Here is a 113,236-nt window from a genome sequence, read left to right on the forward strand (position 1 = left end):
CTTCCTGCCGACCGCCCCGAACTGAGCCCCACCGGCCACCGCGGCCGCGAACTCCTCCGCCTCACCGCCCAGCACACGACGCGAACCCGCACCCTCGTCGAGGGTGAACCGCGCCTTGCCCGTGAAGGTGCTGTCACTCAGCCAGGAGGCGATGTTGTCGACGCGCGCCGCGACGGCGCCGGTGCCCTGCCCGGACTGCCCCAGGCAGCCGGTGTGGTCGGCGCGGCTCTGCACTCCGCTGATCAGTCCGTTGGCGTCAAGGACCGGACCGCCGGCGTCGCCCTTGCAGATCCGGCCCCCCGTCAGCTTCACGCCGGTGGCCGTGGTGGCGGCCTGTGTCACGCCGCTGCTGTGCGGGGTGCCCGGCACCCAGGCACTGCCGGTCCGGCCGTACCCGGCGGCGACGAGCGCGGCGCCGCCGGCGGGCGCGGTCGCCGCGAGGGCGGCGGGCTCGATTCCGGCGACCGGGGCGGACAGCCGGGCCAGCACCACGTCCCGGTCCTCGCGCGGGACCAGGTGGTTGATCCGGATCGGGGCCTTCCCGGCGAAGGAGGCCGTGGTGTCCCGCGCCGGCGCACCCGCCGGTACCGGCTTGGCCGGATCCTCGGTGAAGCAGCTCGCCGCCGTCAGCACCCAGGTCCTGTCGACGAGCGCACCGCTGCAGTTCCGGCCGCCCGCGTAACCCGGCTTGCCGATGGTGACCCGCGCCAGCCACGGGCGGGCGGCGTCACCGCCCAGGACCGCCCCGGGCTTGTCCTCGCCCACGCTGAGTTCCAGAAGGGTCGACTGGAGCTCCGGGTCGATTCCCTCACCCAGCGCCTTCCAGCTCCCGGGGTCGAGGTCAACCTCCTCGACCTTGGACTCGTTGGTCCTGGGATCCTCGGTGCGCACCGTCGCCATGACGTCGTCGCGGGCGTCGGACTTCGCCAGATAGGTCCGCTCGATCTCCATGGTCAGATAGCCCACCGGACCGGAGACGGCGAAACAAATGTTGCCGCTGGCTCGGCTGTTGATCCGCACCAGGTCGTCGCCGCCCGTCGCGCAGTCGGCCACCTGGATGTTCCCGTCGCCCGAGATGAGCTTCAGCCCCTTCTCGGCGAGCAGTTTGTCCCTGTCGGGATAGGCGAAGTCCTCCACCAGGGTGTCCAGTCCGTCACCCGGCTCCGCCCACGAGACCTGGGCCATCGGCCCAACGCCCCAGGCTGTCACCGCGGCCACCGCGGTGATCGTCGCCAGCACCGCGGACGTCGGCCGTCCGAGCATGCCACGTAGTCCCATCGAAAGGTTCCCCCCACACATGAACGTTCATCGATCAGGCATGCCGTGCGCCGAAACGTTCCGGCATACCTCACCCGGGTGCGCGTCACGGTGAGTCAGACCGGACAGCACCCAAGGCCGCGCCCCCTTGCGGGATGATCTCGGCGCAGCCGACTTATCTTCACCTCACATACACATCTTTCACAGGCACCTCACAGCCAATTTGGCGCCTCATTGGCCAAATCAGCTACCCCGAGGCCGAGTTGCGCGCAAGTCGCGCACGGCGGCGCGGGGGCCCCGGGCCCCGCGCACATCCGGAGCTCAACACCGCTGCTCATCGCGCGGCGGTCAAATCCCGATGTATACGCAGAATTCCGTGGGTCGACCCACGGCCGCGCGCTCGTCCGACAGAGACTCCGCCACGTCGCTCAGCACGTCCACGGCCGTTCGGAAGTCCTCCGGACTCGCCTCGGCGAACGAGGCCGCGTCCGGCCAGAGGACGACGACCCGACCGCGCTCCAGCGCGTGAACCCCCTCCCACAGCGAATCGGCGAGGGCGTCCCAGCTACGGGACCCCACGACGGGCGGGTCGAGGGGAAGCGTCCGCCGGGCGGCGTCGAAGAACGCGCCCCGTCCCGCTCGCCCCTCCGTGGACAGCCGGAAGAGAAGGCAGTCCTCGGCTGCGGCGGCGCGCACGACCTCGTGGGCCTCTTCCGGCCGTATGACCGTCACCCCGGCTGTCAGCTTCATCGCTGTCTCACTCCCGTGCTTGTCGGCGCCAGCGGACCACCTTGCCGGAACGGATCCGACTGTAGGGCGCCGGTCGGACGATTCGGCTCGACGACCTCGCCCGCTTCCCGAAATCCGGCGCCGGGCCCGCCGCGACTGCCCCGCGACGTCTCGGTAACGCCGCTCCTTCTACGGGACATCGGTGGCGCTCTCGTTCTCCAGAGTGCGGCGGACCAGCGCTCCCGTGCCCAGCAGGACGGCGATCCAGCAGGCGCTGAGCGCGAACGCCTGCCGGTGCCCGAGGCTCTCCGTGACGGCCCCGCCGACCGCGTTGCCGAGCGCGCCGCCCACCAGCCAGGCGCTCACCAGCAGGGTGTACGCCCTGGTCAGCGCGGCCCGGGGAGCCAGCGTGTCCAGCAGCGCGGAGGAGGCGATGGCGGACGGGCCGCCGCACATCCCCACCAGGAAGAGAGCGGGGAACAGCAGGGCGAGGCTGCTCGCGGCCCATGCCGCCAGGCCGGCCGTCACCGCCGAACCGGCCAGCGCCGCCAGCAGCAGCCGTGCCGGTGACCAGCGCCACCGGCGGGCGCCGAAGGCCAGCCCCGCGACGATCTCCCCGGCCGACACCGTCGCGATCAGCACCCCGCTGTCCGCGGCGGTGCCCAGGGCCAGGGCTGCGGCCGGTACGGCGACGAGGACGATGCCGGCCGAGAGTCCCGATCCCGTGGCGAGCAGCAGCAGGACGGCCAGACCACGGTTCCCGCGAACTCCGCCGCCCCCGTCGGATGTTCGGGCAGGGCTCCAGCCCCGGGAGGCTCTCGTCGTGGAGAAGAGCAGCGCCGCCCCACCGGCCAGGAGTCCGCCCGTCACCACGGCCGCGCCCGGCCCCGCCAGCACGAGCAGCAGCGACGTGATCAATGGCCCGCTCAGCAGAGCGAGTTGGAACAGCACCGCCAGCAGCGCGTACCCGGCCGTGCGGGCCTCGGCCACCGGGAGCGACTCGGCCAGCAACACTCTCATGCTGCCGGTGGTCGCCGGAATACAGGACCCCATCCCGGCACTGGCCGCGACGGCGAACCCCTGCCAGGGCACGGCGGGCGCGGCGGCGACCAGCAGGACACCCCAGGCCGCGCAGGCCGTCCCCACGGGCGCGAGGATCCTCGCCTGGCCATACCGGTCGATGAGCCGGCCCTGCACCGCCATCCCGGCGGCGTTGCCCAGGCCGAACGCGGCCGCGGCCAGGCCACCGGCGGCAAGCGAGCCGGTCAATCGGTGAACGTACAGGAGCAGCGCCAGGCCCAGCATGCCGATGGGGAGCGCGCCGAGCACCGTGGCGGCAAGCGGGACCCGGAGAACGGAAGCCCTGAGAACGTCGAGATAGCCCTGCATCTGGGCATGCCCTTCCAGGCAGGCCCACCCACCCGGGAGCCGGACTCCCAACGACCCGCCGTCACGGAGGACGGCGGCTGACACGTCCAGACCTTACGGCCACCACCGGAGCCACCTCAAGGGCGGTTCCCTGGGCGCTTCGCCGATTGCGCCGTCCCCAACCCGCCGTGCGGCACGCCGGGTCGGCCTCAGCGGGCCGGCCCGTCACCAGTACGGAGGGTCAAAGGGCACGCTGCCGTTCTGGCGGTAGTAGGCGCGTACCAACGAGATGCGGGCGACTCCGCGGCCTTCCGCCACCGCGCGCTCCGCGGCCTTCCGTCCGGCGAACGTCCGCCGCTCTCGTTCGTACTGCTCGGCGCCCTCGAAAAGGGGCGCGGCGTCCAGGAGGTGCAGTTCACCCCGGTCCCGGACCAGGGTGACGACGAGACGGTCGCGGGTCCGGGGATCGCGGTACTCGTACCGTTCGGAGGTGGAGCTGTAGTCGGGAGCGAACGGCACCCGTGAGCCTGTCCACTGGTCGCCGGCGAGCGCCTTCGCCCATTCCTCGCCCACCGTGCGCGGGTCGCCGTCGAAAACGGCATACCGTTCCAGCCGCCACTGGCAGCTCAGCGGGCCGGCGGGTTCGCCCTCGAAGGGGATGTGACGAAGGCAGCGGTCCGCCGCCGCAGTGCCGAGTTGTCGCGGTGCTCCCGGCAGGGCACTGACGGCCCGCTCCAGGCGGCGTTCCCCCTCCGCCTCCGCCGTACGGCTCGCCGCGTCCACCGCATCGGCCCGGGACAGGAAGGCCATCGCCTCCGTCACCCTGGCGTAGCCGTACCATCCCGTTGCGGCCAGACCCGCCACCACGGCCGCGGCCACTGCCGCACGGACTCTCCGGCGCCGCACCTGCGGCCTTGCTGTGCTTGCCATGTCTGGATCCTCGCAAGCCCATGTCACCGAACGGCCACGGGGCCGTCCTCCTTCGGAAGCCGTCCGAAGACCGTCTCCCGGGCGATCCAGCCGAGAGATGACTCAGGCATGCCTTTGCCCTGCACCGCATTCAAGGGTGCAGGGCAAAGGAGGTACGGCGAGTGTCAGACGTCCGCGCGGGATGCGAAGCCGACGAAGGAAGCCCAGGCGCCCGGGCCAACCGCGAGGCCGGGCCGGGCTATGTTCTTGGAGTCCCGCACGTGGATCGTGTGAGGGCACGCAGCGACCTCAACACACTCTCCGCCCTCGCCACTGCTGTAGCTGGACTTGCGCCAGGACATGGCGACCTCAATACATTCGCCGCCCTCCTCGCTGCTGTGGCTGCTCTTGAACCAGGCCAAGGCAGCCGCCCCAGATCCCGCAGTGATCATGTCTCCCCTAGCAATTTCTCGATGAAGGCCATCGACTCTCGTGGGGTGAGTGCTTGCGCTCGCAGGATGCCGTAGCACTCCTCGATCTCGCGGACTGCTCTGCGGTCCACGAGGAGTCGGCTCTCCTTCAGCACCTCCACGTAGGCGATCCTCCGGCCTTCCCTCGTTTCGAGCAAGGTGAATGGACCAGCCAGTGCCGCATGCTCGCGACGATCCGTCGGCATGACTTGCACTTCAACGTTCCTGTGCCGCGCTCGCACTAGAGCCTGTTCCAGCTGGCCCCGCATCACAGCAGTCCCTCCGATAGGACGACGCAGCACGGTCTCCTCTACAACGAAGCTGATCGTCGGCATTGGCTTGCGAGAGAAAATCTCTTGGCGCGCCAACCGAGCGGCCACACGCTGCTCAATGAGCTCGTCGTCCAGCAACGGGCGACGCATCCCGAACACGGCTCGTGCGTACTCTTCCGTCTGCAACAGGCCCGGCATGGCCTGGTTGGCGTATACGTGCAGTGCTACGGCCCCGGCTTCCAGCTTGACGACCCCGCGGAAGAACGCTGGGAACTGGGCCTTCTCCACCTCCTCCTTCATCTCCTGGAGGACCCCGCCCGCATCCAGCAGTTGATCGGCCTCGTCGATGAACCGGGGCGGCGGCACGCGCCGGCCCTGTTCGAAGGACGCGATGGTCGACGCCGTATATCCCGTCGCCCGGCCGAAGTCCGGTCGCTCCACGCCCGCCCGCACCCGGAACCGCTTCAGCTGGCGCCCGAACACGCGCAGCGTCCCCGAGTTCTGCTCGCACACCAACTCCGTGCCCTCGTCCGGCTCTTGTTCACTCATGCCTTTACCTCCACGGCCGCCAACGCACCCCCGCACGTCGGGACACGGCGCATGGTGCGTACACCTCCGGGCGGGCGCTGACACATCCCCGGTGTACGCGCCCACCACGCCGCCACCGTAGAAGTGAACTAATCGGCATGTCCTATGAACAGCAGACATTCCCACTTGTGGGCGGTATTGGGCCATCGCGCACATAGGGCTCCGTGCAAGCGTCTGCCGAGGGCACGCGACCTCGGGGCCGGCGTCTCGGTTGCGTTCGGCCTCGCTCGGGCAGGTCACGCGGGCCTTAACCAGTTGGCGGCACCCGTGAGCAGGGATCTAGCGTGGGCTCAACCGTCACGGTCACCATCACGGCCACCTTCACCCCCACCGCCCGGGAGTCCGCGTGCGCACCGTCACCGCCTCGATGTTCACCTGTCCTCTCGGGGACGACGCCGTCCTCATCCCCCGTACGCCCGCGATCGCCGCCGCCTATCACGAGGTCTTCCTGGCCAATTACGAGCGGATCACCCGCTGGAACCCGACCGCCGGGGACGCGCCCTCCCCCGAGGACACCCGGCGGACTCTCGCCGAGGCGGGGCGGGCCTGGGTCGAGGGAACGCGGCTTCCGCTGGCCATCGGGGTGAAGGCGGAAGGTGGTTGGCGGCTGGTCGGTTCGGTCGGCCTGGAGGTCGACAGCGCCGCCGGAACGGGCGAGGCCGGTTACTGGCTCGACGCCTCCGCCGAAGGGCGCGGCCTGGCCACCCGGGCCATGTCGGCGCTGCTCGACGAGGCGTTCGGCCCTCTCGGTCTGCACCGGGTCGAACTGCGCATCGACCCCGCCAACGAGCCCAGCCGGAAGATGGCGCGGCGGTTGGGCTTCACGCAGGAGGGCGTGCTGCGCGAGGCCCTCGCCTTCGCCGACGGGTGGCACGACGAACTGGTCTACGGCCTGCTGGCGGAGGAGTGGCGCGGCGCCACACGCGGCTGACGCGGAGGGTGGCGGCTCCGCCCGCCGTTCCGCGGTGCGCCCGTCGTCGGACCCGGGGGACGCAGGCGGGACGGCCGGGACGCCCCCCTCCTCGGCGGCGGCCCCGGCCAACGCGCCGGCGTGCAGGCAGCCGTGAGGGCGAGCCCGGACACGGAACCCGGCACGAAACCCGCGTGCCCGCTCCGGCGGCGTCCGGGCAGACGGCGGCTCCGCGCCGGCGACCCCGTACCGGTGCGGAGCCGCAGGTCAGCGGCGGTTAACATCCCCGCATGTCCGAGACTGCCGCGCAGCGCCTCCTGCGCCATGACGCACGCACGGCCGCGGCCGCCGCCGTCGAGACGTGCCTCTCCGGGGAGGAGACGGTGAAGGCGCTGCTGGCGGCGCTGGAACCCCGCGAAGCCGTCCGGGCCTTGTACCACGACTCCTGGGGTTACGCGGCGCTCACCGACCACGGTCTCGTCCTGCTGTCCGGCTCCTGGACGCACCGGGTGACCCGTGTGCCCGAGCCGCTGCGGATCCTCCGCCGCGCGCACGGGGTGCTGGACTCCACCGAGATCCTCGTCGGCGGGAAGCCGCACAGGCTGTGGGGCTCGAAGATCGATCCGAAGGGGGAACTCCTCGCCGCCAGGGGGGAACTGCTGCCCGCGGACTCCCCCTTGCGCCCCGGCCGGGGACAGCGCTTCTTCGCGCGGGTACGCCGGCCGTCCGTCGTCCTGGCCGCGGCCGCGGCTGTGGTGTTCTTCGCCGTCCAGGACCCGGGCTCGGGCGGTGAGACGGCCGTGGCGCGCGAATCCGTCGCCACACCGGACCGCAACCGGCCGACCACCCTGGCCGTACCCGACTTCCACGGGGATCCGCTCACCACAGCGGTGGTGCGGGCCCGCCCCGATGCGTGGCGTTTGGTCTCGGCGGCCGACGCCTCGTCCGCCGACCGGCCCGTGAAGACCACGGATACCGGCTGGCGGGTCTGTTTCCAGCGGCCCTCCGGCAAGGAGACGGTCGTCCCGTCCGCCACGGCGCTGACGCTGTACGCGGTCCCGGAGCGGGAGAAATGTCCGGAGCGGCTGCACGGCCCCCGCCGGGCCGTGATGCCGGATCTCGTCGGCGAGCGGTCCGAGGACGCCCTGCGCGCTCTCGGTGAGCTCGGCTTCGACCACGTGATCCGCTTCCACGCGCACACCGGCAAGCAGCTGGACGACGAGCCGAGCGACTCGGCCGACTGGCGGGTGTGCCGTCAGCGGCCGAAGCCGGACACCGAGGTCTCGACGACGGCACAGACGAACCTGTGGCTGATCCGTCCCGGCACCGACTGCACCGCTCCCAGCCCGAAGCCCAAGCCGAAGCCCAAGCCCAAACCGGAGCCGGAGCCGGAGCCTGAGCCGGGCTTCCGGATCCCGGAGGGCTTCACCACGGGCAGCACTTCCGGGGGCAGCACCGGCGGCTCCACCGGGAGCACAGGGTCCACCGGCGGAAGCTCCACCGGCGGCTCGGGAGGCGGCACCGGCGGCCAGACCGGTGTCCAGTTCGGGCAGTACTGCTCCCCCGTGGGTGCCATCGCGACGACCTCCGACGGACGGCCCGCGAAGTGCTTCATGGGCAAGGACGGGCAGGCCCGCTGGGGGTACAACTCCGGCTGAGGCCGCACCCGCACGGTGCGGTTCACCGGCCTGGGGCCGGAGCGGCCGGCGGACCTCCGGGCGGGTCCGGGCGGCCGGGGCCCGTCCCGCGATCAGCTGACGTGGGCGGCGATGGTCCGGGCACAGGCCAGGGACTCGGTATGTGTCGTGTCCACTTCCACGTCGTAGACGACCCCCTCGTGGACCAGCTCCGCCTGGGCCGCGGCCATCCCCTGGACGCGGTCTCCCCGGGCGACCTCACGGCCCGAGGCGACCGCGCTCTCGCACCTGACGCCGACCCACAGCACGGCCAGCCCGTCCGCGGCCTTCCGCCACCGCTGCTGGGACGCCGCTCCGCCGAGGAAGACGTCGTCGACGATGATCCCGGCGCCCGCCCGGGCCATGGCCGCGATGCCCTCCATCCAGGCCGCCTCAAGCGCCCGGAAGTCCGCCCCGACGCTCACCCCGCCGTCCGCCCCGAACGCGATCCCCTCGTCCGACGCCTGTGTCTTCGCGGGCACGGCGTCGATGAACGAGTCGATCCCGAAGGCCAGCCAGGGGTCCGGCAGTACGGCCTGGAGACACCGCACGATCCCGGACTTCCCCGAGCTGGAACCACCGTTGAGAATGATCATCTGCGTCGTCACCGCGCCACGATAAGGCGCTTGCCCCGACGGAACGGAACGAATATCGGTGCACATCTCTGCTGCCGCACTCGGTACACGCCCCGGCCACGGGACCGGGGCTTTTGCGCGGCGGCGGCCGTCGGTGTCCTCGGCATGGCGCACACCGCGCCGACACGCGCCCGGTGCCCGCGCACGGTTACGGAAAGTCAGCGCGTCCCTGCTTCCCCCGAGCCGCGCGGGGCGGAACCGTGAACGTCATGAACAGCGCACTTCCGCACCCCAACGCCCCCCTCGCGACCGGCGGAACCACCGCCGAAGCCGCCCCGGCCGCCACCCCCGCCGCGCCCGCCGCACCCGCCGCACCCGCCGCACCGGAAACGCCGCCGCCCCTGCGGGAGTTCGGCATGTGCTTCACCGCCACCCCGCGCGGGGCGCGGCTCGCGCGGCGGCTCGTCTCGCACCGGCTGCACGAATGGGGCCACCCGTACACCTCGCGGGTCAACGAGACGCTGACCCTCGTGACCGGCGAGCTGGTCGCCAACGCCGTCCGCCACGGCCGCGTCCCGGGACGGGACTTCCGGGTGCGCCTCACGGAGACCGCCCGTGCCCTGCTGCGGGTGGAGGTTTCCGACACCCGCGCCGAGCGGGTGCCGCCGCGCTCCCCCGCCGAACCACCCGGGGACGCCGAGTCCGGACGGGGCCTGCTCCTGGTTTCCCGCCTCGCCGACGGCTGGGGCGTCACCGAGCGCTCCGGGGCTCCCGGCAAGACGGTCTGGGCGGAGCTGGCGGCGGGCGGCGGGCCGGGCCGCGCGCGCCAGGAGTGCTCCACGGCTCCGCACCGGGCCGGGCGGAGCCACCGGTGAGCGGCGGGCCGGCCACGCCGACGGGACGTCGACACCCTCCACTCCGTGTCACCGCTGAGCAGAGGGCGGAGCCGTTTGCTGGCGCACGGCAGGGCTTGTGGCTCACTCGTCCACGCCGCGGCCCATGTCCGGGTCGATGTCCTCCGCGGCCGGAGCGTTCACCATCCGCTGGTGCAGGTAGCGGCCCCGGATCTCGTCCGTGGTCAGCGCTTCCCACCCTTCCGGCAACTCCTCGCCCGTCTGCCGGAGCTCGGCCGCCCACGCCTTGACGAGACCCGCCCGAGTGGTCGGTATCTGCGACGCCGCCGACTGCGGCATCCCTGCCGTCACCGGAGGTTCCTCGTCCCCCTGAACGGCCGCCGCCGCGAACCCCAACGCGCCACCCGCGACGAACGCCGCCACGGCTGTGCCCCATACCTGCCTGCGCGTCATCCTTCTCCCCTCCCGAGCCCCACCGACCGGTACCGTGCCACAGCTCGGCGAGGCGGACGACAACCGGGCGCGGGAGCCGCGCCGGCCCCACCGCCGGAGGTGATGCGGCGCCGCTGCTTCGACACACCCCGTGGTACGCCGCTCCGAGTCCGCCAAAGATCCGCTCCCCTGGAAGGATCGGGCCATGGTCCGTCCGTTCCCTTTCGTGAACTCCGGCGTCCGGCCCCGCCCGAGGCGGCGAGGACGCACGCCCTCTCCGGCGGAAGCGCTGGAGAGGAGACGGCGGCTCCGGTGGCTGCCCGCCGCGGTGATCGCGGGCGCACTCGTGCTCGACGTGGCCACCCCGGGGGGCATCAGTGTGTTCCCGCTCCTCGCGGCCGCCCCGAGCGTGGCCGCGCCGCTTCTGTCCCTGCGCGGCACGATCGCCACCGGTGTGGCCGCGACCCTGGTGGGGTCCGAGGTGCTGTACCTGGCGAGGGAACCGACCCAGGAAAGCTTCGTGGCGCTCACCAGCCTGGTCCTTCTCACCGTCACCGCCGCGGTGATCAATGTGCTGCTGACGCGGGACCGGCGGCAGTTGCGGACGAGCCGTGAGGTGGCCGCGGCGGTGCAGCGCGCGGTGCTCCCCGATCCGCCGCCCCGGGTGGGACGGCTGGCCGTGGCCTCCCGGTACGAGGTCGCCCACGAGGAGGCCGCCATCGGAGGCGACCTCTTCGCGGTCAAGGAGACCCCCTACGGCGTCCGGTTGCTCCTCGCCGATGTGCGCGGCAAAGGGCTTGAGGCGATCCGTACGGTCAACGCCCTGCTCGGCTCGTTCCACGAGGCATGCGTCCACCGCCCGGATCTGCCAGGTGTCGTCCGGCAGTTGGAGGAGCGGATGCAGGACCTCATCGGACAGGCGACCGGGGAGGAGGGCGAATCGTTCGCCACAGCCGTCGTCGCGGAGTTCCCCCCGGGCAACTCCGTGGTACGCGTCGCCAACCGGGGCCACGCGGCGCCGCTGCTGGTCCACGACGGCGGGGTGAGCCCGCTGGAACCGGGCGTACCGTCACTGCCGCTGGGCCTGGGCGCCCTCGGCGGCGACGACGTGCCGGTCGACCGGTTCGAGCTGCCCGCCGGAGCCACTCTGGTGCTGTTCACCGACGGCATCGACGAAGCCCGTGACGCGAACGGCGTCTTCTTCGATCCCGTTCCGGTGCTGGCGCGGCGGTTCCCGCCCGATCCGGACGCCGTGCTCGACGCCCTCCTCACCGCCGTCGTCCGGCACACCGGCGGGACTCTGCAGGACGACGCGGCCCTCCTCGCCGTCACCCCGGACGGGGGCTCCGTCACCGCGGCGGGGCGGCGGCGCGACGTGGTGACGAACCCCGGGCGCGGCCGGTAGTCCCGCCCGTCCCTTCATGCACATCAGCCAGCCCTCTCCTCGGCGCGCAATTTCGTTCCGGAAACTTTCCGGTAACCCAGCTCCGCGCGGACCCCCCGGACGGCAACCGGAGTCGTCTCCTCAGCCGGGCGCACGCCATGGGCGCAGCGGCTGAGCTGGGCCGCCAGAGGGTGGGGAGGGCGTCCTGAGGCCCCGGACCACATTGGAAACTTTCCGATAACCGCAGCGCGACCAACAGTTCCGGTCACCTTCGAACGTGACCCCCGCCACAGTGACGTTCGGCCCGCCGACCCATGGCCTGAGCTGCCGCGACGCCCGGCGGACGAGGCGCCGAACGACTCCGCGGACCGCCGGTACCCCGAACGTGACCTGCGTGTTTCCCGGATCATGATGGGCCGGAAGTGAATGGCGGCGGCAGTAGTACCACATTTACCGTTCATGTCATCGCCAGGCCGGTGCTGGTTCACCGCGCGTACACCCCCCACATCACCGGAAGGGACCCGCCATGGCCCAACCTGTCCTTTTTCTCTGCGATATCGCCGCAGTGAGCCTCCTGGTGTTCGGCCTCTACTTCCCACGCCACCGCCGCCGCGACCTGGTGGTGGCCTTTCTCGGCGTCAACGTCGGTGTGCTCGCCGTCGCCAGCTCCCTCAGCAGCAGCGGCTCCAGCACCGGACTCGGCCTGGGCATGGCCCTCTTCGGCGTCCTGTCGATCATCCGGCTCCGCTCCACGGAGCTCGACCAGCACGAAGTCGCCTACTACTTCTCCGCGTTGGCGCTCGGCGTCCTCGGCTCCATGGTGACCGGCAACGTCTGGCGGTCCGCCGGGCTGATGGCGCTGATCCTGGTGGTGCTCTACGTGGGCGACCACCCGCGGCTGCTGCGCAGCTACAGACGCCAGGTCATGGTGCTGGACACGGCGCTGCCCGACCACACCGCGCTGGTGGCCCATCTGGAGAACACCCTCGGGGCCCGGGTCCACTCGGCCACCGTGCATCGGCTCGACCTGGTCAACGACACCACCGTGGTGGACGTGCGCTACCGCAGCGTGCCCGCCGGCCGCGGCGCCAAGGGCGACACCACGTCCCGGACCGGGCCGGCTCCCACCGCCGGCGCCGGCGCGTCCCCGCTGACGGTGCGGCCGTGAGCACCCCCGCACCGCTCGGTGCCGCGCTCGGCGAGCTGCCGCCCATCGGGCTGGACGAACTGCTCGCCTGCGCCATGCTGCAGACCCGCGTCGACCGCAAGTACGTCCTGCCGGCCGATGCGCTGAGCGCCCTGCTGACCCGCTTGCCGGCCGACACGAGGGTCCTGGAGATCGACGGCGACCGCCGGTTCGCCTACCGGTCGCTGTACTTCGACACCCCCGACCTCCTCAGCTACCGGCTGACCGCGCACCGCCGGCGCCGCCGCTTCAAGATCCGCACCCGCGTCTACGAACAGTCCGACGAGTGCTGGCTGGAGGTGAAGACCCGCGGCTCCCGCGACAACACCGTCAAGGCGCGCCTGCCCTACGCGCCGGACGAATACGACACGCTCGTCCCCGGACGGCGTTTCGTCGACACCACCCTGGCCGGGAACCGCATCGAGGGCAGCCACCGGTTCACCTTCGTGCCGACGCTGACCACCCGCTACCACCGCGCCACCCTCTACCTCCCGGGCACCAACAGCCGCGTCACCATCGACACCGGGCTGACGTGGCAGGACGGCGACCAGGAGCTGCGCCTGCCCCACATGGCGATCGTGGAGACCAAGACCGGCTCCACGGCCTCCCCCGCCGACCGGCTGCTGTGGCAGAACAAGTACCGGCCCAGCCGCATCTCGAAGTACGCCACCGGCCTCGCCGCGCTGCGCCCCTACCTGCCGGCCACGCCCTGGCGCCGCACACTGCGCCGGGAGTTCCACGGGGCCGGGCCGGCCGGTGACACGTGCCGGCCGGCGAGGGAGCTGTCCGGCGCCGGCGCGGTCGGCTGACGTTCCCGCCGAGCCGACGGGCCACCGCCACCGCCCGGCACCCGCACAACGCCCCCCTCGGCGGGAGCCAGGGGAGCGAAGGAGCACCGGCGACGGTGCTCACCAGCACGTACGGCACATACACGTACACAGGTAAAGGAACGCGGGCCCGGCGGCAGCGGACGATGTCTGCCGCCGTCGTGCCGTGCCCCTTTCGCGAATCGAGGTGTTGCTCTGTGCGCAGAAAACGGATGGGCACGGTGGGCCTGCTGGCCGCGGTGTCCCTGGTCATGACCGGCCTGGCCGGTCCCGCCGGCGCGAGCGGTGATCCCGCGCCACCCGACAGATCCTGGGCCCAGGAGGCCCGGGCCGCCGAGAAGACGGGGCCCGCCAAGGCGTCCGACACCGGCGCGGCCGCTCCCACCAAGGCCACCAAGGCCGACATCGCCGCCGGCGAGCAATCGGCGGAGGACCTCACCGGGGACATCACCTTCTCCACCCCGGGCGGCACCTTCCAGAACGAGGTGTCCGTCTCCCTCGGCACCACCATCGCCGACGCCCAGATCCGCTACACCACCGACGGGCAGCTGCCCACCGCCTCGTCGACGCTGTACTCCGGCCCGCTGCGCCTCACGAGCACCACGCAGCTCCGCGCCCAGGCCTTCGTGAACGGGACGGCGAGCGGCGACCCCGGCACAGCCGTGTACGTTGCGCGCAGCGTCAACGCCAACCACGATCTGCCGCTCCTCGTGCTGGACGCCTACGGCGCCGGCAAGCCGGACCGCGAGTACCGGGACGTCGCCGCTCTGCTGATGGAGCCGCAGGGCGGGACCACCTCGCTCGGCGCGGCTCCGGCGGTGGCCACCCGCGCCGGCTTCCACCTGCGCGGGCAGTCCTCGGCGAGCTTCGAGAAGGCCCCGTACCGGATCGAGTTCCGCGACAACGCGGACAAGGACGCCGACTACCCCGTGCTCGGCATGCCGGCCGACTCCGACTGGGTGCTGCGCAGCCCGTTCCCGGACAAGACCCTGGTCCGCGACGCCTTCGCGTACACCCTGGGGCGGGAGATGGGGCTGCAGACGCCGCGTCACCGGTTCGTCGAGGTGTATCTCAACCTGGACGGCGGCCCCCTGGGCGCCGACGACTACCAGGGCGTCTACGTGCTCGACGAGAACATCAAGGTGTCACCGGACCGGCTGGACATCGCCAAGCTCAAGAAGGGCGACCTCACCGAGCCGGCCGTCACGGGCGGCTACGTCATGAAATTCGACGCCTGGGCGGCCGAGGAGCCGAAGCTGCCGTGCACCGGGCAGGAGTGCTGGTCGGATCTGGAGGTCACGGAACCGAACGATCTCCAGCCCGAGCAGAAGACGTGGATCACCCAGTACGTCCAGAAACTCCACAACGCGCTGCGCAGCGCCAACCCCTCCGATCCGCAGACCGGTTACCCCGCCTATATCGACGTCGACTCCTTCGTGAACCTGATCATCCTCAATGAGATGGGCCGGCAGGGCGACTCCTATCTCCGCAGCATGTACATGTACAAGGACCGGGGCGGCAAGCTCACCGCCGGGCCGCTGTGGGACTACGACCTCGGCTTCAACGCCATCCCCAACGGCAGCCCGGTCGACGGCTGGCAGTTCCAGCCGTTCTTCGGCTTCGGCACCACCGACTGGTTCCTGAAACTCATGCAGGACCCGTCGTTCAACCAGAAGGTGCAGGCCCGTTGGCAGGAGCTGCGCAGCGGCGTGCTGTCCGACGCGCAGCTGCGCAACCGGGTCACGCAGCTGACCTCGCCGCTGGCGAACGGGGCCCAGCGCAACTTCCAGAAGTGGCCCAACCTCAACACCAGGCAGGTCGGGCCGTTCCAGACCCAGACCACCCAGACCTGGCAGGAGCAGCTGACGCTCATGCAGAACTGGCTGGTGCAGCGGGCGGCCTGGATCGACTCCTCCGGCTGGGAGGTCGGTGAGACGGGTACGCCGCCGTGGCCGCCGGCGGCGGGCGCGCAGAAGGCACCGCTGCTGCCGCATCTGCGGGCGGCGGCCGAGCGGCGGGAGGGTTCCTCCGGCTGAGGAACCGGCACCGTCCGCACCCCAGCGGCACCGCGGCACCCTGCGGCACACACCGCACACCGCCGCATCGGCAACGGGGCCGCCGGCGAACGCCGGCGGCCCTCGGCCGCATCCGCGTCGGCCGCATCCGCGGCAGCGGCGCACGGCGAGCGGGCCGGAATCCGCCAACGGGGTTCCTTCGGCGCGGTGTTGACCGCCCGTCCCGCGCGCGCATACTGGCGGGCAGCGACGCGCGGGCCCTGCTCCGCTCGCTGCTCCCGCACACCGGCCGTTCCGCAGCCCTTCCACAGCAACTCGGCAGCAACTCAGCGGGAACTCGGCACGTCGCAGCACTTCAGCGGTTCAGCACCCCTCCCCCACACACAGGTTCGGGAAAGTGGGACGTATGCCCGGGACCCCCCGCCCCTCGCGCCGCGGCTTCACCGCCGCCGCGCTGACCGGCGCCCTCACCCTCCTCCTCGCCCTCCTCACCACGACCACCGGCCCCCCGGCCGCCGCCGGTCCCCGGGGCGCGTCCGCCGCCGAGCCGTACGCCGGATACGTCTTCACGTACTTCACCGGTGAGGGCACCGCCGACGGCGAGCAGGTGCACCTGGCACTGAGCGAAGGCAACGACCCGCTGCGCTGGCGGGAGCTGAACGGCGGTGCCCCGGTGCTGCGTTCCACGCTCGGCGACCGGGGCGTGCGGGACCCGTTCCTCATCCGCTCCCCGCAGGGCGACCGCTTCTATCTGATCGCCACCGACCTGCGCATCTACGGCAACGGCGACTGGGACCGCGCCCAGCGCCACGGCAGCCGGTCCATCATCGTCTGGGAGTCGTCCGACCTGGTGACCTGGTCGCCGCAGCGCTCCGTCCAGGTCTCCCCGCCCACGGCCGGCAACACCTGGGCCCCCGAGGCGTACTGGGACGAGAGCCGCGGCCGGTACGTCGTCTTCTGGGCGTCCAAGCTGTACGCGGCCGACGACCCGCAGCACACCGGCGGCAGCCACAACCGCATGATGTATGCGACCACGACGGACTTCCGGACCTTCAGCGAGGCCCGGGTCTGGCACGACCCGGGCCACTCGGTGATCGACTCCACCGTGATCCGGCACCAGGGCGTCTACCACCGCTTCACCAAGGACGAGCGGAACCAGAGCGAGTCGGCCCCCTGCGGGAAGTTCATCGCCCAGGAGCGCTCGGCCGATCTGCTGGCTGCCGCTTGGAGCCCGGTGGCGGACTGCATCGGCCGCGAGGGTGCGGCGGGCCCGGGCATCAGCCGCGGTGAGGGCCCGGCGGTGTTCAAGTCGAACACCGAGGAGAAGTGGTACCTGTTCATCGACGAGTTCGGCGGCCGCGGATACGTACCGTTCGAGACCACCGACCTCGCCTCCGGCCGCTGGACGATGTCCCCGTCCTACGACCTCCCCTCCTCGCCCCGCCACGGCACCGTCGTCCCGGTCACCCGCGCCGAGTACGACCGGCTCTCGGCCCGGTAGAAGGTCCCGGCCCCGGCCGCCGGGCCGGAACCGGCTGAAAATTTCAACTCGCCGCGGGCGGAGGGTCGCTGCCGCCTACAATCGCCAACGAGTCCACCGGCCGACGGCCGGAGCGGAAGACGGGGGGAGCGCCGTATCGCGGGTGGCACCGGACCGGCCGCCTCAGCGAAGGAAAGGCTGGCAACGATGCCTGTGGGGCAGCACAAACACGCGGCCCGGCTACCCCGGCGGTGGCGCGGGCGCCTGCTGTCGGCCGCCGGGGTCGCGGCCCTGGCGCTGCTGGCGTTCGCCCTGGTCCGGATGCTCGGCGCACCGATCGACCCGCCCAAGTCCCCGACGATCCAGGCCAAACCCAGCCCGGTTCCGTCCGCCACCGCGACCGTGACCGCCCAGCCGTCTCCCGCGCCCGTGGTCACCACCACCGTCGCGCCGACCGCCCCGCCGCCGCGGATCGGGCCGAGTTCCGCCCCGCCGTCCCCGTCGTCCCCGCCGGAGGCCGGCGGTTCCTCCGGAACGCCCGGCACCGGGGATTCCGCGCGGACGATGCGCCGCGGGGACGAGGGCGCCGAAGTGCTGAGCCTGCAGCAGCGCTTGCGCGAGGTCGGGATCCAGACCGCCCCTCTGAACGGGACGTACGACCAGCCGACCGAGGCCGCGGTCCAGAACTACCAGGCCATGCGCCGCATCGAGGCCGACCCGGCGGGCGTGTACGGGCCGGCCACCCGCAGCGCCCTGGAGGCCGAGACCTGAGGGCGATTGGTTCCTTGGTTGTTCCTGTCGCCTCACCACCCCTTCCGCGAGCCCCCCATCAGGCGGACGCCTGCTGCACAATCGTTGCCGATCCATCACGAACGTTCTTTCTGCGAGGTGTGTGCGGTGACGGCTGCGACAACTGACAGATTTGATCCGGAATGTCTGGAAAATGTCGTATCCGGAGTGGCGGAAGACGAGGGGTTCTCCGGCACGGTCCGTGTCACCAGGCAGGGGCAGCCGGTCTTCACCAGATCGTTCGGAATGGCATCACGGCGATGGTCCGTACCGAACACGTCCGACACGGGCTTCCGGGTGGCGTCGGTGTCCAAGATGTTCACCGCGGTGGCAGTCCTGCAGCTCGTCGAGCGGAAGCAGGTCCGCCTGGACGACACGCTGCTGGGCTTCCTGGAGGACCACATGCCCCGGCTCGATCCACGGATCACGGTCCGCCACGCCCTGACGATGACAGCGGGTATCGGTGACTGGTTCGAGGAGGGCAGCGACGACTGGGAGGCCGAATGGGCCGCCCTGACCGCATCACATCCGCTCTATCTGCTGCGCGGGAACAAGGACTATCTGCCGCTGTTCGCCGGCAAGCAGCCCCACTTCCCGCCCGGAGAGCGGTATCTCTACAACGGCGCCGGCTACATCCTGCTCGGTCTGCTCATCGAAGCGGTGACCGGCCGCTCCTACGAGGAAGTCGTCACCGGCGACGTCTTCGCCCGTGCCGGCATGGCCACGGCCGGTTTCCCCGCCCTGGACAACCTGGGGCCGGACATCGCCGACGGGTACCTCACCGCCGCCGGCGGCCCCACCCCGTACCGGACGAATCACTACGCGACCACGCCCTGCGCCGCCGCCGATGGCGGAGCCACCTGTACCGCCGCCGATCTGACGGCCTTTGCCCACGCACTGCGTCACGGGCGGCTGCTGAGCGAGGAGATCACGCGCCTGGCGTTGACCCCGCAGGTCGACGAGCGCGAGGAGAAGGTCCGCGGCTACCGGTGGAAGTACGGCTTCGGTCTCACCCACATCCTGGACGACGAAGGGTCCGTTGTCCGCTGGGGTCACACCGGCGAGGAGGACGGGGCCAGCGCCCGCCTCTACCACTACCCGCGACAAGACCTGGACGTGGCCGTCCTCGGCAACGTCAGCTGGTGCGCGGGCGCCATGGGGTGGGCCGTCCACGACGCCATCATCGGCATCTGAGACAGGCGTACCGCCCGCCCCTGCCACTCAAGCCCTGATGCCGGGACGACCTGGCCGGATCGTCCGGGGCGCGGGGCACGCCCAGGGGTGGTTCGTGGGCGCGGGTGCGGATCCGCCGCCGCCTGACAGCGCGCGGGCGGGCGGAGCTAGCTCTCCGCCGTGCCGTCGCCGGCCGCCGTGCGGTGCGGGGCACCGGCCGTGTTCCCGGACGTGTTCCGCCGGCTGTTCCGGCCGCCGGCTCTCCGGTGGCCGTTGCCGCCCGCGTCCACGGCTCCGCCGTCCGGTACGGGGCCGAAGACCATCGTGACGCGGGCCCCGCCCCACGGGCTGCGGTCGACCACCAGGCGCCCCCCGGCGGCCTCGGCCGCCTTGGCGGCGATGTCCAGGCCCAGGCCGCTCGATCCGCCCTCGCTCGCGCCGCGCGCCGCCGCGAGGGCCGGGCTCTCGATGCCCGGGCCGGCGTCCTCCACCACGAGGCGGGGGGCGCCCGACAGCAGGCCCGCCCGCACCCCCCAGCCCGTGCCCGGCGGCGTGTGCCGGAAGACGTTGCCGACCAGCGCGTCGAGCGCCGCGGTCAGGTCGTCCGCCGGGAGGTCCACCGGCAGCGGACCGCGCCCCAGCCACACCTGGCACTCGCGGCCCTGGGCCTCGGCCAGCGCGGACCAGAACTCCATCCGGCCGCCGACCACCGCCGGCAGATCGCTGGACCCGCGGCCGGGCAGCCGCTCCCGCGCCGGTCCGCTCCGCGTGGTGCTGATCAGACTCGTCACCTCGCGGTCGAGAGCCGCCAGCCCGGCGCGGAGGCGGGAGTTGGCGGGGACGGCGAGCAGATCCGCCTCCAGCCGCAGGGCCGTCAGGGGGGTGCGCAGCCGGTGTGAGAGGTCGGCCAGCAACTCCCGCTCGGCGCGCATCAGTTCGTCGATGCGGTCGGCCATGGCGTTGAAGGCCCGGCCCACGCGCCGGACCTCGCGCGGCCCCTCGACCGCGACGCGGACGCGGAAGTCGCCCTCGCCCACCGCCGTGGCGGCGCGCGCCAGGTCGGTGGCGGACCGGTTGAGCCGGCGTGCCATGCGGTCGGCGCCGGTCACCGAGATCAGGGTCAGCGCGGCCACGGCCCCGGCGAGAACGAGCCAGGCCGTGAGCACGCCCTCGGAGCGCTCCTCCGCCCGTACCGCGGACTCGACCACGGCCGTTCCGCCATTCGGCAGGGAGACGGGCAGCAGCAGGACCTCCTCGCGGCCGGGCGGCCGGACCCACAGGGCGCGCCGCCGCTCCGCCGCACGCTCCGCGTACGAGGCCGGGGCCGGGCAGCGGCCGACCACGCCGTCGTCGAGGCGGACGCAGGTGGACCGCGCGTCGTCGCCGGAGCTGCGCCAGGCGGCCGCCAGTTCGTCGCGGTCCCGGGTGGCGCCGAGGACGGTCACGAGGGTCGCCGCGCGCCGTTCCGAGGTCTGCTGCGCGCGTTCGGCCGACTGCTGGCGCGCGAAGAACGCCAGGGGCAGCGCGAAGGCGAGAGCGGTGAGCAGGGAGATGCCGAGGGAGAGCCGGGCGTGCCAGCCGCGCAGCGTCATGGCGTCCGCCACCCTTGTGCCGTCATGACCGGGGCGCCTCCAGCCGGAGTCCGACGCCCCGCACGGTGTGGAGATAGCGGGGCGCGGCGGCGGTCTCCCCCAGCTTGCGGCGGAGCCAGAAGAGGTGGACGTCGATGGTGCGTTCGTAGACGTCGCTGCCGCGCCAGACCTCGGTCAGCAGTTCGCGGCGGGTGACGACCGCGCCCGCGCGCCGGGCCATGTAGGCGAGCAGGTCGAATTCGCGCCGGTTGAGTTCGATGGTCTTCCCCTTCAGGGTGACGCCGCGCGCCTGGAGGTCCAGGACGAGGTCGCCCACCTGGAGCCGGGAGGGCGGGGCCTGGCCGGACCTGCGCAGCACGGCGTGCACGCGGGCGGCCAGCTGCTCGCTGGAGAACGGTTTCACCAGGTAGTCGTCGGCGCCGTCGCGCAGCAGCCGGACGATCTCCGACTCCTCGCTCCGCGCGGTCGCGATGATGACGGGGACGCGGCTGACGGCGCGCAGCATCCGCAGCACCTGGCTGCCGTCCAGATCGGGCAGTCCGAGGTCGAGGACGACGAGGTCGGGGACGGGCGGGGTGATGCGGCGCATCAGCTCGATGGCGGTGCCGACCGCCGTGACGTCGTAACCCGCGGCGGTGAGGGAGCGGGTCAGCACGTCACGGACCAGGTCGTCGTCCTCGACTACAAGTACCGTGGGCATGCCGGAACGGTAGACGAACTCAGCCCGGGAGACCGGCAGTCGGCGAGGAAACACTGTGATCGGGGCCGTTCCAGGGGGAGATGACGAGTTTCTCCACCAGCAGCGCCGCTCCCCGCCGGTGGCGGAAGGCCGGCGCTCCGGCGGCGCGGTCGAGGGCGACGCGCCGGGCGAGCCGGGGGTGCGAGGCCTCCACCACATAGAGCTGGACGCCGGGTATCCGGCCGCCGGGCTCGCCGGGTTCGTCGCGCAGCGTGGGAATGCTGACGATCCACTTGGTCATCCCGGGACGCTCCTTCCGCTCGTTCTTCCGGGCGTGCCGGGCGTGCTCGCGGAGCGTTCCGGGTGCGGTGACGGGCGGCCGTCGGTCCCCGCGGCACCCTCGCACATGGTCCTTACCGTCCCTTCGTCGCCACGTCCGCCCGGTGGTGCCCGGGCGGTGGTGAAGTCCAGCGGTCGCGCGGTGCCGCCCCGGAGGGCCCGGCCCCCGCGGGGGCGGGCGGAGGGCCGGGCCGGGGCCGGGGGCGTCTCCCGGCCGGGTGCCGTCCGTCCGGCCGGGAAGCCGGCGCACGGGGGTGGCGCTTCCCGGGCGGACGGTGCGGAGGGTGCGTCCGATGGAGGGTTTCGGTGACCGCACCCCGAGCGGCGGTCTTCATCATGCCGAAGGGAACGGCGTGTCATGGGGCGGGTCCGGGCGGAAAAATCCAGGGAGAACGTGCAGTAATACGCAGTTAACACAGCGGCGCCGGGCCCGTCCCCGGACCGGTCCCCGACCGGTCCCCGGACATGCGACCGCCCCGGCCGGGCGGGATGCCGGCCGGGGCGGAGCCTCACGGGTGCCGGGTCAGCTCAGGTTCGCCAGCGCCTGGTTGAAGGTCTTCGACGGGCGCATGACCGCCGAGGCCTTGGCCGGGTCGGGCTGGTAGTAGCCGCCGATGTCGGCCGGGGAGCCCTGCACCGCGACGAGCTCGTCGACGATGGTCCCCTCCTGGGCGGCCAGGGTCTCGGCGAACGGCGCGAACGCCTCCGCGAGCTTCGCGTTCTCCGTCTGCCGCGCCAGCTCCTGGGCCCAGTACAGGGCCAGGTAGAAGTGGCTGCCGCGGTTGTCGATGCCGCCGAGCTTGCGGCTGGGCGACTTGTCCTCGTTGAGGAACGTGGCGGTGGCGCGGTCGAGGGTGTCGGCGAGCACCTGGGCGCCCGCGTTGCCCGTGGTCTGCGCCAGGTGCTCGAAGCTCACCGCGAGGGCCAGGAACTCGCCCAGGCTGTCCCAGCGCAGGTAGTTCTGCTGGACGAGCTGCTGGACGTGCTTGGGCGCCGAGCCGCCGGCACCGGTCTCGAACAGCCCGCCGCCGTTGATGAGCGGGACGACCGAGAGCATCTTGGCGCTGGTGCCCAGCTCCAGGATCGGGAAGAGGTCCGTCAGGTAGTCGCGGAGGACGTTGCCGGTGACGGAGATGGTGTTCTCGCCGCGGCGGGTGCGCTCCAGCGAGTACGCGGTCGCGTCGACCGGGGACATGATCTCGATGGTCAGGCCCTCGGTGTCGTGCTCGGGCAGGTACGCGCGGACCTTCTCGATGAGGTTGCGGTCGTGGGCGCGGCTCTCGTCCAGCCAGAAGACGGCCGGGTCGCCGGTGGCGCGGGCGCGGGTGACGGCGAGCTTGACCCAGTCGCGGATCGGCACGTCCTTGGTCTGGCACATGCGGAAGATGTCACCGGCGGCGACGCTCTGCTCCAGCACGGTCTCGCCCTTGCCGTCCACGGCGCGCACGGTGCCCGCGGCCGGGATCTCGAAGGTCTTGTCGTGGCTGCCGTACTCCTCGGCCTTCTGCGCCATCAGGCCGACGTTGGCGACCGAGCCCATGGTGGACGGGTCGAAGGCGCCGTTGGCACGGCAGTCGTCGATCACGGTCTGGTAGACGCCGGCGTAGCTGCTGTCGGGGATGACGGCGAGCGTGTCGGCCTCCTCGCCGTCCGGGCCCCACATGTGGCCGGAGGTGCGGATCATGGCCGGCATGGAGGCGTCGACGATGACGTCGCTCGGCACGTGCAGGTTGGTGATGCCGCGGTCGGAGTCGACCATGGCCAGCGCGGGGCCGTCGCCCATCTCGGCCTCGAAGGACTCCTTGATCTTCGCGCCCTCGGGCAGCGCGTCGAGGCCCTTGTAGATGGCGCCGAGGCCGTCGTTGGGGCTGAGGCCGGCGGCGGCCAGGGTCTGGCCGTACTCGCCGAAGGTCTTCGGGAAGAAGGCGCGCAGCACGTGGCCGAAGATGATCGGGTCGGAGACCTTCATCATCGTGGCCTTGAGGTGCACGGAGAACAGCACGCCCTCGGCCTTGGCGCGGTTCACCTGGTCCGCGAGGAACGACCGCAGGGCCGCGGCGCGCATCACGGCCGCGTCCACGACCTCGCCGGCCAGCACGGGTACGGACTCGCGCAGGACGGTGACGGAGCCGTCCTCGCCCGCCAGCTCGATGCGGAGCGCGCCGTCCTCGGCGATGACCGCGGACTTCTCGGTCGAGCGGAAGTCGTTCTCGGCCATGGTGGCCACGTTCGTCTTGGAGTCGGCCGACCAGGCGCCCATGCGGTGCGGGTGCGCCTTGGCGTAGTTCTTCACCGAGCCCGGGGCGCGGCGGTCGGAGTTGCCCTCGCGCAGGACGGGGTTGACGGCGCTGCCCTTGACCTTGTCGTAGCGGGCGCGGATGTCGCGCTCCTCGTCGGTCTTGGGGTCGTCCGGGTACGCCGGGAGCGCGTAGCCCTTCTCCTGGAGCTCGGCGACGGCGGCCTTGAGCTGCGGGATGGAGGCCGAGATGTTCGGCAGCTTGATGATGTTGGCGCCGGGGGTCTTCGCCAGCTCGCCGAGCTCGGCGAGGGCGTCGTCGATCCGCTGGTCGTCCTTGAGGTACTCCGGGAAGACGGCGATGATCCGGCCCGCGAGGGAGATGTCGCGGCTCTCCACGGTGACCCCGGCCTTCGAGGCGTAGGCCTCGACCACCGGCAGGAACGAGTAGGTCGCCAGGGCCGGGGCCTCGTCGGTTTGCGTGTAGATGATGGTCGAGTCAGTCACCTGGTGCTCCGCTCCACGTCACGTCGATAACATTGCTCGACATCAAGATATCTCCTGACCGCCGGTGTCACGACAGGGCCCTGCCGGGTGCGGCGGCGGGTTCCGCCTCCGGCGGTCGCCACGGGACGGCGGGGGCGGCGGCGAGCGGCGGGCGTACGCGGCCGGGCGGCCACCGGACCGCCCGGGGCGCCCCTCCGCCGCGGCGCCGAGCCGTGCGCCCGGGTACCGGACGTGCGGCACGGTCACGGTCGGCGACGACCGTCACGGCCGGTCACACCGGCCCGGGGTACGGACGAGGGGGGCCGTGCCGCTGCCGCTGCCGCTGGTCAGCGGCCGAGCGCCCGGGCGAGTTCCTGCTTGTTCATCGAGGAGCGCCCCTCGATCCCCCGCTTCTTGGCCTCCGCGTAGAGCTCGTCCCGCGTCTTCGAACCACCGGAGCCCTTGGAGCCGCCGGAACTCTTGGAGCCACCGGAGCTGCCACTGCTCGACTTGGCTTCCCCTGCCTGCGCCCGCTTCTTGTTCACCGTCCGGGCCGCCAGCTCCTTGGCCCGTCCAGTGGAGGCACCGCGCTTCTCGGCGCCCTCCTTGATGTGCTCGTACTGCCGCTCACGCTTGGATCCGGACTGACCCGGCATGGTTTCTCCTCCTTCGGCACTCTTGTTGCGTCTTGTACGCGGGTACCCCGGGCGAAGTTGATAACCCGCCCGGGGGTGACCTCGGACGCCACCGGGCCCGCCCACCGGTACAAGCGGCCGGTGTACCGGCGAGCCGGGCCGCTGTCGGCCCCGGCGGCAGTAACCGGACGTGCGTCGATCGGTTGAGCCGTGGGAGAGGGGGATGACCACCATGACGGAACTCGAATCCCGGCCCGAGGCGGAAGAACACCCGGATGACGAACAGCACTTGGCCCCGCTGGACGACAGCGACGACGCGGCGGACCTCTTCCGTGCGATCGGCAGGCAGATCAAGCTGCTGCGCGAGCGGGCCGGTCTGACGCAGAAGGAGCTGGGCGTACGGCTGCGCTTCGGCGAGGACTTGATCTCGTCGGTGGAACGCGGCCGCCGCGTGCCGCAACCGGAACTCCTGGAGGCGGCGGACGAAGCGCTCGGCGCGGGCGGCCTGTTGAAGGGCGTGACCGGCGACGTGCTCAAGGCCAAGTCCCGCGCCCGCGTGCGCCACCCGTCCTGGTTCCGCGACTACGCCCGCATCGAGGCGGACGCGGTGGAGGTGAATTTCTTCAGCACGCTAACGGTACCGGGACTCTTGCAGACGGAGGACTACGCGCGGTTGATCTTCTCGGCTTACCAGCCGCTGCTGCCCGAAGAGACCATCGAACGGCGAGTGGCGGCACGGCTGGCGCGCCAAGAACTCCTGACCCGGTGGCCCGCACCACTGGTGACCGCCGTGATCGAGGAATCGGTGCTGAGGAGGCGCTTGGGCGGCACAGAAGTACTGCGGGGGCAGCTGAGGCATCTCCTCACCCTCGGCCGTCTCCGTAGCACGACCCTTCAGGTGCTACCGATGGCATCCCGTGGCCACGGCGGCCTGGAGGGGCCGTTCATCCTGCTCACGCCGAAAGGCAGGCAGCAGGTCGGTTACGTGGAGGCGCAGGGCATCAACCGACTGATTACAGAACCGGACAGGGTCCGTATCCTGGCGGCACGCTACGGAAGCATCCGGGCCCAGGCCCTGACTCCAGATGAGTCCCTGGCCCTGGTCGAGAAGCTGCTAGGAGATCTATGAACCCCGAACAGCCCATACAGGACAGCTCGGAACTGGTCTGGCGCAAGAGCAGCTACAGCGGTGGCGACGGCGGAGAGTGCGTCGAGGTGGCCGCCCAGCCGGCCACCGTCCACGTCCGGGACTCCAAGAACGTTCAGGGTGCGCGCCTGTCGTTCGGCAGCGCCCCGTGGGCGGCGTTCGTGGGCTTCGCCGCCGGGCGCTGACGGCGGCGGCCGGAACCTCCGGGGCGCCGCGGACCACCGTCCGCGGCGCCCCTTCTCCGTCGGCGGAATTCTTCCGAAAACCCGCTCCGGCGCGGCGCGGAAACCCGCTTCCGGAGCCCTCGGCCACGGCGGGAACGGCCGCGCGCGCTGGGGCGGGTACGAGACCCTGTCCGCGCTTCCCCGGCACTGCCCAACGCCCACGCTTCTGTCACGGCCCGGCCGGCACAACACGGACGGCGGCCACCCATCCGACCTCGCCTCTTGCGATTCTCGCAAGCCCATCCTAGGGTGACGCCATGAGCGAATCCGTGACGGACCGCGTGCGCAGAGTGATGGAGGCGGCCTCCCTGAGCCAGGCCGCTTTCGCCGAGAGAGTGGGCCTGACGCCCGACAAGCTGTCCAAGTCCCTCAGCGGCGTCCGGCGGTTCACCGCCCTGGACCTCGCACTGATCGCCGAGACCGGCGGGCGGACCGTGGAGTGGCTGCTGACGGGCCGCAAGCCGCTGAGGCCTTCGGTCGCCGCACGGACGCGGGGGTTCGCCGCTCCGGACCGGACGAACATCGAGGAGACGACGCATCGGTTCACCACCGCGTACGACGTGCTCGACCTCCTCGGCCGCTCGGCGGAGTTGCCGGTGCTGCCGGAAGTGCGCGCCCACGTACAACGGCACACCGAACAGGGCACGCTCCTCGCCGAGGACGCCCTGGCGCGTCTGGCGTCCGCCGGTATCCCCTCCGTCGCGGCGCTGGAGACGGAGGAGTTGATCGCCGCCTGCGAACAGCATTTCGGGGTGGACGTCGCGATCACGGCCCTCCCCCGGGGAGTGGACGGTCTGACCTGGCAGACGGACGGCTTCCGGCTCGTCCTCCTGCGGCGCACCGACACCTGGACCCGTCAGCGGTTCACCCTCGCCCATGAGCTGGGGCACATTCTGGCGCGGGACGCCCAGGAACTCCTCGCGGAGAACAGCGTCGCGCCCGGCCGTCAGCAGGATCCGACGGAGGTGCGCGCCAACGTCTTCGCGGCGAAGCTGCTCATGCCGGAGCAGGAGGTGAGGGCGGCCTTCGGCGAAGGCGCGCCCGAGGGCGGAGCGCCTCTCACGGACGAGGTGTTCAAGAAGCTGGTCGTCCGGTTCCGGGTCTCCCCCAGCGCCCTGGCCGCCCGGTTGCACCAACTGGGTTTTGTGGAACCGGAGAAGAGAGCCAGGCTCCGCGGCCTCACCACGGAGACGTGCCACCTGTCCGCCGGGGCGGTGGACGCCTTCCAGCGGCAGATGTCGCTCGCCGAGGCCGAGCGGCTTCCCCCGCGCCTGCTCTCCGCGCTGTTCCGGGGCTACCTCGACGGCGAGACGACCCTCCGCCCCCTCGCGGCCCTCATGGGGGTGGACGTGGACCGCCTGCACGACCACCTCGACCCGGTGGTCCAGGACCTGCCCGCCCAGGGCTTCGAAGAAGGGGACCTGGTCTTCCAACCATGAGGACGTGGTGGTTCCCGGACAACACGGTCCTGTGCAACTTCGCGGCCGTCGACCGGCTCCTCTTACTGGAGAAGACACTTGACGGCCGCGGCAGATGGACCCAGGCCGTTGCCCACGAGGCCGGACGGTCGGCCCCCTACCATCCGCCTCTCCGGAAGGTCGCCGACGGCGGCTGGCTGGGGGAACCCATCGAGATCACCGCTGACACCGAACTGGCAGAGGTGGAGCGGGTACGCAGGGCCGTATTCGGTGGCGACGCCTCCGTGCCGACCAAGCACCTCGGTGAAGCCGAGACCTGCGTACTGATCACACGCCGGCCCGAGTACCACGGCTCCCTGTGGATCACGGACGACCGGTCCGCCGGCGCCTTCGCCCGCCGCCGCGGCATCACGGTGAAGGAAACCTATGACCTCATGAGCCAGGCGGCAGTCGAAGGACTCGTCTCCCCGGCGGAAGGTCACCGGCTGCTGCACGCGATGGTGAGCGCGGGACGCCATCTGCACCGCCTCTCCCAGCGTCCCGAAGATCTCCTGTACTGACCCCCGCCCACTCGTCACCAGTCCCCGTCCTCGACCGGTGCGCCCGGCTGCGGGGCGTCGCCGAGGGGGTGGGTCTGGTGCGGGGACGGGGGCTGCCAGGGGGTGTGGTCGTCGCCGAGCCAGTCGCCGACCGGCTTGACCCCGCTCAGTGTGTCGGTGGGGGCGAGGTCGGTGGCGTCCTCGTCGTAGTAGTCGTACCAGGGCAGGCCGGCGCGGGTGTAGGCGGCGCGGTCCACGGGGGACGGGGGCGGTGCCTCGCCGGTGATGCGGCGCCATTCCGGCGGCGTCACCAGGTGGACGAAGACGCGGCCGGCCGGCTCCTCCGACCAGTCGGTGAGCGGGCGTTCGTCCCGGTACACCTCCTGGCGCATCGTCCCGCCGACGCCCAGGCCCATGGCCGCCGCCGCGCGCGGTGCCGCGCCCGGGGCCGGGGGTGCCGCTCCGACGGGCGCGGCCGCGGCGGCGTACATCGGCCCGGGGGCGCCGGCGGACGAGCCGGGCGGGGGCGGCGCGGAGCGGTAGCGGGCGCGCGCCGCCGCCTCGCGCTCCGCGCGCCGGCGCTGCTCCTCACGCCACGCCGCCAGCGCCGGGCCGGCGAGGGGGAAGGACTGGAGCTGCACGCCGCCCCAGGTCTCCTCGCCCGTCACCTGGCCCTCCACCGTGGCGCCCATCCCCAGCGGCACGGCAACGAACTGACGGACCTTCCCCCGGCCGGAGTTGATGCCGTCCAGCCAGGGCTGCCGGGGCAGGACCACGTAGTTCTGCGGCTTCCGCCGCAGCCCGCCGGTCCACGGTTCGCCGGAGACGGCGCACACCTTGCCGACACCGACCTGGAGCGCGGCCGGCTCCGCGCTGCCCGCGAAGCTCAGCCACATCGCCTCGCGCAGATACACGGGCAGCAGCACGCCGCCGCGTTCCCGCATCGTCTGCGGCACGGTGTCCGGGAAGTCCTCGACGCGGCGTACCGGGAACTCGCCGAGCCCGGGGGGCAGCGGATGCGTCCCCGTCTCCGGCAGGCGCAGCGTCCGGATGAAGCGGACCCTCACCCCGCCGCCCAGCAGCAGACAGTTCCCGTCGATCCGCACCGCACTGTTCGCGACCACGGCGTCGTCCCCTCCCGTTCCCGCCCCTCGGCCCGCTCCGCGTTCCCGGGCCTTCTCTCCCCGCCTATCACGACGTACGCCGGGGAGCGGTTCCCTTGCGGGCAGCCGGGCCGGACGGGCGGACGCTCCGCGTGCCCGCGGGGGCGGCCGCCGCCGCGCGGCCGGACGGCGCGGCGCGCCTCCGCCCGGTCGTGCGCGTCCGCGGCCGGTGAACCGTCCCGCCCGCTCCCCCGTCCCCAACGTCGTCGGACACCACACCAGGAGAGATCAGCACATGCCTCTGATGACCGTCGGCCGCGAGAACAGCACCGACATCGAGCTCTACTACGAGGACCACGGCGACCCCGCCGGACAGCCGGTGGTCCTGATCCACGGCTATCCGCTGGACGGGGACTCCTGGGAGAAGCAGCTCCCGGCCCTGCTGGAGGCGGGGCACCGGGTGATCACCTACGACCGCCGCGGTTTCGGCCGCTCCGGCCGGCCGACCACCGGCTTCGACTACGACACGTTCACCGCCGACCTGCACACCCTGATGACCACCCTCGACCTGCGCGACGCGGTCCTGGTCGGCTTCTCGATGGGCAGCGGTGAGGTCGGCCGCTATCTGGCCACGCACGGCTCGGAGCGGGTGGCCAAGGCCGCCTTCCTGGCCTGCCTGGAGCCGTACCTGCTCAAGACGGACGACAACCCGGACGGGGTGGACGGCCGGGTCTTCGAGGAGATCGCGGCCGCGGTGGGCAAGGACCGTTACGCCTACTTCACCGACTTCTACCAGGCGTTCTACAACCTCGACGAGACCCTGGGCAGCCGCATCAGCGAGGAGGCGGTCCGGGCGAGCTGGAACACCGCGGCCGGCGCCTCCCCGCACGCCTCCCTCGCCTGCGTCGCCACCTGGACGACCGACTTCCGCGCCGACGTGGCCCGGATCGCCGAACTCGCCCTGCCCACGCTCATCCTGCACGGCACCGGCGACGCTCATCCTGCACGGCACCGGCGACCGGATCCTGCCCGTGGACTCCACGGCCCGGCCGCTGCGCAAGCTGCTGCCCCACGCCGAGTACGTGGAGATCGAGGGCGCCCCGCACGGCCTGCTGTGGACCCACGCGGAGGAGGTCACCGACGCGCTGACGGGCTTCCTGCGGGGTTGACCCCGGAGGGTGACACGCGAGAGGGCCGGAAGGGTGTACTCCCGTCCGGCCCTCTCGGCTGCCGCGCCCCCGCGTCCCCTGGAGGCCGGGCCTCAACAGGCCGGTCAGTATGGGCCGTTGACGTTGTCGATCGAACCGTAGCGGTCGGCCGCGTAGTTGCAGGCGGCGACGATGTTGGCGACCGGGTCGTACTGGCTGTTCGCCGTGCCGGGCACGTGGTACTCGTCGAAGGTCGGCTTGATGACCTGCAGCAGACCGATGGACGGGGTGCCCTTCTGGGCGTTGATGTCCCAGTTGTTGATGGCGTTCGGGTTGCCGCTGGACTCCCGGATGATGTTGCGGTGGATCCCCTCGTAGGTGCCGGGGATGCCGTGCTGCTTCATGATGTCCAGGGCCTCGCGGATCCAGCCGTCCAGGTTGTTCGCGTAGGACTTCCCGGATCCGGCGGCGGGCGGGGCGGGGGTCGCGGGCTTCGCCTGCTGCGCCGCGGCGCCGCTGTGCCCGGCCCCGGGCCGCGAGGCGTCGAGGGAGAGCTCCTGGCCGGGGAAGATCAGGTGCGGGTTGTCGCCCACGGTCTCCCGGTTGGCCTCGTAGACGGTCTTCCAGCCGCCGTCGACGTCGTGGACGGTGGCGATCCGGTGCAGGGTGTCACCGCTGACGACGGTGTAGGACTCCGGACCAGTCTGCTTCCGCTCGGCCTTGGGGGCGGACTTCGGCTGCGCGGCCTTCGGCTTGGCCGGGGAGGCCGCCTTCGGCTGCGCGGCCGTGTCGATGTCCGGTGCCCCGGAGTCCCGGGTCAGTCCGGCTTTGGGGCCGCAGGTGGGCCAGGCGCCCGGGCCCTGGGCGGCGAGCAGCTTCTCGCCGGCGGCGATCTGCTGGTCCTTGGTGGCGAGGTCGGCGCGCGGCGCGTACTCGGTGCCGCCGACCGACTGCCAGCTGGACTGGGAGAACTGCAGTCCGCCGTAGTAGCCGTTGCCGGTGTTGGCGGACCAGTCGCCGCTGCTCTCGCAGGCGGCGACCTCGTCCCAGACGGCGACGGGAGCGGCGTTCGCGCTGCCCGCGGTCAGCAGGGGCGCGGCGATACCCGCGCCACCGGCCGTGAGAACGACGGAAACGCGCGAGGCGTGACGGGAAAACGTAGAAGTGCGCGGACGGCGGTGGCGGCCACGAGACATGAGTGTGCGTCCTCTCCTACGCCTGCGAGGTTAGCTGTCGGATTCGGGCTGGAGTTGCCCGGCCAATTCCCCCGGCGTCGGGACGCATTCGGGAATCGGCTTCACCCCTAGCCATTACCGGGCGCGGTACGCGCACGGCACGGCAGTATGTGGTTTCCCCGCTCCTGCCGCACTGAGCTGCTGTTTCTCCACCGGCCGGGCGGCAGGACTCGGCGTGTTCCGGCGGTGGAGCCGCCGCCATGGGGCGGAGGCGAGGACACATAAACACAGCGATTTGGTAAAGACAAGATGAGGGAAAACGATCTCATTCCGGAGCGTAGCCACTCCCGCCATTACGGACACCGTGCGCATTTACCCACCACCGGAGCGTGAATGGCCCGGATACCGTTGGATGCTCAAATCCCGGCGGAGGATGGAGAGTCAGGGAATGCCACGGAAAACGATCTCCCGGGCGCCGGCGGGCTGCGGCCGGGAGTTGTGATCCGGAACACACGCCGTGGCGGGTTTATCTCAGATCGCCTTATTCGGCATTGAGTTGACTTTCATCGCCAACGCTCACCAATCGGACATTGCCGCCAGATGGCTCTTCCGTGGCCGGTCCACTCCGCGCGCCGCCGTCCGGGCGCGGGGCGCCACGGGGACCGTGGTCCCCAACTTGTAGGGTGCGGCGGTGCGTTGGCCACTGGGACGGCCGGCGGGATTCGATCCGATACGGGGGCGGGGACGAGACGATGCGACGCTGGGTCAAGGCCGCGGTGGCGACTGCGGCACTCCTCGGGGTGAGCGGCTGGATCGCCGAGCCCTACGCACGGGACTGGATGCTGACGGGAAGCGCCTGCGACGGGGCGCTCCCCCGGGAGGCGGTCGGCCAGCTCCGGCCGGAGGACACACATCTGGCGGAGGAGAGCTCCCGGCTCACGGAAGCGCTGGGATCCTACGCGTGCAACCTGGCACTCGACGGCGAAGGCTTGCTCGTCCGGATGGAAGCCCACACCCGGCGGGACGACCAGGACTCTTCGTTCATGCAGACCTTCTCGCGGGAGGGGTGGGCCTGGCAGGCCCCGCTGCCCGAGGGGATGCCCGGGTTCATCGACCGGCACGGCGCGATCCAGATCGTGCTGCCCTGCAGGGAACTCGGTGAGGACGACAACGGAAGGCCGCGGAAGCTCTTGGTGCGGACCCAGTTCGGTCGAGAGTCCCTGACCGGGGTCCCCGGAGCCGCGTACCGGACCGTCGTCGCACTCGCCAACTCGGCTTCGGAGAGACTGGGCTGCGGAGCGGAGCGCCTCGAGCCCCCGGAGACCGGGGCCGTGCCGGCCGAGCCCGGGGACGATCCGGAGTCGTTCCCGGTACCGAGGGCCAAGGGCACGCCCTGCGAGTGGGTCACCCGGGCCGACCTTCCGGAGAGCCTGGACTGGCGGTTCGCAGCGGCCATGAACGACGCCGCGCCGACGGGTCGCTGCGAGCTGTTCGCCGGGGACGGGGACGAGGACTCCTTCGCCGGCGAGGCCCTGGAGGAAGACGCGCTGGAGCAGTGGGACCGGATTTCCCTCGCCGCCTGGTACGGCGACTGGAGCAACCGTCTGACGACCTGGGACGGTAAGCGGCGCTCCGGGACGGCCACCGCCCGCTGCGACGGCGAAGCGGCCAACTTCGCCATCTCCGCGCCCGACGACATTCCGGGCATCGACGCAGCCGTGGAGCGGCGGCTCCTCAAGAGTTTCGCGGAGGACCAGGTACGCCGGCGCGGCTGCTCGGACCTGCGGATCTTCTGAGGCGGGCGGGCCACCGGGCGGGTTCCCGGACCGGCGGCCTGCCACACTGCCGAGCGGCCCCGGACGGTTCCCCCCGGCACGGCCCGGCGTCAGGGGGCCGGACTCCGCGGACGGGACCGGCCGGCCGCCGGTCCGCGATGGCCCTCGTCGGGGGACGGGTGTCCAGCCGCCGGGACGCGGGACGGAAGGTGCCCCGGGTGTGCTCGCGTCGCGCACCGCGGCGTCGAAGGCCGCGAGGTCCCGGATCATGCCGTTCTCGGCGTAACGCGCCCGCAGCTCCAGAGGGCGGAGAGAGCCACAGCAGGGCTCTGACCTGCTACTTCATACCGGCCCTCGTCCCCCGGCCGCGTGTCGTCCCGGAAGCACCGGGTGACTTCCGGGGCCGTGGGTAAACGGAACTATCTCCGCGGTCAAGGGTCGGAACCGGTCAATGCCGTCCGGAGCTGCCAGGACCCGCGGAGTCTTCGTGACCGGAAGGAGGCGGACACCGTGACCGACGCGGTTCGGGTGGGAAAGGTGCTCACCGACCTGATGCAGGCCGGCCACACCACGGCGCTGGAGGAGTTGCCGGATGTCGTGGCCACGCACGCGGACACCGTGGGCCTGCACGAGGTGGCGCTCTTCGTGGTGGACCTCCAGGAGAAGGCGATGCGGCAGCTCACCGGCCGGGGGCCGGACGCGGGCGAGGGCGGGGACGAGGTCGCCGTCGACGGCACGCTGCCGGGCCGCGCGTACCAGCACGTGGCCATCGTCACCGAAGCCGCCCCGGAGACGGCGCGGGGCCGGTGCCGGTGGTGGGTCCCCGTCACCGACGGGGTGGAGCGCCTGGGCATGCTGCGCGCGGACACCGCCGCGGAGGACGGGCAGAGCCGGGACGCGGTCCGCCATTTGGCCTCGCTCGTGGCGCTGCTGCTGCTCAGCAAGCGGTCCTTCAGCGACTCGTACGCCCGCCTGGTGCGCAGCAGGCCGATGAACGTGGCCGCGGAGATGCAGTGGAACCTCACGCCGCCGCCGGCCTTCGCCGGCCACAATGCCACCGTCAGCGCCGCCCTGGAGCCGGCCTACGAGGTCGGGGGCGACGCCTACGACTACGCCCTCACCGGCACCAACCTGCACCTGGGCATCTTCGACGCCATGGGGCACGACACCACCGCCGGGATCACCGCCAATGTGGCGGTGTCCGCGTGCCGCAACGCCCGCCGCCAGGGCGCGTCCCTGGCGGAGGCCAGCCGCTTGGTGGAGGAGACGCTCAACGAGCAGTTCGGAACCAGCCGTTACATCACCGGCATCCTGGCCGACCTGGATCTGGTCACCGGACGGCTGGCGTGGGTCAACCGCGGCCACCATCTGCCGGTGGTCATCCGCTCGGGAGAAGGGCCCATCCAGCTGGCCTGCCCTCCGGCCGGTCCGATGGGCGCGTCCCTCGGCCTGCCCCTGACCGTGTGCGAGGAGCAACTGGAGCCCGGCGACCGTCTGCTGCTCTACACGGACGGCATCACCGAGGCCCGCGGTGCCGACGGCAAGCAGTTCGGCATGAGCCGCTTCGTGGACTTCGTCCTGCACCACCACGAGGACGGGCGGCTCCCCCTGCACGAGACGCTGCGCCGCCTGATGCACGCGGTGCTCGACCACCACGACGGCAAGCTCGACGACGACGCGACCGTCCTGCTCGCCGAGTGGGCCGGCGGCCGCCAGGACGAACTGGTCCCCTGAGACGGCCGCCCGGCCGCCCCCCGGCCCCCACCGGCCCGGCACCTTCGGTGGACGGCGTACGTTGGAGCCGGTGGCGGACGGCTCCGGCCGGTTCGCCACCGGCCGCACCCACAGGCACCGCACGCCGCACCGGCACGCGGCGCGCGCCGCTCCGACCCGAGGATCCCCGCATGCCCGCCCGCTCCCGCCTTCGTTCCACGGCCGCTGCGGCCTCCGCCGCCGTCCTGCTGGCCGCCGTCCTGACCGGCTGCTCCAACGGCTCCGACGGGCACGGAGACGCGTCCTCCGACGGGCACTCCCACGCGGAGTCCTCCGGCGCCGGGGAGATCAGCCACATCCACGGGCTCGGCGTCAACCCCGGCGACGGCAAGCTCTACGTCGCCACGCACCACGGTGTCCTCGCGGTGGACGACGACGGCTCGTCCGAGCGCGTGGGCGACACCGCCGACTACATGGGCTTCACCGTCGCCGGGAAGGACACCTTCCTCGGCAGCGGCCACCCGGCCGAGGGGAGCGGCGACCACGCCAACCGCGGCCTGATCAGGAGCACCGACGCGGGCAAGACCTGGACGTCCCTGTCCCTCGCCGGCAAGGCCGACTTCCACGCCCTCGAACAGGTCGACGGCACGGTCTACGGCTACGACAGCACGGCCGGCCTGCTGCGCGTCAGCGAGGACGGCAGGAAGTGGGACGAGCGCGCCGAACTGGCGGCCCTGGACATCGCCGTGGACCCTGGGAACCCCGGCACCGTCCTGGCCACCACCGAGAGCGGCGTCGCGCGGAGTACCGACGGCGGCGAGACCTTCGGCGCCGGGAGGGAACCGATGCTGACGCACCTCTCCTGGGCACGGGGAGCAAAGGGAGAGGCACTCTACGGAATCGCTCCCGATGGAGTGGTGCACCACAGCACTGACGGCGGCAAGAGCTGGAAGAAGGCCGGGACCGTGCCCGGCGGGCAGCCGCAGGCGCTGACGGCCGTCGACGCCGAGCGCGTCCTGGCCGCCACGCAGGGCGGGGTGTACGAATCCCGTGACGGCGGCAAGACCTTCACCCGGCGGCTGGCGGTGTCCGGGGGCTGACGCCGGGAAAGGCCGGGACCGCCGGGACCGCCGGGGAACGCCGGGAAACGCCGGCACAGGCCGGAGCCCGGCGCGGCTCGCGCGCCGGGCTCCGTAACCCGTAACTCACTTCGGGAACGGGCCGGTTCGGGGCCGGTGCGGCCGGCCCCTCCCCCGCGGCCCGGTCCGGATCAGTCGGTCAGGGTCGGGGTCTGCCAGTTCCTCCACTGGGAGAGGTTGCCGGACTTCTTGCTGGAGATCCTGATCGTGCCCGTGCTGCTGCCCGTCCCCAGCATGTACTTCTGGATGTGCTGCTGCAGGGGGCCGCGCCACTCGGACCGGCTGGCGCAGTGGTTGCCGTCCTGGATGTCGGACCAGTACGTGATGTTGCTCCCGGCACCGAGCGCCTTGTAGATCTCGGCTCCGCCGAGGGCCGCCACGCTGCCGGAGGTCGCGGCCAGCCAGTCGATGTGCGGGTTCTCCATGATGAAGAGTCCGCGCGGGGCGACCATGCCCACGATCTCGTGGGTGTCCACCGGCAGTCCGGACGGGTTGCCGGTGTACGAACCGAACGCGTCACCGAGCCACGGCTGTTCGCCGTAGCCGCTGCTCAGCGGCTGCGCGCCGTTCTCCCGCGGAATGCTGCGGAAGGCGGGGGCGCCGCCGGTGCCCGACTCGATCGGCATGGTCAGGGCGATGCGCTGGTCGAACGCACCGGCCACGAAGGCGCCCTTGCCGTACCGGGAGCAGCCGGTGACGCCGGTGCCCTCGGCCTTGAGGACGCTGCCGTCCGACTGCTCGATGACGTCGATGATCCGGCTGACGCCCCAGGCCCAGGCCATCAGCAGTCCGGTGCTGCTGTTGGAGCCGTAGACGCTGTAGAAGGCGCCCTGCTTGTTGTTCCGCGGGGTGCCCTCGCGGCCGACCGCGAACGGGTCGAAGCTGATGACGGCTGCGCCGGCGGCCTTGATCGTGGCGGTGTCCGCCCCGAAGCCGCCGTAGACGATGACGGCCGGGAAGGGGCCGGAGCCGCTCGGCAGTTCGACGCGGGCGGAGAAGCTCGAACTCTTGCCGCTGTCCGAGACGTTGACGGTGATGTTGCTGCGGGAGACCGTGCCCGTGACGCTCTGCGGCTTGGCGGGCTTCGTGCCGTAGACGGTCTTCTCCGCCAGCTTCTTGATCTCGGCGCGGCGGCACCGCCAGTCGGACTTGGCGGTGACGCGCGAGCCGTCCAGCTTCGTGAACGGGTCGGGAAGCATGGAGTCGGAGGGTGTGGAGCCGGGGTCGGGCACGTTGCAGTCGGCGCCGTCGAACTCGACGTCGGCCGCGAACCGCGGGGCGGCTCCGGGGCTGCCGGCGGCCACCGCCTGTGGGCCGAGGGTGGCGACGCCCAGGCTCGCGACGGTCACGAAGACCGCGGCGGCCCATGTCCGGGGCCGGTATCGATGGAAGCGCATGTGGGGGAACCTCCATAAGGAAGGCGCGCAGCCGAGGGAACGGCTCCATGGCCGACGACATGGAGTCGTGATGGTGATGCCGCACGCCGAGTGGCGGGAAATGTTCCGGGCCATCAGGTGGTCGCGGCTGCCCCCAGACTCACGACCACGGCCAGAACACTCGCACGGTACAAGGGCGTTGGCCGCCCCACAACCCCGCGCCGGACCCGCCGGACGCCGCGCCGTCCGCCCTCGGGTGATCCGCCCCCGGTTCAGCTGAGCCCGGCCTCCGTGAGGGTCAGGGCCGTGCGCAGGGCATCCGCGAGGTCGGCCCGTGCGGCGGCGGGCGTGGTGCCCGGGTCAGCCGTTCGCTGGGCGTGCTGTTCGACGGCCGCGCGCAGCGCGGCGTTGAGCATCGCGGCCCAGACGGCCGGCCGCATGTCGTCGGCGGGGAGCCCGGACCGTTCGGCGAGGGCGCGCGCGAAGGCGGGCTCCGCCTCGTCATGGGTGCGCAGCCACACCGCGCGCAGGCCGGGCTCGGTCCGGGTCAGTCGCAGCAGTGCTCCGACGTCGGGCCCGGGCGGGTCCGGTTCGGTTTCCCATACGTGGTCGAAGGCTTCCCGGAGCGGCCGGCCGGGCCGCCACTGCCGCAGGGCGGCGCTGATCGCGTCGACGCCGGTGGAGAGGAGCGGCCGGACGCAGCTCTCCTTGGTGGGGAAGTAGCGCCAGACGGTCCGCGCCGAGACGCCGACCGCCTGTCCGATCTGCTCGCCCGTGGTCGCGGCGACGCCCTGGGCGATGAACAGGCCGACGGCGGCACGGGCGATCTCCAGCCGGACGGCGGCCTTGCGTTCCTCGCTCAGCGGTGGTCGCCCCGTCCGTCCGCGGGCTGCGGTCATCTGCCCCTCCGGCGCCGGTGATCGGTGTCCCGCCGATTCTCCCCCACGACTTTATGTCACTCAGCGACATAAACGCTTGTAAGGTGGAAGTGCGGCCGGACAGGAGTCCGCCGCCTAGGCACTTGTCTGGACGGAGCACTTCATGAGCGGCGACGCGATCGGACGCAGCGTGATCGTCACCGGAGCGGGATCGGGCATCGGGCGCGCCGCCGCGCTCGCCTTCGCCGCGCAGGGCGACCGTGTCGTGGCGGCGGACCTCAACGCCGAAGGCGCCGGCGGGGTCGTCAAGGAGATCGAGGAGGCGGGCGGCACGGCCGTGGCTGTCACGGGTGACCTGAGCGACCAGGCCGTCGTGGACCGGGTGACGGCGACGGCGGTGGAGCGGTTCGGCGGAGTGGACGTCCTGGTGAACAACGCCGGGATCATGGACAGCATGTCGGCGGTGGCCGACGTGACCGACGCCGAGTGGGAACGGGTCCTCCGGGTCAACCTCACCGCGCCCTTTCTCCTCACCCGCGCCGTGCTGCCGCACATGCTGGCCGCGGGCCGGGGCGCCATCGTGAACACCGCCTCCGAGGCCTCCCTGCGCGGCAGCGCGGCGGGCGCCGCGTACACGGCCTCCAAGCACGGCGTGGTGGGGCTGACGAAGTCGCTGGCGGTGATGTACCGCAAGAGCGGCATCCGCGCCAACGCCGTCTGCCCCGGCGGCACCGCGACCGGGATCGCCGTGAACGCCGACCAGGCCGCGCACGGGCCGGCCGCGCTCGGTCCGCACTTCGTCAACCTGGGGCGGCTGGCGCAGCCGGAGGAGCAGGCGGCGGTGATCCTGTTCCTGGCCTCGGAGGCCGCGAGCAACGTCAACGGCGCGATCCTGCCCGTGGACGACGGCTGGTCCGCGGTCTGATGGCGCCGGTGATCCGTTGAGGTACGGGGCCCCGGCGGGACCGGCCTTGCCGGGCACGCCGGCCCGCGACGCGGCCGGCCCGGAGGCCGCGGTGGACGAGATCTTCCGGATGACCGAGGCGGCCCGGGAGGCCGCCCGGCCGTCCTGACACCTGCGGCCGGCACCCGCGAGAAACTGTTCCGCGGGGCTGGGCAGGGACCGGCCGAGGCTCGGAGGGCTTCCCCTCCGAACCTGCGGGGCTAGGCCTGCGCGGAAGCCGCCGGCCGGAGAATCCCGTCCAGGGACTCCTCGCGCCACCGCCTCAGGAGCTCGTGGAAGGCGGCGGCGCCGTGCGGGTAGGCGATCGGGCCGTTGGGCCGGCCGCGCCCTTCGCCGTTGTAGTAGCCGGGGGTGCACTCGGCGTGGAACCACTCGTGGTCGGGGGCGTCCTCGGCCAGCGCGGCGATCCAGGCGTCCTCGGCCGCACGGGACGGTTCGATGACGGCGCCCGCGGCTTCGGCGGCCGCGACGAGCGCCGCGGCGTGCACGGCGTGCTCGTCCAGGACATGCGTGAAGTTGACGCTGCTGGCGCTCTGCATCGCTCCCAGCCGGATCAGATTCGGGAAGCCGTTGCTGGTGAACCCGTGCAGGGACCGCGGCCCCTCCTTCGCCAGCGCGTGCAGCAACTGCACGCCGTCCCGGCCGTGCACGGGCAGTTGACCGGAGTGGATGCCGGAGACCCCGACGGAGAACCCGGTGGCGAAGACCAGGCAGTCGAGTGCGTACTCGGTGCCGCCGACCACGACGCCGTGTTCCGTCACGCGCTCGATGCCGTGGGTGTCCGCGGTGTCGACCAGGGTGACGTTGCCGCGGTTGAACGCTTCCAGATACGCGTCGGAGAAGGTGGGGCGCTTGCAGGCGTAGCGGTACCAGGGCTTGAGCTTCTCCGCCGTGTCCGGGTCGGTGACGATCCGTTCGACGCGGGCGCGGATCTCGTTCATCTTGGCGGCGTCCGCGGCCTCGTAGGCCGCTTCGAAGGCCGCACGGTCGCCCTGGCGGCGGAAACTCGGCAGGAGCTTCTCCAGGAGGCCGGCCGACGCCGTCCACTGGTCCGACACGAGGTCCTGTTCGCCGTCCTGTCCGGCGGTCTCCCCCGAGACGATGCGCAGGAAGTTGTCGCGGCGCTCGCGCGCCCACCCGGGCCGGCCGGCACCGACGTCCCGGGCGGTGGTGCGGCGGTTGGCGCGCACGTCCACGCTGGAGGGGGTGCGCTGGAAGACGTAGAGGTGGCCGGCGTCCTCCGCCAGTTTCGGGACGACCTGGACGCCCGTGGCGCCGGTGCCGACGACGCCCACGCGCTTGTCCGCGAGGCCGGTCAGCCCGCCGTCCGGGGTGCCGCCCGTGTAGGCGTAGTCCCAGCGCGAGGTGTGGAAGGTGTGGCCCGCGAAGTCCTCGATCCCGGGGATACCGGGGAGCTTCGGCTCGGAGAGGGTGCCGGTGGCCGTGATGACGTACGTCGCCCGGAACGCGTCGCCCCGGTCGGTCGTGACGGCCCACGCCCGGGCCTCCTCGTCCCAGGACAGCGAGGTGACCGCCGTGGAGAACAGCGCGTCCGCGTAGAGGCCGGAGGCCTCGGCGATCCGCACCGCGTGACGGCGGATCTCCTCACCGGGGGCGTACTTCCACTCGGGCACGTACCCGGTCTCGTCGAGCATCGGCAGATACACGTGCGACTCGATGTCGCAGTGGATGCCCGGGTACCGGTTCCAGTACCAGGTGCCCCCGAAGTCGCCGCCCTTCTCGATGATCCGTACCCGCGCCACGCCCTGCCGCCGCAGCCGCGCCCCCGCGAGGATCCCGCCGAATCCACCGCCGACGACCGCGACGTCCACCCTGTCCCGCAGGGGATCGCGCCCGGCTGTCCCCTCCGTGTACGGATCGGCGGCGTAGTAGCCGAACTCGGCGTCGGCGCCGCGGTACTGCCGGGTGCCGTCGGGCCGTACCCGCCGCTCGCGTTCGAGGCGGTACCGCTGCCTGAGCGCGGCGAGTTCCTCGGTGGGCGGTGTGTGCGGGTTCGTCATGAGGGCCTCATCCTGCCGGTACGCCATAGCTGCCGTGAAGCCGCCCCGTCCGTGAACTGGTCACGCGGACACCGGAGTTGAGCAGCCCTGCATTACCGTAGCAAGAACCGGACAGTGTTGTCCGGTTGAAGCGGAGAACATCTCCGCGTCTCCGCACGCCTCGGACAGAAAGAGCGATCCCCATGCCACGACTCCCGATCCGGTCTCTCGCCGGGCTCGCCACGATCGGCCTGCTGGCCCTCACCGGCTGCGGTACGAACCCCGGCGGCCCCGCCGCGGACCGGGCACCTGCCGCCGGCGCGGGCACGGTCATCCACGCGAAGAAGCTCATGCGGCTGACGGAGGTGCACGAGGAGACCGGCATGACCCTCCTGGAGGGCCCGGTCTTCGACGAGGACGGCGGTCTGATCGTCGTCGACGTCACCGCGCCCGCCGGCGAGCCGAAAGTGCTGCGCGTCGACGTCCGGAAGAAGACGTCCCGCCGGATCCACACCGACGACCGCGGCGCCTACACCTCGGCCCAGTTCAGCCCGCACGACGGACGCCTCTACCTGACCGACTTCTCCCACGGCGACATCGTGAGCCTGGCCCCGGACGGCAGTGATCCCCGGACGTTCTTCTCCGGTGAGGTCGACGGGGCCCGGATGAACCCCGACGACATCGCCTTCGACCGGGAGGGCCATCTGTACATCAGCGACTCCCGCGGCCTGTCCGAGGGCACGGCGGAAGGCCGCCTGATCCGCATCAGCCGCGAGGGGGACGACGCCACCGTCCTGGCGGACGGGCTGGCGGCACCGAACGGCATCTCGTTCGACGACGGTTACCGCGGGCTGTGGGCGAGCGAGCTGACGGAGAACCGCGTCTCCTACCTCCGCCTCGACGGCAAGGGCGAAGTCGCCTCCCGGCACACCGCGCTGCGGGTCTCCGGCGGGATCGCCCAGGCCGACTCGATCGCCGTGGACGCGGACGGCAACCTCTACCAGGGACTGCACGGCCGCCCCGCGATGATGGTGTACGACCGGTACGGTGCGCACCTGGCGACCGTCGAGGTGCCCGGCCGGGCCGCAGGGCTCGAATCGGCGACGAACGTGGCCATCACACCCGGAGGCACCCGGGCCTACATGACCGTCAGCGGGCCGGCCGGGGGCTGTCTGTACACCTTCGAGGCACTGGCCGAGGGCACCCGGCAGTCCAACGGCGGCTGACACCGCCCGCTCCGCTCACCCGCCGGCGGGCCGCACCGGTCCCACCTCGGCACCGAGCAGCCGCCACGCCGCCAAGGCCCGGTGTTCCCGCCGCACGCGGTCGGGGCCGGTGACGGCGCCGGAGACCATGGCCACGGCGATCATCAGGTCGTCCGCCTCGGCGGCCAGCCGGTGGCCGTCCGGCAGGTGTCTCCGCAGGGCCCGCTCGACCCGCTCGGACAGGGCCTCGGCGTACGCGGGGATGCCGGAGTGGCCGCCCGCCGCGTCCGCGTGCAGGATGCCGATGAACGCCGCCGACTCCGCCAGGTGCCAGGTCAGAACGCCGAGGACCCGGGCCAGGTCCGCGTCCTCCGCTGCCGCCGCCTGCTCGATCTGCCGGACGTTCTCCTCCAGCACCGCGGTCACCACAGCGGCCCGGTCGGGAAAATGCCGGTACAGGACGCCCTGGCCGACCCCGGCCCGGCGCGCGATCGCGGAAAGGGGGGCCTCCAGCCCCTGCTCCGCGCAGATGTCCCGGGCGGCGGCGATCAGGGCGGCCCGGTTGCGGGCGGCGGCCTTCCGCCCCTCGTTCGCGGGCCGCCGCTCGGCGGGTATGGGGTGCTCCGTCACCCGGAGAGGGTAACGGGGCGGCACCCGGCCGGAGGCGGGCCGTCACTCCGGGGCCGGCCGCGTGACGGACACGGCGGGCGCGGCAGGCACGGCGGACGCGAAGAGGCGCCGCCGCACCGGAAACCCCGGTGCGGCGGCGCCCAGTCGCGGTACGGCTAGCGCGGGGCCATGCGCAGGGCGCCGTCCATGCGGATCGTCTCGCCGTTGAGGTAGTCGTGGTCGATGATCGCGAGGGCGAGCTTCGCGTACTCCTCGGGGGCGGCGAGGCGCTGCGGGAACGGCACACCGGCGGCGAGCCCGGCCCGGAACTCCTCGGAGACGGTGGCCAGCATGGGCGTCTCGACGATGCCCGGCGCGATGGTGCAGACGCGGATGCCGTACTGGGCGAGGTCGCGGGCGGCGGGCAGGGTCAGCCCGACGATGCCGCCCTTGGAGGAGGCGTAGGCGGCCTGGCCGACCTGGCCCTCGTAGGCGGCGATGGAGGCGGTGTTGACCACCACGCCGCGCTGGCCGTTCTCGTCGGCCTCGGTCTGCGCGATGGCCTCGGCGGCGAGCGCGAGGACGTTGAAGGAGCCGATCAGGTTGACCTGGACGATCTTGGCGTAGAGGCCGAGGTCGTGGACGCCCTTCTTGCCCAGGATGCGCATGGACGGGCCGATGCCGGCGCAGTTGACGACGGTGCGCAGCGGGACGCCGGAGGACGCCGCCTCGGTGACGGCGGCCCGGACCTCGTCGCCGTCGGTGACATCGGTCGGCACGTAGCTGATGCCGGCCGTCTCCGGGGCCTTCTCGATGCTCGCGGGGAGGTCGAGGGCGAAGACCTTCGCTCCCTGCTTCACCAGGGCGGCGGCGGTCGCCGCGCCCAGGCCGGAGGCCCCGCCGGTGACGATGGCGGCGGTGTTCTCGATACGCATTACTGCTGCTCCTTGTTCCGCACGGTGATGATGCCGCGGCTGTCCTTCTTCAGCGCGCGGCTGATCACCATGCGCTGGATCTGATTGGTGCCCTCGAAGATCTGCATCACCTTGGCCTCCCGCATGTAGCGCTCCACGGGGAAGTCACGGGTGTAGCCGTAGCCGCCCAGGACCTGGACGGCGTCGGTGGTGACCTTCATGGCGTTGTCCGTCGCCACCATCTTCGCGACCGAGGCCTCGCGGCTGAACGGCAGCCCCAGGTCCTTGAGCCGGGCGGCGGCCAGGGTGACGGCGCGGGCCGCGTCCACGGCGGCGGCCATGTCGGCCAGGACGAAGGCCAGCCCCTGGTGTTCGATGATCGGCTTGCCGAAGGTCTCCCGCTCCTGGGCGTAGCGCAGGGCGTGGTCGAGCGCGCCCTGGGCGAGGCCGGTGGCCACGGCCGCGATGCCGAGCCGGCCGGAGTCGAGGCCGGCGAGGGCGATCTGCAGGCCCTGGCCCTCGGCGCCGATGCGGCGGTGCCGGGGGATGCGGACGTTGTCGAAGCGCATGGTGGCGGTGGCCGAGCCGGTCAGGCCCATCTTGCGTTCGGGCGGGTCGGCGGAGAGCCCGGCGGTGTCGGCCGGGACGAGGAAGCAGGAGATGCCGTGCGACCTGTCCTCGGAGGTGCGGGCCATGACCGTGTAGAAGTCGGCGTATCCGCCGTGGGTGGTCCAGGCCTTGCTGCCGTTCAGCACGTAGTGGTCGCCGTCGCGGACGGCGCGGGTGCGCATCGCCGCGGGGTCCGAACCGGCGTGCGGTTCGGAGAGGCAGTAGGCGCCGAGGGTCTCACCGCCGAGCATCCCGGGGAGCCACTCCTCCTTCTGCTCGTCCGTGCCGAACGCGGCGAGGGCGAAGGAGGAGAGGGCGTGGACGGAGACGCCGACGCCGATGCTGGACCAGACCGCCCCGATCTCCTCCAGCATCTGCAGGTAGACCTCGTAGGGCTGACCGCCGCCGCCGAAGTCCTCCGGGTAGGGGAGGCCGAGGAGGCCGGCGCGGCCGAGGGTGCGGAAGACGTCGCGGGGGAACTTCTCGTTGGCCTCCCACTCGGCGGCGCGGGGGGCGAGTTCCTTCTCGGCGAGTTCACGGGTGAGACCGATGAGGTCGGCGGCTTCCCTTGTGGGGAGCGTTCGCGTTGCGGGCATGGTTGCCGTCCCTTGAGTGATACTGGAGCCGATACGAGAGTATCGCCACGGGTACGGGATCGGCCAGCGGGGCGTCCTGCGGCCCGGGCCACATGACGAGGCTCGGGCCACAGGAGACCGCCCTGGGGTCCTGCTCTCGCGGCAGGCGCTCCCGGGGCGCCCGCTTCGAGGGGCCGCACCGCCGGAGGGCGAGTCCACCGCCGCCGGCCGCCGGGCGGGGCGGAGCCCGGGTGCCGCGCCGCCTCCGGCACCGGACAGGGCGCGGGGCCGGAACTGGAGGCCGCAGGCGCTGCCGGGGCCGGGAGGCCCCGGATCGCGGACCCCGGATCGCGGACCCCGGACCCCGGACCCCGGACCCCGGGGAGGACGCGCGACGGTCCCGGCCTGCCGCGTCAGGACGAGACGGCGTGCACGATCAGCGAGGCCAGTTCGGCGTACGCGTCGGCGTCGCTCAGCCCGGTGTTCGCGGTGACCCCGCCCCGCTGGATCTCCTGCATCGTGGCGGCGACGACCTCGCCGACGAAGGCGGCGTGGACATCACGGAAAGCGCCCGCCGCCACGCCCTCCGTGATCAGCTGCCGCACCCGGGCGGAGGCGTGGCGCGTGTTGGCCTCGTAGACCTCGCGGGCGGGCGCGAACTCGGCCATGTCGTCGAGGAAGCGCCGGGAGAGGGGCCGGAGTTGCTCGGAGACGGCGTTCAGATAGACCACCACGCGGTCCGCCGGGGCGGAGGTGTCGGCGACCTGCTTCTCGACGGCGTCGGTCGCCGCCCGGAAGTAGTACTTCACCGCCTCCCGCACCAACTCCTGCTTGCTTCCCGCGAGTTGGTACAGCGTCGTCTTGGAGCAGCGCAGCCGCTCGGCCAGGTCGTCGAGGGTGAAGGAGGCGAAGCCCTCGGCCGCGACCAGCGCGACCAGCCGCCGGAGCAGATCGCTCTGGCGTGCGGTACGGCGGGCGGACGGCATGGCCCACAGCGTATCCGGTGGCGCCGGCCTCATGGGTGCCGGGCGCACTCCTGGCCGCCGACGTGTGGTGTCCCACCACATGGGCCGGTGACCTGCGCGTTCCTACGGTGTGGCGACACGAACGTCCGCCAACCGCCCCCGGAAGTGGTGACCCATGGCTGCTACGGCACCCGCTCCACCGAACTCCACCCCGCTCAAGCGCGTCGTCGCCGCGAGCCTCATCGGCACCACCATCGAGTGGTACGACTTCTTCCTCTACGGTGCCGCCGCGGCGCTCGTCTTCAACCAGCTCTTCTTCCCCGGATCCGACCCACTCGTCGGCACCCTGCTCGCCTTCCTCACCTACGCCGTGGGCTTCGCCGCCCGCCCCGTCGGCGCCCTGGTGTTCGGCCACTACGGCGACAAGCTGGGGCGCAAGAAGCTGCTGGTGCTGAGCCTGCTGCTGATGGGCGGCGCGACCTTCGCCATCGGCCTGCTGCCCACCCACGCCACCATCGGCACGGCCGCCCCCGTGCTGCTGACCGTGCTGCGGCTCGTACAGGGCTTCGCCCTGGGCGGTGAGTGGGGCGGCGCGGTCCTGCTGGTCTCCGAGCACGGTGACGCGAAGCGGCGCGGCTTCTGGGCGTCCTGGCCGCAGACGGGAGCTCCGGCCGGGCAGCTGATCGCCACCGGTGTGCTCGCGGCCCTGACGGCCCTGCTGTCGGACGCCGCCTTCATGGCCTGGGGCTGGCGCGTGCCGTTCCTGCTCTCCGGCGTCCTCGTGGTGATCGGGCTGTGGGTCCGGCTGGCCGTCGACGAGTCCCCCGTCTTCCGGCAGGCACTGGAGCGGGCCGAGACCCGCAAGGCCGCCGAGAAGCCGGCCGCCGAGAGCATGCCGCTGATCGCCGTGCTGCGCCATCACTGGCGGGACGTGCTGATCGCCATGGGCTCCCGGATGGCCGAGAACATCAGCTACTACGTCATCACCGCCTTCATCCTCGTCTACGCGACGTCCGAGGTGGAGCTGAGCAAGCAGACCGCGCTCAACGCCGTACTGATCGCCTCGGCCGTGCACTTCGCCACGATCCCTCTCTGGGGCGCCCTGTCGGACCGCTTCGGCCGCCGGCCCGTCTACCTGCTGGGCGCCGCGGGTGTGGGCCTGTGGGCCTTCCCCTTCTTCGCGCTGATCGACACCGGCACCTTCGGCAGCCTCCTGCTGGCCGTCACGGTGGGGCTGGTCTTCCACGGCGCCATGTACGCCCCGCAGGCGGCGTTCTTCGCCGAGATGTTCGCGACCCGGATGCGCTACTCCGGCGCCTCCATCGGCGCGCAGTTCTCCTCGGTGCTGGCGGGCGCCCCGGCCCCGCTGATCGCCACGGCGCTCCTCAACGACTACGGCGACTCGACGCCCATCGCGCTCTACGTGATCGCCGCGGCGCTGATCACGCTGCTGGCGGTCGGGATCGCCAAGGAGACCCGCCATCGCGATCTGTCGGAGCTCGACCCGGTCGGCGACGCCACCGCGGAGCCGGCGGGTGCCGCCGCGGCGTCCGGAGCGACGGCCCGCACGGTCTGACCGGCGGCGCACCGCGCGGGACCGCGGGAGACGGCGCCTCCGCGCCCCTGGGACAGGGGGTGCGGAGGCGCTTCGCCGTCCCGGCGTTCCCGGGGCCGCGCCCCGTTGCCCCGGCTCCGGGCCCGTGACCCCCGGCTCCCCGCCCCGGTGTCCCCGGCCGCGCCGCGCGGGCCGGCCGCCGGCGCGTTGCGCCACCCCGGCCGGAGCCGGGTGTCACCGCCGGTCAGCCGTCGATCGCGCCGGCCAGCCGGTGCAGGCGCAGGGCGAGCTGCACCTCCAGGGCGCGGGAGGGGGACTGCCAGTCCGCGCCGAGGAGCCGGCCGACGCGCTCCAGCCGCTGCGCGACCGTGTTCACGTGGACGTGCAGCTCGTCCTTGGTGCGGGCCGGGCTCATGCCGCAGGCGAAGTACGCCTCCACGGTGCGCGTCAGCTCGGTGCCGCGCCGCGCGTCGTAGTCGGTGACCGGGCCGATCGTGCGGCGGACGAAGGACGCGACGTCCCGCGAGTCGGCCAGCAGCAGTCCGAGGAACCCGAAGTCCTCGGCCGCCGCGCCCTGTCCGGCCCGCCCCAGCAGGAGCAGCGACTCCAGGCAGCGCCGGGCCTCGGCGTACGCGGCGGCGACGGCGCCCGGACGCGCCACGGGCGCCGGTACGGGCGCGGACGCGCCGACGGTGACGGTGCCCCGGACGGCGGTGCCGAGCTGTCTCGCGGCCTGCCGGGCGGTCTCGGCGGCGCTCTCCTCCGGTCCGGCCGGGAGCAGCAGCACCGTGCCGCCGTCACGGGCGGCGGCCAGGCCCTGCCGGGTCGCGGCGAGGTGCGAGGCCGCCGACCAGAGGCGCCGGCGGTCGGCGGTCTGCCGTGCGGCCGCGCCGCCCCCCGCTTCCGCGCTGTCCCCGCGGGGCCCGCCGCCGTTCCCGTCATCGGCCCCGTCTCCGCTCTCCACGCGGGCCGCGAGGACGACGTGCGGTGCGTCGAGGTCGGCCGTCAGCCGGGCCGCGCGCTCGCGCAGCAGGCTCGGGTCGCGGTCCGGGGCGTCCAGCAGGTCGTCCAGAAGCTCGCCCCGCACCCGCTGCTCGGCCTCTCCCGCCGAGCGGCGGGCGATCAGCAGCAGCGAGGTGACCATGGCGGCGCGCTCCAGTGTGCGCTGGTCGACGGGATCGAGTTCCGGGTGCCCGTGCAGCACGAGGGCGCCGAAGAGCTCCCCGCCCGCGGAGACGGCGGCCACCCAGTCGTCGCCGTGCCGTACCGCGCGCCCGGCGGTGCGGGAACGCTCCACGACCGGGTCCGGCGAGGCGCCCGTCCCGGTGAACTCCACGGCTCCGGAGAGCACTTCGGCCACCGCGTCCGCCACGTCGCGCACCCCGCCGCCCCGGAGCACCAGCTCGGTCAGCCGGTCGTGGACCTCCGAGGCGCGCTCGATGACGGCGCTGCGGTCGCGGATGACGCCGTGGGCGGTCTCCAGCTCGGCGAGCGCGGCGCGCGTCTCGGACAGCAGGTTCGCGGAGTCGATGGCAACGGCGGCGTGCGCGGCGAAGGAGGCGAGCAGGGCGATCTGCTCGCGTTCGAAGACCCGGGCCCGCCGGTCCGCGGCGAACAGCACCCCGATCACGCTGCCGCCGATCACCAGCGGTACGCCGAGGATCGCGACCAGGCCCTCGTCGCGCACACCCGAATCGATGGTCCGGGTGTGCTCGAAGCGCGGATCGTCGAAGTAGCTGTCGGTGACGTACGGGCGCGCGGTCTGCGCGACGAGCCCGCCCAGCCCCTCCCCCATGCCGAGCCGGAGCTGCTGGAAGCGGGCCGACACCGAGCCGTCGGTGACCCGCATGTAGGTGTCGCCGGCCTCCGGGTCGTTGAGCGTCATGTAGGCGCACTCGGTGCCCAGCAGCGACCGGGCGCGCTGCACGATGGCCTGCAGCACGGCGTCCAGATCGCGGAGGCCGGCCAGGTCGTGCGCGGTCTCGAAGAGGGCCGACAGCTCCGCCTCGCGCCGCCGGCGTCCCTCCAGCTCGGTCCGCACCCGCAGGGCGAGCAGCTTGCCGCGCTCCAGGGCGGCCAGTTCCCCCGGTCCGGCGCCGTCCGCGCGGGCCCGCCGGAGCGGCTGCTCGTACTCCTCGACGGGCGCGCCGCGGGACAGCAGCTCCAGATAGGGGGCTTCGGCGGCTCCGGCGGGCCGGCGCTGGGATCCGGGCATGGACCCAGGCATACCCGGGGTGGGTCCCCCGGCGCCAGCCGGGCGCGATGCCCGCGCTCCGACGGAGCGGGTCACCTCCGTCACGGGGCGGCCGCCGGCGTGCCCTTCCGCGGCTCCCGGTCCCGGCCCGTTCGCGTCCTCGGGGCCGTTGCCGCCGGGCGCACCGGAGCCGGTCAGTGCGCGGTCCAACCGCCGTCGAGCGGGAGCGCCGCACCGGTGACGAAGGACGCCTCCGGGGTGCACAGATAGGCGACGGCCTCGGCGACCTCCTCCGGCTCGACCAGCCGCTTGAGGGCCGAGTCGGCGAGCAGGATGTCGCTGACGACGCGGTCGGCGGGGATTCCGTGGGCGGCGGCCTGGTCGGCGATCTGCCGCTCGACGAGCGGGGTGCGGACATAGCCGGGGTTGACGCAGTTGGACGTCACGCCGTGCTCCGCGCCTTCGAGCGCGGCCACCTTGGAGAGCCCTTCGAGGCCGTGCTTGGCGGCCACGTACGCCGATTTGAAGCGGGACGCGCGCAGGCCGTGCACCGAGGAGATGTTGACGATACGGCCCCACCCCTGCCCGTACATGTGCGGCAGCGCTCCGCGGATCAGGCGGAAGGGGGCCTCCAGCATGACCGTCAGGACGGTCGAGAACACCTCGGGCGGGAACTCCTCGATGGGGCGGACCAGTTGCAGCCCGGCGTTGTTGACCAGCACATCGGTGCCGGCGGCCGCGCGTTCCGCCGCGTCGAGGTCGGTGAGGTCGAGGACCCTCGGCTCCACGGTGCCGGGCAGGCCCCCGGCCCGGGCGGCGAGCTCCTCCAGGCCGGCGGCGTCCCGGTCCACGGCTCTGACCCCGGCTCCGGCCGCCGCGAGGCGCAGGGCGCAGGCGCGGCCGATACCGCCGGCCGCGCCGGTGACGAGGGCGGTGCGCCCGGTGAGGTCGAGACCGACGGAGGACCGCGCGGGGGCGGCCGCTCGGGCGGGGTGGGGGGTGGCGGCGGGATCCGCCGCGGAGGGCAGGGTCATGCCCGGCACCCTAGGCAGGACCGGCCGCGCCCACCGATGTGGCGCGGACCCATACTTCAGCCGCCGGTCATGGGGTCGAACCACGCGGGGCCGTCGCCGAGGGCCTGCTTGACGCGGTTCACGGCGAAGTCCTCCAGGTCCGGCAGCCCGTCCACCGGGAACCAGCCCACCTCCAGCGACTCCTCGTCGTTGACCCGGGCCTCGCCGCCCGTGGCGCGGCAGCGGAAGGAGGTGTCCACGAACTGGCACAGGTCGCCGTTCGGGTAGCGCACCGGTTCGAGGGTCTGCACCAGCACCAGCCGCTCCGGCACGCACCGCACCGCGGTCTCCTCGTACACCTCGCGCACCGCCGTCCGGGCGGGCTGCTCCCCGGGCTCGACGATGCCGCCGATGATGGACCAGCGCCCGGTGTCGGCGCGGCGGACGAGCAGCACGCGCTGCGCGTCGTCGAACACGATGGCGCTGACGCCGGGGAGGAAGAGCAACTGCTGTCCGGCCGTGGCCCGCAGGTCGCGGATGAAATCGGGTGTGGGCATGGGCCGAGCCTAAGGGCTGTGACCGGGGCGTTCCGCCGGTGGCACAGGTCCGGCCCGCTGATCCCGCCGGACACCTCCACACCCCGTGGGCTCAGCCGTTACGGTGTGGCGCACCACATGCCCGCGCGCGGCCCCGTGCCGTGAACGGTGCCCGTTCGAGCTGGGGGGTCGACGGGATGGTTCCGTCCTCGGGAGGTCTCACGGAGGAGCCGCGCGGCAGCGCCGCCGACGCCGCCGGTGTGGTGGTGTTCGGCTGCTGCGCGGCCTGGGCGCTCATCACCGCGGCCGGACGCGACGCGCGGCCGGAGGGGATGCTGCTCGCTCTGCTGGCGGTCGCGGCCGGATACGCGTTCGGCCGGATCGGCGGCGCGCTGCTGCCGGTCGCCGTGCCCGCCGCGGCGGCCTTCGCGGGTGCCTTCGCCGCTCTCGCGGCGCCGGAGAGCCTGCCCGGAGCGGTCGTCATGGTGCCCGCCCCCGGCCACGGCGGGGCGGAGACGGCCCAACTGGCGCTGGCCGCGGGCACCGCCTGCTGTGCGGCCTGGGCCGCGCGCCGCGGCGGAACGCGGGCGGTGCTGCGGCTCGCGGTCGCGGGGATCGGCGTGGCCGCGCTGCTGGCGGGTTCGCCGGTGGGCTGCGTGGTGGTCGTGGTCGTCCTGCTGTGCTCCTCGGCGGTCGCGCGGACGCGGCGCCGGGCGCCCGTGCTGGCGGGTTGCGCGCTGACGGCGGCTCTGGTGACCGGCGGCACGGTGGCGATGGCCGGGGACGCGCTGCCGGACGGCCCTGCGGCCGTCCTGGAGGGGCGGCTGACCGAACACCGGGTGCTGCTCTGGCGGGACGCCCTCGGGCTGGCGGCCGACCGGCCCGTGCTCGGCATCGGCCCGGACGGTTTCGGCGCGCTGAGCGAGACCGTGCGGGACACCCCCGGGTCGGACGGCAAACCGCACTCGGCACCGCTCCAACTCGCCTCGGAACAGGGCCTTCCGGGCGTCGCGCTGCTGGGGGCGGCCTTCTGCTGGACGCTGTTCGCCCTGAGCCGGTCGCCGCGCTCCACGCCGGTCGTCCTGACCGCCGGGGCCTCGCTGACGGCCCTGGCCGCGCTGGCGGGCGTCGGCAACGCGCTGAGCTTCCCCCAGGTGACGGTCGCGGCCGGGCTGCTCGCGGGCGTCGCCACCTCCCGCCCGCTGGCCTACGGAACGGGCCCGGAACCCGTGGCGGCAGCGGCCCCGGACGGGCCGGGCCGGCCGGCCCGGGTCCACCGGGAGGGCGACGGAAGGCAGGCGGAGGGCGCTCCCGGAAACTGATGTCCCCGGTGCCCGCTGCCCGGGCCCGGGGCAAGACCCACCCATGCCCAGGCCCTCTCCACCTCGCCCGCCACCGCATCAGCGTCTTGTCCGCCATGCTCCGAGACGGAACCTTCCACGAACCCGCCACCCCCACGCGCCGCTTCACGAAGACAGAGAGGCACCCTCCGGCCCGCACGGCCGGAGTCACACGCCGGGACACGCCCGGGAGCGGCCGCCGCCGCGGTGGGGGCCCGGCGCTCGCTGCTGCGCCCCGTCCGCGGTGACCGGCTCCGCGCCCGCGCCGGTCACCACCGGGGCGGGCGCGGGGCCCGGCCGGCCGAGCCGGAGGGCGGATCCCTGAGAGCAGAGGCCCGGGCCCGGTCGGCCGGGTGGGCGTACAGCCCCGGGGGACGGGCCGGGCCCGGATCGGCCGCGGGCCGGGGCCTCTCGGGCCGGCCGCGGGGCCGGGTCAGCCGCGGGCCGGGCTCACGGCGCCCAGGGAGCGGCCCTCGGCGTAGGCCAGGGCGGACGCCGGCAGGCCCGTCTCCCGGCCGTTCTGCAGCACGACCAGTTCGTCCGACGGGGCGGCCTCCGGCCGGGGCTCCGCGCCGATGCGCCGGAGCGCCTGCGCGGCGACGGCGCCGGCCGAGCCGTACAGGGTGACCGCCGGCCCGTCCGGCCGCCGGACGGCGGCCAGAATGCGCTCGGCGACCAGTTCGTAGTGGGTGCAGCCCAGGACGACGGCCCGGACGTCGGGCGGGGTGAGCGCCGCGGCGGCGGCCAGGGCCGTGTCGATGTCCGTCTCGTCGGCGCGCTCCACGGCGTCCGCGAGCCCGGGGCAGGGCACTTCGGTGACGTCCACGCCGTCCGCGAAGTCCCGGATCAGCCGCCGCTGGTACGGGCTGCCGGTGGTGGCGGGGGTGGCCCAGATGGCCACCGGGCCGCCGCCGGCCGCCGCGGGCTTGATCGCCGGTACGGTGCCGATCACCGGCAGGCCGGGCTCGAGTGCGGCCCGGAGCGCGGGCAGGGCGTGGACGGAGGCGGTGTTGCAGGCGACGATCAGCGCGTCCGGCCGGTGGGCGGCCGCCGCTCCCGCGCAGGCGAGGGCGCGGTCGGTGAGGTCCTCGGGGGTGCGCGGACCCCAGGGCATGCCGTCGGGGTCGGAGGAAAGCACCAGGGCCGCGTCGGGCCGCAGTGCGCGCACCGCGGCCGCGGCCGCCAGCAGTCCCAAGCCGGAGTCCAAGAGCGCGATCTTCACCGGGCAACCTTATGCGATGGGCGCCGGGGCCCCGCAAGGAGCCCGGGAAGGCCCGGGAGGCGCCGGCCGCTCCGGGCACACGGATGACCGGGACCGAAACGCGGGGGCATGTCACCGGCACCACTCTCCGCGTCCGGCAGACTCCCCGGAGTGACCTTCCTTACCTCGATCGCCGTCCTGTCCCTGGCCGCCTGGGGGTGGCTCCTGCTGGGCCGGGGGTTCTTCTGGCGGACGGACGTCCGGCTGCCGGAGCGCAGGGAGCCCGCCCGCTGGCCTCCGGTGGCCGTCGTCGTACCGGCGCGGAACGAGGCCGCCGTGCTGCCCGACAGCCTTCCCTCCCTGCTCGGCCAGGACTATCCGGGGCACGCCGAGATCTTCCTGGTGGACGACGGCAGTACCGACAGCACCGGGGACCTCGCGCGGGCACTGGCCGCCCGCCCCCCGCTCTCCGTGCGCCGGGGCGGTCTGCCGCTGACGGTCATCTCCCCCGGTGAGCCGGAGCCGGGCTGGACGGGGAAGATGTGGGCGGTGCGGCACGGGATCACGGCGGCCCGGTCCCGTATGCCGGAGCTGGAGTACCTGCTGCTGACCGACGCGGACATCACCCATCACCGCGACAGTCTGCGCGAGCTGGTGAGCGCCGCGAGTCACTCGCGTCTCGATCTGCTCTCCCTCATGGCGCGGCTGCGGACCGTGACCCCCTGGGAGCGGCTGACCGTCCCGGCCTTCGTCCACTTCTTCGCGCAGCTCTACCCCTTCCGCCGGGTCAACCGGCCGGGCTCCCGCACGGTCGCGGCCGCCGGCGGCTGCATGCTGCTCCGCGACGACGCCGCCGAGCGGGCCGGCTATCCGGAGGCGGTGCGCGACGCGGTCATCGACGACGTCGCCCTGGCGCGGGCCGTGCGGGACGGCGGCGGGCGGATCTGGCTGGGGCTGGCCGACCGGGTGCGCAGCGTGCGGGCGTCTCCGCGGCTGCGGGACATCTGGGAGATGGTGGCCCGCAGCGCGTACACGCAACTGCGGTACAGCCCGCTGCTCCTGGCGCTGACGGTGCTCGGGCTGCTGCTGGTCTACGCGGTGCCGCCGGTCGCGCTGCTGGCGGGCCTGGCGGGCGGGGCCCCGGGGGCGGCGCTGGCGGGCGGTCTGGCGTGGGCGGTGATGGCGGGGACGTATCTGCCGATGCTGCGCTACTACGGGCTGCCGCCGCAGGCGTCGCTGCTGCTGCCGTTCACGGCGGGGCTCTACCTGGCGATGACCGTCGACTCGGCGGTGCGGCACGCGCGGGGCCGGGGGGCGGTCTGGAAGGGGCGGGTGTACGCGCCGCGGCCCGGCACCGCCGAGGAGGGTGCCGGGCCGTGAGGAAGGGGGCGGCGGCCGGAGCCGGGGAGCGGCTGCCGGGCCGTCACTTGCGGCCGGGGGTCCAGTTCATGCCCCAGCCGTAGGCGTAGTCAACGGTGCGCTGGGGGCTGACGCCCCGCTCCGGCACGAGATAGCGGGCCTCGCGCCGCACCACCAGGTCACCGCCCTCGTTGGTGAGCAGGGCCAGGGCGGCGACGGTGGAGGGCACGGTGCACTCGTCGAGGGAGAAGTCCACCGGGGCGCCGTGCTGCGGCTGAAGGGTGACCGTCGCGTGCAGGTCGGCGAAGCTGCGGGCGCCCTCGTAGATGGTGACGAAGATCAGGATGCGGCGGAAGTCGCTCTTGTGGTCGAGGTTGATGGTGAGGTTCTCGCCGGCGGCCCTCGCGCCGGTGCGGTCGTCACCGTCCAGGTGGATGAAGGGCGGCCGGTGCAGCGAGCCGTACGCGTTGCCGAGGGCCTGGACGACGCCCTTGCTGCCGTCGCGGAGTTCGAAGAGCGCGCACAGGTCGAGGTCCAGGTCGGCGTGCATCGCCATGGCCCGGCCCAGTTTGCTGCCCCAGCCCTTGAACTGCTTGCGCGTCTCCCAGTTGAGGTTGACGCGCAGGGCGCCGGAGGTGCCGCCCTGCTTGCTGAGCGAGACGGTGGGGGCGGCCTTGGTGAGCGTCACCTTGGAAAGGCTGACCGGCGCGGCCGGTGCGGCCGGGGGCGCGGGCGGCTGGGCGGGCGCCGGGGTGTGCACCGGCGCGCCGAGCGGGGCGGCCGGGGCCGGGGCGGGCGGCGCCGGAGGCGGTACGGGCGGCGCGGCGGGGGCCGCGGCGGCGGGAGCGGCCGGTGCGGCGGGCTCGTCCACGCTGATACCGAAGTCGGTGGCCAGCCCTTCCAGTCCGGAGCCGTATCCCTGCCCGACGGCACGGAACTTCCAGGCGCCCTGGCGGCGGTAGAGCTCCCCGAGCACGAAGGCGGTCTCGACGGTGGCGTCCTCGCTGTCGAAACGGGCCAGCTCCGCGCCGTTCGCCGCGTCGAGCACCCGGATGTGGAGGCCGGGGACCTGCCCGAAGGCGCCGCCGTCCGCGGAGGCGGCGAGGACGACGGTCTCCACGGCCGGCTCGGTGCGTGCGAGATCGACCTCCAGGGTGTCGGTGACCAGATCCCCGGAGGTGCGCTTGCCGGTGTGCCGCACGGCCCCGGAGGTGTGCGCCGGCTGGTTGTAGAAGACGAAGTCCGCGTCGGAGCGGACCTTCCCGGACGCCTGGAGCAGCAGGGCCGAGGCGTCCGCGTCCGGCACGCCCGGGCCCGTGCGCCAGCCCAGCTCCACCCGCACCGCCGGCGCCGGAACCGGGACATTGGTGCCCTTGCGCATCGTCATGCCTCTCCCCCTCGATCTCTCGGATCTGTCCTGCCGGGCCGCGTCCGCGGCACGACTTCGTCCGGGAACAACCTATGACCGGGCGCCGCGATGCGGTACCGCAACGCCCCCGGGGAGGCCCCCGATCACCTCTCCGTCACCGGTTCGGAACCCGGATTTCACCGGGTGGGAGCGGCCAGGCGGAGGCATTCGTCCGGTTCCGTCCCCTTGCTGCTCCACAGCCGCTCCGAACTCGCGAAACAACCCCCTTACTGCTCTCCCCAATAGGCACATCATGGGCTTAACTTATTCAGCATGACCTCCCCCCGCTCCACCTATGGCGGCGGTTACTACTCCGCGTCCGCCTTCCCCGACACCCCGATCTACGACAGCCTCGTCGCAGAACGTGGTACCCCGCAGATCGCGCCGATCCGTGTGCCGGCGGCATACGACACCGGCAGCAATCTGCCCGCGCTGCCGTCGGCTCTCCCCGCGCTGCCGGCCGCCCCGTCCCAGCCGTCGCAGGGATACGGATACGGCTACCCGGGGCCGCAGCAGCACGCGCCGCTCCAGCACGCTCCCGCGCCGCACATCCCGCAGCAGGCCGGCCCCCCGCGGGGCTACCCCGGTCCGCAGCAGTACCAGGGCGGCCAGGCGGGCGGCGGCACCGGCTACGACGCGATGCGCCCGGCGACTCCCCGCCCGGCCGCCCCGCGTCCGGCGGCCCCGCGCCCGGCGCCCGGCCCGTACGAGGATCCGTACGGCCAGCAGCGCCCGTACTACCAGGGCCGCGGCTACTGACGGGACCGGCCGCGGTGTCCGGGCGACCGGCCGGCGCGGCACGGCCCGGTGGCACACTGCTCCCCATGGCGACCCCGTCTCTCCTCGCGCTGCACGTCCATCCCGTCAAGTCGCTCGGGGGCCACGCCCCTGACGAGGCGGTGGTCGAGCCGTGGGGGCTCGCCGGGGACCGCAGATGGATGCTGACCGGCGCGGACGGCACCATGCTCACCCAGCGCGGCGTTCCGGGGCTCGCACGCCTCCGTGCGGTGCCCCTGCGGGACGGCGGCATCGAGGTCACGGCGCCGGGCCGGGAGCCGCTGCGCGCCGGAGTGCCGGGCCCCGGCCCGACCGTGCCCGTGAAGATCTTCCGGGACAAGGTCGAGGCGGTGCCCGCCGGTCCGGCGGCCGATGCCTGGTTCAGCGCCCATCTGGGCGCCGTGACCCAGCTGGTGTACCTGGACGATCCGGCGCACCGCCGGCCGGTCGACCCGGCGTACGGACGGCCCGGGGAGACGGTCGGCTTCGCCGACGGCTTTCCGCTGCTGCTGACCACCGCGGCGTCGCTCGGCGCGCTCAACTCCTGGATAGCGGAGGGGGATCACGCCCACGAGGGACCGCTGCCCATGAACCGTTTCCGGCCGAACGTCGTCATCGGCGGCACCGAGCCGTGGGAGGAGGACCACTGGGCCGCGGTGCGGATCGGCGGGGTGGTGTTCCGGGTCGTCAAGACCTGCGCCCGCTGCGTGATCACGACCACGGACCAGCGGACCGCCGAGCGCGGCAAGGAGCCCCTGCACACCCTCGCGCGGAAGCGGAACGCCGGCGGCCGGCTGCTCTTCGGCCAGAATCTGATCCCCGAGGGGACCGGCACGCTCCGGCTGGGCGACCCGGTGCAGGTCGTCGCCCGGCACCCCCGGTGAGCGGCACAGCCGCCGCGCGCCCGCCCGCCGGGCCCGGTCCCGCGCACAACCCCTGACCGGTCAACTCCCGCCTCCCGCGCACGCTACGGTGGGTCGCCGGAACACACAGCCGGAACCGGCGAACACACGCACGCACGAGGTGGGGGCACGGCAGCAGCATGGCACCACAGGGCACGGTCCAGGTGACGTACACCGGCACGTCGCGGTGGCGGCGCCGGACGGGCGAGTACGCCTCCCTCGCCGCGGCCCTGGAGGCCGCCGGGGACGGCGACGTGCTCTCCATAGCCCCCGGCACCTACCGGGAGAACCTCGTCGTCGAGCACGCGGTCACACTCCGCGGCCCGGGCGGCGGACGCGGCTCGGTGCGGATCGCCCCGATCGACGGAGTGGCGCTGACCGTCCGCGCCTCCGCGGGGCTGCACGACCTGCACCTGGAGGGCCAGGACTCCTCCGCCCCCGCGCTGCTCGTGGAGGACGGCACCGCCGAGATCACCGGCGTCCGGGTGGCCACCCGCTCCGCAGCCGGCATCGAGGTCCGCGGCGGCGCCCGGCCCACCGTGCGGCGGTGCACCGTCGACAACCCCGGCGGCACCGGCATCAGCGTCCTCGGCGGCGCGGGCGGCATCTTCGAGGACTGCGAGGTCGTCGCGGCCGGCCAGTCCGGGATCTCCGTGCACGACGGGGCGCACCCGCGGCTGGAGCGCTGCCGCGTCCACCACGCCTCCGGCTCCGGCATCTCCCTCACCGGCGAGGGAAGCTCCCTGGAGGCCTTCGGCTGCGAGGTCTACGAGATCAAGGGCGCCGGCCTGCGTATCGCGTCCCGGGCCACCGGCCACCTCACCGACTGCACGGTCCACCGCACCTCCGGCGACGGCGTCACCCTCGACACCGACGCCTCCCTCACCCTCTCCGACTGCGACATCCACGACATCCCGGAGAACGCGGTCGACCTCCGCTCGCGCTCCGTCCTCACCCTCACCCGCACCAAGGTCCGCCGCTTCGGCCGCAACGGGCTGTCGGTCTGGGATCCCGGCACCCGGGTCGACGCCCACCAGTGCGAGATCCACGACAGCACCGGCGACTACCCGGCGGTGTGGGTCAGCGACGGCGCCGCCGTGGTCCTGGAGTCCTGCCGGCTGCACGACGTGCCCGACGCGCTCTTCGTCCTCGACCGCGGCTCCCGGGCCGACGTGGTGGACAGCGACCTCTCCCAGGTGCGCAACACGGCCGTCTCCGTGAGCGACGGGGCCACCGTGCAGCTCGACGACTGCCGCATCCGGGAGGCCGCCACCGGCGCCTGGTTCCGCGACCACGGCACGGGCGGCGTGCTCTCCGGCTGCACCGTCGACTCCACCGCCACCGGCGTCATCGTCACCAAGGGCGCCGACCCCACCGTCGAGCGCACCACGGTCAACTCCCCCGCGGAGGCCGGCTTCTACGTCTCCGCGGAGGGCCGCGGCACGTTCACCTCGTGCCGGGTCACCGGCAGCGGCGGCTACGGCTTCCACGTCATCGACGGCTGCCGGACGACGCTCACCCGCTGCCGCACCGAGCGCTGCGCCCGCGGCGGCTACGAGTTCGCCGAGGCGGGCCCGGCCAGCGAGGACTGCACCAGCGACGAGAGCGCGGTCCCGCCCGCCGCGCCGACGGCCTCGGCGACCGGGACGGCGCCGGCGGTGGGGGCGGCGGACCTGTCCGCGGGCCTGCTGGGCCCGGTGCCCGAGCGGCGCCCGGCCACCGTCCCGGCGGTCCCCGCCGTCGAGCCGGCGGCACCGGCGGCGGCCGCCCCGGACGCCCGGCCGGCGGACGAGGTGCTCGGCGAACTCGACGCCCTGGTCGGCCTGGAGAGCGTCAAGCGCGAGGTGCGCGCCCTCACCGACATGATCGAGGTCGGCCGGCGGCGCCAGGAGGCCGGGCTCAAGGCGGCCTCCGTCCGGCGTCATCTGGTCTTCACCGGCTCCCCCGGCACCGGCAAGACGACCGTCGCCCGTCTCTACGGCGAGATCCTGCACTCCCTCGGGGTGCTGGAGCGCGGCCACCTCGTCGAGGTGTCCCGGGTGGACCTGGTCGGCGAGCACATCGGCTCCACGGCCATCCGCACCCAGGAAGCCTTCGAACGGGCGCGCGGCGGCGTGCTGTTCATCGACGAGGCCTACGCGCTGTCCCCGGAGGACTCGGGGCGCGACTTCGGCCGCGAGGCCATCGACACCCTGGTGAAGCTGATGGAGGACCACCGGGAATCCGTCGTGGTCATCGTCGCCGGCTACACCGCCGAGATGGAGCGCTTCCTCACCGTCAACCCCGGGGTGGCCTCCCGCTTCTCGCGGACCATCACCTTCGGGGACTACGCGCCCGAGGAGCTGCTCCGGATCGTGGAGCAGCAGGCGGAGGAGCACGAGTACCGGATCGGCGAGGGCGCGGCCGAGGCCCTGCTCAAGTACTTCACCGTGCTTCCCAAGGGCCCCGCGTTCGGCAACGGGCGCACGGCGCGGCAGACGTTCGAGGCGATGGTCGAGCGCCACGCGGGCCGCGTCGCCCAGCTGTCCGCGCCGACCACCGACGAGCTGACGCTGCTGTACCCGGAGGACCTCCCGGACCCCGGCTGAGCGCCGGGGCACCGTCTCCTTCCCCGCCCGTTCCCGGGAACACGCCGCCCGCGCGGCCCCGTTCAGCCGCCCGGTGCCGCTCCGGCCGCACGCGGTTTCGGCACGTCCGGGAGCCGGTCCAGCAGCGCCGCCCGCTCCTCGGCGAAGACCGGGTCGGCCTGGTATTCGAAGTGGCCAAGGATCGGCGCGGGGAGCGGGTGTTCGGGGGTGCGGCCGTAGGCGAGCGGGTCCCCCAGCGGGCCGCGGTCCACGTCCGGCCCCGGCGGGTCATCGGCACAGGCGGGGCCGGGGAGGTTGACGGGCCCGCCGATCGGGTCGGTCTCCCGCCACAGATTGCGCCAGCAGTGGACCTCGTGGTGCAGGGCGTGCAGCGGTCCGGGCCCGAAATAGGCGGGGAACCAGCGTCCGTAGAGCCGCTCCAGCGGGGAGCCGTAGGTGAGCAGCGCGACCCGGCGGCGGGCCCGCGGGCTGAGCTGCCAGACCGCGGCGGCCGCCAGCACACTGCCCTGGGAGTGGCCGGAGAGGACGATCCGTCCGCCGGTGCTCCCGGTCCAGGTCTCCATCCGCCAGGTCAGGTCGGGGACGGCGCGCTCGGCGTAGCAGGGGGGCGCGAAGGGGTGCGCGGCGCGCGGCCAGAAGGTGCCGACGTCCCAGAGGATGCCGATGGTGCGGCGGACCGCGGCGTCGCGGTAGGCGCGGCGGCCGCCGGCGAGGAAGAGCAGGAAACCCAGGCCCATCAGCCAGGAGCCGAGCGCCTGCGAGGTCTGCGCGACCGCCTCGATCACGCCGGGCGCGCCGTCGGCGGCCCGGCCGGGCACCTCTCCGGTACTCCACGCCCCGGCGACCGCCACCCCGCCCAGCAGCAGGGTGACCACGGCGGTGGCACCGATGAACCAGGGGGCGCAGTCGGTGAGCCGCGCGGTGGCCGTGACGCCGGCGATCCTGCGGGTGCGCGCCGTGTCCTCCGGCTCCCCCGGGTGGCTCGCGCGGACCACGTCGATCTGCTCGCGCCGCACCCGCCACGTCTGGCCGGCGAAGTAGGCGGCGATCACGACGAGGACGGCCAGCAGCGGGGGGATCACGGCCGCGTTCCAGGACAGCACGGCCGGCGGCCCGGTGATGTAGCCGTCGCTCATCCCCGGGGTGCCGGGCCCGTCCAGCCAGTCGGCGACCCGCTGGGCGACGCCGCCGGACATCACGCCGCCCAGCGCACAGGCGAACACGGCCACGGCTGCTCCGCGGAAGCCGTGCAGGGCCGAACGGCTGTCCGGTTCGGTGCGGTGGAGCCGGTGGCCGGCCCAGGCCGCGGCGAGCACCAGGGCTCCCTGGCCGAGGGCGATGACGCCGAAGGTCTCGTCGCCGGGCAGCAGGCCGCCCGACCGCCAGCCGGGCCGCGACCAGGCCGCGTGCACGGCGGCCAGCACCAGCAGTCCGAGTGCGGTGCCGGGCAGGAAGCGCACGACGGCGCGGTCCAGCCGGTCGTCGGGGACGGACTCGGTGCGTCCCCGGGAACTCACCACCCAGAGGACGAAGAGGCCGGCGAGCACCAGCGACACCTCCAGGCACCAGCCGAAGAGGTCGAGCCAGAAGCTGCCGCCGGGTTTGCGGTCGTACCGGGTGGCGGCCGCGGCGAGCGCGGCGGCCACGGTCAGGAAGCCCGCGGCGGTGTGCGCGGCGCGCAGCCGGGCCACCAGGCGGCGGCCGTACCAGAAGCCGGGCAGGCGCAGCGCGGGCTGATGGGCCGTTCCGGGGTCGCCCTCCCGCAGGGGCTCGTGCACCGGCGGGGGCGCGGACTCGTAGGCGCTCCAGGTGTGGTGGGAGAGCCACCACAGCAGCCCGGTCAGCGCGGCGGGGACGAGCGCGGCGAGCGCCAGGCGGCGGCCGGGCTGGCTCCACCAGCCGCCGTGCTCGGGCGAGAGGAAGCCCAGCCAGGTCCGGCTCTCCGCGCAGGCCCTTGAGCCGGCGCACTGCCAGGCCACCAGGTCGAGGGCGACCTCGCAGGCCGCGGCGGTCAGCAGCACGGTCAGGCTGAGGGCGACCAGGCGGACCAGCAGTCCGTAGACGCGGATCAGTGTCCGGCTGCCGGTGGCGGACGGGCGCATCCAGTGCGCCAGGTTGACGACCATGAAGGGCAGTAACAGCAGCCACAGCGCGCGGGCGCCGTTGCCGGAGGTGAGCCCGCCCCAGCAGTACGCCTCCGGGACCGGCTCGCCGCCGTGGCGCCCGGGCTGCCGCTCGGCCCCGGCGTCGTCGGCCCGCCGGTGGATGCCCGCGGTGTCGTCACCCGTGACGCGTACGGTGCGCGGGTCGTCCAGCACCTCCTGCGGTGTGGCGCCGCCGACGCCGTGCACGAGGAGTTCCAGGGCGAGTCCGCCGTTCTCCCCGTGCCCGCCCTCCTCGTTCGCCGGTGTGCCGTCCCGGCCCCCCGGTCCGGCCGAGTCCGGATGTGTGACCGCCATGGTGATCTCCCGATCGTCCGCTGCGCGCACCAGGATCCCGCCCGGCGGCGGGAGTTCGGGGGCGGCGCGGCGGAGGTGAGGCCGGATCGTGATCGGACGCACACGCTCCGGCCACAGGATGCGGGCGGCGCTCGGCACGGCGCCGGGCCGCCCGCCGTGGGAGGATGGCCCGCGCGACGGGCGGCCGGGCATCCGCCCGCCGACGAGGGACGGGGGCTGAATGAGCGAGAGCCAGAACCTGCTGGCGGAGCAGCGGCGGGCACTGATCTTCGACGAGGTCAGGCGGCGGGGCGGGGTGCGGGTCAATGAGCTGACCCGGCGGCTCAACGTGTCGGACATGACCATCCGCCGCGATCTGGACGCGCTCGCCCGGCAGGGCATGGTGGAGAAGGTGCACGGCGGGGCGGTGCCGGTCGCGGAGGCCAGTTCGCACGAGCCGGGCTTCGAGGCGAAGTCCACGCTGGAGCCCACCGCCAAGGAGGAGATCGCCCGCGCCGCGGCGGCCCTGGTGGCCCCCGGCAGCGCCGTCGCGCTGTCCGGCGGGACGACGACGTTCGCGCTGGCCCGCCGGCTGCTGGACATCCCGGATCTGACGGTGGTGACGAACTCGGTGCGGGTGGCCGACGTCTTCCACGCCGCCCGGGGCACGGCCCCGCCGGCGCGGCCCGGCGCGCCCCGGCAGGCACCGGCCACGGTGGTGCTGACGGGCGGGGTGCGCACCCCCTCGGACTCGCTGGTCGGACCGGTGGCCGACCAGGCCATCCGCTCCCTCCACTTCGACCTGCTCTTCCTGGGCGTGCACGGCATCTCGGCGGAGGCCGGACTGTCCACGCCCAATCTCGCCGAGGCGGAGACCAACCGGCGGCTGGTCCGTTCGGCACGGCGGGTGGTGGTGGTCGCGGACCACACCAAGTGGGGCACCGTGGGGCTCGGTTCGTTCGCCTCGCTGGAGGAGGTGGACGTCCTGGTGACGGACCGGGGCCTGTCTCCGGCCGCCCGGGCGGAGATCGCCGAGCGGCTGCCGGAACTGATCGTCGCGGGTGGGGGCGACGGCGAGGACGAGCGCGCCGCGGACGGCTGACCGCGGGCCCCGGCGGTGGCGGGGCCGTGCCGGGCGCGGGCGTGGCGTCAGCGGCCCCGCCACTCGCCGGTGGCGAGCAGGGTGGTGATCGCGTCGCTGTACGGGGCGATGTCCAGGCCCTGTTCGGCCAGCCAGGCGTCGGAGTAGTACTTGTCGAGATAGCGGTCGCCCGCGTCACAGATGAGGGTCACGACGCTGCCCCGCTCCCCGGCGGCGGCCATCTCGGCGACGATCTTCAGGGCGCTCCACAGCCCGGTACCGGTGGAGCCGCCCGCTTTGCGGCCGATGGCGCGCTCCAGCGCCCGTACGGCGGCGACGCTGGCGGCGTCCGGGACCTTCATCATCCGGTCGATCGCTCCGGGCACGAAGCTGGGTTCCATCCGGGGGCGGCCGATGCCCTCGATACGGGAGGCGCTGTCGCAGCGGGCGTCCGTGTCGCCGGTCGTCCAGCCCTCGAAGAAGCAGGAGTTCTCCGGGTCGGGGACGCAGACGCGGGTGTCGTACTGCATGTAGTGGATGTACCGGGCGATGGTCGCGGAGGTGCCGCCCGTGCCGGCGGTGGCGACGATCCAGGCGGGCTCGGGGTAGCGCTCCATGCGGAGCTGCTCGTAGACCGATTCGGCGATGTTGTTGTTGCCGCGCCAGTCGGTGGCCCGCTCCGCGTAGGTGAACTGGTCCATGTAGTGGCCCCCGGACTCGGCGGCGAGCGCGGCCGAGACCTCGTACACCGTCCGCGGATCGTCCACCAGATGGCACCGGCCGCCCTGGAACTCGATGAGCCGCATCTTCTCCCGGCTCGTGGTGCGGGGCATCACCGCGATGAAGGGGACGCCGATCAGCTGGGCGAAGTACGCCTCGGAGACGGCGGTGGAGCCGCTCGACGCCTCGATGACGGGTTTGCCCGGCCGGATCCACCCGTTGCACAGCCCGTAGAGGAAGAGCGACCGTGCCAGCCGGTGTTTGAGACTGCCGGTCGGATGGGTGGACTCGTCCTTGAGGTACAGGTCGATGCCCCAGTCGGCGGGCAGCGGGAAGCGCAGCAGATGGGTGTCGGCCGATCGGTTGGCGTCGGCCTGGACCTTCCGGACGGCGTCGTTCAGCCAGGCCCGGTATCCCGGGTCGCTGCGGTCGGTGTCGAGGGTGGCGGCCGGACAGCCGGCCGGTTCCTGCTCCGTGGTGCTCACCAGCGCCGCTCCTCGCGATCACGTACCGGACCCCGGGCGTGCCGCCGCCGGGTCGGCTCGATCATAGGCCGGGGCTGGTGTACGGGGCCGGTCGCGGGCACACTGACCGGCAGGGCGGCAATCGAGCGGGGCGGACGGATAAGCCCCGCCGGGATCCCGAGGGGGCGGTACGGATGGCGGAGCCGCAGTTCAAGGCGGAGCGGGTGGGCATCGGGCACCGGCTGCGTTCCCTGACCCGGGCGGGACAGGTGCAGATCCGGGACGGCAAGCTGACGCTGATGAACAGCCAGGGCACGGAGATCGACAGCGCGCCGGTCCATCTGGTGCGGGCCGAGAAACCCTGGTTCGCGGGCGGTGACGAGGCGCTGGCCACGGTCAACGGCCATCGCTACCGGCTCAAGCTGGGAGCGCGCGACCCGGAGCCCGGTGAGGACGGGCCGCCCTCGGCGAGACGGTTCTTCGACGCGGTCCGCACGGCCGGAGGAGACGCCGCCCGCGAGTGACGGGCGGGGCGCGAGTTGCGGCCGAGCGGGCCCGGGGCCAGGCTGGTGGGACGTTACGGAGAGTTCACCGGCGGTGACGCTTCCCCCGGCCCCCGCCGGGCACATACAGCAGTCACACCCACGCCCGGGTGCGTTCCGTTGGATGCGTTCCAGTCCCCGGACCTCTGCAGGGAGTCGCAGCCGTGATCAGCAAGCCACGCGGGCACTGCACGGTGGAGCTCCAGGCCCTGCCGTCGCGGATCGGCCAGGTCCGCAGGATCGTCTCGGCGCATCTGCGCTACTGGCGTCTCGACGCCCTGATCGACGCGGCGGCGCTCGGAGTCACCGAACTGCTCAGCAATGTCCACCGCCATGCCGAGCCGGACAAGAACTGCACGGTCGAGATCGTCCTGCTGCCGGACCGGTTGACGGTCTCGGTGCACGACAGCGACCCCCGGGTACCGCGTGCGCACGGCGCCTCCGCCGCCCGCGGCCGGGGGCTCTCCGTGGTCGCCTCCCTCAGCGAGAGCTGGGGAGTGCGCGAAGGGACGGGCGGCCGCGGCAAGTCCGTGTGGTTCTCCCTCCGCGCCCCGGTGGCCCCCGGCCCCGGCGCACCACTGCCCGCCTCCGCGCCGGCTCCCGGCACGAAGGGGTCCGGCGGGGCGGCACCGGCCGCCGTCCCGTCCTCCGGCGCCGCCGGGACGCCGCCTCTCGCGCAGGCTCCGGCGGCCGCGCGGGAGCCTGCGGCGGCCGGTGCCCGCGCCACGGGCTGAGCGCGCCGCCCCGGGCCGCCGTCCCCGGGCCGCGGCTCGCCGACCGGGCCGCGTCTCAGCCGAGGAGGGCGCCCAGCGGGTCGTCCAGGACCGGCTGCCAGGCCAGCTCGGCCGCGCCGACCAGGCTGTTGTGGGCCAGCTCGCACTCGAGCACCGGCACGCTGCCGCTCCGCCCCCACAGGCTGCGTTCGGCGACCACCGCGCGCAGCCGTTCCGGGTCGGCCTTGAGCAGATCCTGGTAGAGGCCGCCGAGCACGATCCGGTCGGGGTTGAGGATGTTGACGAGCCCGGCCAGTCCGAGACCGAGACGGGCGACGAGCAGATGGGCGGCGCTCCGCACGGCCGGATCGCCGTACTCGGCACGGAGCAGATCGCGGGAGCGCTGGAGCAGTGACACCTCCGGGCCCGGGTCCCGCCCGGCGGCGGTCACGAACGCCAGCGGGTCGGCCTCGACGTCGAGGCAGCCGCGGTTGCCGCAGTGGCACGGGCGGCCGTCCGGGTTCACGGTCAGATGCCCGACCTCCAGGGCGAGGCCGGAACTCCCGGTGTGCAGACGCCCGTCGAGGACGAGCGCACCGCCGACGCCGCGGTGGCCGGTGGCCACGACGAGCAGGTCGCGCGCACCGCGGCCGGCGCCGTGCCGGTGCTCGGCGAGCGCCGCGAGGTTGACATCGTTGCCCGCGAACACGGCCGGGGTTCCGGGAGAGCCGGGGGTGCCGGGGAGGATGCCGGCGTCCCGTACCGCCTCGCGGAAGAGCTCCCGGACCGGCGCGCCGACGGGCCAGGCGAGATGGAGCGGGTTGAGGGCGGTGCCCTCCGGCTCGGCCACCGCCGAGGGGACGGCCAGCCCGGCGCCGACGCAGCGGCGGCCGCTCTCCGCGAGCAGCCCGGCCCCCGCCTCCACGACGGCCGCGAGGACGTGCCCGGGGTCGGCCGGCACGTCCTGGCAGCCGGGCGCGGTGGCGACGATGCGGCCGCCGAGCCCGACCAGCGCGGCCCGGAAGCCGTCGGCGTGCACCTGCGCCGCCAGCACCACCGGTCCCCCGGCGTCGACGGCCAGCCGGTGCGAGGGCCTACCCTGCGCTCCGGCTGCGCCGCCCGGCCGTGAGTCCACCGTGATCAGGCCCAGCGCCTCCAGTTCGGCGGCGACGGCTCCGGCGGTCGCCCGTGTCACCCCGAGCTCCGCCGTGAGGACGGCACGGGTGGGCGCCCGTCCGGTGTGTACGAGCTCCAGCGCCGGGCCGAGGGCGTTGCGGCCTCTCTCCAGCCGTGTTGTCCGAGGTGGGGTCACCCCCCCATTCTCACTTTGTGCCGCCCCTGAACAAAATAGGGACGCTCCGTTCGGGCGGAAGGGGCGGCTCCCGTCACGGCTCCCGTCACTGCAGCAACCGGACCGCCAGCAGCAGCGTCCCGCCGGCCGCCAGGCACAGCACGCCCCGCCGGAGCCACCGGTACTTCACCGCCAGGATCAGCCCCAGGGTGCAGGACTGCTCCACCATCCACCGCTGCGGCTCACGCCCCGCCCGCGCCACCCGGGGCAGCAGCGCCTCCGCCCGCGCCCCGCCCGGAAACTTCGTCAGGTCGGCGAAGAAGCTCCCGTCGGCGGCCGTCTGCGCGGCCACCGGGCGCCCGGGCGGTCGCCTGCGCGGCATCACCACGGCCGCCAGCATGACGACCCCGGCGGCCCACAGCAGGACGCCGGCCGCGGCGGCGGCCGCGGGCAGGGCGGTCAGCTCCTCCCCGTACCAGGTCAGCACCATGACGAGGACCGCCATCGCCCCGGAGAGCAGGATCGAGGCCTTGGTGTCCGCCCGGCCCATCTCCTCCCGCACGGCGTTGAGCAGCCGCTCGGCGACGAGGTGCGGGCCGGGCCCGGCCGGCCGCCGGTCACCGCAGGCATCCGCGGCTCCGGTGTCGGGGGGCCCGCTCGGCTGCCCCCCGGGCGCCGGAGTGCCGGACGCCGGACTCGCGGCCGGCGGCCCTCCGCCCGCCGATGGCGTCGTCGTCATCGGTCACCTCCCGGGGCCATGGCGTCCCGGACCCGGGCCGTCACCGCCGGGCGGAGCGGCTCGTCGGGGTCCCGCTCCAGGCGGTCCGCCAGCAGGCGCAGGTGTTCCCGGCCGGGTGCGTCGGCGGCCAGCAGCGGCAGGAACCTGCAGAGGCCGTCCAGCAGCGCCGGGTCGCGCTCCCCGCGTCGGATCCAGCCGGCGAGCGCGGTGAGCACGGCGTCGCGGTACCGGCCGGTGTCCAGCGCACGCCGCACCAGGCCGGCCAGCCGGTGGCGCTCCCCCGGTCCGGCCGCGAGCAGGGCGGCCACCGGCGGGCGGCTCCGATACGGCTCCGGCTCCGGTTCCGCCCCGTCCGCCGTCCCCCACTGTGCCCCTGCCGGCGCCGACACGGCGCCGGTCACGGCCAGCAGGGCGAGGTCCCAGTGGCCCGCCCGCCCGTCGCCGGACCAGCGCTCGATCCGGGTGAGGACGGGACCGGGCGCGGGGCCGGCGAGCAGGCGGACGACGCTGCGGGCGGCGTCCTCCAGCAGGCCCCGGTCCGTCTCCGTCGCGCCGCCGCCCCGGCCCTCCGCGCTTCCCGCCAGCCGGCCCAGCTCGTCGAGGGTGGCCGGCAGCGACTCCTCCACCACGTTGTAGCCGTGCACCAGCGCGGCGGTACGGCGCCGCAGCGGGTCCCCGCCCCGGGCCCAGCCGCGGACCAGGTCCCGTGCCGCTCCCCGCACCGCCTCGTGCCGGGCGCCCTCGGCGGTCGCCAGGGCGGCGGCCGTCCGCTGGGCGGCGGAGTCGGCGCCGGCCATCGGCAGCACCAGCTCGGCCAGCGCGTACGGATGGTCGCGCCGGGACAGCGCGCCGACGGCCACCGCGGCGGGGGTCCGGACGGCGGCCCGCGTGTCGTCGCACAGGGTGCGCAGCCAGCGGCAGAGCGGGCCGCGCGCGTTGTGGTGCTCGTCCCAGAGGTGGCCGAGGACCGCCGCGGACAGCGCGCGGCCCTCGAAGCGGACCGTGCGCACCGGCACCTCGATGTCCCCGAGCGGCACCGTCCCGTCCTCCAGGACCGCTCGGGCGGCTGCCAGCCGGGCCCGGAGGTCCTCGGTGAACAGCGGCCGGCCGGGCACCTCCTCGGGCGCCCAGGTCGCGGCGAACTCCCAGGCCAGCTGTTCGGCGGCCTCGGCCGCGACGCTGTACGGCGCGCCGCTGTACACGGCGAGCGCGCACCGGAAGGCGGCGGGGCGGAGCGTGGTCAGCGCGGTGGCGAGGCTGCCGCCGCGGCCGGCTCCGGCGAACCAGGCGCGGGCCTGCCGGGCGGCGAACCCGGCGCACTCGGCGCGCAGTCCGTCGTCCGTCAGTTCGCCCTTTGCGTGCCGCGCCAGCAGGGCGGCGAGGGTGACGGCCTCGTGGGGGCGCAAGCGCTCCAGTCCCAGGGCCGCGGCCACGTCCTCACCGCGGAAGGTGGCGACGGCGCGGTCGACGGCTTCGGGGCCTCCGGTGCCGAGGAGCGGGCGCAGACGGCGGCGGAGCACGCTCTCCGCGTCCGGGGGCCGGAACAGGACCCCGTAGCGGCCGCGCAGCAGTTCGTCGGCGAGGCCGCCCGCGTCCACGACGAGGACGGCGTAGGCGTCGTGTGCGGTGAGCAGGTCGCGCAGCCGGTCGAGGCGGGCCTCGGCCGGGAGGGCGCCGGCACCGCTCCGTGCCGCGGGGTCCTCGCCGGTGGCGCCCACGAGGTAGCCGTGGCCGTCCCGGATGTCCGTCCCGGCGATCCGGTCCAGCCCGGTGCGCGGGCCCATGCGTTCGACGGTGCCGTGGGTGAGGTCGTCGAGGAGGGCGAGCGCCGTGTGGTCGCGGCCGGTGCCGGGGTCGCCGCAGAGCGCGATGACCCGCTGTTCCGCCAGCAGGCCGCGGAGTTCCGGGTATCCGGGGGGCTCGGCGAACACCGGTCGCAGGGCGCGCAGTTCCTCCCGCGGTACGGCGCCGGAGACCGGGGAGGGGCGGCCGCCGGACCGGTGGACGCCGTCGGCGTGGAGACCGTCGGCGGGGGCGGCGCCCGCCACGCCGCCCGGGCCCGTCACCGGCTCCTGCACCGGGAGGTTGGCGCGGGCCGCGCGCACCGCGGGCCCCGCGTCCGCTCCGGTCCCGCCGCCGGCCGGCTCGTGCGGCCGCCGGAGGGCGCGCGGCCACGCGGACGGGGCACCGGCCTCGCCGTCACTCCGCCCGTCCGGGCCGGGGGCTGCCGCGGCTCCCCCGCTGCCGGCGGCCGGTGCCGCGCCCGGCTCCTCGTGGCTCACCGGGCCTCGTCTCCGCCCGTGCGCCGCTCCCGCCCGTGGCCGCCCGCGCCGGGGCCGGTCCCGCCGGTGCCGCCGGCGGCCACCGCGCCGTCCCCGCGGCCCTGCTCAACGGCGTACGCGGGCGCCGCCCGGCGCGGCCCCGGCGGTACCGGTGGCCGGTCCTTCTCCTGGCCGGTCTCTCCGGTACCGCCGGGCGCGCCCGTCCGGGAACCCTCCCCCGAAGGGTTCCCGGTGGCGTGGGCCGGTCCCGCCGCGGGCAGCGGGGGAACCGGCAGTCCGGGGACGTGGAACCACGCGGTCAGCCCCGCCTGCTCCACCTCCACCGGCGCGGGCCGGTAGTGCTCGCGCCCGGTGGACCGCCCTCCCCCGGCGGCGACCGACTGGTACAGCCGGTCGGAGACGACGAACACCAGGTCCGAACGGGGCGCCGCCGCCAGGACCCGGCGCGCGGCGGCGCTGTCGCACAGCCCGCGCGCCTGGTCGACGGCCGGGCCGGACAGTCCGCGGCCGTCGCCGGCCACCGGCCCGGCGTGCATGCCGATCCGCAGGCGCAGCCGGTCGTCCGGGCGGCCGCTGCGGTTGTACTCGCGCAGCCCCCGGTGGACTTCCGCCGGCCACGGGCCGACCAGGGTCTCCGGCGGAGTCTCCGGGCCGGTCGCCAGCAGCAGCCCGTCGCCGCGGTGCTCCGGGTGCGCCCGGTCCGTCGTCAGGCCCACCGCGCACAGCGCGTCCTCGATCAGCCGGTGGACCACGTCGTGCGGGTGGGGCCTGCCGCGCGGGTCGCGCTGGGATGAACCCTCCACACCCACACTGACGATCAGCCGGTCGACGGCCTGTCTGGTCCTCACGGGTACTCCTCGGCGGCGTGCCTGCTCGACGGGACCAGACTGGCCCGGTCACGGCCTCGCGTCCGTAGCCGTTTACACAGTTCGGCGAATTCGCCGCTGCCGCCCCGTCCGCCGGGCCCGCCCGGCCCCGCCGGCTACCCCGCCCCGCCGGTCTCCCCGGACTCGCCGGCCGACTCGCCGCGGGCGAGGAGCCGCAGCAGTACGGGGTTCTCCACGACCAGACGGCGGTGCGCCGTGCTCACCACGCCCTGTTCGCGCAGCAGCCGCAGCGCCTTGGCGACGGCCTCCCGGGTGGTGCCGATCGCGGCGGCGAGGTCGTGCTGGGGCATGGGAAGGGCGATGACCACTCCGCCGCCCTCGGCCGAGGCGCCCGCCCGGTCGGACAGTTCGACGATCCGCGCCGCCAGCCGCCGCAGGACGGTCTCGGAGGCCAGGGCCCGGCGTTCGCCGTCGGAGCTGCGCAGCCGGGAGCTGAGCTGCCGCATGATCGGGCCGTTGGCGGCCGGGTGGGAGGCCAGGAAGCCGCGGAACCGGTCGCCGGGGATGACGAGGGTGTCGAGGGGGCCGAGGGCGGTGATGGTGGCGCTGCGCGGACCCCGGTCGACGGCCGCGAGGTCACCGACCACCGACCCGGCTCCCCGGACCGCCAGGATCAGCCGGCCGCCCCGCTCGGTGTCGACGGAGACCGTGGCCCAGCCCTTGAGGATGGCGACGACGAAGGAGGTGCGGTCGCGCTCCCGCATCAGCACCTCTCCCGGTGCGTAACGGCGCGCGGTGCCCAGCCCGATCAGCGCGGTCCGGTCCTGTGCGGGGAGGGCGTCCAGAAAGGAACGCCCCTGCTCGAAAAGGCCCACCGGGCCACCCCCATCCGGTGCTGCGCCGCGCGGGGCGCACGAGTCCTCCCGCGGCCGCCGGGCCCTGTGCGCCGGAACGCTACCGAGTGCCTGACAGGTAGTCAAAGCTTCCATGAAAGCCCGCTTGTCCCGGTTACGGGCCCGTACCTTCCGTGGCCGTCCCGCCGTGTTCCCGGCCCGGCGGGCCGGCGGGCCGCCGGACCCGGCGGCCGCAGGCTCCGGCCCGCCTCGCGTCCGCACCCCGCGCGTCCGGGCCGCCGGCCACCCTCCGCCCGCCTCGCCGGCCGGCTCAGTCCCGCGGCTCCGGGGGCGGCCCGGCCCGCCCGTCCGGCCGGCCGGGTTCCAGGGGCGGGCTGGTGAGCCCGCAGTACGCGGTGGCCTGGGGCCGTTCGGGCTCCTCGCCGTCCCCGGCCAGCCGTCCCGTGGGCATGGTGAGCCGGGAGAGCAGCGCGCCCAGGGCCATCAGCCCGGCGCAGAGCGGCAGGGCGGCGCCGAAGGCCCGGTCCATGGCCTCCGGGACGCGGTACTCGTCGCTGGAGAGGCCCACCGCCAGGGGCAGCGCGGCCACGGCGAGGAGCTGGGCGACCCGGGCCGCGGCGTTGTTCACGCCGCTGGCCGTCCCGGCCCGTCCGGTGTCGGCGGCGGCCAGCACGGTCGCGGTCAGCGGCGCCACGAACAGGCTCATCCCCAGGCCCTGCAGAACGGTCGCCGGGAACACGTCCGGCCAGTAGGAGCTGTCCGGCCGGGCCCGGACCAGCAGCAGCACGCCCACCGCCGCGACCAGCGGCCCCACCGTCAGCGGCAGCCGCGGACCGGTGCGTTGCGCCAGCTCTCCCGCCGGTCCCGACAGCACGATCAGCAGCAGGGTGACCGGCAGTGACGCGATCCCGGCCTCCATCGCGTCGTAGCCGAGCACGTTCTGCAGCTGGGTCGGCAGCAGGAAGAACACCCCGCCGATCGCCGCGTACAGACACAGCGTCACGACGTTGACCCAGGTGAAGAGGCGGGACCGGAAGAGCACCGGGGGAAGCATCGGCCGTGGTGTGCGGCGCTCGTGACGGACGAACAGCAGACCGCACAGCACACCGCCGGCGGCGGTCGCGGCGGCGGTGGCCCCCTCCGGACCGCCGGGTGCCTCGATGAGCGCGTGGGTGACGCCGGCGAGCGACAGCGCCGCCAGCACACCGCCCGTGATGTCGAACCGCCCGGCCGCCAGCGGGTCGCGGCTCTCCGGCACCCTTCGGGTGAGGAGCAGGACGACGACGGCGAGCGGCACGTTGAGGTAGAAGATCCAGCGCCAGCCGGGCCCGTCCACCAGCCAGCCGCCGAGGAACGGACCGACGGCGACGGCCACCCCGCCGAGCCCCGACCACAGCCCGACCGCCCGCGCCCGGTCCTCGGGGCGGAACGACGCCTGGATCAGCGCCAGCGAGCCGGGGGTCAACAGGGCTCCCCCGACGCCCTGCAGAGCCCGCGCGGCGATCAGAACGGTGTCCGTCCAGGCCAGTCCGCAGAGCACGGAGGCGGCCGCGAACCAGACGACGCCCAGCGCGAACACCCGCCGCCGGCCGTAGCGGTCGCCGAGCGCTCCCCCGAGCAGCATCAGGCCGGCGAGGGTCAGCATGTAGGCGTTGACCGTCCACTGCAGCACGGACAGCGGCACACCGAACTCGGCGCCGATCCTGGGCAGCGCCACCGTGACGACGGTGCCGTCCAGCATCGCCATACCGGAGCCGAGCACCGCGGCGGCCAGCACCAGCCGCCCGGCCGGAGAGCCCGGACGGAGAACTCCGGGTCGGGTCATGGGGAACTCCCGGGACGGCGGTGCGGAGACCGGGGCCCGCCCCTCTCCGGCTGCTGCGACGCGACGGCGCGGGGAGCGCGGGAACGGCGTACGGCCGGCGCCCCGCCCGGATGTCCGGATACCCCGGCGGGCCTGCCGGCGGCTGCCGCCACCGTATCCGCGAAGCGCCGCCGGACCGCGACGGCAGGGCGGCACCGCCACGAAGACGGCGTACGGCCGCGGCCGGGCGGTCCGGCCGCGGCCCGGGAGGGCGCACGGCCGGCGGCACGGGGTCGCATCCCGCCCCGGGACGGCGTCGCGGCGCCGCCCCGGCCGGGCGGCACCGTCCGCGCTACGGCATGCCGGTCCCGTACTCCGGCCGGGTCCACTCGCCGACCACCGCGGAGGCCACCAGGACGACGGCGACGATGGCGGCGAACACCCACAGGGGCCGCAGCCGGTGTATCCGCACGCGCAGGCTCCCGGCGGCGTATCGCCGCCGCGCGGGGCCGCGCCGCCCGGGCGTCCGCCCGGTCGTCCGTCCGGCTCGTCTCTTCCAGTACACGAGCCGGTAGTAGAGCTTCAGCACGAGTCCCCCTCGTCCCCGTCGGGGAGCGCCGCCGACCGCCCCCACGCCTTCCGTCACGGCGCGGCCCGGTGTCCGCCCGGATCCTCGCCACGCCCGTACGCACCACGTTTCTACCGTGCCGCTCCGACATCCGCGATCCCGGTCCGGTCCGGTCCGCGGCGACGCCCGGAGCCGGCACCGGACCGGCGCGACTGACCGGCGGACGTGAGTACGGCGCGCGGGCACGCACGGACCGGACGCCGGGAGGCGGGCGGCCGGCGGCGCGCCCGCAACGGGCCGGCCGCAAGCGCCCGGGGGTTTGGGGTCCCGTCCGCCGGACAACCGCCGTCGCAGCGAGGGAAACGGCCTCCGGCGCGGTGCGCGGCCCGTTCCTTCCCGACGCCGCAGCGCGCCCCGGCCCCGAACGAGGGAGCGACATGTTCGAGGACTTCACCCTGAGCACCCGGGCCGTGGACGACGCGGGCCGCATCCGGCTTCGCTTCCGGCACGGCGGCGCGGGACCCGCCGTCCTGCTGCTCCACGGCCATCCGCGGACCCACGCCACCTGGCACCGGGTGGCCCCGCTGCTCGCCACGGCCGGGTACGCCGTCGTCTGCCCCGACCTGCGGGGCTACGGCCAGTCGTCGAAGCCGCCCACGGACAGCCGCCATCTCCCGTACAGCAAGCGCGCCATGGCCGGTGACTGCGTCGCCCTGATGCGGTCGCTCGGCCACGAGCGCTTCGCCGTGGCCGGCCACGACCGGGGCGCCTACGTCGCCACGCGGCTCGCCCTCGACCACCCGGAGACGGTGCGCTCGCTCAGCGTTCTGGACGCCGTCCCCATCGGTGAGGCCCTGCGCCGGTGCGACGCCCGGTTCGCCACCGCCTGGTGGCACTGGTTCTTCCTCGGGCAGACGGCCGAGCCCGCCGAGCACGTCATCAACGCGGACCCGGACGCCTGGTACCGGGCCGGGCCCGGGACGATGGGCCGGGAGGCGTACGAGGATCTCCGCGCCGCCCTCCACGACCCGGCGACGGTGCACGCCATGTGCGAGGACTACCGCGCCGGCCTCGGCCCCGACCGGGAGCACGACGACCACGACCGGCGGGCGGGCCGGCGGATCGGCTGTCCGGTACAGGTCCTCTGGGCGACCGGCGACGACATGGAGTTCCTCTACGGCGACGTCCTCGCCGTGTGGCGGGACTGGGCCGGCGACCTGTGCGGCGGCCCCGTCGCGTCGGGCCACCACATGGCCGAGGAGGCCCCGGAGGAGCTCGCCCGCGAACTCCTCCGCTTCTGGCGGCGGACGGGAACGGGCTGACCCCGCCGCCGTTTCCGCCGGCGTTGTCGTACCCGGCTGTTACGTTCCCCGGCATGACCCGACACGTGCCGTTCGACGGTGATGAGAAGCAGAGCCTGCACGCCGGTCTCGACCGGCACCGCGATGTGGTGCTGTGGAAGCTCGACGGGCTGGACGACGAGCAGGTGCGCCGGCCCATGACGCCCTCCGGCACCAGCCTGCTGGGCCTGGTGAAGCACCTCGCCACCGTCGAATACGGCTGGTTCTGCGACACGTTCGGGCGGGAGGCGGAGCCGCTCTGGTTCGATCCCTTCGAGAACGAGGACATGACCGTCGCGCCGGACGAGACCACCGCCGCGATCGTGGACTTCTACGGCCGCGCCCGGGCCGCCGCCGACCGCGCCGTCCGCGAACTCCCGCTCGATGCCCTGGGCACCTCCTGGAACGGCAACGAGGTGTCCTTGCGCTGGGTGCTGATCCACATGCTGGAGGACACGGTGCGGCACGCCGGGCACATGGACATCCTCCGCGAACTGATCGACGGCGCGACCGGCGATCACCCACGCACCTGAGATCCCCGCCGGGCGTTCCGTTCCCGCGCCCGGGACGCCGCTACGCCCGCGCCGCCCCGGCAGGCCCATCAACTCCCCCAGCCGGGCCGCCGCGTGGTCGAGGAACTCCGGCCGTGCCTCGATCATCCGGTTGAACTGGCCGAAGATCTCGAAGCTCACCAGCCCGAAGAGCTGGGACCACGCCTGCACCGCGTGGGCGAGAACGGCCGCGGGCCGCCCCGGCCCAGCGGCTCCCCGAGCGGGGAGTGCGCGCCGGGCGGGGACAACGGGGGGCCTTCGCCCGGCGGAACGCCGGCCGGGCTCGGCCTCAGCTCCTGTCCAGAGCTGCCAGTGTGCGCCGCGCGACCCCGTTGGTGCGGACGATCTCACCGAGCGAGGTCGAGCCCCGGGTCACTTTGGCGAAGGCGTTCCACGCGGGCCGGAATCCGGTGAGTGCCGCGTGCAGCAGCCCGGGGCGGCGGGCGAAGACGGCGTGCATCCGCGCGCCGACCCCCATCTCCGCGCCCAGCCCGGCCTTGATGGCGAAGGCGTAGTTGAGCGCTTGGCGGCGGGCGTCCACCGCGTCGTGCGCCTCGGCGATCCGGACCGCCCACTCCCCCGCGAGCCGGCCGGAGCGGAGCGCGAAGGAGATGCCCTCGCGGGTCCAGGGCTCCAGCAGCCCGGCGGCGTCGCCGCAGACCAGCACGCGGCCCCGGGAGAGCGGGGAGTCATCGGCCCGGCATCGGGTCAAGTGGCCGGAGGAAATGCTGGGTTCGAAGCCGGCCAGGCCCAGTCGGCCGATGAAGTCCTCCAGATACCGCTTGGTGCCGGCGCCCTCGCCGCGCGCCGAGATGACGCCGACCGTCAGGGTGTCGCCCTTGGGGAAGACCCAGCCGTAACTGCCGGGGATCGGCCCCCAGTCGATGAGGACCCGGCCCGCCCAGTCCTCGGCCACCGTCTCCGGAACCGGGATCTCCGCCTCCAGTCCCAGATCGACCTGGTCCATCTTCACGCCGACGTGGGCGCCTATCCGGCTGGCGCTGCCGTCCGCCCCGACCACCGCGCGGGCGAGGACGGTCTCGCCGCCGCTCAGCACCACGGCCACCGTGCGCCGGTCCGGCACCGCCGGGCCGTGCTGCTCCACCCGCGAGACCTGCACCCCGGTGCGGACCCGCGCGCCGGCCGCCTCGGCCGCGTCGACCAGCGCCTGGTCGAACTCGGGCCGGTTGATCAGGCCGAACAGCATCGTCCTGGAGCGGCGGGTGCGGGTCAGCCTGCCGTTGAGGGAGAACGTCACCGCGTGCACCCGGTCGCGCAGCGGCAGTTCGAAGCCGGGCGGCAGGGCGTCGCGCGAGGGCCCGATGATGCCGCCGCCGCAGGTCTTGTAGCGGGGCAGTTCCGCCTTCTCCAGCAGCAGTGTCCGCCGGCCCGCGACGGCCGCCGCGTACGCCGCCGAGGCTCCGGCGGGCCCGGCCCCGACCACCACGACATCCCATACGTCCGCGCCGCCGCCCCGCTCCGGGGCCGCGCCGTCCGGAGCCGTGCCCTCCGCGGGCGTGCCTCCCGGGGCCGGGCCCGTGCGGTCCGTGCCCTCCGGGGGTGTGCTGCCGCCCGCGCTGTTGTCGCTGCTCACCTGTGCCTTCGCTCCCGCTCGAACTGTCGTCCCGGCTCTCCGCTCGCATCCTACGGCGCACGGCCGGTGACGGCCTCTGTGGGAGGATCGGCAGCGCCCGACGCCCACCGCGCGACCGCGCCCGCGGCGGACGGGCCCGTCCAGCCCACCGCACCCACGAGGAGCGTGCCCATGCCATCGCGGTCCCCGCAGCCGTCCCCCCTCGCCGAAGCCGTCGCCGGTCTGATGCCCCGGGCCCGGACGGAGCTGGCCGAGCTGGTCGCCTTCCGGTCGGTCGCGGACGCCACGCAGTTCCCGAAGAGCGAGTGCGAGGCCGCGGCGGCCTGGGTCGCGGCCGCCCTGCGGGCCGAGGGCTTCCGGGACGTCGCCGTCCTGGACACCCCCGACGGCACGCAGTCCGTGTACGGTCTGCTGCCCGGCCCCGAGGGCGCGCCGACCGTCCTGCTCTACGCGCACTACGACGTGCAGCCGCCCGGGGACGAATCCGCCTGGCTGTCACCGCCGTTCGAGCTGACCGAGCGCGGCGGCCGCTGGTACGGGCGGGGCGCCGCGGACTGCAAGGGCGGCCTGGTCATGCACCTCACCGCCCTGCGCGCGCTCAAGGAGAACGGCGGCGTCCCCGTCACCGTCAAGGTCATCGCCGAGGGGTCGGAGGAGCAGGGCACCGGCGGGCTGGAGCGTTACGCCGAGGCCCACCCGGAGCTGCTCGCCGCCGACACCGTCGTCATCGGCGACACCGGCAACTTCCGCGTCGGACTGCCCACGGTCACCGCGATGCTGCGCGGCATGACGGCGCTGACCGTCCGGGTCGACACGCTCGAAGGCAACCTGCACTCCGGCCAGTTCGGCGGCGCCGCCCCGGACGCGCTGGCCGCCCTGATCCGGATGCTGGACTCGCTGCGCGCCGAGGACGGCTCCACCACCGTGGACGGACTGGCGGCCGACGGCAGCTGGGACGGCCTGGAGTACCCGGAGGACGCCTTCCGCGCGGACGCCCGCGTCCTGGACGGCGTGGAGCTCACGGGCTCCGGCTCGGTCGCCGACCGGATCTGGGCCCGCCCGGCCGTCACCGTGCTCGGCATCGACTGCCCGCCCGTCCTCGGCGCCACCCCGTCCGTCCAGGCGAGCGCCCGGGCCATGGTCAGCCTGCGGGTGCCGCCGGGCACCGACGCCACGGAGGCCACCAAGCTGCTCACCGCGCACCTGGAGGCGCACGTCCCGTGGGGCGCGCGGGTGACGGTGGAGCAGTGCGGCGAGGGCCAGCCCTTCCGCGCGGACACCACCAGCCCCGCGTACGCGGCCATGGCCGCGGCGATGCGGGAGGCGTACCCGGGCGAGGAGATGCAGATCGCCGGGCAGGGCGGCTCGATCCCGCTCTGCAACACCCTCGCCTCGCTCTACCCGGAGGCGGAGATCCTGCTGATCGGGCTGAGCGAGCCGGAGGCGCAGATCCACGCGGTGAACGAGAGCGTCTCCCCGGAGGAACTGCGGCGGCTCTCCCTCACCGAGGCGCGGTTCCTGCTGAACTACGCGGCGGCACAGACGGTTTGAGTCCCCGCCGGTCGTCCGCCGGCCGCGCGTGTGCGGCCGGCGGACGACGAGCGGCCCGGGTGGCGTCCCGTCCCTCAGGGGCGGCCCCCCAGCCGGTCCACCTCGTCCACGGCCTCCTTCAGCCCGGCGCCCGTGTGCCGGCGGTAGGCCCTGACCGCCTCGACCCGCTTGCCGTCCCGCACCAGCGCGCGGACCCGGTCCAGTCCGGGATCCGCCTCCGGTATGCCCAGCTGCTCCATCATCAGGTCGACCTTGCGTTCGAGCCGGGCGATCCTGCGGCCGGTCTGCTCGATCCTGCGCTCGATGCCCCAGCCCACCAGCATGAGCAGCGGGACGAGGAGATACACCACGATGTCCATGGGCGGACCCTAGCCCGGCCGGGCGGAGGGGCCGGTTCCGTTCCGGACCGCACCATGCCCGCGCGGCACGGGCGTTACGCTCTCGGCGGATCCCGTTCGCCCGTCCATCCGCCGGAACACGGCGTGCTGTTCACCGGCGATGCCGTCGCCGGCCACGAGGGGCGGGCGGTCCTCGTGGTCGTCACCACGGACCGGGCCCGCGCCCTGGAGTCCTTTCAGCGGCTGGCCGCGCCGGACAGCGAGACCGTGTGCTTCGGGCACGGCGACCCGCTGACCGCCGGCGCCGCGGGCCTGCCGCGGGCGTCAGCCGACCGGCACGCCGTCCTCGAGGTTGAGCACGGTGGCGCGCTCCCGGGCGCGCAGGGCCCAGCGCAGCCGCCGGAAGCGCTCCGGCGGCAGCAGCGCGCCGGCCTCCTCCTCGGTGACGAAGCGCCAGGCGCGCAACTCGGCCGCCGGGAGCACCAGCCGACGGGCGTCGTCCTCGGCGACCCGTCCGCCGTCGAAGATCATGCGCAGACCGCCGTACGAGGGCGGCGCGGGCGGTTCCCAGTCCACGACGAGGAGCCGGGGCGTCCGGTCGAGCTCGATGCCGATCTCCTCGGCGACCTCCCGCACCCCCGCCCGCGCGGGCGCCTCGCCCGTCTCCACGACCCCGCCGGGGAACTCCCAGCCGGGCTTGTAGGTGGGGTCGACCAGCAGCACCCGGTCGCGGTCGTCGAAGAGCAGCACGCCCGCCGCCAGCGTCTCGGCGGCGGGCCGCGGCGTCTGGACGATCTCGCAGGCCCCCGCGCCGGACCGCAGGGCCTCGGCGACGCGCTCGGCGGTGTCGCGCGGGGTCAGCCCGGTGGCGTCGACGAGGTGGGCGTCCTCGGTGAGCCAGGGCAGCGCCGCGCGGTACGGCGGGATCTGCGCCAGGCACCGGGCGCGGACGGAGGCGGAGGCGCCGGGGTCGCCGGGGACGTCCTCCCGGGCGGCTATCCGCTGGCGAAGGATCGTTTCCTCGGTGTGCAGCAGCACATGCCTGACCGGGATGCGGCGGGAGGCGAAGCCGCCGAAGATCTCGTCCCGGTACTCCTGCCGCAGCAGCGTCATCGGCACGATCAGCACGCCGGGCGCTTCCGCGAGGACGGCGGCGCCGGTCTCCACGGTGAGCCGCCGCCAGGCCGGCAGATCGCGGATGTCCGCGACCTCCTCCAGGCGCTTGCGCGGCAGGATCGTCCGCAGACCGTCGCCGACCGGCTCCGGGTCGTAGAGCAGGCTGCCGGGGATCAGGTCCATCAGCTCGCGCGCCGCGGTGCTCTTGCCCGTGCCGAACGCGCCGTTCAGCCAGACGATCACGCTCTCCCCCTCGGATGTGGCCCACGGTGGGACTGCCCGCACCACCCTGCCACGGAAACACTTGTTCGTGTTCGGTACGGGGAACGGCCGTCACGGTCCCCGTGGAGATGGGCCGTGCCGTCGGCGTATGCGGGGACATTTCCCCTGGCTCCGCCCGTTCATCCCCGCCGCGGGTCAAGCGTCGGCCAACAAAGGCCGGCCGGCGCCCCGTCCGTGCGGGAACGCCGCACTGTCAGACGGACGACGCCGGGGGCCGGGTCCCCAGCACACCGCCCGAGAACGCCTGTGCGGCCGCCGCCGCACCGACCAGCCCCGCGTCGGCACCCATCCGCGCCGGGACGACCTCCAGGCCCCGGACGAACGAGAGGGTGGCGTAGTCCGTCAGGGCGCGGCGCAGGGGCGCGAAGAGCACCTCGCCCGCCCCGGCCACGCCCCCGCCGATGACCGCCACCTCGATCTCCACCAGGGTGGCCGTCGCCGCGATACCGGCGGCCAGAGCCTGCGCCGCGCGCCGGAAGGAGGCGGACGCCACCGGGTCGCCGGCCCGCGCGGAGCGCGCCACGGCGGCGGCTGTGACGTCGCCCTCCGGGCCGGGCCGCCAGCCGTGCTCCAGGGCGCGGCGGGCGATGTTGGGGCCGCTGGCGATGCGTTCGACACAGCCGCGGGAGCCGCAGGGACAGGGATCCCCGTCCAGGTCCACGCTGATGTGGCCGATGTGCCCGGCGTTGCCGGTCGGGCCGGGATGCAGCCGTCCGCCCAGCACCAGTCCGCCGCCGACGCCGGTCGAGACGACCATGCAGAGGGCGTTCGCCCGGCCGCGTGCCGCGCCGAGCCAGTGTTCGGCGGCCGTCATGGCGACACCGTCGCCGACGAGGACCACGGGCAGCGCGCCCACCGCGAGCCCGACTTCCTCCACCAGGGGGAAATCGCGCCAGCCGGGCACGTTGACCGGGCTGACCACGCCGGTGGAGGCGTCGACGGGTCCGGCGCTGCCGATGCCGAGGCGGGTGACCCGCTCCCAGAGCGGGGGATCGGCGGCGAGGTCGTCGAGGACGGCCCGGACGGCGGCCATCACCGTGGCGCCGTCCTCCCGCGCGGGCGTCGGGCGCTGGGACCGCCGCAGGATCTCGCCCCCTCCGCCGACGACAGCTCCGGCGATCTTCGTTCCGCCGATGTCGAGGGCGGCCACGAGGTCGTTGTGCATCGGCGGGGTCTCTCCGGTGGGCAGGGGCCGGGCCGCTCATCGCCCGGCCTGGGCTGTCGGGGCGTCATGCATCAGTCTCCTAGCTTCTGACAACGTTGTCCAGGCCGTATGCTGCCAGCCACCACTCCGCAGCAGACCAAGGATCCGCCACGTGGCCGACAGCACCCGCACTCCCGAACGCCGCTACGGCACCCGGCCCACCATGAAGGATGTCGCCGCACGCGCCGGGGTGGGGCTGAAAACCGTCTCCCGGGTCGTCAACGGCGAACCGGGAGTCACCCCCGACACCGTCCAGCGGGTGCGGGACGCCATCGAGGCACTGGGCTTCCGGCGCAACGACAGCGCCCGCATCCTGCGCAAGGGCCGCACCGCCAGCATCGGCCTGGTCCTGGAGGATCTGGCCGACCCGTTCTACGGGCCGCTCAGCCGGGCCGTCGAGGAGGCCGCCCGCGCCCACGGAGCGCTGCTGATCCACGGCTCCAGCGCCGAGGACCCGGAGCGGGAGCGCGAACTCGTCCTGGCCTTCTGCGCCCGCCGCGTCGACGGGCTCGTCGTCGTCCCGGCCAGCGAGGACCACCGCTATCTGGAGCCGGAGATCGCGGCCGGGATCGCCACCGTCTTCGTCGACCGGCCGCCGGGCCTGATCGAGGCGGACGTCGTGCTGACCGACAGCTACGCCGGCGCCCGCGAGGGCGTCGCCCATCTGATCGCGCACGGCCACCGCCGGATCGGCTTCATCGGCGACCAGCCGCGCATCCACACCGCCAAGGAGCGGCTGCGCGGCTACCGCGCGGCGATGGCCGCGGCCGGGCTGCCGGTGGACGAGCGGTGGGTGTCGCTCGGCCCGACCGATCCGGCGCGGGTGCGCGCCGCGGCCCGCGCGATGCTGGACGGCGCGCCGCCGGTCACCGCGCTGTTCTCGGCCAACAACCGGGTGACGGTCACGGTCGTGCGCGAACTCAGCGGCCGGACCCGGCCGGTGGCCCTGGTGGGCTTCGACGACTTCGAGCTGGCCGATCTGCTCGACCCGGCGGTGACCGTGATCGCACAGGACGCCGCCCTGCTGGGCCGTACGGCCGCCGACCGGCTCTTCCGCCGGCTGGACGGGGCGGACGACCCGTCCGAGGTGACGACCCTCCCGACCCGGCTGATCCCCCGCGGCTCCGGCGAACTGCCGCCCGCGTAGCGGCCCGCCGCCCCGGCCCGAATCCACCCTGCGGTATGCGACGGCACGTCGTGGCGGCACGGCCCGCCCACGCGGCCGAGAAAATTTCTCCGCCTGTTACGAACGTTGACCGACCCACCTCAACTCCGCCAGGATGAGCGCCAATTCGGCGCTCCTCCCATTTCCGCCTTTCGATTGGGAGCGCTCCCACACATTGGGCCGTCGCTCTGGACCGAGAAATTTTCTCCCCGTGCGGTGCGACGGCGTGATCCCCGGGAGGATCTTGTGCGCACTCGACACCGGGCTCGAATCCGGCGTCTCGGCACCACAGCCGTGGCAGTTCTCTGCCTGGCCGCCCTCACGCCCGCCGCCGGACACGCGGCCCCGGATCCGGGGCCCGCCGTCAAGGTCAACCAAGTGGCCTACGTGCCCGGATTACCCCATCAGGCGACGGTGGTGACCGGCTCCGGCACCCCGGTCACCTGGACTCTGCGCGACTCCTCCGGAACCACGGTGGCGTCCGGGCAGACGAGCGTGCGCGGCCCCGACTCGCTGTCCGGCGACTCCGTGCACGTCATCGACTTCTCGTCGTTCGACACCGCGGGTACCGGATACGTCCTGTCGGCGGCCGGCGCGGACAGCGGTCCGTTCGACATCTCGTCGGCTCCGCTCCGGAAGCTGCGGTACGACGCGCTCGCGTTCTTCTACCACCAGCGCAGCGGCACACCGATCCAGTCGCAGTACGCCGGCAGCCGGTACGCCCGGCCGGCCGGGCACCTGAACGTGCCGCCGAACCGGGGGGACGACAACGTGCCGTGCCGGGTGGACTGCGGCTACACCTCCGACGTGCGGGGCGGCTGGTACGACGCGGGCGACCACGGCAAGTACGGCGTCAACACCGGCATCGCGACCTGGCAGCTCGTCAACGAGTACGAGCGCACCCTGCACATCGACGGCGCCGACCGGACGGCCCTGTCCGACGGCACCCTGGCGATCCCCGAGCGCGGCAACGGCGTGCCCGACATCCTCGACGAGGCCCGCTGGGGCGTCGAGTTCCTGATGAGCATGCAGGTGCCCGAGGGCCGGACCGGCGCGGGCATGGTGCGGCACAAGGTCAGTGACGAGAACTGGACGAGTCTGCCGATGCGTCCCGATCAGGACCCGCAGCGGCGGGTGCTCTCCGCGGTGACCACGGCCGCGACCCTGAACCTGGCGGCCACGGCCGCGCAGGCGGCACGCGTGTGGCGGACGATCGACGCCGGCTTCTCCGCGCGGGCGCTGGCCGCGGCCGAGCGCGCCTACGCGGCGGCCAAGGCCGACCCGGCCCGCTACGCCGATCCCGCTGACGACATCGGCGGCGGGAGCTACGTCGACGACAACGTGACCGACGAGTTCTACTGGGCCGCCGCGGAGTTGTTCACCACGACGGGCTCGGCCGCCTACCGGGCGGACGTGACCGGTTCACCGCTGTTCCGCGGCAAGGGGTTCGGTGAGGGCGGCTTCGACTGGTGGTGGACGGCCGGCCTCGGGGACACGACCCTCGCACTGGTCCCCAACGGGCTGCCCGCCTCGGACGTCTCGGCGACGCGCGCCGCGTTCGCCTCCTACGGTGACCGGCTGCTGTCCCGGGCGGCCGGCCAGGGCTACCCGGCTCCCACCAGCGGCTACTGGTGGGGCTCCAACGGCGTCGTCGCCAACGCGGCGAACGTGCTCGCCCTGGCCCACGACTTCACCGGGCAGGCCAAGTACCGGGCGGGCGTGTACCAGGCACTGGACTACCTGTTCGGCCGCAACCCCTTCGGCCACTCCTACGTGACCGGCTACGGCGAGCGGGCCACGCGCAACGTGCACCACCGTTTCTGGGCCCATCAGCTCGACGCGACGCTTCCCACCGCACCCCCCGGCGTCCTGGCGGGCGGCCCGAACACCGATCTGCAGGACCCCGTGGCTCAGGAGCGACTGGCGGGCTGCAAGCCCCAGAAGTGCTACCTGGACGACATCAACGCCTGGTCGGTGAACGAAGTGGCGCTCAACTGGAACGCGGCGCTGTCCTGGCTGTCGTTCTGGGCTGCGGAGAAGGCCGGATAGGGCCCCCGAGGGCTGGACGCCTCGCGGGCGGATCCGGCGGGCCGCCGGGTGAGGTGGCCGAGGGCCTCCGGGTGTTGTTCGGCGCGGCGGCGTCCGAGGCCGGCGGTCCCCCGCCGGCGTCCCGGGTCCGCGATCAGACCGGCGGCCGCCGGAGTCCGTGCGGCCTCGTGTGCGAGACCTCCAGTGGCCTGCCGGAAGGGGGGCGGCCGGGCGGCGGCGCGGTGCTGGCCCGGACCACCAGTTCGGTGGGCACCTCGATCCGGTCGTGCCGCAGTTCCCGTCCGGCGGCCAGGTCGAGCAGGAACTCCGCGGCGGTGGCGCCCATCCGCATCAGTGGCTGGCGGACGGTGGTCAGCGGCGGGCCGGACCACTGACTGAACGCCAGGTCGTCGAAGCCGACGACACTCAGGTCGTGCGGGACCCGCAGCCCCGCGGCGTGCGCCGCCTCGTACACGCCCAGCGCCTGGAGGTCGTTGGCCGCGAAGACCGCCGTGGGCCGGTCGGGCAGCCGCAGCAGCCCGGCCGCCGCGTCCCGGCCGCCTTCGTAGTACAGCGGGGCGGTGCGGAGCAGTTCCGGGCCGTGCGGCAGACCGGCCGCGTCGAGCGCCGCCCGGAAGCCGTCCAGCCGGGCCCGGCAGCAGAGCAGTCCGTCGGGACCGTTCACCATCGCGATGCGGCGGTGTCCGAGCTCCAGCAGGTGGCGTGCGGCGACCAGGCCGCCGTTCCAGTTGGTCGCGCCGACCGAGGGGACCGGGCGGCTGGGCTCACCGGTGGGGTCCAGGGCGACGAGCGGGATACCGCGGCTCGCCAACTGCGCCAGCCGGCTGCCGCCGAACTCGGCGGACACCGCGATGACTCCGAACGGACGGCGGGCCAGCATCTGCCGCGCCCAGACGCTCTCCGGCTCGTGGCCGTCCCGCTTCTCGGTCAGCGCCACCGCGAGGCCGTGCGGCCGCACCACCTGCTCGACGCCTCGGATGATCTCCAGTGCCCACAAGCTGTCCAGCGCCTGGAACACGATCTCGACGATCGGGACCGTGTGAGCCTTCTCGTTCTTCCGGAATCCGTGCTCGCGGATCAGTTCCTCGATCCGCCGCCGTGTGCCCGCCGATACTCCGGTGCGGCCGTGGATCACCTTCGACACGGTCGACGCCGACACCCCCGCGAGTTCGGCGATGCGGGAAACGCTGATCTCTCCCCGCGGCCGTTCTGCTCCCTCTCCCACGGGGGAAGCCTACGGGACGCGGGCGGGGCCCCGGTCCTGTCCGCGGGGTCCTCCGCGCCGCCGGGCGGAGCCTGCGCCCGGGGGCGGGCGACGCCCTGCCGGGCGGTGGTGTGCGGACGGCGGAAGCCCCGGCGCACGTCCTGTGCGCCGGGGCTCCGCGAGCCGCTGGAGGGCTCAGCCCTTGCGGGCCTTGACCTCCTCGGTCAGCTGCGGGACGACCTGGAAGAGGTCGCCGACGACGCCGTAGTCGACCAGGTCGAAGATCGGGGCCTCGGAGTCCTTGTTGATGGCCACGATGGTCTTCGAGGTCTGCATGCCGGCCCGGTGCTGGATCGCGCCGGAGATGCCCGCCGCGATGTAGAGCTGCGGGGAGACCTGCTTGCCGGTCTGGCCGACCTGGTTGGTGTGCGGGTACCAGCCGGCGTCCACGGCGGCGCGGGAGGCGCCGACGGCCGCGCCGAGGGAGTCGGCCAGCGCCTCGATGACCGGGAAGTTCTCGGCACCGTTGACGCCGCGGCCACCGGAGACCACGATCGCGGCCTCGGTGAGCTCCGGGCGGCCGGTCGACTCGCGCGGGGTGCGCGAGGTGACCTTGGTGCCGGTGGCCTTGTCACCGAAGGTGACGGCGAGCTGCTCGACGGTCCCGGCGGCCTGGGCGGCCTCCGGAGCGGCCGAGTTGGGCTTGACGGTGATGACCGGGACGCCCTTGCTGACGCGGGACTTGGTGGTGAAGGCGGCGGCGAACACCGACTGCGTGGCCACCGGGCCCTCGTCGCCGGCCTCGACGTCGACGGCGTCGGTGATGATGCCGGAGCCGATGCGGACCGCGAGGCGGGCGGCGATCTCCTTGCCGTCGGCGGAGGACGGAACCAGGACGGCGGCCGGGGAGACGGCGGCGACCGCGGCCTCCAGCGCGTCGACCTTCGGCACGACCAGGTAGTCGGCGAACTCGGGGGCGTCGGCCGTCAGGACCTTCACCGCGCCGTACTCGGCGAGCACCGGGGCGGCGGTGTCGGCGCCGGGGCCGAGGTGCAGGGCGACCGGCTCACCGATGCGGCGGGCGATGGTCAGCAGTTCGAGGGTCGGCTTGCGGACGGAGCCGTCCACGTGATCGACGTAGACGAGAACTTCAGCCATGGGAATGCTCTCCTGCGGATACGAGTCTGGATCGGGGTGGGTGCTGAAGCTCGGCTCAGATGAACTTCTGGCCGGCGAGGAACTCGGCGAGCTGCTTGCCGCCCTCGCCCTCGTCCTTGACGATCGTGCCCGCGGTGCGCGGCGGGCGCGGCGTGGCGTCCTCGACCTTGGTCCAGGATCCCTCGAGGCCGACCTCGTCCGCCTCGATGCCCAGGTCGGACAGGTCCAGGGACTCCACCGGCTTCTTCTTGGCGGCCATGATGCCCTTGAAGGACGGGTAGCGCGCCTCACCGGACAGGTCCGTCACCGAGACGACGGCCGGCAGGGCGGCCTCCAGCTGCTCGGTGGCGGCGTCGCCGTCGCGGCGGCCGGTCACCTTGCCGTCCTCGACGGAGACCTCGGACAGCAGGGTCACCTGCGGGACGCCCAGGCGCTCGGCGAGGACCGCCGGAAGCACGCCCATGGTGCCGTCGGTGGAGGCCATGCCGCAGACCACGAGGTCGTAGCCGACGTGCTCGACGGCCTTGGCCAGCACCAGCGAGGTGCCGATGACGTCGGTGCCGTGCAGGTCGTCGTCCTCGACGTGGACGGCCTTGTCGGCACCCATCGACAGCGCCTTGCGCAGCGCGTCCTTGGCGTCCTCGGGGCCGACGGTGAGCACGGTGATCTCCGCGTCGTCCGCGTCCTCGGCGATCTGGAGGGCCTGCTCGACGGCGTACTCGTCGAGCTCGGACAGCAGGCCGTCGACCGCGTCGCGGTCGGTGGTCAGGTCCTCCGCGAAGTGCCGGTCGCCGGTGGCGTCGGGCACGTACTTCACACAGACAACGATCCTCAGGCTCACGCCGGCTCTCCTACCGCATCGTCTCTCATGAACTGCCTTGTGGGAGGCAGCATAGGCGCCTCCTCGGGCCGGACCCCGTCCGGGACATCCCGCGCTCCCGGCAATATATTACTCGCCAGTACACCCAGCCTGACGCCCGCGTGCAAGGGCGGTGAGCTGTGACCTCCGCTACGGTGTGCAACCGCACCGCACGGGTAGACGGGGCCGGTGCGCGGGCACAGCGGCGGCCCGCCTTCCCGCCCCGCTCAGTCCCGCAGACCGTTGAACCGACCGCCGTGGTAGACCAGCGGCCGTCCGGCACCGCCGGCGTCCCCCGCGACCACCTCGGCGACGACCAGGTGATGGTCGCCCGCGGGTGCGCGGGTGATGATCCGCCCCACCAGCCAGGCCGGCACGTCCTCCAGGACGGGAACTCCGTGCGGCCCGTACGACCAGCGGGTGGGCGCGGCGAAGCGGTCGGCGCCGCGGCGGGCGAAGGTCTCCGCGAGCTCCTGCTGATGCTCCCCCAGGATGTGCACCCCGATGTACCCGGCCTCGGCTATGACCGGCCAGCTCGACGAGGCCGTCCCCACCCCGAAGGAGAGCAGCGGCGGTTCGGCGGCCACGGAGGTCAGCGACGTGGCGGTGAACCCGGCGGGCCGGCGGGCGTGCGCGGTGATGACCGCCACACCGGCGGCGTGCCGGCGGAAGGCGGAGCGCAGGAGGCCGGTGGCCGCGACCGGGGACGTGTCGAGGTCGGACGAGGCCGTCATCAAAGGGGTCCTTGGGTTGTACGGAAAGGGCCGGGAAGGGGGACGGTTCAGCCGTCCGGGCAGAGCGCGCGGGCGCGCCGGGCGGGATCCGCCGGCATCCGGGGGTGGGGGGTTCTCGGCCGCATCACGCCAGCTTGACGAGGCGCGGCGCGCAGCGTCAAGGCCGCCCCGGCCGATGGGACCAGAGTCACGATCTTGGTCAGCGCACGGCTTCCCCGAGCGCGGCGATCACGTCGGCGCGGCGCGGAACACCGGCCGCGCGGCGGACGATCCGCCCGCCGGAGTCGAGGACGAGCACGGTGGGGGTGCTCTCGATGCCGAGGTCCCGCACGAGCTCCAGCCGCGCCTCGGCGTCCACCTCGACGTGCGCGACCCCGCCGACCATGCCCGCCACCGCGGCGAGGGTCCGCCGGGTGGCCCGGCACGGCTGGCAGAAGGCGGTGGAGAACTGGACGAGGGTGGCCCGTTCCCCCAGCTCCGCGCCGAGGTCCGCCGGCCGCAGGCGCCGTGCGCCGTCCTGGTCCCGCACTGTTCCGTCCTCCCCGCCGGCGGCCGCCGCCGGCCGCTCCGCCCACCGTCCGTGCCGGATGCAGCGTACGGACCGCCCCGCTGATTCCCGTACCGGCCGCCGTCCCGGGGCGTACGGACCGCTGACCGGGGAAGGCACCCGGTGGAAGCCGGCGGGGCGGACGTGACGAGGATCTCCCGGAGAGACGCCCGGCGGGGTGGCCGTCGGGTGGCGGTATCGGGCACGATCGGCCGCAGCCGGAAACCTACGGCTCCGTAACTTCTCCGGGAGAACCTCCCGGATACAGAAGGGCCCCCCGCATGGCAGAACTCGTCTATCCGCCGGTGATCGGTCTCGCGCGCACCATGTTCAAGGCGCTCGACCTCCGCATCGACATGCGGGGCACCGAGCACATACCGCGGGAGGGGGGCGCGGTGCTCGTCAGCAACCACATCGGCTATCTCGACTTCGTCTTCTGCGGGCTGACGGCCCTCCCCGCGAAACGCCTGGTGCGGTTCATGGCGAAGGAGTCGGTCTTCCGGCACAAGGTGTCCGGGCCGCTGATGCGCGCGATGAAGCACATCCCGGTCGACCGCTCCCAGGGCGAACAGGCGTACGCGCACGCGCTGAAGGCGCTCCGCTCGGGCGAGATCATCGGGGTCTTCCCGGAGGCGACCATCTCGCAGTCGTTCACGCTGAAGACCTTCAAGTCGGGCGCGGCCCGGCTGGCGCAGGAGGCCGGAGTGCCGCTGCTGCCGATGGCCCTGTGGGGCACCCAGCGGATCTGGACGAAGGGCCGCCCGCGCGACATGGGACGGAACCACATCCCCATCACCATCCGGGTGGGCGAGCCGGAGCCGGCCGACCCGGCGGACTCGGCCGCCAACGTCACCCAGCGGGTCAAGGTCCGGGTGCAGGAGCTGCTGGAGGCGGCGCAGCGCGCCTACCCGGTCCGGCCCAAGGGCCCGGAGGACACCTGGTGGGTGCCGGCGCATCTCGGCGGTACCGCGCCGGCCCCGGCGCAGGTCCGCTCCCGCGACGACGACTGAACCGTCATCACCTCCCGGCCCGGCCCGGTCACCGGGCCGGGGCCGGGAGGTCTTCGGGGAGTTCCCCCGGCAGCCGGCGGAACAGCTCCTCCCGGCCGACGGCCGTGCGCAGGGCGCCCAGGACCGGGGGCGGCGGGGTCGCGTACAGGGTGCGGTAGTCGGTGTCGCCGCTTCCGGGCCGCACGGCGAAGGCCAGCCGTTCCGTCTCCGTGGAGAACTGGGCGTCCACGCCCGGTTTGTTGCCGCGCGGGTCCTGGCGGGCCCAGTGCCGCCGCCCGGGCAGCCGGAGCGCGACGAGGCCGTGGACGACACCGTCCAGCCGCTGGTAGCAGAGACCGGCGGGGATGCCCTCGGCCCGCAGCAGGGCCGTCAGGGCGTGGGACTTGGCGTAGCAGATGCCGGTGCGCTGCTCCAGCACGTCGGACGCGCGCCAGGTGACGCGGTCGTCCCCGGTGTCGGCGGAGTGCGGGACGGTGTCGCGGACGAACTCGAAGGCCGCGCGGGCGTACGCCTCCGGGGAGCCCGCACCGGCGCGCAGCCGGCCGGCGGTCTCCCGCACCAGGGGGTGCGTGTGGTCGATGACGTCGTCGGCGGCCAGGTACGCGGACGGGTCCGGGGAAGCGGGCCGCAGGTCGGGTGGGGTCATGACCGGCAGCGTAGAAACGCGCCCGGCCGCGCGTCAATGCATTTGCGGCCGGGCGCATAACTATGCGGATATGCGGCTGCCGGGTCGATGCGGTCCGGCATCCGGTGCGGTTCGGCGCGGGAGCCGTCAGCCCCGGTCCATCTCCTCGGCCAGCGCGGCCGTGAAGGCGTCCACATCCGCCTCGGTGGTGTCGAAGGCGCACATCCAGCGGACGATGCCGGCCTCCTCGTCCCAGAAGTAGAAGCGGTGCCGCTTCTGCAGCCGTTCGGCGGCGTCCCGGGGCAGCCGGGCGAAGACGGCGTTGGCCTCCACCGGGTGGACGATCTCCACGCCGGGCACCTCCCGGACGCCCGCCGCCAGCCGCTGGGCCATCGCGTTGGCGTGCGCGGCGCTCCGCTGCCAGAGGTCGCCGGAGAGCAGTGCCTCGAACTGCACGGAGACGAAGCGCATCTTGGAGGCGAGCTGCATCGACAGCTTGCGCAGATGCTTCATGGCGCGCACCGCGTCCGGGTTGAGCACCACCACGCACTCACCGAACAGCAGGCCGTTCTTGGTGCCGCCGAAGGACAGCGTGTCCACGCCCGCGTCGGTGGTGAACGCGCGCAGCGGCACGCCCAGCGACGCCGCGGCGTTGGCGATGCGCGAGCCGTCGAGGTGGACCGTCATCCCGCGCTCGTGGGCGTGGTCACAGATGGCCCGGATCTCCTCGGGGGTGTAGCAGGAGCCGAGCTCGGTCGTCTGGGTGATCGAGACGACCTGCGGCTGCGCGCGGTGCTCGTCGTCCCAGCCGTACGCCTCGCGGTCGATCAGCGCGGGGGTGAGCTTGCCGTGCTCGGTGGGCACGCTCAGCAGTTTGAGCCCGCCGACCCGCTCCGGGGCGCCGCCCTCGTCCACGTTGATGTGCGCGCTCTCCGCGCAGATCACCGCGCCCCAGCGCTCGGTCATCGCCTGGAGGGCGACGACGTTGGCGCCGGTGCCGTTGAAGACGGGGAACGCCTCGGCCCGGGGCCCCAGATGGGAGCGGAACACCTCCTGGAGATGGCCGGTGTAGGCGTCCTCGCCGTAGGCGGTCTGGTGGCCGCCGTTGGCGAGGGCCAGCGCCGCCAGGATCTCCGGGTGCGCGCCCGCGTAGTTGTCACTGGCGAAGCCGCGCGCCGCGGGGTCGTGGCGGCGCACGGCGTCGGGGCGGGCGGTTCCGGCCGCGCCGGGGTCACCGGACTCGGTCAGGGTTGCGGGGTCAGCCACAGGCGCTTTCCGTTCACTTCCTCGGCGGGCCGCTCCCAGACGCCGGTGATGGCCTCGGCCAGCTCCTTGACGTCGGTGAAGCCCGCGAACTTCGCGTGGGGGCGCTCGGCACGCATCGCGTCGTGCACCAGCGCCTTCACCACCAGGATGACAGCGGCCGCGGGCAGCCCCTCGCCGTCCCCCTCCTTCCGGAGGGCGTCCGCGAGGGCCAGGGTCCACGCCTCGGCCGCGGCCTTGGCCGACGCGTAGGCGGCGTTGCCCGCCGTCGGCTTGCTGGCGCCGGCCGCGCTGACGAGCACGAAACGGCCCCTGCCGCTGCGGCGCAGCGCGTCGTGGAACGCGAGGGAGGTGTGCTGGACCGTGCGGATCAGCAGGTTGTGCAGGGTGTCCCAGTCCGCGAGGGGGGTCGCGGCGAAAGTCTTGCTGCCGCGCCAGCCGCCGACGAGGTGGACGAGGCCGTCGATCCGGCCGAACTCCTTCTCGGTGCGGTCGGCCCAGGCGCGGGTCGCGTCCAGGTCGAGCAGGTCCACGGTCTCGCCGGTGACCGCTGCTCCGCCGTGGGCGTAGCGGGCGGCGTCCACCGCCTCGGCGAGCCGCTCCACGTCGGCGTCGGCGGCGACGACGGTGGCCCCCGCCTCGGCCAGCCGCAGCAGGGCCGCCCGGCCGGCGGGGCCGGCCGCGCCGGCCACCGCCACCACGGCGCCCTCCAGCGGGCCGTTGCCCGCGGTCTTCCCCACGCTGCCGTTCATCGTCGTCGCCTCCTCGTCCGTACCGCTCACGCGGCCGCCGTCCCGGGGGTACCCGTGGCGGTGATGCCCTTCGTGGACGCGATCACACCGCGCAGCTTCTTCGCAAGCGCCTCGTAGAACATGCTGAGCGGGAATTCGTCCGGAAGCACCTCGTCCACCAGCTTGCGCGGCGGCAGCGACAGGTCGAGCGCGTCGGGGCCCTTGTTCCAGACGGAGCCGGGGTGCGGCGCCAGGTAGGTGGAGACGAGCTCGTAGGCCGCGAACCAGTGGACGAGCTTGGGCCGGTCGATGCCGTCGCGGTAGAGCTTCTCGATCTCGCCGAGGAGCTGCTGGGTGACCTGCGGGGCCCGGTCCCAGTCGATGTGCAGGGTGTTGTCCGTCCAGCGGACGACGTCGTGCCGGTGGAGGTAGGCGAAGAGGAGCTGGCCGCCGAGGCCGTCGTAGTTCTTGACGCGGTCGCCGGTGACCGGGAAGCGGAACATCCGGTCGAAGATGACGGCGTACTGCACGTCGCGGCCCTGCGGCAGCCCTTCCTCCGCGAGGCGCACGGCCTCCCGGAAGGCGGTGAGGTCGCAGCGCAGCTCCTCCAGCCCGTACATCCAGAACGGCTGGCGCTGCTTGATCATGAACGGGTCGAAGGGCAGGTCGCCGTGGCTGTGCGCCCGGTCGTGGATCATGTCCCAGAGCACAAAGGCCTGCTGGCAGCGGTCCTGGTCGGTCAGCATGGCGCGGATGTCCTCGGGGACGTCCAAGCCGAGGATGTCCACCGCGGACTCGGTGACGGTACGGAAGCGGGCGGCCTCGCGGTCGCAGAAGATCGCGCCCCAGGAGAAGCGGTCGGGGACCTCGCGGACCGCGACGGTCTCCGGGAAGAGCACGGCGGAGTTGGTGTCGTAGCCGGAGGTGAAGCCCTCGAAGGTGATGCCGAGGAAGAGCGGGTTGTCGAAGCGCTCGCCCTCCAGGGCGGCCAGCCAGTCCGGCCAGACGACGCGGAAGACGACGGCTTCGAGGTTGCGGTCCGGGTTGCCGTTCTGGGTGTACATCGGGAAGACGACGAGGTGCTGCCGGCCGTCCACGCGGCTCTCGGCGGGACGGAAGGCGAGCAGCGAGTCCAGGAAGTCCGGCACGCCGAAGCCGCCGTCCGCCCAGCGGCGCAGGTCGGCCACGAGAGCCCGGTGGTACTCCGCGTCGTGCGGCAGCAGCGGGGACAGCTCCCGTACGGCGCCGGCCACCCGGTCCACGGCCGCCTCGACGGCGGAGCGGTGGGGTGCGTTCCCGTCCGTGAAGTCGATCGAGCCGTCCTTCGACTGCCGGGAACGGATCTCCTCCACGGCGGCCTCGAGCACCGGCCAGGCCGGATGATCGATCACACGCTCAACCGTGGAAGCTGAAGCTCCCCGCTCTTCACGCACAAGAATTTCCGTCATTGCTACCCCTCAACCAGAGATAATTTCGCTCCGCTACGGTACCCACTAAAGAATCTGCACCTCAACCGGGGCTGCCGTAAGACATTCGGCCGATCTGGTACCCGGCCGCAAGTTTTCCCGTGATGGACAGTACCCACGGTCACATCGCTCACTCCTGTCGCGGGAGAGGCATGGGTCACCCGGCTGGACGTCAGCCCGGCGCACCGTCCCTGACACACACGGGTGAGGACCGCGGTGACCTCCGGCGCACAGCGGTGCGAACCGGCCCACTGCCATTAGGCTGCGTGCTGGTTCACGGGGGCAGCCGTGGGTGGCTGTCCCTCTCCGGGGACGACCCCCGTCCCCGCGGATTGGAGGACTCGTGACCTTCCTCGCCATCGGACACCGCGGAGTCATGGGCGTCGAACCGGAGAACACCCTGCGCTCCTTCGTCCGGGCCGACCGCGCGGGTATGGACGTCATCGAGCTGGACCTGCACCTCAGCAAGGACGGCGCTCTCGTGGTGATGCACGACGCCGAGGTCGACCGCACGACCGACGGCAAGGGCCCCATCGGCGACTTCACCCTCGCCGAGCTGCGCGAGCTGGACGCCGGCCAGGGCGAGCGCGTCCCCGTCTTCGAGGAGGTGCTGGACGCCGTCCGGGCGCCCCTGCAGGCCGAGATCAAGGACGTGGCGGCGGCCCGCGCCCTGGCCGAGGTGATGAACCGCCGCGACCTCACCGGACGGGTGGAGGTGCTCTCCTTCCACGACGAGGCGCTGCTGGAGATCACCGCCCTGGTGCCCGGCGTGCGCACCGCCCTCGTCGCCAGCCGCTACGGCCCCGAGGTCGTCGGCCGGGCGGTGGCCGTCGGCGCGAAGACACTGGTGCTCAACATCCGCCGGCTGACCCTGGAGATCGTCGAGAAGGCCCGGGAGGCGGACCTCCGGGTCATCGGCTGGACCGTCAACACCCAGGACCATCTGCGGCTCGCCCGGGCGCTCGGCCTCGACGGCGGCACCACCGACTTCCCGGAGATCAAGCGCACCTGCCGCTTCACGGCCTGAGCTGGGCGCCGTGCCCGGGCTCGGACACGGGGCGCGGGCACGGCGCCCTCAGCCGAGGGGTTTCACCAGCAGTTCGAACCGGAGATCGTCGCGCTGCGGAATGCCGAAACGCTCGTCCCCGTAAGGGAAGGGGCTGGTACGGCCGGTGCGACGGTATCCACGCCGCACGTACCAGGCGATGAGGTCCTCCCGGGCCGTGATCACCGTCATCTGCAGCTCCCGCGCGCCCCACTCCGCCCGCGCGGTCCGCTCCGCCTCGGCGAGCACCACCCGGCCCAGCCCCTCCCCCTGCAGGGCGGGGCGGACGGCGAACATGCCGAAGTAGGCGAGATCGCCGCGGCGCTCCAGCTGGCAGCAGGCGACGAGGGCGCCGTCCCGCTCGGCGACGAGCATCCGGCTGTCCGCGCCCGTCACCACCTCCGCGACCGCCTCGGCGTCGGTGCGCTGCCCCTCCAGCAGATCCGCCTCGGTGGTCCAGCCGGCGCGGCTGGCCTCGCCGCGGTACGCGGACTCGACCAGCCCGACCAGCGCGGGCACATCCGCCTCGGCGGCCGTGCGGAAGACGAGCCGGTCGGCGGGGCGGGGAGCGGTGGTCCCGGTGAGCTGGTCCATGGGCGTGCGCTTTCTCTCGTACGGGCCCCGGAGGGCTCCGTACGAGGCTAGCAAGCGGGCCGGGACCGCCGGCAGCGGTCCGGCTGGTGCGTAGGGTCGGCGGCATGGTGCATGTACTGAGCAGCCGGATCCTGTTGTCCCCCACCGATCCCGACCGGTCGCGGGCTTTCTACGGGGAGGCCCTCGGGCTCGCCGTCCACCGGGAGTTCGGGACGGGGACCGAGCGCGGCACGGTCTACTTCCTCGGCGGCGGCTTCCTGGAGGTCTCCGGGCGCTCCGAGGCCGCTCCCGCGCCCGGCCTCCGGCTGTGGCTGCAGGTCGAGGACGCCGCCGCGGCCCACGAGGAACTGTCCGCCCGGGGCGTTGCGATCCTGCGCCCGCCGGTGAAGGAGCCCTGGGGGCTGATCGAGATGTGGATCGCCGACCCCGACGGCGTGCGCATCTGCGTGGTCGAGATCCCCGCGGACCACCCGATGCGGTACCGGCCCGGCATCTGACGCGGACACGGCGCGCGGGGGGCGGGGCGCGGAGACGGCGCGCGGGGGGCGGGGCGCGGAGACGGACGGCCGCGCCCGTGCACGGCCTTCCGCTCCCCGCGCGCGGCCCCTTCCGGCGCCCCTCCGGGCGCCGTGTGCCCCCGGTGCGCCCGCGGCTGCCCTGGTGCGCTCCCGTGCCGGACGGCGCCGCCGGGCAGCCTCCGGGCGTACCGGCAACGGGGAGGTGCGCCGTGCACGGACCGCCGCTCATCGGCTGGCTGCTGACCGCTCTCTGCGGAGCGTGTGCCGTCCACGGCCTGCTGCGGATGCGGGCCGGTCCGGCCGCGCGGCGCGCGGAGGCGGGGGGCGAGGCGCTGATGGGGCTCGGGATGGCGGTGATGGCCGTACCCGTCGCGGCGGTGAGCGGCCGGGAGTGGCTGCCGGCGGCGTTCGCCGGGGTGTTCGGCCTCTCCTGCGCGGTGTCGCTCGTCCGGGCCGCGGCCGGTGTGCGCCCGGGGGGTGCCGGGTGGCACCACGGCCACCACGCGGTGAGCTCCGCCGCGATGGTCCACATGGGGCTCGCCATGACCGCCGCCCCGCACGCGGCGGGACACGCGGGGCACACGGCCGCCGCCCAGGGACCCGGCGGACCGCCGCTGGCGACCGGGGTGCTCGTGGGGTACTTCGCGCTCTACGCCCTGTGGACCGGGCTGCGGCTGGCGCCGCGTCCGGAAGCGGTCCGGGGAGTGGCCCGGGGAGCGGTCCCGGCCGGTGCCCCCGGGACGGTCCCGGCCGGCGGCCCGGGCGGTCCGGGGCCGGCCGTGGGGAAGGTGCGCGGCGGTGCGCCGGAGAGCGGCCGCGGCGGGGCCGGGCCCGCGGAGCCGCCGGCCGTCGCCCGGCTGGCGATGGCGATGGCCATGGCGGCCATGCTGATGACGCTGTGAGGACGGTGCGGCGGTGCCGCTTTCATCCCTCACGCCCGGATCGGCCCCGTGGTGTGCGTCACTCCCCCTCCGGCGCCGTACGCACCGCAGGCCCCGCGCTCGTAGGCTGGCGGCCATGATGCTCCCGCTCGCGCTGATCGTCCTCGGCGGGCTCACCGCGGCCCTGGCCCCCACACTGCTGCGGCGCGCCGAGTGGCCGGACCGGGAACCGGTGGTGGCCCTCTGGGTCTGGCAGTGCGTCGTGGCGGCCGTGCTGCTGTGCGCCGTGCTCGCGATGGCACTCACCGGCTCCGCCGCCTGGGAGCTCGTGCGCGGCCATGTCTTCGCCCCCGCGCCGCACGGCGTGGTCGAGGCCTATGCCTTCGGCGCGTACGGCCCCTGGGCCGGGGCGGTGGCGGCCGTGCTGGCCGGAGCCGGCCTGTGGAGCGCCGTGATGCTCGCCCGCGAGGTGCGCGCGGCCCGTGCGGAACGCAGGCGCCGGCGCGCGGAGCTGCTCGCGCGCTCCCCGCGGCTGCCCGGCGAACTCCCGCTCGACGCGGCGTCTCCGGGAGCGCCGGAGCCGGAGGACCGTCTTCTCGTCCTGGAGAGCGAACGCCCGGAGGCCTGGTGGCTGCCGGGCACGCCACCCCGGCTCGTCATCACCACGGCGGCGCTGCGCCGGCTGGGCGGCCGCCGGCTGGACGCCGTCCTGGCCCATGAGCAGGGTCACGCGCGGGCGCACCACGACTGGCTGCTGCACTGCTCCGGCGCGCTGGCGGCGGGCTTTCCGCGGGTACCGGTCTTCGCCTCGTTCCGGGACGAGGTGCACCGGCTGGTCGAACTGGCGGCCGATGACGTCGCCTCACGTCGCCACGGACGGCTGACGACTGCCCTGGCGCTGGTCGAACTCAACGAGGAACGGGGCGTGTTCGGGCCCGTTCCGACACCGCTGGCACAGGTCCCCGACCGCGTGAACCGGCTGCTGTCGGCCCGCCCGCGGCTGAGCCCCGCCCGCCGGCTGCGGCTCACAGCCGCCGCCGCGCTGGTCCCCGTGGTGCCGCTGCTCCTCGCGTTCGTGCCGGGACTCAGCGCGCTGAAGTAGTTTCCGCGGGCGGATCCCGGCCAGGATGCCCTGCATGCGGACGTCCTCCCCCACCGTCCCCGGCACCGGCCACCGCCCCCACCGCGCGGCCGGCCATCTCTGGGCCGCGGGCCTGTGCGCCCTGCCGGCCGCCGCCCTGCTGGCCCTGGTGGCCGTGGAGTGGGGCCCGCTGCTCGCGCTCGACCGGACCGTGGCCGTCGGCCTGCACGAGTCGGCGCGGGAGAGCCCCGGCTTGACCCGGGCCAACCGGGTGCTCACCGACTGGGTCTGGGATCCCTGGACCATGCGGCTGGCGCTGCTGCTCGCCGTACTGGCCCTGCTGCTCCGCAGGAGCGGTGAGCGGACGACGGTCCTGTGGGCGCTCACCGCCCTGCTGGCCGGCTCGGCCGTGCAGCAGGGCACCAAGGCGCTCGTCGACCGCCCGCGCCCCCAGTGGCGGGAACCGGTGGACTCGGCGCACTACGCGGCCTTCCCCTCGGGACACGCGATGACGGCCGCCTTCGTCTGCGTCCTCCTGCTGTGGCTCGCCCACCGGGTGGGTGTGCGGGGAGCGCTGCTGCGGGCCGCCGCGGCCGTGGCGGCGGTGTCGGTGGCCGGGGTCGGCTTCACCCGGGTCTATCTGGGCGTCCACTGGCTCTCCGATGTGGTGGGCGGCTGGCTGCTGGGGGTGACGGTCGCCTTCGGGGCCATCGCCGCGTACCACCGGCGCGGGGCGCAACGCCACGAAACCCTTGAACCGCCGGGGCGGACCGGGGAATGATCACCGCATGGCGATCACCGGCGTGCTCTTCGACTTCTCCGGCACTCTCTTCCGCATCGAAACCGTGGAGCACTGGCTGCGGGTCACCCTGGACCGTCTCGGGATCGCGGTGCCGGAGCCGGAGCTGACGCACTGGGCGGAGCGGCTGGCCCGGGTGGGCGCGCTGCCCGGAGGGTCCTCGCCGCACGGCATGCCGGAGCATCTGGCCCCGCTGTGGGAGCTGCGCGACTGCGCCGCCGAACACCACCGCGAACTCTTCACCGGGCTCGCGCGGGAGGCGGCGCTGCCCTGGCCGGAGGCGTACGAAGCCCTGTACGACCGGCACATGGAACCGGGCGCCTGGACCCCCTACCCGGACGCCGCCGAGGTGCTGGGAGCGCTGCGCGAGCGCGGCACACGGATCGCCGTCGTGTCGAACATCGGCTGGGATCTGCGCCCGGTCTTCCGGGAGTACGGGCTGGCCGGCTGCGTGGACGCCTACGTCCTGTCCTACGAGCACGGCGTGGCCAAGCCCGACGCGCGACTCTTCCTGGCGGCCTGTGAGGCACTGGGCGTGACGCCCCGGGAGACGCTGATGGTGGGCGACGACGTGCGGGCGGACGGGGGCGCGACGGCGGCGGGCTGCGCGCTGGAACTGGTGGAGCGTCTGCCGGTGGCCGAACGGCCCGAGGGGCTGCGCCCCGTGCTCACCCGCCTCGGCTGAGGCCGGCCCGGAATCCTTCCGAAACCGCCGTTTTCGGGCGATCCCCCGCGTCGCCCGAAAACGGCGGCGGTCTCGGAAACGCCTCTGAACAGGTCGGAGGCGGCATCTCACTGAGTATATTGGCCCGGAGCCAGTCAACGCAGGAGTTACAGCATGTCCCCGCGAAGCGCATCGGTCAATGAAGAGTTGCGCCGTCGCTCCCGCGAACGGCTGCTCCAGGCGACGGTCGAACTGGTCGGCGAGCGCGGCTACGAGGCGACGACCCTCGCCGACATCGCCGACCGCGCGGGCTCGGCCCGCGGACTGGTCTCGTACTACTTCCCCGGCAAGCGGCAGCTTCTCCAGTCCGCCGTGCACCGGCTGATGCACGTCACGCTGGAGGCCGCGCTGCGGCGCGAACCGCGCACCGAGGACGGCGAGGAACTGCTGGCCCGGGCCATCGACGCCATCCTGGGCATCGCCCGCGACCATCCCACGCTGATGCGCACCCACATGGCGGGCATCCTCACCGCCGAGGGCTTCGTGCAGTGCCCGGAGCAGCAGCGGCTGGCCGTGCTGCTCCGCGACACCGTCGTCCGCTACGGCTCCGCGCACCCGGACTCCGACTATCCGCTGCTGCGCGCCCTGCTCATGGGCGCGGTCGTGGCGGTCCTGCTGCCGGGTGCCCCGCTGCCGCCCGAGCTGCTGCGCTCGGAGCTGTTCCAGCGTTTCGGTCTGCGGTGGGAGCTCGGCGTCCCGCCGGGCGAGGAGCCGCCCGGCGGGACGCGTCCGCGTGCGGTGGTTCAGCGGTAGTCGGGCTGCGTCTGCACGTTGAGCTCGTACATCCGTACCCGCTCGGCGCCGGCGGTGCGGCGGTCGTCGACGCGCAGGACGTCGAAGCCCTTGGCGATGTCGTTCGAGTAGATGTGGCCGTTGTAGTAGTAGGCGGACCAGGAGCCGCCCAGGGTGAGGGTGTCGGCGGAGAGGGGACCGCGCTCGAAGTAGCCGATCTCCTTCGGCCGGGACGAGTCGGTGAACTCCCAGACCGAGACGCCGCCCTGGTACCAGGCCTGGACCATGATGTCCCGGCCCTTGACCGGTATCAGCGAGCCGTTGTGGGCCACGCAGTTCTCGGTGTCGGCCTGGTGGCGCGGGATCTTGAAGTAGTTGCGGAAGACCAGTTCCCGGTGGTGGCCCCTGCCCTTCAGGTCGTAGATGCCGTTGGCACCGCGGTCCGGCCCGACCTCCGCGTTGCAGGTCGCGGCGCCGCCGCCGCCCAGCTCGTCGGTGAACACGACCTTGTCGCCGTCCTCACTGAAGGTCGCCGAGTGCCAGAAGGCGAAGTTGGTGTTGTCCCGCACCCGGTCGATCACCCTGGGCCGCGCCGGGTCGGAGATGTCCATCAGGATGCCGTCGCCCATGCAGGCCCCGGCGGCCAGCCGCCTCTTCGGGAAGGCCGTGATGTCGTGGCAGCCGGTGGTCTCGTAACTGCTGCCCTCGGAGCCGGAGTTGCCGCCGTCCGGGAAGAGGACCGGGAAGTCGACGACCGCCGACCGCTCCGGCGCCTTCCGCGGGACCTTGATCACCGAGATGCCGTCGTGCGGCGGCCGGCAGTCGGGGAAGTCCTCGCTCGGGGAGTAGGAGGAGACGTAGATGTACACACTGCGCTTCTCGGGCACCAGCGTGTGGGTGTGCGAGCCGCAGGCGGTCTCGACGGCGGCGACGTAGCGGGGGTTCCGCTTGTCGCTGATGTCGAAGATCTTCATGCCCTCCCAGGAGGACTTCTCGGCGGCGGACTGGGAGGTGCTGTTGCAGGAGTTGTCGCTGCGCGAGGAGTCGGTGGAGAGGAAGAGCAGGTTGCCGGAGACGGAGATGTCGTTCTGGCCGCCGGGGCAGAGGACCTGGCTCACGGTCTTGGGGGACCGCGGGTTGGAGATGTCGTAGACGGTGAAGCCGTCGTAGTTGCCGGCGAAGGCATAACGGCCCTGGAACGCCAGATCCGTGTTCGGGCCGCCGAGGGCGCCCTTGCCGACACTGGCGAGATGCTTGATGTTCTTGCTGTGGACGATCTCGTCCACAGCCGGGATGTCGCCGTTCTCGATGGCCGCGCGGGTATCGCCCGCGAGCTCCTTCGACATCCGCTTCCCGTCGGGCGCGTCACCGGGGTCTGGTGTCGCGGCCGCGGGACCGGCGGCCAGGAACGAGGCGAGCAGCCCGAAGGCCGCCACCGCCACTCCCAGCCGTCTGCGCCGCACGCGGGATAGGTGCAACGACGCCACTGAAACCTCCCTCGTCTACCGTTCGATGGCGAACGGTGTGTCAACTCCGCAGTATCGCTGGTTACATGTACATCTCAACAGGGACTAACGAAGATGTGTTCGTAACCGGTATGCGCTCCGATCCGACCCTGGAGGTCCCGTGTCCCACCGCCGGATGACGGGCCGTGCCCGCTCGCTGCTGCTCGCATGCACCGCGACGGCCGCGGTCCTGGCCCTCTCGGCCTGCGAGGCGGACGGCCCCGCCCCGGCGAAGGCGGACGGCGGGCCCTCCGTGGTGGCGCCGGGCAAACCGGGCGAGGCGGCCGAGACCCTCTCGGCGGACGAGGCCAGGAAGGCCGGCCGCAAGGACTCCGATCCCAACGCGGCCGATGTGCGCTTCGTGCGGATGATGATCGTCCACCACCGGCAGGCCCTGGACATGGCCGCGCTCGCGAAGGAACACGCGGACTCGGGGAGCGTCCGGCGGATCGCGCGGCGTATCGCGGCGGCGCAGGGCCCCGAGATCGGGGCCCTGGAGGGCTGGCTCGACCGGCGGGGCGAGCCGAGCGAGGAGAAGGAGGGGCACGGACACGGGCACGAGCACGCCTCGATGCCCGGCATGGCCACCGAGGCGGAGCTCGACCGGCTCGCCGCGGCCCGCGGTCACGCCTTCGACGAACTCTTCGTCAAGCTGATGATCACCCACCATCAGGGCGCGGTGACCATGGCCACCGAAGTCCTCAAGGAGGGGAACGACGTGCTGGTGGAGGAGATGGCCACCGACATGAGCGTCCAGCAGACCGCCGAGATCAGCCGGATGCGGGAGCTGTGACGCCCTGACGGCCGGGCTCCGTTTCGCCGTGGGCCCTTACCCCTCGCGCAGCCGGTCCGCCTGGAGCGCGGCGGCCCGCAGCAGGCTGTCGAGCAGGCCCGGGAAGAGCGCGTCGAGGTCGTCGCGGCGGAGGCCGTTCAGCTTGGCCGTCCCCCGGTAGCACTGGTTGATCACGCCGCTCTCGCGCAGCACCCGGAAGTGGTGCGTGGTTGTGGACTTGCTGACCGGGAGGTCGAAGAGCGAGCAGGACAGCTCCTCCTCGGCGGCGGCGAGACTCCGGACGATCCGCAGCCGCATCGGGTCGGAGAGGGCGTGCAGCACGCCTTCGAGCCGGATCGCGTCCCGCGGCGGGTGGTCCAGGGCGCGGCTCGGGGTCGGGGTGGTCACGTTCGGCTCCTCGGGACGGCGGCTCCCTCATTGTACGAAGACTCTCGTAGTTTGACACTTCCCGTACTACGATGCCTATCGTACGAGCTGTTCCGACCGCCGATCCCACCGGGAGTCCGCCGTGAGCCGTTTGTTCACCCCTGTCACCCTGCGCTCGCTGACCGTCCCCAACCGCCTCTGGATGACACCGATGTGCCAGTACTCCGCGGCGCACACCGGACCGGACGCGGGAGTGCCGGGTGACTGGCACACCACGCACTACGCCTCGCGCGCCGTGGGCGGTACCGGCCTGATCCTGGTCGAGGCCACGGCCGTCAGCCCGGAGGGCCGGATCAGCCCCGGGGACCTCGGCCTCTGGAACGACCGCCAGGCCGAGGCGTTCCGCCGTATCACCGGTCTCCTGGAGGACCAGGGCACGGTCCCCGGCATCCAGCTCGCCCACGCCGGGCGCAAGGCGTCGACCGCCCTGCCCTGGGAGGGCGGCGCCCCGCTCACCGCCGGCGAGGGCGGCTGGCGGCCTCTCGGGCCGAGCCCGCTGCCGTTCGACGAGGGGCATCCGGTGCCCGCCGAACTGTCGGTCCGGCAGATCGACGAGGTGGTACGGCAGTTCGCCGACGCCGCGCGGCGCGCGCTGGCCGCCGGCTTCCGGGTGGTCGAGGTGCACGGGGCGCACGGCTACCTCATCGGGGAGTTCCTGTCGCCGCACAGCAACCGGCGCACCGACGCCTACGGCGGTTCCTACGAGAACCGCAGCCGGCTGGCGCTGCGGGTGGTGGACGCGGTGCGCGAGGTGTGGCCGGACGACCTGCCCGTCCTGTTCCGCGCCTCGGCGACGGACTGGCTGGCGGAGAACGGGGCGGACGAGCGGGCGGGCTGGACGGTGGACGACACCGTGCGGCTGGCCGCCGACCTCCACGCGCACGGGGTGGATCTCCTGGACGTCTCCAGCGGGGGCAACGTGCCCGGGCTGCGCATCCCGACGGGCCCCGGCTACCAGGTGCCCTTCGCCGAGCGGGTCCGGAGCGCGACCGGGATGCCGGTCGGGGCGGTCGGCGAGATCACCGGTGCGTGGCAGGCGGAGGAGATCCTCGCCGCCGGCCGGGCCGACGTGGTGCTGCTCGGCCGGGAGCTGCTGCGCGACCCGTACTTCGCGCGCCGCGCCGCGCGGGAGCTGGGCGCCCCGGTGCCCGTTCCCGTTCCGTACCTGCGGGCAGGCTGACCTGGTACGGCGCCGTGGCGGAACGCCGTTGTCAGTGGGCCGGTGCAGACTGTGACCCACGCAACACGACCACGTTCCGGAGGTGCCGTGATGACCGATGTCCTGCTCGCCGTGGGGACCCGCAAAGGACTCTTCCTCGCCCGGCGGCGCGGTTCCGCCGGCGGGAAGTCCGGGGCGTGGGAGTTCGACGGCCCGCACTTCAACGCGCAGGCGGTCTACTCCGTCGGGATCGCCCCGCGGCCCGGCGGCACCCCCCGGCTGCTGGTCGGCGGGGACAGCTCGCACTGGGGCCCGTCCGTCTTCCACTCCGACGACCTCGGCGCCACCTGGCAGGAGCCCAAGCGCCCGGCCGTCCGCTTCCCGGAGGACACCGGCGCCTCCCTGGAGCGGGTCTGGCAGCTGCAGCCGGCCGGCCCGGGCGAGCCCGGCGTGGTCTACGCGGGCACCGAGCCGGCCGCGCTCTTCCGCTCGGAGGACGGCGGCGAGACCTTTGAACTGGTCCGGCCGCTGTGGGAGCACCCCACGCGCGGCCGGTGGGCTCCGGGCGGCGGCGGTGAGGCCGTGCACACGGTCCTCGCCGACCCGCGTGACCCGCGGGCGGTGACGGTCGCGGTGTCCGCCGCGGGCGTGTTCCGGACCCTGGACGGCGGCGCGAGCTGGGTGCCGTCGAACACCGGGATCTCGGCCGTCTTCATGCCCGACCCCTACCCGGAGTTCGGGCAGTGCGTCCACAAGATCGCCCGTGATGCCGCCGATCCGGACCGGCTCTACCTGCAGAACCACTGGGGCGTCTACCGCAGTGACGACGCCGGGGCCCGGTGGACGTCCATCGGCGACTCCCTGCCCTCGGACTTCGGCTTCCCCGTCGTCGCGCACCCGCGCCGGGGCGGCGTCGCCTACGTCTTCCCGCTCAACGCCGACGCGGACCGGGTGCCGGCGGGGCGGCGCTGCCGGGTCTTCCGCACGGAGGACGCGGGCGGGAGCTGGCAGCCGCTCGGCACGGGCCTGCCCGAGGCCGCGCACTACGGCCCCGTCCTGCGGGACGCGATGTGGACCGACGACGCCGATCCGGCCGGGATCTACTTCGGCAACCGCAACGGCGAGCTGTTCGCGAGCGCCGACGAGGGCGAGAGCTGGCGCCAACTGGCCTCCCATCTCCCGGATGTGCTCTGTGTGCGGGCCGCGGTGATGGGCTGAGCCGGGTTGCCGGGACCGCCGACGAGCGCGTGTGGGGAACCAGTACAGTGACCGTCCGTGGCTGCACGACCGTTGAACGAAATCGTCGAACCGGGCTGGGCCAAGGCGCTCGATCCGGTCGCCGGGCAGATCGCCGCGATGGGGGACTTCCTCCGCGCCGAGATCGCCGCCGGGCGCACCTATCTGCCCGCCGGGCCGAATGTGCTGCGGGCCTTCCAGCAGCCCTTCGACGAGGTACGGGTCCTGATCGTGGGTCAGGACCCGTATCCCGCGCCCGGACACGCCGTGGGGCTGAGCTTCTCCGTGGCACCCGAGGTCCGGCCGCTCCCCGGCAGTCTGGAGAACATCTTCCGGGAGCTGCAGAGCGACCTCGGGGTGCCGCGGCCCTCCAACGGCGATCTGACCCCCTGGACCCGGCAGGGCGTGCTGCTGCTGAACCGCGCGCTCACCACCGCCCCGCGCAAACCGGCCGCACACCGCGGCAAGGGCTGGGAAGCCGTCACCGAACAGGCCATCCGGGCCCTCGCCGAACGGGGCCGCCCGCTGGTGGCCATCCTGTGGGGGCGGGACGCACGGAACGTGCGCCCGCTGCTCGGCCCGCTTCCGGCGGTGGAGTCCGCGCACCCCTCCCCCATGTCCGCCGACCGCGGGTTCTTCGGCTCCCGCCCGTTCAGCCGCGCCAACGACCTCCTCGTGCGGCAGGGCGGCCAACCGGTCGACTGGCGCCTGCCCTGATGCTCCGCGCGGGGGCGGCGGGCCCGCTCCCGCGCACGGCGCGGCGGCAGGAACGCCCGCCGCGCGTACGGAGGCCGGTACCGGCCTCCGGCGCCCGGCCGGGCCGTAGTGCTCCGGACGGGCCCCCGGCGTGGTCGGCGCCCGTCCCGCCCCGCCCGCCGCACCGTCCCGGCCCCCGCCGCGTACGGTGGCCCGCTCCCCCTCCCCTGCGCCCGCTCCGGTCCGGGGGCCCGCCGCGCCCGTCGGCGGAAGCCCCCGGTGCCGCCGTGCCGGCCGGCAGGGAAGGGAGCGGGGCGTGAGCGGGCCGCGGGAGGCCACCGGGCTCTCCGGCGCCCCGGGCCGCGCGGCAGGCCCCCCGCGGCCCGGTGAGGGGGACGCCCGCGGGGGTGCGCGCGGCTGGGTGATCGGGGTCGACTCCGGCGGTTCCGGGCTGCGGGTGGCCCTGGCCCGCGCGGAGGACGGCGGGCAGGTCGGGGACGCGATCCGGGCCGCGCCCGTGCGGACCGGCCCCGGGGGCATCGACGCCGGGCATCTGCTCGCCCATCTGCTGCCCGCCGTCAGGGAGTTGCTGTCCCGGGCCGGTGCCGGCCGGGCCGGGCGGCGGCCCGGAGAACCGGGGGCCGTGGCCGCGATGGCGGTGGGTGCGGCCGGAATGGCCACCCTGGGCGATGAGCTGCGGGCCCGGCTGCCGGAGGTGCTGGCCGCCGAACTCGGCATCCGCCGGCTGGCGCTGGCGGCCGACGCCGTCACCGCCTACGCCGGCGCCCTCGGTCAGCGGACGGGCGCGGTCGTCGCGGCGGGCACCGGCGTGATCGCCCTCGGGGCGGAGCTGGAACCGCCCCCGGAGGCCGCCCCGGCGTCCGGCCCCGCCGCGAACGCGCCGGTGCCGGGCGGGCGTTGGCGGCGGGCCGACGGCTGGGGTCATCTGCTGGGCGACTGCGGTGGCGGGGCCTGGATCGGCCGGGCGGGCCTGGAGGCGGCCCTGCGCGCCCACGACGGGCGCCGGGGCGGCTCGCCCGCGCTGCTGGCCCGGCTGGAGGCCGTCTTCGGCCCGGCCGCCGGGCTCCCCGCCCTGCTCTATCCCCGGACGGACCGTGCCGCCGTCCTCGGCTCGTTCGCGCCCGAGGTCGCCGCCTGCGCCGGGACGGACCCGGTGGCGGCCGGCATCCTGCGGGACGCCGCCCGCGCCATCGCGGAAACCGCGGCCGCCGCCTGCCCGCCCGCCACCGGCTGCCCGGTGGCGTTCACCGGCGGCCTCCTCGGGCTCGGCCCGCCCCTGCTGGAGCCGCTCCGGGCGGAGTTGTCCCGGCTCGCGCCGCGGGCCCGCCCGGTGGACGCCGAGGGCGGCCCGCTCGACGGCGCTCTCCGGATCGCCGGCGCGCTCGCCGTCGGCGGCCTGCGGCTTCCCGTCGACGGCGACCTGCTCGATCTCCGTCCGCGACCGCCCGCACTGTGAGCATTTACCTCTGGTAACCCAACAATGCGCCGGACGAAAGCGGACGAAGGGTGCGCAGCCGCACCCTCCCCGAACACCAAAGCCCTCCAAAGGGTTAACATGCGGCGCCATGAGCACCCCCACAGGGCCCGCACCCGGCCTGCCCGTACGAATGCCGCGTCCCCGCCAGCCCGGTCGGCACCGGAAACCGGAGCCGCTGGCGGCGCCCGAGGGTGCCCCCGCGCTGGTGCTGGCGGTGCCCGGCACGCCCGACGCGGCCTCCCGCAGCCTCGCGGAAGAGGTCGTCAGCATCGCCCGGTCCGAACTGCCGGGCCTGCACGCCTACATCGGATACGTCGACGGCGGGGACGACGAGTTCCCCGCACTGTCGGCCGTGCTCACCCGGGCCGCGGCCGACCGTGCCGCCCGGCTCGCCCGCGCCACCGAGGCGGCCGAGGCCGCCGGGGCGGAGGCCGGACGGGCTCCGGTCCTCGGTGAGGACGCCCCCGACGCCGTCGTGGTGCCGCTGCTCGCGGGCCCCGACAGCGCGCTGACCCGGCGCATCCGGCAGGCCGTGATGGACAGCCGGACGTCCGCCGAGCTGACCGAGGCCCTCGGCCCGCACCCGCTCCTGGCGGAGGCCCTGCACGTGCGGCTTTCGGAGGCCGGGCTCGCCCGCGCCGACCGGGCACGGCTGTTCACCGTCGCCACGGCCGCCGACGGCATCATCCTCGCCACCGTCGGCGGTGAGGACGCCGTACAGGCGGCCGGCATCACCGGCATGCTCCTCGCCGCCCGTCTCGCGGTCCCGGTGCTCGCCGCCGCGCTGGACGTCGAGGGTTCCATCGCGAAGGCCGCCGAGGAGCTGCGGGGCGCCGGGGCGGCACAGCTCGCGCTGGCGCCGTACCTGATCGGGCCCGAGCTCCCCGAAGGGCTGCTGGAGGCGGCCGCCGCCGAGGCGGGCTGCGCCTCGGGCGAGTCGCTGGGCGCCTATCCGGCGATCGGCAAGCTGGTGCTCTCGCAGTACGCGGCGGTCCTGGGCATCACACCGCAGCAGGCGCAGCCCTTGCGCTGACCATCCGGGACACCGGGCGCCCCCACGCGGGCGGCGTCCCGGTCCCCGCACTCCGAGGGGCGGCGGCCGTACGACGGCCCCGCCCTTCTCCGTATTCGACGGCGCCGTGCGCCCTCCCGTGCCGAGCGCCTCACCACAGCCGCCCCGGGCCCGGGGCGGCGCCCCGGGTCTCAGCGGCTCACGAGGAGGCCAGCGGCGCGCGCGGGGAGCTCCGCAGGGGCGCGGCGAGGGAGACGAGTGCCGCCTCCAGGCCGTACAGGCAGGCGAGGACCCGTTCCGCGCCCGGGTGCGCGGGCAGCGGCTCCGCGGCGGCGGGCCCGGCGGCCGCCGGCGCCGTTCCGGGGGTGACGAGCGCGGCCACGGCGGCTTCCACCCGCCCGCAGGCGTCCGTCAGGCGGGTGTCGTGGGAGGCGTCCGGGTCGGCGGCGAGTTCGGTGAGGTCGTGCAGGCGCTCGGCGCACTCGTCGAGCAGGGCCACGATCCGGCGGGCCCGTTCCCGTCGCGCGGTGAACGGGTTGAGCGGGTGGAGGAGCGGGGCCACGGACACGCGCACCCGGGCGAGCAGCGGTCCGAGGGCGGCGGCGTGCGGCGCCGGGTCCGCGTCCGCGTCACCGGCGAGCCGGCGGGACGCCTCCGCCGTGCACTGCCGGACACACAGCAGGGAGCGCTGGATCCAGGCGTCCGTGGCGGCGTGGGTGGTGACGGGGAGGACGACGGCCACGGCCAGTGCGACGGCCACCGCGCCGGTCAGCGTCTCCGCGACCCGCAGGGCGAGCAGCGCCTCGTCCAGGACGCCGAGCAGCCCGTAGAGCAGACCGGCCATGACGGTCACGAAGAACATCATCCAGCTGTAGGACAGCGGTGCCGTGTAGAAGATGCCGAAGACGCAGACCGCCACGAGAACGGCGGTCGGCGCGGGCTCGCCCTGCAGCGGTACGGCGGTGAACAGCCCGGCGGCGACTCCCGCGACGGTGCCCACCACACGCCGCCAGCCGCGGACCAGGGTCTCGCCGCGCGAGGCCGTGTTGACGAAGATCCACCAGACGGTGCCCACCGCCCAGTACCACCGTTCCTGCGACAGCGCCTGGCCCGCGCCGAGCGCCAGTGCGCACGCCGCCGTGGCCTGGAGCGCCTGCCGGGTCGTGGGCCGGTCCAGGCCGCGTCCGGCCGGCGGTGCGGGCTGCGCGGGCTGGGGCGTGCGCCGTTCGACCGGCCAGGCGGCGAACCGTACGGCTCCCGAGACCACGACGGCCAGCAGCACGGCCGCGGACAGCTCCGGCAGCCGGCCCGGCACCGCGTCCAGGAACTGGACGGCGAAGAACATCATGAAGGCGAAGATCCCGAGCGCGTGCCCGCGCGGCCCCCAGCGGCGCGCGTAGACGCCGCCGAGGACGATCAGCAGGAACGCCGCGTCGCGGAGCACGGGCGTCTCCCGCAGGACGGTCGCCAGCGCGAGCACGGGCAGTCCCGCCGGCGGAAGCAGCGCGGTGGTGACGGCCTGCCGCCGCACCGAGGGGTCGGTCACCGTGAACAGCGTCAGCAGGGCGGCGAGGCCACCGGTGATCGCGGCCGGCAGCGGCAGTCCCGCGGCGAGGACCGCGGCGGTGGACAGGCCGACGCCGAGCACGGCACGCGCCGCGACCCGCAGCCGGTGCAGGCCCGGGTCGGGGGCGTGGAACAGGGCGCGGAGGGCCGGAAGGGCGGAGGTGGGTCCGGGTCGGGGCACGGCGGGGTCCTGCCTCCTCTGGTCGTCGTCGGCTGCGCCGGGGGCACGGGTGCCGCGGTGCGCGCACGGGCACGGAAAAGGCGCTGCGGGACCCGGAAGCGGCTTCTTTGCCGTCCGGCGCAGTCCATCGCAACGCCAGTTATGGGGATATGAAAGCACTCAGCCGACAGTTGGCTCAACCGAGCTGCCGAGCGCTATGCCATTGGTACAGTCCGTGGACGACCGTTCCGACCGGAAGGGGGCCGTTGGCCCATGCCGTCACCGAAGACCCCCGGTCCCGACGCGCTGGACGCGCGCATCCTCGGACTGCTGCTGGAGCAGCCCCGGACGAGTGTGCGCGAGTACGCCCGGATCCTCGGGGTGGCCCGCGGGACGCTCCAGGCCAGGCTGGAGCGGATGGAGCGGGACGGGGTGATCCGCGACGAGGGGCCCCGGCTGTCGTTCGCCGCGCTCGGCCACCCCGTGCTGGC

At 73.9% G+C, this 113,236-nt stretch carries 103 protein-coding genes, 2 pseudogenes and 1 riboswitch (1 of these 106 cut by a window edge); of the genes and pseudogenes, 51 read left to right on the top strand and 54 right to left on the bottom strand.

What is annotated here, in order from left to right:
* The 3 genes from IF83_RS31170 to IF83_RS0112040 all read right to left on the bottom strand — a co-directional run.
* A partial coding sequence (locus tag IF83_RS31170) for a S1 family peptidase (protein ID WP_158711034.1) occupies positions 1-1,278 on the bottom strand: 1,278 nt, incomplete at its 3' end.
* Positions 1,279-1,605: 327 nt separating this feature from the next.
* A complete protein-coding gene (locus tag IF83_RS0112035; protein ID WP_030544111.1) occupies positions 1,606-2,007 on the bottom strand; it encodes a barstar family protein in 402 nt (133 codons plus the stop codon).
* 168 nt (positions 2,008-2,175) lie between these two features.
* The gene (locus IF83_RS0112040) at positions 2,176-3,291 is read right to left on the bottom strand and encodes an MFS transporter (protein WP_244177033.1); all 1,116 of its coding nucleotides are present in this window, start codon (positions 3,289-3,291) and stop codon (positions 2,176-2,178) included.
* Here IF83_RS0112040 and IF83_RS34725 point away from each other — a divergent pair.
* Entirely contained in the window at positions 3,259-3,456 is a 198-nt protein-coding gene (locus IF83_RS34725) for a hypothetical protein (RefSeq protein ID WP_244177040.1), read from the top strand. The genes IF83_RS0112040 and IF83_RS34725 overlap by 33 nt on opposite strands.
* A 123-nt stretch (positions 3,457-3,579) precedes the next feature.
* Here IF83_RS34725 and IF83_RS0112045 read toward each other — a convergent pair whose 3' ends face one another.
* From IF83_RS0112045 to IF83_RS0112055, 3 genes are all read right to left on the bottom strand, one after another.
* Positions 3,580-4,284, bottom strand: coding sequence for a hypothetical protein (locus tag IF83_RS0112045; protein WP_158711035.1), 705 nt, complete (start codon positions 4,282-4,284; stop codon positions 3,580-3,582).
* A 164-nt stretch (positions 4,285-4,448) separates the two neighbouring features.
* Positions 4,449-4,715: a DUF397 domain-containing protein gene (locus tag IF83_RS0112050; RefSeq protein WP_030544114.1), complete on the bottom strand. Its 267-nt coding sequence runs from the start codon at positions 4,713-4,715 to the stop codon at positions 4,449-4,451.
* Positions 4,712-5,554, bottom strand: coding sequence for a helix-turn-helix domain-containing protein (locus IF83_RS0112055; RefSeq protein WP_030544115.1), 843 nt, complete (start codon positions 5,552-5,554; stop codon positions 4,712-4,714). The genes IF83_RS0112050 and IF83_RS0112055 overlap by 4 nt, the downstream gene beginning before the upstream one ends.
* Before the next feature lie 385 nt (positions 5,555-5,939).
* On the opposite strand from IF83_RS0112055, the gene IF83_RS31175 reads away from it, so the two are divergent.
* Both IF83_RS31175 and IF83_RS0112065 read left to right on the top strand, forming a co-directional pair.
* Entirely contained in the window at positions 5,940-6,524 is a 585-nt protein-coding gene (locus IF83_RS31175; RefSeq protein WP_051722691.1) for a GNAT family N-acetyltransferase, read from the top strand.
* Between the two features lie 269 nt (positions 6,525-6,793).
* Complete coding sequence (locus IF83_RS0112065) at positions 6,794-8,161, top strand: Stk1 family PASTA domain-containing Ser/Thr kinase (protein ID WP_030544117.1); 1,368 nt, start codon at positions 6,794-6,796, stop codon at positions 8,159-8,161.
* Between the two features lie 92 nt (positions 8,162-8,253).
* Here the strand turns inward: IF83_RS0112065 and cpt are convergent, their stop codons facing one another.
* Positions 8,254-8,775, bottom strand: a complete 522-nt coding sequence (gene cpt / locus IF83_RS0112070; protein WP_030544118.1) for a chloramphenicol phosphotransferase CPT — start codon at positions 8,773-8,775, stop codon at positions 8,254-8,256.
* A gap of 248 nt (positions 8,776-9,023) precedes the next feature.
* On the opposite strand from cpt, the gene IF83_RS0112075 reads away from it, so the two are divergent.
* On the top strand, positions 9,024-9,629 hold the full coding sequence (locus tag IF83_RS0112075; RefSeq protein WP_394297319.1) for an ATP-binding protein: 606 nt from the start codon (positions 9,024-9,026) through the stop codon (positions 9,627-9,629).
* Positions 9,630-9,731: 102 nt separating this feature from the next.
* Here the strand turns inward: IF83_RS0112075 and IF83_RS33710 are convergent, their stop codons facing one another.
* A complete protein-coding gene (locus IF83_RS33710) occupies positions 9,732-10,061 on the bottom strand; it encodes a hypothetical protein (RefSeq protein ID WP_030544120.1) in 330 nt (109 codons plus the stop codon).
* A gap of 307 nt (positions 10,062-10,368) precedes the next feature.
* Between IF83_RS33710 and IF83_RS0112085 the strand changes: the two genes are divergently transcribed.
* The 7 genes from IF83_RS0112085 to IF83_RS0112115 all read left to right on the top strand — a co-directional run bounded on the left by IF83_RS0112085 (position 10,369) and on the right by IF83_RS0112115 (position 18,915).
* Positions 10,369-11,445: a PP2C family protein-serine/threonine phosphatase gene (locus tag IF83_RS0112085; RefSeq protein WP_244177023.1), complete on the top strand. Its 1,077-nt coding sequence runs from the start codon at positions 10,369-10,371 to the stop codon at positions 11,443-11,445.
* 505 nt (positions 11,446-11,950) lie between these two features.
* Entirely contained in the window at positions 11,951-12,592 is a 642-nt protein-coding gene (locus IF83_RS0112090; protein ID WP_030544122.1) for a DUF4956 domain-containing protein, read from the top strand.
* Positions 12,589-13,419 carry a polyphosphate polymerase domain-containing protein gene (locus tag IF83_RS0112095; RefSeq protein ID WP_051722692.1) on the top strand — a complete coding sequence of 277 codons (831 nt, stop codon included), beginning with the start codon at positions 12,589-12,591 and terminating at the stop codon, positions 13,417-13,419. Before IF83_RS0112090 ends, IF83_RS0112095 begins: the two co-directional genes overlap by 4 nt.
* Positions 13,420-13,634: 215 nt before the next feature.
* Positions 13,635-15,473, top strand: a complete 1,839-nt coding sequence (locus IF83_RS0112100; RefSeq protein WP_208605870.1) for a CotH kinase family protein — start codon at positions 13,635-13,637, stop codon at positions 15,471-15,473.
* Between the two features lie 385 nt (positions 15,474-15,858).
* Entirely contained in the window at positions 15,859-16,953 is a 1,095-nt protein-coding gene (locus IF83_RS0112105) for a glycoside hydrolase family 43 protein (RefSeq protein WP_030544125.1), read from the top strand.
* 186 nt (positions 16,954-17,139) lie between these two features.
* Positions 17,140-17,703, top strand: coding sequence for a peptidoglycan-binding domain-containing protein (locus tag IF83_RS0112110; RefSeq protein WP_158711036.1), 564 nt, complete (start codon positions 17,140-17,142; stop codon positions 17,701-17,703).
* Positions 17,704-17,889: 186 nt separating this feature from the next.
* Complete coding sequence (locus IF83_RS0112115) at positions 17,890-18,915, top strand: serine hydrolase domain-containing protein (RefSeq protein ID WP_208605871.1); 1,026 nt, start codon at positions 17,890-17,892, stop codon at positions 18,913-18,915.
* Positions 18,916-19,061: 146 nt separating this feature from the next.
* Here the strand turns inward: IF83_RS0112115 and IF83_RS0112120 are convergent, their stop codons facing one another.
* From IF83_RS0112120 to IF83_RS0112140, 5 genes are all read right to left on the bottom strand, one after another.
* On the bottom strand, positions 19,062-20,486 hold the full coding sequence (locus IF83_RS0112120; RefSeq protein WP_158711037.1) for a sensor histidine kinase: 1,425 nt from the start codon (positions 20,484-20,486) through the stop codon (positions 19,062-19,064).
* A 22-nt stretch (positions 20,487-20,508) separates the two neighbouring features.
* Entirely contained in the window at positions 20,509-21,186 is a 678-nt protein-coding gene (locus tag IF83_RS0112125) for a response regulator transcription factor (RefSeq protein WP_030544129.1), read from the bottom strand.
* A 19-nt stretch (positions 21,187-21,205) separates the two neighbouring features.
* The gene (locus tag IF83_RS0112130; RefSeq protein WP_030544130.1) at positions 21,206-21,466 is read right to left on the bottom strand and encodes a hypothetical protein; all 261 of its coding nucleotides are present in this window, start codon (positions 21,464-21,466) and stop codon (positions 21,206-21,208) included.
* A gap of 561 nt (positions 21,467-22,027) precedes the next feature.
* Positions 22,028-24,247, bottom strand: a complete 2,220-nt coding sequence (locus tag IF83_RS0112135) for an NADP-dependent isocitrate dehydrogenase (protein WP_030544131.1) — start codon at positions 24,245-24,247, stop codon at positions 22,028-22,030.
* A 326-nt stretch (positions 24,248-24,573) separates the two neighbouring features.
* Positions 24,574-24,882, bottom strand: coding sequence for a Rho termination factor N-terminal domain-containing protein (locus IF83_RS0112140; protein WP_030544132.1), 309 nt, complete (start codon positions 24,880-24,882; stop codon positions 24,574-24,576).
* Between the two features lie 202 nt (positions 24,883-25,084).
* Between IF83_RS0112140 and IF83_RS0112145 the strand changes: the two genes are divergently transcribed.
* From IF83_RS0112145 to IF83_RS0112160, 4 genes are all read left to right on the top strand, one after another.
* Positions 25,085-25,990, top strand: coding sequence for a helix-turn-helix domain-containing protein (locus tag IF83_RS0112145; RefSeq protein WP_078843406.1), 906 nt, complete (start codon positions 25,085-25,087; stop codon positions 25,988-25,990).
* On the top strand, positions 25,987-26,193 hold the full coding sequence (locus IF83_RS0112150) for a DUF397 domain-containing protein (RefSeq protein ID WP_030544134.1): 207 nt from the start codon (positions 25,987-25,989) through the stop codon (positions 26,191-26,193). The genes IF83_RS0112145 and IF83_RS0112150 overlap by 4 nt, the downstream gene beginning before the upstream one ends.
* A 296-nt stretch (positions 26,194-26,489) precedes the next feature.
* The gene (locus IF83_RS0112155) at positions 26,490-27,671 is read left to right on the top strand and encodes an XRE family transcriptional regulator (protein WP_030544135.1); all 1,182 of its coding nucleotides are present in this window, start codon (positions 26,490-26,492) and stop codon (positions 27,669-27,671) included.
* Positions 27,668-28,210 carry a hypothetical protein gene (locus tag IF83_RS0112160; RefSeq protein ID WP_030544136.1) on the top strand — a complete coding sequence of 181 codons (543 nt, stop codon included), beginning with the start codon at positions 27,668-27,670 and terminating at the stop codon, positions 28,208-28,210. Before IF83_RS0112155 ends, IF83_RS0112160 begins: the two co-directional genes overlap by 4 nt.
* 14 nt (positions 28,211-28,224) lie before the next feature.
* On the opposite strand, the gene IF83_RS0112165 is transcribed toward IF83_RS0112160, so the two are convergent.
* Positions 28,225-29,313 carry a hypothetical protein gene (locus tag IF83_RS0112165; RefSeq protein WP_030544137.1) on the bottom strand — a complete coding sequence of 363 codons (1,089 nt, stop codon included), beginning with the start codon at positions 29,311-29,313 and terminating at the stop codon, positions 28,225-28,227.
* 283 nt (positions 29,314-29,596) lie between these two features.
* Between IF83_RS0112165 and IF83_RS30180 the strand changes: the two are divergent.
* Positions 29,597-30,298, top strand: a pseudogene (locus IF83_RS30180) (alpha/beta fold hydrolase); the annotation flags it as partial.
* A 25-nt stretch (positions 30,299-30,323) separates the two neighbouring features.
* On the top strand, positions 30,324-30,461 hold the full coding sequence (locus IF83_RS35560; protein ID WP_369404423.1) for an alpha/beta fold hydrolase: 138 nt from the start codon (positions 30,324-30,326) through the stop codon (positions 30,459-30,461).
* A 104-nt stretch (positions 30,462-30,565) separates the two neighbouring features.
* Here IF83_RS35560 and IF83_RS35445 read toward each other — a convergent pair whose 3' ends face one another.
* Complete coding sequence (locus IF83_RS35445) at positions 30,566-31,636, bottom strand: transglycosylase family protein (protein ID WP_051722696.1); 1,071 nt, start codon at positions 31,634-31,636, stop codon at positions 30,566-30,568.
* Positions 31,637-31,642: 6 nt separating this feature from the next.
* A riboswitch (cyclic di-AMP (ydaO/yuaA leader) is annotated at positions 31,643-31,825 on the bottom strand.
* Between the two features lie 542 nt (positions 31,826-32,367).
* On the opposite strand from IF83_RS35445, the gene IF83_RS0112190 reads away from it, so the two are divergent.
* The 3 genes from IF83_RS0112190 to IF83_RS0112200 all read left to right on the top strand — a co-directional run bounded on the left by IF83_RS0112190 (position 32,368) and on the right by IF83_RS0112200 (position 36,203).
* Positions 32,368-33,411, top strand: a complete 1,044-nt coding sequence (locus tag IF83_RS0112190) for a hypothetical protein (RefSeq protein ID WP_030544139.1) — start codon at positions 32,368-32,370, stop codon at positions 33,409-33,411.
* Positions 33,412-33,900: 489 nt separating this feature from the next.
* A complete protein-coding gene (locus tag IF83_RS0112195) occupies positions 33,901-35,124 on the top strand; it encodes a PP2C family protein-serine/threonine phosphatase (protein WP_244177026.1) in 1,224 nt (407 codons plus the stop codon).
* Between the two features lie 170 nt (positions 35,125-35,294).
* Positions 35,295-36,203: a F510_1955 family glycosylhydrolase gene (locus IF83_RS0112200; protein ID WP_030544141.1), complete on the top strand. Its 909-nt coding sequence runs from the start codon at positions 35,295-35,297 to the stop codon at positions 36,201-36,203.
* Positions 36,204-36,373: 170 nt separating this feature from the next.
* Here IF83_RS0112200 and IF83_RS0112205 read toward each other — a convergent pair whose 3' ends face one another.
* Together IF83_RS0112205 and IF83_RS0112210 are read right to left on the bottom strand one after the other, a co-directional pair.
* Positions 36,374-37,639 carry a glucuronyl esterase domain-containing protein gene (locus tag IF83_RS0112205; protein ID WP_030544142.1) on the bottom strand — a complete coding sequence of 422 codons (1,266 nt, stop codon included), beginning with the start codon at positions 37,637-37,639 and terminating at the stop codon, positions 36,374-36,376.
* Between the two features lie 251 nt (positions 37,640-37,890).
* Positions 37,891-38,517 carry a TetR/AcrR family transcriptional regulator gene (locus IF83_RS0112210; protein ID WP_030544143.1) on the bottom strand — a complete coding sequence of 209 codons (627 nt, stop codon included), beginning with the start codon at positions 38,515-38,517 and terminating at the stop codon, positions 37,891-37,893.
* A gap of 142 nt (positions 38,518-38,659) precedes the next feature.
* Between IF83_RS0112210 and IF83_RS0112215 the strand changes: the two genes are divergently transcribed.
* Positions 38,660-39,421, top strand: a complete 762-nt coding sequence (locus IF83_RS0112215; protein WP_030544144.1) for an SDR family NAD(P)-dependent oxidoreductase — start codon at positions 38,660-38,662, stop codon at positions 39,419-39,421.
* 239 nt (positions 39,422-39,660) lie between these two features.
* Here the strand turns inward: IF83_RS0112215 and IF83_RS0112225 are convergent, their stop codons facing one another.
* Complete coding sequence (locus IF83_RS0112225; RefSeq protein ID WP_030544145.1) at positions 39,661-41,481, bottom strand: flavin-containing monooxygenase; 1,821 nt, start codon at positions 41,479-41,481, stop codon at positions 39,661-39,663.
* 182 nt (positions 41,482-41,663) lie between these two features.
* Between IF83_RS0112225 and IF83_RS0112230 the strand changes: the two genes are divergently transcribed.
* Positions 41,664-42,686 (top strand): SMP-30/gluconolactonase/LRE family protein, encoded by a 1,023-nt coding sequence (locus IF83_RS0112230; RefSeq protein ID WP_030544146.1) that lies wholly within the window; start codon positions 41,664-41,666, stop codon positions 42,684-42,686.
* Between the two features lie 15 nt (positions 42,687-42,701).
* On the opposite strand, the gene IF83_RS0112235 is transcribed toward IF83_RS0112230, so the two are convergent.
* The 4 genes from IF83_RS0112235 to IF83_RS0112250 all read right to left on the bottom strand — a co-directional run bounded on the left by IF83_RS0112235 (position 42,702) and on the right by IF83_RS0112250 (position 46,358).
* Positions 42,702-43,295: a TetR/AcrR family transcriptional regulator gene (locus IF83_RS0112235; protein ID WP_030544147.1), complete on the bottom strand. Its 594-nt coding sequence runs from the start codon at positions 43,293-43,295 to the stop codon at positions 42,702-42,704.
* Positions 43,296-43,450: 155 nt separating this feature from the next.
* Positions 43,451-44,209, bottom strand: coding sequence for an SDR family NAD(P)-dependent oxidoreductase (locus tag IF83_RS0112240; protein ID WP_030544148.1), 759 nt, complete (start codon positions 44,207-44,209; stop codon positions 43,451-43,453).
* Complete coding sequence (locus IF83_RS0112245; RefSeq protein ID WP_030544149.1) at positions 44,209-45,393, bottom strand: acyl-CoA dehydrogenase family protein; 1,185 nt, start codon at positions 45,391-45,393, stop codon at positions 44,209-44,211. The genes IF83_RS0112240 and IF83_RS0112245 overlap by 1 nt, the downstream gene beginning before the upstream one ends.
* 392 nt (positions 45,394-45,785) lie before the next feature.
* Positions 45,786-46,358: a TetR/AcrR family transcriptional regulator gene (locus IF83_RS0112250; protein ID WP_030544150.1), complete on the bottom strand. Its 573-nt coding sequence runs from the start codon at positions 46,356-46,358 to the stop codon at positions 45,786-45,788.
* 154 nt (positions 46,359-46,512) lie between these two features.
* Here IF83_RS0112250 and IF83_RS0112255 point away from each other — a divergent pair, with 154 nt between their 5' ends.
* Positions 46,513-47,913: an MFS transporter gene (locus IF83_RS0112255; RefSeq protein ID WP_030544151.1), complete on the top strand. Its 1,401-nt coding sequence runs from the start codon at positions 46,513-46,515 to the stop codon at positions 47,911-47,913.
* Between the two features lie 223 nt (positions 47,914-48,136).
* Here the strand turns inward: IF83_RS0112255 and IF83_RS0112260 are convergent, their stop codons facing one another.
* From IF83_RS0112260 to IF83_RS0112270, 3 genes are all read right to left on the bottom strand, one after another.
* Positions 48,137-50,107, bottom strand: coding sequence for a helix-turn-helix domain-containing protein (locus IF83_RS0112260; protein ID WP_030544152.1), 1,971 nt, complete (start codon positions 50,105-50,107; stop codon positions 48,137-48,139).
* 173 nt (positions 50,108-50,280) lie between these two features.
* Positions 50,281-51,120: a 3-hydroxybutyrate dehydrogenase gene (locus tag IF83_RS0112265; RefSeq protein ID WP_030544153.1), complete on the bottom strand. Its 840-nt coding sequence runs from the start codon at positions 51,118-51,120 to the stop codon at positions 50,281-50,283.
* A 56-nt stretch (positions 51,121-51,176) separates the two neighbouring features.
* On the bottom strand, positions 51,177-51,656 hold the full coding sequence (locus IF83_RS0112270; protein ID WP_030544154.1) for an NUDIX hydrolase: 480 nt from the start codon (positions 51,654-51,656) through the stop codon (positions 51,177-51,179).
* A 176-nt stretch (positions 51,657-51,832) separates the two neighbouring features.
* Between IF83_RS0112270 and IF83_RS0112275 the strand changes: the two genes are divergently transcribed.
* Positions 51,833-52,957, top strand: coding sequence for an O-antigen ligase family protein (locus tag IF83_RS0112275; RefSeq protein ID WP_078843408.1), 1,125 nt, complete (start codon positions 51,833-51,835; stop codon positions 52,955-52,957).
* 451 nt (positions 52,958-53,408) lie between these two features.
* Here IF83_RS0112275 and IF83_RS0112280 read toward each other — a convergent pair whose 3' ends face one another.
* Entirely contained in the window at positions 53,409-54,197 is a 789-nt protein-coding gene (locus IF83_RS0112280) for a glutamate racemase (RefSeq protein WP_030544156.1), read from the bottom strand.
* Positions 54,198-54,305: 108 nt separating this feature from the next.
* On the opposite strand from IF83_RS0112280, the gene IF83_RS0112285 reads away from it, so the two are divergent.
* The gene (locus IF83_RS0112285; protein ID WP_208605873.1) at positions 54,306-55,556 is read left to right on the top strand and encodes a glycosyltransferase; all 1,251 of its coding nucleotides are present in this window, start codon (positions 54,306-54,308) and stop codon (positions 55,554-55,556) included.
* A 43-nt stretch (positions 55,557-55,599) separates the two neighbouring features.
* Here the strand turns inward: IF83_RS0112285 and IF83_RS0112290 are convergent, their stop codons facing one another.
* The gene (locus IF83_RS0112290) at positions 55,600-56,916 is read right to left on the bottom strand and encodes a TerD family protein (protein WP_030544158.1); all 1,317 of its coding nucleotides are present in this window, start codon (positions 56,914-56,916) and stop codon (positions 55,600-55,602) included.
* A 300-nt stretch (positions 56,917-57,216) separates the two neighbouring features.
* On the opposite strand from IF83_RS0112290, the gene IF83_RS0112295 reads away from it, so the two are divergent.
* The 3 genes from IF83_RS0112295 (at position 57,217) to IF83_RS0112305 (ending at position 61,210) form a co-directional block, all read left to right on the top strand.
* Entirely contained in the window at positions 57,217-57,702 is a 486-nt protein-coding gene (locus IF83_RS0112295) for a DUF6643 family protein (RefSeq protein ID WP_030544159.1), read from the top strand.
* 65 nt (positions 57,703-57,767) lie between these two features.
* A complete protein-coding gene (locus IF83_RS0112300) occupies positions 57,768-58,604 on the top strand; it encodes an MOSC domain-containing protein (RefSeq protein WP_030544160.1) in 837 nt (278 codons plus the stop codon).
* A 158-nt stretch (positions 58,605-58,762) separates the two neighbouring features.
* Positions 58,763-61,210: a right-handed parallel beta-helix repeat-containing protein gene (locus IF83_RS0112305; RefSeq protein ID WP_030544161.1), complete on the top strand. Its 2,448-nt coding sequence runs from the start codon at positions 58,763-58,765 to the stop codon at positions 61,208-61,210.
* Positions 61,211-61,272: 62 nt separating this feature from the next.
* On the opposite strand, the gene IF83_RS0112310 is transcribed toward IF83_RS0112305, so the two are convergent.
* A complete protein-coding gene (locus IF83_RS0112310; RefSeq protein ID WP_037679805.1) occupies positions 61,273-63,669 on the bottom strand; it encodes a hypothetical protein in 2,397 nt (798 codons plus the stop codon).
* A gap of 220 nt (positions 63,670-63,889) precedes the next feature.
* Between IF83_RS0112310 and IF83_RS0112315 the strand changes: the two genes are divergently transcribed.
* A complete protein-coding gene (locus tag IF83_RS0112315) occupies positions 63,890-64,750 on the top strand; it encodes a DeoR/GlpR family DNA-binding transcription regulator (RefSeq protein ID WP_030544163.1) in 861 nt (286 codons plus the stop codon).
* 47 nt (positions 64,751-64,797) lie between these two features.
* On the opposite strand, the gene IF83_RS0112320 is transcribed toward IF83_RS0112315, so the two are convergent.
* Complete coding sequence (locus IF83_RS0112320) at positions 64,798-65,934, bottom strand: PLP-dependent cysteine synthase family protein (RefSeq protein WP_030544164.1); 1,137 nt, start codon at positions 65,932-65,934, stop codon at positions 64,798-64,800.
* A 173-nt stretch (positions 65,935-66,107) separates the two neighbouring features.
* Between IF83_RS0112320 and IF83_RS0112325 the strand changes: the two genes are divergently transcribed.
* Positions 66,108-66,437 carry a hypothetical protein gene (locus tag IF83_RS0112325; RefSeq protein ID WP_030544165.1) on the top strand — a complete coding sequence of 110 codons (330 nt, stop codon included), beginning with the start codon at positions 66,108-66,110 and terminating at the stop codon, positions 66,435-66,437.
* A gap of 182 nt (positions 66,438-66,619) precedes the next feature.
* Positions 66,620-67,189, top strand: a complete 570-nt coding sequence (locus IF83_RS0112330) for an ATP-binding protein (RefSeq protein WP_037679776.1) — start codon at positions 66,620-66,622, stop codon at positions 67,187-67,189.
* A 55-nt stretch (positions 67,190-67,244) separates the two neighbouring features.
* Here the strand turns inward: IF83_RS0112330 and IF83_RS0112335 are convergent, their stop codons facing one another.
* From IF83_RS0112335 to IF83_RS0112365, 7 genes are all read right to left on the bottom strand, one after another.
* Positions 67,245-68,480: an ROK family protein gene (locus IF83_RS0112335; protein WP_030544167.1), complete on the bottom strand. Its 1,236-nt coding sequence runs from the start codon at positions 68,478-68,480 to the stop codon at positions 67,245-67,247.
* Between the two features lie 85 nt (positions 68,481-68,565).
* Positions 68,566-69,198 (bottom strand): Pycsar system effector family protein, encoded by a 633-nt coding sequence (locus IF83_RS0112340; RefSeq protein ID WP_051722697.1) that lies wholly within the window; start codon positions 69,196-69,198, stop codon positions 68,566-68,568.
* The gene (locus IF83_RS0112345) at positions 69,195-71,480 is read right to left on the bottom strand and encodes a hypothetical protein (RefSeq protein WP_051722698.1); all 2,286 of its coding nucleotides are present in this window, start codon (positions 71,478-71,480) and stop codon (positions 69,195-69,197) included. The genes IF83_RS0112340 and IF83_RS0112345 overlap by 4 nt, the downstream gene beginning before the upstream one ends.
* Entirely contained in the window at positions 71,477-72,328 is an 852-nt protein-coding gene (locus IF83_RS30190; protein ID WP_051722699.1) for a nucleotidyl cyclase domain-containing protein, read from the bottom strand. Before IF83_RS30190 ends, IF83_RS0112345 begins: the two co-directional genes overlap by 4 nt.
* A 134-nt stretch (positions 72,329-72,462) precedes the next feature.
* Positions 72,463-73,182, bottom strand: a complete 720-nt coding sequence (locus IF83_RS0112355; protein WP_030544171.1) for a Crp/Fnr family transcriptional regulator — start codon at positions 73,180-73,182, stop codon at positions 72,463-72,465.
* A 289-nt stretch (positions 73,183-73,471) separates the two neighbouring features.
* Positions 73,472-74,986 carry an MFS transporter gene (locus IF83_RS0112360; protein WP_030544172.1) on the bottom strand — a complete coding sequence of 505 codons (1,515 nt, stop codon included), beginning with the start codon at positions 74,984-74,986 and terminating at the stop codon, positions 73,472-73,474.
* Between the two features lie 331 nt (positions 74,987-75,317).
* Positions 75,318-75,554: a hypothetical protein gene (locus tag IF83_RS0112365; protein WP_051722700.1), complete on the bottom strand. Its 237-nt coding sequence runs from the start codon at positions 75,552-75,554 to the stop codon at positions 75,318-75,320.
* Positions 75,555-75,970: 416 nt separating this feature from the next.
* Between IF83_RS0112365 and IF83_RS0112370 the strand changes: the two genes are divergently transcribed.
* The gene (locus IF83_RS0112370; protein WP_030544174.1) at positions 75,971-76,855 is read left to right on the top strand and encodes an alpha/beta fold hydrolase; all 885 of its coding nucleotides are present in this window, start codon (positions 75,971-75,973) and stop codon (positions 76,853-76,855) included.
* 53 nt (positions 76,856-76,908) lie between these two features.
* Positions 76,909-77,406 carry a DinB family protein gene (locus IF83_RS0112375; RefSeq protein ID WP_030544175.1) on the top strand — a complete coding sequence of 166 codons (498 nt, stop codon included), beginning with the start codon at positions 76,909-76,911 and terminating at the stop codon, positions 77,404-77,406.
* Positions 77,407-77,499: 93 nt separating this feature from the next.
* Here the strand turns inward: IF83_RS0112375 and IF83_RS33715 are convergent.
* Together IF83_RS33715 and IF83_RS0112380 are read right to left on the bottom strand one after the other, a co-directional pair.
* Positions 77,500-77,775: pseudogene (locus tag IF83_RS33715) on the bottom strand (TetR-like C-terminal domain-containing protein); the annotation flags it as partial.
* Positions 77,714-78,871, bottom strand: coding sequence for a geranylgeranyl reductase family protein (locus IF83_RS0112380; RefSeq protein WP_051722710.1), 1,158 nt, complete (start codon positions 78,869-78,871; stop codon positions 77,714-77,716). The pseudogene IF83_RS33715 and the gene IF83_RS0112380, both read right to left, overlap by 62 nt.
* Before the next feature lie 318 nt (positions 78,872-79,189).
* Here IF83_RS0112380 and IF83_RS0112385 point away from each other — a divergent pair, with 318 nt between their 5' ends.
* Positions 79,190-80,569, top strand: a complete 1,380-nt coding sequence (locus IF83_RS0112385; protein WP_030544177.1) for a dipeptidase — start codon at positions 79,190-79,192, stop codon at positions 80,567-80,569.
* Positions 80,570-80,643: 74 nt separating this feature from the next.
* On the opposite strand, the gene IF83_RS0112390 is transcribed toward IF83_RS0112385, so the two are convergent.
* The 3 genes from IF83_RS0112390 to IF83_RS0112405 form a co-directional block, all read right to left on the bottom strand.
* Positions 80,644-80,928 (bottom strand): hypothetical protein, encoded by a 285-nt coding sequence (locus IF83_RS0112390; protein ID WP_030544178.1) that lies wholly within the window; start codon positions 80,926-80,928, stop codon positions 80,644-80,646.
* Positions 80,929-81,231: 303 nt separating this feature from the next.
* Complete coding sequence (locus IF83_RS0112400) at positions 81,232-82,266, bottom strand: NUDIX hydrolase (RefSeq protein ID WP_030544179.1); 1,035 nt, start codon at positions 82,264-82,266, stop codon at positions 81,232-81,234.
* Between the two features lie 232 nt (positions 82,267-82,498).
* Entirely contained in the window at positions 82,499-83,470 is a 972-nt protein-coding gene (locus IF83_RS0112405; RefSeq protein WP_030544180.1) for an ROK family protein, read from the bottom strand.
* A 202-nt stretch (positions 83,471-83,672) separates the two neighbouring features.
* On the opposite strand from IF83_RS0112405, the gene IF83_RS0112410 reads away from it, so the two are divergent.
* Entirely contained in the window at positions 83,673-84,656 is a 984-nt protein-coding gene (locus IF83_RS0112410) for a LacI family DNA-binding transcriptional regulator (protein WP_394297322.1), read from the top strand.
* A gap of 312 nt (positions 84,657-84,968) precedes the next feature.
* Positions 84,969-86,723: a glycoside hydrolase family 9 protein gene (locus IF83_RS0112415; RefSeq protein WP_208605874.1), complete on the top strand. Its 1,755-nt coding sequence runs from the start codon at positions 84,969-84,971 to the stop codon at positions 86,721-86,723.
* 133 nt (positions 86,724-86,856) lie between these two features.
* Here the strand turns inward: IF83_RS0112415 and IF83_RS0112420 are convergent, their stop codons facing one another.
* The 5 genes from IF83_RS0112420 to IF83_RS0112440 all read right to left on the bottom strand — a co-directional run bounded on the left by IF83_RS0112420 (position 86,857) and on the right by IF83_RS0112440 (position 91,207).
* On the bottom strand, positions 86,857-87,948 hold the full coding sequence (locus tag IF83_RS0112420) for a LacI family DNA-binding transcriptional regulator (protein WP_051722701.1): 1,092 nt from the start codon (positions 87,946-87,948) through the stop codon (positions 86,857-86,859).
* A gap of 174 nt (positions 87,949-88,122) precedes the next feature.
* On the bottom strand, positions 88,123-89,085 hold the full coding sequence (locus IF83_RS0112425; protein ID WP_030544184.1) for an electron transfer flavoprotein subunit alpha/FixB family protein: 963 nt from the start codon (positions 89,083-89,085) through the stop codon (positions 88,123-88,125).
* 55 nt (positions 89,086-89,140) lie between these two features.
* Positions 89,141-89,926: an electron transfer flavoprotein subunit beta/FixA family protein gene (locus tag IF83_RS0112430; protein ID WP_030544185.1), complete on the bottom strand. Its 786-nt coding sequence runs from the start codon at positions 89,924-89,926 to the stop codon at positions 89,141-89,143.
* A gap of 245 nt (positions 89,927-90,171) precedes the next feature.
* Positions 90,172-90,678: a flavin reductase family protein gene (locus IF83_RS0112435; RefSeq protein WP_030544186.1), complete on the bottom strand. Its 507-nt coding sequence runs from the start codon at positions 90,676-90,678 to the stop codon at positions 90,172-90,174.
* Between the two features lie 199 nt (positions 90,679-90,877).
* On the bottom strand, positions 90,878-91,207 hold the full coding sequence (locus tag IF83_RS0112440) for a TlpA family protein disulfide reductase (protein WP_030544187.1): 330 nt from the start codon (positions 91,205-91,207) through the stop codon (positions 90,878-90,880).
* A 299-nt stretch (positions 91,208-91,506) separates the two neighbouring features.
* On the opposite strand from IF83_RS0112440, the gene IF83_RS0112445 reads away from it, so the two are divergent.
* Positions 91,507-92,235, top strand: coding sequence for a lysophospholipid acyltransferase family protein (locus IF83_RS0112445; RefSeq protein ID WP_030544188.1), 729 nt, complete (start codon positions 91,507-91,509; stop codon positions 92,233-92,235).
* A 28-nt stretch (positions 92,236-92,263) separates the two neighbouring features.
* Here the strand turns inward: IF83_RS0112445 and IF83_RS0112450 are convergent, their stop codons facing one another.
* From IF83_RS0112450 to IF83_RS0112465, 4 genes are all read right to left on the bottom strand, one after another.
* On the bottom strand, positions 92,264-92,881 hold the full coding sequence (locus IF83_RS0112450) for a transglutaminase-like domain-containing protein (protein ID WP_030544189.1): 618 nt from the start codon (positions 92,879-92,881) through the stop codon (positions 92,264-92,266).
* A 126-nt stretch (positions 92,882-93,007) separates the two neighbouring features.
* Positions 93,008-94,126 (bottom strand): threonine aldolase family protein, encoded by a 1,119-nt coding sequence (locus IF83_RS0112455; protein ID WP_078843411.1) that lies wholly within the window; start codon positions 94,124-94,126, stop codon positions 93,008-93,010.
* A complete protein-coding gene (locus IF83_RS0112460) occupies positions 94,105-94,875 on the bottom strand; it encodes an SDR family NAD(P)-dependent oxidoreductase (RefSeq protein WP_030544191.1) in 771 nt (256 codons plus the stop codon). The genes IF83_RS0112455 and IF83_RS0112460 overlap by 22 nt, the downstream gene beginning before the upstream one ends.
* A gap of 26 nt (positions 94,876-94,901) precedes the next feature.
* Positions 94,902-96,302, bottom strand: a complete 1,401-nt coding sequence (locus IF83_RS0112465; protein ID WP_030544192.1) for a DUF6421 family protein — start codon at positions 96,300-96,302, stop codon at positions 94,902-94,904.
* Positions 96,303-96,663: 361 nt separating this feature from the next.
* Here IF83_RS0112465 and IF83_RS0112470 point away from each other — a divergent pair, with 361 nt between their 5' ends.
* Positions 96,664-97,347 (top strand): glycerophosphodiester phosphodiesterase, encoded by a 684-nt coding sequence (locus tag IF83_RS0112470; RefSeq protein WP_030544193.1) that lies wholly within the window; start codon positions 96,664-96,666, stop codon positions 97,345-97,347.
* A 48-nt stretch (positions 97,348-97,395) separates the two neighbouring features.
* Here the strand turns inward: IF83_RS0112470 and IF83_RS0112475 are convergent, their stop codons facing one another.
* Positions 97,396-97,959 carry a GNAT family N-acetyltransferase gene (locus IF83_RS0112475; protein ID WP_030544194.1) on the bottom strand — a complete coding sequence of 188 codons (564 nt, stop codon included), beginning with the start codon at positions 97,957-97,959 and terminating at the stop codon, positions 97,396-97,398.
* Between the two features lie 104 nt (positions 97,960-98,063).
* Between IF83_RS0112475 and IF83_RS0112480 the strand changes: the two genes are divergently transcribed.
* The 6 genes from IF83_RS0112480 (at position 98,064) to IF83_RS0112505 (ending at position 102,715) form a co-directional block, all read left to right on the top strand.
* Positions 98,064-98,456, top strand: coding sequence for a VOC family protein (locus tag IF83_RS0112480; protein WP_030544195.1), 393 nt, complete (start codon positions 98,064-98,066; stop codon positions 98,454-98,456).
* Positions 98,457-98,686: 230 nt separating this feature from the next.
* Positions 98,687-99,379: a DUF5134 domain-containing protein gene (locus tag IF83_RS0112485; protein WP_030544196.1), complete on the top strand. Its 693-nt coding sequence runs from the start codon at positions 98,687-98,689 to the stop codon at positions 99,377-99,379.
* A 115-nt stretch (positions 99,380-99,494) separates the two neighbouring features.
* Positions 99,495-100,460: a M56 family metallopeptidase gene (locus IF83_RS0112490; protein WP_030544197.1), complete on the top strand. Its 966-nt coding sequence runs from the start codon at positions 99,495-99,497 to the stop codon at positions 100,458-100,460.
* 34 nt (positions 100,461-100,494) lie between these two features.
* Positions 100,495-101,220, top strand: coding sequence for a phosphatase PAP2 family protein (locus tag IF83_RS0112495; protein WP_051722702.1), 726 nt, complete (start codon positions 100,495-100,497; stop codon positions 101,218-101,220).
* A gap of 7 nt (positions 101,221-101,227) precedes the next feature.
* A complete protein-coding gene (locus tag IF83_RS0112500) occupies positions 101,228-101,923 on the top strand; it encodes an HAD family hydrolase (RefSeq protein ID WP_030544199.1) in 696 nt (231 codons plus the stop codon).
* A gap of 153 nt (positions 101,924-102,076) precedes the next feature.
* A complete protein-coding gene (locus IF83_RS0112505; RefSeq protein WP_030544200.1) occupies positions 102,077-102,715 on the top strand; it encodes a TetR/AcrR family transcriptional regulator in 639 nt (212 codons plus the stop codon).
* On the opposite strand, the gene IF83_RS0112510 is transcribed toward IF83_RS0112505, so the two are convergent.
* Positions 102,706-104,181 (bottom strand): LVIVD repeat-containing protein, encoded by a 1,476-nt coding sequence (locus tag IF83_RS0112510; RefSeq protein WP_030544201.1) that lies wholly within the window; start codon positions 104,179-104,181, stop codon positions 102,706-102,708. The two genes, IF83_RS0112505 and IF83_RS0112510, sit on opposite strands and share 10 nt — an antisense overlap.
* Positions 104,182-104,335: 154 nt before the next feature.
* Here IF83_RS0112510 and IF83_RS0112515 point away from each other — a divergent pair, with 154 nt between their 5' ends.
* The gene (locus tag IF83_RS0112515; RefSeq protein WP_030544202.1) at positions 104,336-104,992 is read left to right on the top strand and encodes a DUF305 domain-containing protein; all 657 of its coding nucleotides are present in this window, start codon (positions 104,336-104,338) and stop codon (positions 104,990-104,992) included.
* 36 nt (positions 104,993-105,028) lie between these two features.
* Here the strand turns inward: IF83_RS0112515 and IF83_RS0112520 are convergent, their stop codons facing one another.
* Positions 105,029-105,379, bottom strand: a complete 351-nt coding sequence (locus IF83_RS0112520; RefSeq protein ID WP_030544203.1) for an ArsR/SmtB family transcription factor — start codon at positions 105,377-105,379, stop codon at positions 105,029-105,031.
* Positions 105,380-105,500: 121 nt separating this feature from the next.
* Here IF83_RS0112520 and IF83_RS0112525 point away from each other — a divergent pair, with 121 nt between their 5' ends.
* The 5 genes from IF83_RS0112525 to IF83_RS0112545 all read left to right on the top strand — a co-directional run bounded on the left by IF83_RS0112525 (position 105,501) and on the right by IF83_RS0112545 (position 111,040).
* Complete coding sequence (locus IF83_RS0112525; protein ID WP_030544204.1) at positions 105,501-106,598, top strand: NADH:flavin oxidoreductase/NADH oxidase; 1,098 nt, start codon at positions 105,501-105,503, stop codon at positions 106,596-106,598.
* 90 nt (positions 106,599-106,688) lie between these two features.
* On the top strand, positions 106,689-107,795 hold the full coding sequence (locus IF83_RS0112530) for a WD40/YVTN/BNR-like repeat-containing protein (protein ID WP_030544205.1): 1,107 nt from the start codon (positions 106,689-106,691) through the stop codon (positions 107,793-107,795).
* 57 nt (positions 107,796-107,852) lie between these two features.
* Positions 107,853-108,530 carry a uracil-DNA glycosylase gene (locus IF83_RS0112535; RefSeq protein ID WP_030544206.1) on the top strand — a complete coding sequence of 226 codons (678 nt, stop codon included), beginning with the start codon at positions 107,853-107,855 and terminating at the stop codon, positions 108,528-108,530.
* 400 nt (positions 108,531-108,930) lie between these two features.
* Positions 108,931-109,986, top strand: a complete 1,056-nt coding sequence (locus tag IF83_RS0112540) for a BadF/BadG/BcrA/BcrD ATPase family protein (protein ID WP_037679825.1) — start codon at positions 108,931-108,933, stop codon at positions 109,984-109,986.
* 109 nt (positions 109,987-110,095) lie between these two features.
* Positions 110,096-111,040, top strand: coding sequence for a sirohydrochlorin chelatase (locus IF83_RS0112545; RefSeq protein WP_078843413.1), 945 nt, complete (start codon positions 110,096-110,098; stop codon positions 111,038-111,040).
* A gap of 178 nt (positions 111,041-111,218) precedes the next feature.
* On the opposite strand, the gene IF83_RS0112550 is transcribed toward IF83_RS0112545, so the two are convergent.
* Positions 111,219-112,766 carry an FUSC family protein gene (locus IF83_RS0112550; RefSeq protein WP_244177027.1) on the bottom strand — a complete coding sequence of 516 codons (1,548 nt, stop codon included), beginning with the start codon at positions 112,764-112,766 and terminating at the stop codon, positions 111,219-111,221.
* Between the two features lie 252 nt (positions 112,767-113,018).
* Here IF83_RS0112550 and IF83_RS0112555 point away from each other — a divergent pair, with 252 nt between their 5' ends.
* Positions 113,019-113,236 carry the start of an Lrp/AsnC family transcriptional regulator gene (locus IF83_RS0112555; RefSeq protein WP_030544210.1) on the top strand. Its footprint extends 283 nt past the window's final position, so 218 of the gene's 501 nt are visible here — the first part of the coding sequence; its start codon is at positions 113,019-113,021; its stop codon lies off the right edge, out of view.

The organism is Streptomyces albus subsp. albus (genome assembly GCF_000719865.1).
In the GTDB taxonomy this organism is placed as follows: Bacteria; Actinomycetota; Actinomycetes; order Streptomycetales; family Streptomycetaceae; genus Streptomyces; species Streptomyces albus_E.

Coding starts and splice junctions, on each gene's coding strand:
- IF83_RS0112035 (WP_030544111.1), bottom strand. CDS start 2,007: ATGAAGCTGACAGCCGGGGTGACGGTCATACGGCCGGAAGAGGCCCAC.
- IF83_RS0112040 (WP_244177033.1), bottom strand. CDS start 3,291: ATGCTGGGCCTGGCGCTGCTCCTGTACGTTCACCGATTGACCGGCTCG.
- IF83_RS0112045 (WP_158711035.1), bottom strand. CDS start 4,284: ATGGCAAGCACAGCAAGGCCGCAGGTGCGGCGCCGGAGAGTCCGTGCG.
- IF83_RS0112050 (WP_030544114.1), bottom strand. CDS start 4,715: ATGATCACTGCGGGATCTGGGGCGGCTGCCTTGGCCTGGTTCAAGAGC.
- IF83_RS0112055 (WP_030544115.1), bottom strand. CDS start 5,554: ATGAGTGAACAAGAGCCGGACGAGGGCACGGAGTTGGTGTGCGAGCAG.
- IF83_RS0112065 (WP_030544117.1), top strand. CDS start 6,794: ATGTCCGAGACTGCCGCGCAGCGCCTCCTGCGCCATGACGCACGCACG.
- cpt (WP_030544118.1), bottom strand. CDS start 8,775: ATGATCATTCTCAACGGTGGTTCCAGCTCGGGGAAGTCCGGGATCGTG.
- IF83_RS0112075 (WP_394297319.1), top strand. CDS start 9,024: ATGAACAGCGCACTTCCGCACCCCAACGCCCCCCTCGCGACCGGCGGA.
- IF83_RS33710 (WP_030544120.1), bottom strand. CDS start 10,061: ATGACGCGCAGGCAGGTATGGGGCACAGCCGTGGCGGCGTTCGTCGCG.
- IF83_RS0112090 (WP_030544122.1), top strand. CDS start 11,951: ATGGCCCAACCTGTCCTTTTTCTCTGCGATATCGCCGCAGTGAGCCTC.
- IF83_RS0112105 (WP_030544125.1), top strand. CDS start 15,859: ATGCCCGGGACCCCCCGCCCCTCGCGCCGCGGCTTCACCGCCGCCGCG.
- IF83_RS0112110 (WP_158711036.1), top strand. CDS start 17,140: ATGCCTGTGGGGCAGCACAAACACGCGGCCCGGCTACCCCGGCGGTGG.
- IF83_RS0112120 (WP_158711037.1), bottom strand. CDS start 20,486: ATGACGCTGCGCGGCTGGCACGCCCGGCTCTCCCTCGGCATCTCCCTG.
- IF83_RS0112125 (WP_030544129.1), bottom strand. CDS start 21,186: ATGCCCACGGTACTTGTAGTCGAGGACGACGACCTGGTCCGTGACGTG.
- IF83_RS0112130 (WP_030544130.1), bottom strand. CDS start 21,466: ATGACCAAGTGGATCGTCAGCATTCCCACGCTGCGCGACGAACCCGGC.
- IF83_RS0112140 (WP_030544132.1), bottom strand. CDS start 24,882: ATGCCGGGTCAGTCCGGATCCAAGCGTGAGCGGCAGTACGAGCACATC.
- IF83_RS0112145 (WP_078843406.1), top strand. CDS start 25,085: ATGACCACCATGACGGAACTCGAATCCCGGCCCGAGGCGGAAGAACAC.
- IF83_RS0112150 (WP_030544134.1), top strand. CDS start 25,987: ATGAACCCCGAACAGCCCATACAGGACAGCTCGGAACTGGTCTGGCGC.
- IF83_RS0112155 (WP_030544135.1), top strand. CDS start 26,490: ATGAGCGAATCCGTGACGGACCGCGTGCGCAGAGTGATGGAGGCGGCC.
- IF83_RS0112160 (WP_030544136.1), top strand. CDS start 27,668: ATGAGGACGTGGTGGTTCCCGGACAACACGGTCCTGTGCAACTTCGCG.
- IF83_RS35445 (WP_051722696.1), bottom strand. CDS start 31,636: ATGTCTCGTGGCCGCCACCGCCGTCCGCGCACTTCTACGTTTTCCCGT.
- IF83_RS0112190 (WP_030544139.1), top strand. CDS start 32,368: ATGCGACGCTGGGTCAAGGCCGCGGTGGCGACTGCGGCACTCCTCGGG.
- IF83_RS0112200 (WP_030544141.1), top strand. CDS start 35,295: ATGCCCGCCCGCTCCCGCCTTCGTTCCACGGCCGCTGCGGCCTCCGCC.
- IF83_RS0112205 (WP_030544142.1), bottom strand. CDS start 37,639: ATGCGCTTCCATCGATACCGGCCCCGGACATGGGCCGCCGCGGTCTTC.
- IF83_RS0112210 (WP_030544143.1), bottom strand. CDS start 38,517: ATGACCGCAGCCCGCGGACGGACGGGGCGACCACCGCTGAGCGAGGAA.
- IF83_RS0112215 (WP_030544144.1), top strand. CDS start 38,660: ATGAGCGGCGACGCGATCGGACGCAGCGTGATCGTCACCGGAGCGGGA.
- IF83_RS0112225 (WP_030544145.1), bottom strand. CDS start 41,481: ATGACGAACCCGCACACACCGCCCACCGAGGAACTCGCCGCGCTCAGG.
- IF83_RS0112230 (WP_030544146.1), top strand. CDS start 41,664: ATGCCACGACTCCCGATCCGGTCTCTCGCCGGGCTCGCCACGATCGGC.
- IF83_RS0112240 (WP_030544148.1), bottom strand. CDS start 44,209: ATGCGTATCGAGAACACCGCCGCCATCGTCACCGGCGGGGCCTCCGGC.
- IF83_RS0112245 (WP_030544149.1), bottom strand. CDS start 45,393: ATGCCCGCAACGCGAACGCTCCCCACAAGGGAAGCCGCCGACCTCATC.
- IF83_RS0112250 (WP_030544150.1), bottom strand. CDS start 46,358: ATGCCGTCCGCCCGCCGTACCGCACGCCAGAGCGATCTGCTCCGGCGG.
- IF83_RS0112255 (WP_030544151.1), top strand. CDS start 46,513: ATGGCTGCTACGGCACCCGCTCCACCGAACTCCACCCCGCTCAAGCGC.
- IF83_RS0112260 (WP_030544152.1), bottom strand. CDS start 50,107: ATGCCCGGATCCCAGCGCCGGCCCGCCGGAGCCGCCGAAGCCCCCTAT.
- IF83_RS0112265 (WP_030544153.1), bottom strand. CDS start 51,120: ATGACCCTGCCCTCCGCGGCGGATCCCGCCGCCACCCCCCACCCCGCC.
- IF83_RS0112270 (WP_030544154.1), bottom strand. CDS start 51,656: ATGCCCACACCCGATTTCATCCGCGACCTGCGGGCCACGGCCGGACAG.
- IF83_RS0112275 (WP_078843408.1), top strand. CDS start 51,833: ATGGTTCCGTCCTCGGGAGGTCTCACGGAGGAGCCGCGCGGCAGCGCC.
- IF83_RS0112285 (WP_208605873.1), top strand. CDS start 54,306: ATGTCACCGGCACCACTCTCCGCGTCCGGCAGACTCCCCGGAGTGACC.
- IF83_RS0112290 (WP_030544158.1), bottom strand. CDS start 56,916: ATGCGCAAGGGCACCAATGTCCCGGTTCCGGCGCCGGCGGTGCGGGTG.
- IF83_RS0112295 (WP_030544159.1), top strand. CDS start 57,217: ATGACCTCCCCCCGCTCCACCTATGGCGGCGGTTACTACTCCGCGTCC.
- IF83_RS0112300 (WP_030544160.1), top strand. CDS start 57,768: ATGGCGACCCCGTCTCTCCTCGCGCTGCACGTCCATCCCGTCAAGTCG.
- IF83_RS0112305 (WP_030544161.1), top strand. CDS start 58,763: ATGGCACCACAGGGCACGGTCCAGGTGACGTACACCGGCACGTCGCGG.
- IF83_RS0112310 (WP_037679805.1), bottom strand. CDS start 63,669: ATGGCGGTCACACATCCGGACTCGGCCGGACCGGGGGGCCGGGACGGC.
- IF83_RS0112315 (WP_030544163.1), top strand. CDS start 63,890: ATGAGCGAGAGCCAGAACCTGCTGGCGGAGCAGCGGCGGGCACTGATC.
- IF83_RS0112325 (WP_030544165.1), top strand. CDS start 66,108: ATGGCGGAGCCGCAGTTCAAGGCGGAGCGGGTGGGCATCGGGCACCGG.
- IF83_RS0112340 (WP_051722697.1), bottom strand. CDS start 69,198: ATGACGACGACGCCATCGGCGGGCGGAGGGCCGCCGGCCGCGAGTCCG.
- IF83_RS0112360 (WP_030544172.1), bottom strand. CDS start 74,986: ATGACCCGACCCGGAGTTCTCCGTCCGGGCTCTCCGGCCGGGCGGCTG.
- IF83_RS0112370 (WP_030544174.1), top strand. CDS start 75,971: ATGTTCGAGGACTTCACCCTGAGCACCCGGGCCGTGGACGACGCGGGC.
- IF83_RS0112375 (WP_030544175.1), top strand. CDS start 76,909: ATGACCCGACACGTGCCGTTCGACGGTGATGAGAAGCAGAGCCTGCAC.
- IF83_RS0112385 (WP_030544177.1), top strand. CDS start 79,190: ATGCCATCGCGGTCCCCGCAGCCGTCCCCCCTCGCCGAAGCCGTCGCC.
- IF83_RS0112390 (WP_030544178.1), bottom strand. CDS start 80,928: ATGGACATCGTGGTGTATCTCCTCGTCCCGCTGCTCATGCTGGTGGGC.
- IF83_RS0112405 (WP_030544180.1), bottom strand. CDS start 83,470: ATGCACAACGACCTCGTGGCCGCCCTCGACATCGGCGGAACGAAGATC.
- IF83_RS0112410 (WP_394297322.1), top strand. CDS start 83,673: ATGAAGGATGTCGCCGCACGCGCCGGGGTGGGGCTGAAAACCGTCTCC.
- IF83_RS0112425 (WP_030544184.1), bottom strand. CDS start 89,085: ATGGCTGAAGTTCTCGTCTACGTCGATCACGTGGACGGCTCCGTCCGC.
- IF83_RS0112435 (WP_030544186.1), bottom strand. CDS start 90,678: ATGACGGCCTCGTCCGACCTCGACACGTCCCCGGTCGCGGCCACCGGC.
- IF83_RS0112445 (WP_030544188.1), top strand. CDS start 91,507: ATGGCAGAACTCGTCTATCCGCCGGTGATCGGTCTCGCGCGCACCATG.
- IF83_RS0112450 (WP_030544189.1), bottom strand. CDS start 92,881: ATGACCCCACCCGACCTGCGGCCCGCTTCCCCGGACCCGTCCGCGTAC.
- IF83_RS0112460 (WP_030544191.1), bottom strand. CDS start 94,875: ATGAACGGCAGCGTGGGGAAGACCGCGGGCAACGGCCCGCTGGAGGGC.
- IF83_RS0112465 (WP_030544192.1), bottom strand. CDS start 96,302: ATGACGGAAATTCTTGTGCGTGAAGAGCGGGGAGCTTCAGCTTCCACG.
- IF83_RS0112475 (WP_030544194.1), bottom strand. CDS start 97,959: ATGGACCAGCTCACCGGGACCACCGCTCCCCGCCCCGCCGACCGGCTC.
- IF83_RS0112480 (WP_030544195.1), top strand. CDS start 98,064: ATGGTGCATGTACTGAGCAGCCGGATCCTGTTGTCCCCCACCGATCCC.
- IF83_RS0112490 (WP_030544197.1), top strand. CDS start 99,495: ATGATGCTCCCGCTCGCGCTGATCGTCCTCGGCGGGCTCACCGCGGCC.
- IF83_RS0112495 (WP_051722702.1), top strand. CDS start 100,495: ATGCGGACGTCCTCCCCCACCGTCCCCGGCACCGGCCACCGCCCCCAC.
- IF83_RS0112500 (WP_030544199.1), top strand. CDS start 101,228: ATGGCGATCACCGGCGTGCTCTTCGACTTCTCCGGCACTCTCTTCCGC.
- IF83_RS0112505 (WP_030544200.1), top strand. CDS start 102,077: ATGTCCCCGCGAAGCGCATCGGTCAATGAAGAGTTGCGCCGTCGCTCC.
- IF83_RS0112515 (WP_030544202.1), top strand. CDS start 104,336: ATGACGGGCCGTGCCCGCTCGCTGCTGCTCGCATGCACCGCGACGGCC.
- IF83_RS0112530 (WP_030544205.1), top strand. CDS start 106,689: ATGACCGATGTCCTGCTCGCCGTGGGGACCCGCAAAGGACTCTTCCTC.
- IF83_RS0112545 (WP_078843413.1), top strand. CDS start 110,096: ATGAGCACCCCCACAGGGCCCGCACCCGGCCTGCCCGTACGAATGCCG.